Source organism: Mesorhizobium sp. L2C084A000 (genome assembly GCF_000502875.1).
Taxonomy (GTDB): Bacteria; Pseudomonadota; Alphaproteobacteria; order Rhizobiales; family Rhizobiaceae; genus Mesorhizobium.
Genome location: NZ_AYWX01000001.1, coordinates 453709 through 569051, shown reverse-complemented (window position 1 = coordinate 569051; position 115343 = coordinate 453709). Strand labels below are relative to the sequence as shown.

Annotated in this window: 98 protein-coding genes and 1 pseudogene (2 of these 99 only partly in view); 60 read left to right on the top strand and 39 right to left on the bottom strand. The window is 62.3% G+C overall.

Annotation, left to right across the window (positions count from 1 at the left end):
• The 8 genes from X735_RS162950 to X735_RS1000000170205 form a co-directional block, all read left to right on the top strand.
• Positions 1–600: the end of a hydantoinase/oxoprolinase family protein gene (locus X735_RS162950; protein ID WP_023808992.1), read on the top strand. It extends 1428 nt beyond the left edge of the window; only the last 600 of its 2028 coding nucleotides appear in the window; the start codon falls outside the window, past its left edge; its stop codon occupies positions 598–600.
• A 3-nt stretch (positions 601–603) separates the two neighbouring features.
• Positions 604–2571, top strand: a complete 1968-nt coding sequence (locus tag X735_RS162955) for a hydantoinase B/oxoprolinase family protein (RefSeq protein WP_023808991.1) — start codon at positions 604–606, stop codon at positions 2569–2571.
• 136 nt (positions 2572–2707) lie between these two features.
• A complete protein-coding gene (locus X735_RS162960; protein ID WP_023808990.1) occupies positions 2708–3559 on the top strand; it encodes an FAD binding domain-containing protein in 852 nt (283 codons plus the stop codon).
• Entirely contained in the window at positions 3556–4053 is a 498-nt protein-coding gene (locus X735_RS162965) for a (2Fe-2S)-binding protein (protein ID WP_023808989.1), read from the top strand. Before X735_RS162960 ends, X735_RS162965 begins: the two co-directional genes overlap by 4 nt.
• The gene (locus X735_RS162970) at positions 4046–6394 is read left to right on the top strand and encodes a xanthine dehydrogenase family protein molybdopterin-binding subunit (protein WP_023808988.1); all 2349 of its coding nucleotides are present in this window, start codon (positions 4046–4048) and stop codon (positions 6392–6394) included. The genes X735_RS162965 and X735_RS162970 overlap by 8 nt, the downstream gene beginning before the upstream one ends.
• 12 nt (positions 6395–6406) lie before the next feature.
• Complete coding sequence (locus X735_RS162975; protein ID WP_023808987.1) at positions 6407–7138, top strand: LamB/YcsF family protein; 732 nt, start codon at positions 6407–6409, stop codon at positions 7136–7138.
• A 94-nt stretch (positions 7139–7232) separates the two neighbouring features.
• Positions 7233–8615, top strand: coding sequence for an aspartate aminotransferase family protein (locus X735_RS162980; RefSeq protein WP_023808986.1), 1383 nt, complete (start codon positions 7233–7235; stop codon positions 8613–8615).
• Positions 8612–9280 (top strand): nuclear transport factor 2 family protein, encoded by a 669-nt coding sequence (locus tag X735_RS1000000170205; protein WP_023808985.1) that lies wholly within the window; start codon positions 8612–8614, stop codon positions 9278–9280. Before X735_RS162980 ends, X735_RS1000000170205 begins: the two co-directional genes overlap by 4 nt.
• Positions 9281–9437: 157 nt before the next feature.
• Here the strand turns inward: X735_RS1000000170205 and X735_RS162990 are convergent, their stop codons facing one another.
• The 10 genes from X735_RS162990 to X735_RS163035 form a co-directional block, all read right to left on the bottom strand.
• Complete coding sequence (locus X735_RS162990) at positions 9438–10631, bottom strand: ABC transporter substrate-binding protein (RefSeq protein WP_023808984.1); 1194 nt, start codon at positions 10629–10631, stop codon at positions 9438–9440.
• A gap of 43 nt (positions 10632–10674) precedes the next feature.
• Positions 10675–11766: a branched-chain amino acid ABC transporter permease gene (locus X735_RS162995; protein WP_023808983.1), complete on the bottom strand. Its 1092-nt coding sequence runs from the start codon at positions 11764–11766 to the stop codon at positions 10675–10677.
• Between the two features lie 4 nt (positions 11767–11770).
• Positions 11771–12676: a branched-chain amino acid ABC transporter permease gene (locus X735_RS163000; RefSeq protein WP_031212348.1), complete on the bottom strand. Its 906-nt coding sequence runs from the start codon at positions 12674–12676 to the stop codon at positions 11771–11773.
• A 1-nt stretch (position 12677) separates the two neighbouring features.
• Positions 12678–13412 (bottom strand): ABC transporter ATP-binding protein, encoded by a 735-nt coding sequence (locus X735_RS163005; RefSeq protein WP_023808981.1) that lies wholly within the window; start codon positions 13410–13412, stop codon positions 12678–12680.
• On the bottom strand, positions 13409–14161 hold the full coding sequence (locus tag X735_RS163010; RefSeq protein WP_023808980.1) for an ABC transporter ATP-binding protein: 753 nt from the start codon (positions 14159–14161) through the stop codon (positions 13409–13411). The genes X735_RS163005 and X735_RS163010 overlap by 4 nt, the downstream gene beginning before the upstream one ends.
• A gap of 249 nt (positions 14162–14410) precedes the next feature.
• Positions 14411–15382, bottom strand: coding sequence for a biotin-dependent carboxyltransferase family protein (locus tag X735_RS163015; protein WP_023808979.1), 972 nt, complete (start codon positions 15380–15382; stop codon positions 14411–14413).
• Entirely contained in the window at positions 15372–16247 is an 876-nt protein-coding gene (locus tag X735_RS163020; RefSeq protein ID WP_023808978.1) for a carboxyltransferase domain-containing protein, read from the bottom strand. The genes X735_RS163015 and X735_RS163020 overlap by 11 nt, the downstream gene beginning before the upstream one ends.
• 9 nt (positions 16248–16256) lie before the next feature.
• Entirely contained in the window at positions 16257–17621 is a 1365-nt protein-coding gene (locus X735_RS163025; RefSeq protein WP_031212343.1) for an acetyl-CoA carboxylase biotin carboxylase subunit, read from the bottom strand.
• Positions 17621–17854: an acetyl-CoA carboxylase gene (locus X735_RS163030; protein WP_013533152.1), complete on the bottom strand. Its 234-nt coding sequence runs from the start codon at positions 17852–17854 to the stop codon at positions 17621–17623. Before X735_RS163030 ends, X735_RS163025 begins: the two co-directional genes overlap by 1 nt.
• Before the next feature lie 66 nt (positions 17855–17920).
• Entirely contained in the window at positions 17921–18643 is a 723-nt protein-coding gene (locus X735_RS163035) for a LamB/YcsF family protein (RefSeq protein WP_023808976.1), read from the bottom strand.
• 135 nt (positions 18644–18778) lie between these two features.
• Between X735_RS163035 and X735_RS163040 the strand changes: the two genes are divergently transcribed.
• Entirely contained in the window at positions 18779–19684 is a 906-nt protein-coding gene (locus X735_RS163040) for a LysR family transcriptional regulator (protein WP_023808975.1), read from the top strand.
• Positions 19685–19941: 257 nt separating this feature from the next.
• On the opposite strand, the gene X735_RS163045 is transcribed toward X735_RS163040, so the two are convergent.
• Entirely contained in the window at positions 19942–20682 is a 741-nt protein-coding gene (locus tag X735_RS163045; protein WP_023808973.1) for an NAD(P)-binding domain-containing protein, read from the bottom strand.
• A gap of 363 nt (positions 20683–21045) precedes the next feature.
• On the opposite strand from X735_RS163045, the gene X735_RS163050 reads away from it, so the two are divergent.
• Positions 21046–21645 carry a TetR/AcrR family transcriptional regulator gene (locus X735_RS163050; RefSeq protein ID WP_023808972.1) on the top strand — a complete coding sequence of 200 codons (600 nt, stop codon included), beginning with the start codon at positions 21046–21048 and terminating at the stop codon, positions 21643–21645.
• Between the two features lie 192 nt (positions 21646–21837).
• On the opposite strand, the gene X735_RS163055 is transcribed toward X735_RS163050, so the two are convergent.
• The 3 genes from X735_RS163055 to X735_RS163065 form a co-directional block, all read right to left on the bottom strand.
• Positions 21838–22977: an alpha-hydroxy acid oxidase gene (locus X735_RS163055; RefSeq protein ID WP_023808971.1), complete on the bottom strand. Its 1140-nt coding sequence runs from the start codon at positions 22975–22977 to the stop codon at positions 21838–21840.
• A gap of 103 nt (positions 22978–23080) precedes the next feature.
• Entirely contained in the window at positions 23081–24178 is a 1098-nt protein-coding gene (locus X735_RS163060) for an isocitrate/isopropylmalate dehydrogenase family protein (protein WP_023808969.1), read from the bottom strand.
• Between the two features lie 25 nt (positions 24179–24203).
• Positions 24204–24947: a glucose 1-dehydrogenase gene (locus X735_RS163065; protein WP_023808968.1), complete on the bottom strand. Its 744-nt coding sequence runs from the start codon at positions 24945–24947 to the stop codon at positions 24204–24206.
• A gap of 141 nt (positions 24948–25088) precedes the next feature.
• Here X735_RS163065 and X735_RS163070 point away from each other — a divergent pair, with 141 nt between their 5' ends.
• Positions 25089–26585 carry an aldehyde dehydrogenase family protein gene (locus X735_RS163070; RefSeq protein WP_023808967.1) on the top strand — a complete coding sequence of 499 codons (1497 nt, stop codon included), beginning with the start codon at positions 25089–25091 and terminating at the stop codon, positions 26583–26585.
• 203 nt (positions 26586–26788) lie between these two features.
• Here X735_RS163070 and X735_RS163075 read toward each other — a convergent pair whose 3' ends face one another.
• Genes X735_RS163075 through X735_RS163085 form a run of 3 tightly spaced genes read right to left on the bottom strand, consistent with a single transcriptional unit; the run spans position 26789 to position 30348 of the window.
• Positions 26789–27613, bottom strand: a complete 825-nt coding sequence (locus tag X735_RS163075; RefSeq protein WP_023808966.1) for an alpha/beta hydrolase — start codon at positions 27611–27613, stop codon at positions 26789–26791.
• 10 nt (positions 27614–27623) lie between these two features.
• On the bottom strand, positions 27624–29105 hold the full coding sequence (locus tag X735_RS163080; protein WP_023808965.1) for an NAD-dependent succinate-semialdehyde dehydrogenase: 1482 nt from the start codon (positions 29103–29105) through the stop codon (positions 27624–27626).
• A gap of 16 nt (positions 29106–29121) precedes the next feature.
• Positions 29122–30348 (bottom strand): iron-containing alcohol dehydrogenase, encoded by a 1227-nt coding sequence (locus X735_RS163085; protein ID WP_023808964.1) that lies wholly within the window; start codon positions 30346–30348, stop codon positions 29122–29124.
• 177 nt (positions 30349–30525) lie between these two features.
• On the opposite strand from X735_RS163085, the gene X735_RS163090 reads away from it, so the two are divergent.
• From X735_RS163090 to X735_RS163135, 10 genes are all read left to right on the top strand, one after another.
• Positions 30526–31227 (top strand): GntR family transcriptional regulator, encoded by a 702-nt coding sequence (locus tag X735_RS163090; protein WP_023808963.1) that lies wholly within the window; start codon positions 30526–30528, stop codon positions 31225–31227.
• 11 nt (positions 31228–31238) lie between these two features.
• Positions 31239–32831: a sugar ABC transporter ATP-binding protein gene (locus X735_RS163095; RefSeq protein ID WP_023808962.1), complete on the top strand. Its 1593-nt coding sequence runs from the start codon at positions 31239–31241 to the stop codon at positions 32829–32831.
• Entirely contained in the window at positions 32828–33817 is a 990-nt protein-coding gene (locus tag X735_RS163100) for an ABC transporter permease (RefSeq protein WP_245273069.1), read from the top strand. The genes X735_RS163095 and X735_RS163100 overlap by 4 nt, the downstream gene beginning before the upstream one ends.
• A 54-nt stretch (positions 33818–33871) precedes the next feature.
• Entirely contained in the window at positions 33872–34822 is a 951-nt protein-coding gene (locus X735_RS163105) for a substrate-binding domain-containing protein (RefSeq protein ID WP_023808960.1), read from the top strand.
• Between the two features lie 72 nt (positions 34823–34894).
• A complete protein-coding gene (locus tag X735_RS163110) occupies positions 34895–35488 on the top strand; it encodes a DJ-1/PfpI family protein (RefSeq protein ID WP_013533129.1) in 594 nt (197 codons plus the stop codon).
• A 1313-nt stretch (positions 35489–36801) separates the two neighbouring features.
• A complete protein-coding gene (locus X735_RS163115) occupies positions 36802–39537 on the top strand; it encodes an AMP-binding protein (protein WP_023808959.1) in 2736 nt (911 codons plus the stop codon).
• A complete protein-coding gene (nadE, locus tag X735_RS163120; RefSeq protein WP_032908690.1) occupies positions 39534–40517 on the top strand; it encodes an NAD(+) synthase in 984 nt (327 codons plus the stop codon). The genes X735_RS163115 and nadE overlap by 4 nt, the downstream gene beginning before the upstream one ends.
• A gap of 3 nt (positions 40518–40520) precedes the next feature.
• Positions 40521–42542 (top strand): asparagine synthase (glutamine-hydrolyzing), encoded by a 2022-nt coding sequence (asnB, locus tag X735_RS163125; protein ID WP_023808957.1) that lies wholly within the window; start codon positions 40521–40523, stop codon positions 42540–42542.
• Positions 42539–44092: an AMP-binding protein gene (locus tag X735_RS163130; protein WP_031212342.1), complete on the top strand. Its 1554-nt coding sequence runs from the start codon at positions 42539–42541 to the stop codon at positions 44090–44092. Before asnB (X735_RS163125) ends, X735_RS163130 begins: the two co-directional genes overlap by 4 nt.
• A 39-nt stretch (positions 44093–44131) precedes the next feature.
• Positions 44132–44398 carry an acyl carrier protein gene (locus X735_RS163135; RefSeq protein WP_013533122.1) on the top strand — a complete coding sequence of 89 codons (267 nt, stop codon included), beginning with the start codon at positions 44132–44134 and terminating at the stop codon, positions 44396–44398.
• Positions 44399–44458: 60 nt separating this feature from the next.
• On the opposite strand, the gene X735_RS163140 is transcribed toward X735_RS163135, so the two are convergent.
• The 7 genes from X735_RS163140 to X735_RS163165 form a co-directional block, all read right to left on the bottom strand.
• A complete protein-coding gene (locus X735_RS163140) occupies positions 44459–45151 on the bottom strand; it encodes a class I SAM-dependent methyltransferase (protein WP_023808955.1) in 693 nt (230 codons plus the stop codon).
• A gap of 114 nt (positions 45152–45265) precedes the next feature.
• A complete protein-coding gene (locus tag X735_RS163145) occupies positions 45266–46528 on the bottom strand; it encodes a polysaccharide biosynthesis/export family protein (protein WP_023808954.1) in 1263 nt (420 codons plus the stop codon).
• 16 nt (positions 46529–46544) lie between these two features.
• Positions 46545–47774 carry a hypothetical protein gene (locus X735_RS0133475; RefSeq protein ID WP_031212341.1) on the bottom strand — a complete coding sequence of 410 codons (1230 nt, stop codon included), beginning with the start codon at positions 47772–47774 and terminating at the stop codon, positions 46545–46547.
• A complete protein-coding gene (locus tag X735_RS163150; protein ID WP_023808953.1) occupies positions 47771–48775 on the bottom strand; it encodes an SDR family NAD(P)-dependent oxidoreductase in 1005 nt (334 codons plus the stop codon). The genes X735_RS0133475 and X735_RS163150 overlap by 4 nt, the downstream gene beginning before the upstream one ends.
• An 87-nt stretch (positions 48776–48862) precedes the next feature.
• Complete coding sequence (locus tag X735_RS163155; RefSeq protein ID WP_023808952.1) at positions 48863–49537, bottom strand: sugar transferase; 675 nt, start codon at positions 49535–49537, stop codon at positions 48863–48865.
• Complete coding sequence (locus X735_RS163160; protein WP_023808951.1) at positions 49534–50670, bottom strand: DegT/DnrJ/EryC1/StrS aminotransferase family protein; 1137 nt, start codon at positions 50668–50670, stop codon at positions 49534–49536. Before X735_RS163160 ends, X735_RS163155 begins: the two co-directional genes overlap by 4 nt.
• 39 nt (positions 50671–50709) lie before the next feature.
• A complete protein-coding gene (locus tag X735_RS163165; protein ID WP_023808950.1) occupies positions 50710–51432 on the bottom strand; it encodes a sugar phosphate nucleotidyltransferase in 723 nt (240 codons plus the stop codon).
• A 507-nt stretch (positions 51433–51939) separates the two neighbouring features.
• Between X735_RS163165 and X735_RS163170 the strand changes: the two genes are divergently transcribed.
• The gene (locus tag X735_RS163170; protein WP_023808949.1) at positions 51940–52614 is read left to right on the top strand and encodes a response regulator transcription factor; all 675 of its coding nucleotides are present in this window, start codon (positions 51940–51942) and stop codon (positions 52612–52614) included.
• Here the strand turns inward: X735_RS163170 and X735_RS163175 are convergent.
• On the bottom strand, positions 52607–54349 hold the full coding sequence (locus X735_RS163175) for a PAS domain-containing protein (RefSeq protein WP_023808948.1): 1743 nt from the start codon (positions 54347–54349) through the stop codon (positions 52607–52609). The genes X735_RS163170 and X735_RS163175 overlap by 8 nt on opposite strands.
• Before the next feature lie 210 nt (positions 54350–54559).
• On the opposite strand from X735_RS163175, the gene X735_RS0133470 reads away from it, so the two are divergent.
• Entirely contained in the window at positions 54560–55267 is a 708-nt protein-coding gene (locus X735_RS0133470; protein WP_031212340.1) for a helix-turn-helix transcriptional regulator, read from the top strand.
• An 82-nt stretch (positions 55268–55349) separates the two neighbouring features.
• Here the strand turns inward: X735_RS0133470 and X735_RS163180 are convergent, their stop codons facing one another.
• The 7 genes from X735_RS163180 to X735_RS163210 form a co-directional block, all read right to left on the bottom strand.
• Positions 55350–56390 carry a glycosyltransferase family 2 protein gene (locus tag X735_RS163180; protein ID WP_023808946.1) on the bottom strand — a complete coding sequence of 347 codons (1041 nt, stop codon included), beginning with the start codon at positions 56388–56390 and terminating at the stop codon, positions 55350–55352.
• Positions 56387–57754 (bottom strand): lipopolysaccharide biosynthesis protein, encoded by a 1368-nt coding sequence (locus X735_RS163185; RefSeq protein WP_023808945.1) that lies wholly within the window; start codon positions 57752–57754, stop codon positions 56387–56389. Before X735_RS163185 ends, X735_RS163180 begins: the two co-directional genes overlap by 4 nt.
• Before the next feature lie 183 nt (positions 57755–57937).
• On the bottom strand, positions 57938–60169 hold the full coding sequence (locus X735_RS163190) for an exopolysaccharide transport family protein (RefSeq protein WP_023808944.1): 2232 nt from the start codon (positions 60167–60169) through the stop codon (positions 57938–57940).
• A gap of 1 nt (position 60170) precedes the next feature.
• A complete protein-coding gene (gene asnB, locus X735_RS163195; RefSeq protein WP_023808943.1) occupies positions 60171–62168 on the bottom strand; it encodes an asparagine synthase (glutamine-hydrolyzing) in 1998 nt (665 codons plus the stop codon).
• Positions 62168–63427 (bottom strand): O-antigen ligase family protein, encoded by a 1260-nt coding sequence (locus X735_RS163200; protein ID WP_023808942.1) that lies wholly within the window; start codon positions 63425–63427, stop codon positions 62168–62170. Before X735_RS163200 ends, asnB (X735_RS163195) begins: the two co-directional genes overlap by 1 nt.
• A complete protein-coding gene (locus X735_RS163205) occupies positions 63424–64632 on the bottom strand; it encodes a glycosyltransferase family 4 protein (RefSeq protein ID WP_023808941.1) in 1209 nt (402 codons plus the stop codon). The genes X735_RS163200 and X735_RS163205 overlap by 4 nt, the downstream gene beginning before the upstream one ends.
• Before the next feature lie 512 nt (positions 64633–65144).
• Entirely contained in the window at positions 65145–66764 is a 1620-nt protein-coding gene (locus X735_RS163210; RefSeq protein WP_245273057.1) for a calcium-binding protein, read from the bottom strand.
• A 562-nt stretch (positions 66765–67326) separates the two neighbouring features.
• On the opposite strand from X735_RS163210, the gene X735_RS163215 reads away from it, so the two are divergent.
• Together X735_RS163215 and X735_RS163220 are read left to right on the top strand one after the other, a co-directional pair.
• Positions 67327–69078 (top strand): type I secretion system permease/ATPase, encoded by a 1752-nt coding sequence (locus X735_RS163215; protein WP_031212338.1) that lies wholly within the window; start codon positions 67327–67329, stop codon positions 69076–69078.
• Complete coding sequence (locus X735_RS163220) at positions 69071–70447, top strand: HlyD family type I secretion periplasmic adaptor subunit (protein WP_023808938.1); 1377 nt, start codon at positions 69071–69073, stop codon at positions 70445–70447. The genes X735_RS163215 and X735_RS163220 overlap by 8 nt, the downstream gene beginning before the upstream one ends.
• 399 nt (positions 70448–70846) lie before the next feature.
• On the opposite strand, the pseudogene X735_RS1000000169570 reads toward X735_RS163220, so the two are convergent.
• A pseudogene (locus X735_RS1000000169570) lies at positions 70847–72021 on the bottom strand (NAD-dependent epimerase).
• 504 nt (positions 72022–72525) lie between these two features.
• Positions 72526–73476 carry a LysR family transcriptional regulator gene (locus X735_RS163225; RefSeq protein WP_023808937.1) on the bottom strand — a complete coding sequence of 317 codons (951 nt, stop codon included), beginning with the start codon at positions 73474–73476 and terminating at the stop codon, positions 72526–72528.
• Positions 73477–73569: 93 nt separating this feature from the next.
• On the opposite strand from X735_RS163225, the gene X735_RS163230 reads away from it, so the two are divergent.
• The 34 genes from X735_RS163230 (at position 73570) to X735_RS163395 (ending at position 109441) form a co-directional block, all read left to right on the top strand.
• Positions 73570–74475, top strand: a complete 906-nt coding sequence (locus X735_RS163230) for a dioxygenase (RefSeq protein WP_023808936.1) — start codon at positions 73570–73572, stop codon at positions 74473–74475.
• 3 nt (positions 74476–74478) lie between these two features.
• Positions 74479–75438 carry a VOC family protein gene (locus X735_RS163235; RefSeq protein WP_023808935.1) on the top strand — a complete coding sequence of 320 codons (960 nt, stop codon included), beginning with the start codon at positions 74479–74481 and terminating at the stop codon, positions 75436–75438.
• Positions 75435–76094, top strand: a complete 660-nt coding sequence (locus tag X735_RS163240; protein WP_023808934.1) for a dienelactone hydrolase family protein — start codon at positions 75435–75437, stop codon at positions 76092–76094. The genes X735_RS163235 and X735_RS163240 overlap by 4 nt, the downstream gene beginning before the upstream one ends.
• The gene (locus X735_RS163245) at positions 76094–77155 is read left to right on the top strand and encodes a maleylacetate reductase (protein ID WP_032908628.1); all 1062 of its coding nucleotides are present in this window, start codon (positions 76094–76096) and stop codon (positions 77153–77155) included. Before X735_RS163240 ends, X735_RS163245 begins: the two co-directional genes overlap by 1 nt.
• A gap of 27 nt (positions 77156–77182) precedes the next feature.
• The gene (locus tag X735_RS163250) at positions 77183–78457 is read left to right on the top strand and encodes an ABC transporter substrate-binding protein (protein ID WP_023808932.1); all 1275 of its coding nucleotides are present in this window, start codon (positions 77183–77185) and stop codon (positions 78455–78457) included.
• Between the two features lie 59 nt (positions 78458–78516).
• Positions 78517–79233 (top strand): ABC transporter ATP-binding protein, encoded by a 717-nt coding sequence (locus tag X735_RS163255; protein ID WP_032908626.1) that lies wholly within the window; start codon positions 78517–78519, stop codon positions 79231–79233.
• Positions 79233–79934, top strand: coding sequence for an ABC transporter ATP-binding protein (locus X735_RS163260; RefSeq protein ID WP_023808930.1), 702 nt, complete (start codon positions 79233–79235; stop codon positions 79932–79934). Before X735_RS163255 ends, X735_RS163260 begins: the two co-directional genes overlap by 1 nt.
• A 67-nt stretch (positions 79935–80001) precedes the next feature.
• Positions 80002–80865 (top strand): branched-chain amino acid ABC transporter permease, encoded by an 864-nt coding sequence (locus X735_RS163265; protein ID WP_023808929.1) that lies wholly within the window; start codon positions 80002–80004, stop codon positions 80863–80865.
• 7 nt (positions 80866–80872) lie between these two features.
• On the top strand, positions 80873–81922 hold the full coding sequence (locus tag X735_RS163270) for a branched-chain amino acid ABC transporter permease (RefSeq protein ID WP_023808928.1): 1050 nt from the start codon (positions 80873–80875) through the stop codon (positions 81920–81922).
• Positions 81922–83676, top strand: a complete 1755-nt coding sequence (locus X735_RS163275; protein WP_023808927.1) for an FAD-dependent monooxygenase — start codon at positions 81922–81924, stop codon at positions 83674–83676. Before X735_RS163270 ends, X735_RS163275 begins: the two co-directional genes overlap by 1 nt.
• Before the next feature lie 10 nt (positions 83677–83686).
• The gene (locus tag X735_RS163280; RefSeq protein WP_031212335.1) at positions 83687–84577 is read left to right on the top strand and encodes an intradiol ring-cleavage dioxygenase; all 891 of its coding nucleotides are present in this window, start codon (positions 83687–83689) and stop codon (positions 84575–84577) included.
• Positions 84577–85395: an SDR family NAD(P)-dependent oxidoreductase gene (locus X735_RS163285; RefSeq protein ID WP_023808925.1), complete on the top strand. Its 819-nt coding sequence runs from the start codon at positions 84577–84579 to the stop codon at positions 85393–85395. Before X735_RS163280 ends, X735_RS163285 begins: the two co-directional genes overlap by 1 nt.
• Before the next feature lie 63 nt (positions 85396–85458).
• Positions 85459–86766 (top strand): ABC transporter substrate-binding protein, encoded by a 1308-nt coding sequence (locus X735_RS163290; protein WP_023808924.1) that lies wholly within the window; start codon positions 85459–85461, stop codon positions 86764–86766.
• Positions 86767–86791: 25 nt separating this feature from the next.
• A complete protein-coding gene (locus tag X735_RS163295) occupies positions 86792–87520 on the top strand; it encodes an ABC transporter ATP-binding protein (RefSeq protein WP_023808923.1) in 729 nt (242 codons plus the stop codon).
• Complete coding sequence (locus X735_RS163300; protein ID WP_023808922.1) at positions 87517–88245, top strand: ABC transporter ATP-binding protein; 729 nt, start codon at positions 87517–87519, stop codon at positions 88243–88245. The genes X735_RS163295 and X735_RS163300 overlap by 4 nt, the downstream gene beginning before the upstream one ends.
• Positions 88232–89095: a branched-chain amino acid ABC transporter permease gene (locus X735_RS163305; RefSeq protein ID WP_023808921.1), complete on the top strand. Its 864-nt coding sequence runs from the start codon at positions 88232–88234 to the stop codon at positions 89093–89095. The genes X735_RS163300 and X735_RS163305 overlap by 14 nt, the downstream gene beginning before the upstream one ends.
• Entirely contained in the window at positions 89092–90120 is a 1029-nt protein-coding gene (locus X735_RS163310) for a branched-chain amino acid ABC transporter permease (protein ID WP_023808920.1), read from the top strand. Before X735_RS163305 ends, X735_RS163310 begins: the two co-directional genes overlap by 4 nt.
• Positions 90121–90132: 12 nt before the next feature.
• Positions 90133–91149 (top strand): Zn-dependent alcohol dehydrogenase, encoded by a 1017-nt coding sequence (locus X735_RS163315; RefSeq protein ID WP_023808919.1) that lies wholly within the window; start codon positions 90133–90135, stop codon positions 91147–91149.
• An 11-nt stretch (positions 91150–91160) separates the two neighbouring features.
• Positions 91161–91949, top strand: coding sequence for an alpha/beta hydrolase (locus X735_RS163320; RefSeq protein WP_023808918.1), 789 nt, complete (start codon positions 91161–91163; stop codon positions 91947–91949).
• 26 nt (positions 91950–91975) lie between these two features.
• Positions 91976–93196, top strand: a complete 1221-nt coding sequence (locus X735_RS163325) for an acyl-CoA dehydrogenase family protein (protein WP_023808917.1) — start codon at positions 91976–91978, stop codon at positions 93194–93196.
• 63 nt (positions 93197–93259) lie between these two features.
• Entirely contained in the window at positions 93260–93808 is a 549-nt protein-coding gene (locus tag X735_RS163330; RefSeq protein WP_023808916.1) for a flavin reductase family protein, read from the top strand.
• Positions 93809–94198: 390 nt separating this feature from the next.
• Positions 94199–95734: an FGGY-family carbohydrate kinase gene (locus X735_RS163335; RefSeq protein ID WP_023808915.1), complete on the top strand. Its 1536-nt coding sequence runs from the start codon at positions 94199–94201 to the stop codon at positions 95732–95734.
• Positions 95731–96507, top strand: a complete 777-nt coding sequence (locus X735_RS163340; RefSeq protein WP_031212333.1) for a DeoR/GlpR family DNA-binding transcription regulator — start codon at positions 95731–95733, stop codon at positions 96505–96507. The genes X735_RS163335 and X735_RS163340 overlap by 4 nt, the downstream gene beginning before the upstream one ends.
• Before the next feature lie 50 nt (positions 96508–96557).
• A complete protein-coding gene (locus X735_RS163345) occupies positions 96558–98216 on the top strand; it encodes a glycerol-3-phosphate dehydrogenase/oxidase (protein ID WP_196815298.1) in 1659 nt (552 codons plus the stop codon).
• A 422-nt stretch (positions 98217–98638) separates the two neighbouring features.
• Positions 98639–99649: a sugar-binding transcriptional regulator gene (locus X735_RS163350; RefSeq protein ID WP_023808912.1), complete on the top strand. Its 1011-nt coding sequence runs from the start codon at positions 98639–98641 to the stop codon at positions 99647–99649.
• A 33-nt stretch (positions 99650–99682) separates the two neighbouring features.
• The gene (locus X735_RS163355) at positions 99683–100339 is read left to right on the top strand and encodes a DUF2291 domain-containing protein (protein ID WP_023808911.1); all 657 of its coding nucleotides are present in this window, start codon (positions 99683–99685) and stop codon (positions 100337–100339) included.
• A complete protein-coding gene (locus X735_RS163360; protein ID WP_023808910.1) occupies positions 100336–101877 on the top strand; it encodes a sugar ABC transporter ATP-binding protein in 1542 nt (513 codons plus the stop codon). The genes X735_RS163355 and X735_RS163360 overlap by 4 nt, the downstream gene beginning before the upstream one ends.
• Before the next feature lie 26 nt (positions 101878–101903).
• The gene (locus X735_RS163365; protein ID WP_023808909.1) at positions 101904–103037 is read left to right on the top strand and encodes an ABC transporter permease; all 1134 of its coding nucleotides are present in this window, start codon (positions 101904–101906) and stop codon (positions 103035–103037) included.
• 32 nt (positions 103038–103069) lie between these two features.
• A complete protein-coding gene (locus X735_RS163370) occupies positions 103070–104017 on the top strand; it encodes a D-ribose ABC transporter substrate-binding protein (protein ID WP_023808908.1) in 948 nt (315 codons plus the stop codon).
• A gap of 107 nt (positions 104018–104124) precedes the next feature.
• On the top strand, positions 104125–105684 hold the full coding sequence (locus tag X735_RS163375) for an FGGY-family carbohydrate kinase (protein WP_023808907.1): 1560 nt from the start codon (positions 104125–104127) through the stop codon (positions 105682–105684).
• The gene (locus X735_RS163380) at positions 105681–107198 is read left to right on the top strand and encodes a glycerol-3-phosphate dehydrogenase (protein ID WP_023808906.1); all 1518 of its coding nucleotides are present in this window, start codon (positions 105681–105683) and stop codon (positions 107196–107198) included. Before X735_RS163375 ends, X735_RS163380 begins: the two co-directional genes overlap by 4 nt.
• A complete protein-coding gene (locus tag X735_RS163385) occupies positions 107198–108136 on the top strand; it encodes a TIM barrel protein (RefSeq protein ID WP_023808905.1) in 939 nt (312 codons plus the stop codon). The genes X735_RS163380 and X735_RS163385 overlap by 1 nt, the downstream gene beginning before the upstream one ends.
• 66 nt (positions 108137–108202) lie before the next feature.
• Entirely contained in the window at positions 108203–108970 is a 768-nt protein-coding gene (locus tag X735_RS163390) for a triose-phosphate isomerase (protein WP_023808904.1), read from the top strand.
• A gap of 33 nt (positions 108971–109003) precedes the next feature.
• Positions 109004–109441, top strand: a complete 438-nt coding sequence (locus tag X735_RS163395) for an RpiB/LacA/LacB family sugar-phosphate isomerase (RefSeq protein WP_013533067.1) — start codon at positions 109004–109006, stop codon at positions 109439–109441.
• A gap of 22 nt (positions 109442–109463) precedes the next feature.
• Here X735_RS163395 and dhaL read toward each other — a convergent pair whose 3' ends face one another.
• The 4 genes from dhaL to oiaX form a co-directional block, all read right to left on the bottom strand.
• Entirely contained in the window at positions 109464–110105 is a 642-nt protein-coding gene (gene dhaL / locus X735_RS163400; protein ID WP_023808903.1) for a dihydroxyacetone kinase subunit DhaL, read from the bottom strand.
• Between the two features lie 27 nt (positions 110106–110132).
• Positions 110133–111140: a dihydroxyacetone kinase subunit DhaK gene (locus tag X735_RS163405; RefSeq protein WP_023808902.1), complete on the bottom strand. Its 1008-nt coding sequence runs from the start codon at positions 111138–111140 to the stop codon at positions 110133–110135.
• Positions 111141–111271: 131 nt separating this feature from the next.
• On the bottom strand, positions 111272–112606 hold the full coding sequence (locus X735_RS163410; RefSeq protein ID WP_023808901.1) for a four-carbon acid sugar kinase family protein: 1335 nt from the start codon (positions 112604–112606) through the stop codon (positions 111272–111274).
• 4 nt (positions 112607–112610) lie between these two features.
• On the bottom strand, positions 112611–113861 hold the full coding sequence (gene oiaX, locus X735_RS163415) for a 3-oxo-isoapionate-4-phosphate decarboxylase OiaX (protein ID WP_023808900.1): 1251 nt from the start codon (positions 113859–113861) through the stop codon (positions 112611–112613).
• Between the two features lie 185 nt (positions 113862–114046).
• Between oiaX and X735_RS163420 the strand changes: the two genes are divergently transcribed.
• The gene (locus X735_RS163420) at positions 114047–114760 is read left to right on the top strand and encodes a transcriptional regulator NanR (protein ID WP_023808899.1); all 714 of its coding nucleotides are present in this window, start codon (positions 114047–114049) and stop codon (positions 114758–114760) included.
• 2 nt (positions 114761–114762) lie between these two features.
• On the opposite strand, the gene X735_RS163425 is transcribed toward X735_RS163420, so the two are convergent.
• Positions 114763–115343: the 3' end of a hypothetical protein gene (locus X735_RS163425; RefSeq protein WP_023808898.1), read on the bottom strand. It continues 1258 nt past the right edge of the window; 581 of the gene's 1839 nt are visible here — the last part of the coding sequence; its start codon lies off the right edge, out of view; its stop codon occupies positions 114763–114765.

Here is a 115343-nt window from a genome sequence, read left to right as displayed (position 1 = left end):
CTCGGTTGCCTTCTCGTCGACGTGCAGCATGATTTCTCCGAAAGCTTCATGGCCGATGCTTCGACGGTCTCGCCCGCCGAGATGCAGACGGCCTTTGTTCTGATGGAAGAACAGGCGGTTGAGCGCCTGACCCATGAGGGCGTGGCGCGCGAAGACATGGCGCTGCAGCGTACGGTCGAGATGATGTACCAGGGCCAGTGGCGCTCGCTCGCGGTGTCAGCCCCGGCGCGGATCGAGAGCATCTGCTCGCTGATAGAGGCATTCCACAACGAGCACGAACGCGAGTTCAACTACCGCCGCGAAGAGGCGCCGGTGTCGATCTTCCGCATCGCGGTCAAGGCGATCGGCATCGTACCGAAAGCCGAGATGCCGCGGCATGAAGTCTTGCCGCACAAGCCACAGCCGGTCGGCCGCCGCGGCGTCTGGTTCGACGGCGTATCTCATGATGCGGCTGTCTATGAACGCGACCAACTCAGCGCCGGCGCTGCCTTTGCGGGACCCGCCATCGTCGAACAGTTCGATTCCACCACCGTGGTTCCGCCGGGAATGAGCGCCACCGTCGACGACTTCCTGAACATTCTCATCGTGACGAAAGGCTGAGACATGACAAAGCTGATTGAAACGAGCCCTGGCCTCGATCCGGTAACGTTCGAGGTGCTGAAAAACTCCTTCATCACCACCGTCGACCAGATGGCCGAACAGATGCTTCGCACCTGCTATTCCTTCGTCATCTACAACCGAGACTTTTCGAACGCCCTGCACGACGCCGATGGCAACTCCGTTGCCCAGGGCAACTACGACATCGCGGTCCATGTCGGCACACTGCACAACACATGCAAGGAGGTGATCCGGGTCTTCGAAGGCGATATGGCACCCGGTGACGTCTACGCAATCAACGATCCCTATGCCGGCGGTACGCATTTCAGCGATGTTCGGCTCGTCCGACCGATCTTCGATGAAGACAAACTGATCGGCTTCTCCCAGTCGAACGGACACTGGTCGGATCTCGGCGGCTCGGTGCCGGGTTCCTTCGACGTCACCGCCCGCGACATGTTTCGCGAAGGCCTACGGATCACGCCGTTGCGCCTTTTCCAGCGCGGCCGCTTCTGCTCCGACGTCGCCAACATGATCGCGGCCAACACGCGCGATCCCGCGTCGATCATTGGCGACATCCATTCCCAGGCGCAGGCGACGCAGGCCGCCGAGCGCGAACTGTTGCGGCTGGTCAAGAAGTACGGACGCGGCCAGGTCATGCGCGGGATGGAGGAGGTTCAGGACTACGTCGAACGTGCCGTGCGAAAGCGTCTCGCGGAGCTGCCCGACGGCACTTGGGAGACGGTCGACTACATCGACCGGGATCTCGGTGCCGGCGAAGGCATGATCCCGATCCGCATCAAGATGACGATCAAGGGCGACACGATCCACTACGACTTTACGGGAAGCCATTCGACCATTGCCTCGATGTACAATTCCGCCCCGGGCGCGACCTTCTCGGCCGTGGTCGCCGGCATGAAAACCTTCTTTCCGGACCTCCCGCTCAACAGCGGATTTTACCGGATGATCGAGGTGACTGCGCCAAAGAACAGCATCGTCAGTGCGGAATGGCCGGTGGCGGTGACCGGGTTCCTGATGCCGTTCGAAAAGATCATGAACGCGATCTTCGAGATGTGGTCGAAGATCATGCCCGAACGCGCTATCGCCTGCGCCTTCAACCTCGAATATCTGCTGGCCGGGGGACGGGACGCGCGCAAACCCGAAAAGCCGATCTTCATGTTCTACGAATGGCTGCCGGGCGGTTGGGGCGGGCGCAACGGCAAGGATGGTGCCGATGTCACCACCGCCTGCTTCGGAACCGGGTTGATGTCGCAACCGAACGAAGGCAACGAACGGGTGAATCCGACTCGGACGGTCGAGTTCCAGATCAAGCAGGATTCAGCCGGGCCTGGCAAATGGCGGGGCGGCGTCGGCGTGCAGAAGACCTCCTTGCTGCTTGAGGCTGAAAATGCCGTCATGTCCTATATTTGCGACCGCGAGCGCGCTGTCGTCTGGGGTGTCGAAGGAGGCCTGCCGTCGATGCCCCACGGCTTGACCATGAAGCGCGCCGGAGAAGAGACCGAGATCTGGCTCGGCTCCGTATTCTCCGATTACTCCGTCCACACAGGCGACCAGTTCGCTCGTCCGACGGCCGGCGGCGGCGGTTTCGGCGATCCACTGCAGCGCGAGCCCCGCAAGGTGATGGAGGACGTGATCGACGACTACGTGTCTCTGGAGCGCGCCAAGACTGACTACGGCGTGGTGATCCGCGAAATCGACCGCGACCTGTGCCAGTACGAAATCGACGGGACGGCAACCGAAGCCTGCCGTGCCGACATCCGGGCGAAACGGAAGGACTGGGCACGCATGGATCCTGAGGAGGTCGCGCGCAAATATCGCTCCGGCGAGATCGATACGCTCGATGCGGTTCGGCACTATGCCGTGATCCTCGACTGGGAGACTGGCGAACTCCTCCCCAAAACCACCGCCCAGTTCCGTGAGAGCTTTGAGAAACGCACGGTCGCTCACTGGGCCTGAGCGCCAAAGAGCACGCCGCAGAGTTATCTGTTTTTTCGATACGCTACTCAAAGAATTACTATTTCACAGGAGCCTAAAGCTGGAGCAACAATGCTGCAGCGCCGCGAAAGCTGGCTGCTTCCGAGGGGTATGACAGATGGCACCAAGCGTGGAACGATCGTTCACCGCAGCCAGCACACTTGAAGAGGCAATGGCCGCACGCCGGCAAGGCGCGGCGGTGCTTGCCGGCGGCACCTGGATGATGCGTGATCCACGGCGCGGGGTCGACCTTCCCGAGGCGGTGGTCGCACTCCACCGAATACCCGCCTTGTCCAAGGTCGAAATCGAACCGGACCATGTCGTGATCGGCGCAGCCGTTACCCATGCAGTCCTTGGCCGCGCGTTGCACGGGGCAGTGGGCTTCGAAGGTCTGGTTGCCGCGGCGGAGAATGCGGCCAATCCCGGCATCCGAAAGGTCGCCACCGTGGGCGGCAACCTTTGTGCCCTCGACTTTGCCGCCGCCGATCTCGCCCCTGCGCTTCTCGTCTGTGAGGCGGCGGTGGAACTGGAGACGTTCGAAGGCCCAAAACTTCTCGGTATTTCAGATTTCCTCAAAGACAGGCATGCGCTGCTGGCCGAAGCGATTGTGACGAGAATTCATCTGCGCCGCGACCTTGTCGCAAGTGCTCATATCCGCCTGCCGCTTCGGAAAGCCGGCGACTATCCGGTCGCCATCGTCTCGCTTGCGGTAGACAAAGACAAACGATGTCGCATCGCCGTCGGCTCGGTGGAGCCGGTAGCGCGGCGCTGGACGGCGCTCGAACAGGCCATGAGGGCAGGCCCGGCCTATGCGCTCGATCCGGAACGCACCGCCGAGCTTGCACTGGAGCACAATGATTTTCAGGGCCGCGGCGGTAAGGAGGCGGAGGGTTGGTACCGGCGCCAGGTTCTTCCGCCGCTGGTCAAACGCGGTGTTGCCGCACTTCTCAAGACTGGGGGCCTGGCATGACCGTGACATTCCAGCTGAATGGCGAGGACTGCCGCTTTGATGGCGATCCGATGACGCCGCTCGTCGACATCTTGCGGCAGGAACGATTCCTGACGGGGACCAAAGCCGTGTGCCGCGAAGGCTTTTGCGGCGCGTGCACGGTGCATGTCGATGACGAAGCGGTGCCGTCCTGCCTGAAGCCGGTTGGACTGGTCCAGGGATGCGCGGTGACGACCATCGAGGGATTGAGTTTCGGAAGCCAGGCGCTGCACCCGCTCCAGGCCAATTTCGAGGCGGTCGATGCCGTGCAATGCGGCATGTGTTTTCCAGGAATGGTCATGAGCCTTTCGGCGTTCGTGCGTGACAATCCGCATGCGAGCCGTCCCGAAATCAAGGCCGCGATGGCCGGCAACATCTGCCGCTGCACGGGATATGAGCGGATCGTCGACGCCGTGGCCGACTGCCTTGACCAAGCGCGGAAGGCTGGCCAGTTGGTGGGAGGCATACATGTCTGAGCTGTCCGCCACGGTGATGAATCTTCCCCGCCGCGATGCGCAGGACAAGCTGCGCGGGCGGACAAAATACACCAACGACCGGATTCGCCCCGACATGCTGCATGCCGTGCTGCTGCGGTCGACCGTTCCCGCGGGGCGTATCCGCAAGCTCGACGTTTCGGCGGCACTTCGCTGTCCTGGTGTGCGCGCGGTGGCGACCGGCGCCGACGCGCCAGGGCTCTACGGCATCGGCATTGCCGACCATCCGCTCCTGGCCATCGACACGATCCGCTATCACGGTGAACCAATCGCCGTCGTCGCCGCCGAGACGGAGAAGCAGGCGCGGGCGGCACTTGCCGCCATCATGCTCGAGGTCGAGCCGCTGGCACCGGTGCTCACCATGGCCGACGCGCTCCAGCCCGGCGCCCGTCTCGTCCATGAGGGCTGGCGCGGCTACGAGGTGATCACCGAGGGCGGTGCACGTGCCGGCAACATCGCATGGGAGGCAAAATCCAGCCGCGGTGACGTCGATGCGGCCTTCGCCCGTCCCGACATACGCATTATCGAGAGCAGCTTTACCGTCGGCCGGCAGAGCCATGTGCCCTTCGAACCGCGCGTTGCCATCGGCTCCTGGGAGGACGGCCGTGCTCACATACAGACCTCGACGCAGGTGCCTTGGACCGTGCGCAACGTCACCGGAAGGGTCATGCAGCTTCCGCCCGGGCGTGTGCGGGTCACTGTACCCCCTGTCGGCGGCGGGTTCGGCCTGAAATTCGATGCATCCATCGAGCCTATCACTGCAGTTCTGGCGCGGATGACCGGGCGCACGGTGGTCCTGGAAAATACCCGGCAGGAAGAGATGGCAACCTGCCTCTGCCGCGAGAATGCGGAAATCCGCATCCGGTCCGCTGTCACTGCCGAAGGATACATCGCCGGGCGCGAGGCGGTCGTGCTGATGGACTGCGGTGCGTATGGAGGCGAACAGGTTTTTCTGACGACGATGACGGCGCACACGCTGGGCGGCAATTACAGGGTTGGCGCAACGCGGCTCGTCAGCCGCGCCGTATACACCAACACACCACCCAACGGTGCTTTCCGGGCTTGCAACGGCGTCTACAACACATTCGCTTTGGAGCGACACACCGACGAAATCTGTGATGCGCTAGGCTTCGACCCGATGGAGTTCCGGAAGAAAAATGTCCTGGGAGATGGTGATCTCGGTGCCACGGGCCAGGTTTTCGAGGCCGACGTGCTGGGTCCGATGCTCGATCGCATGGAGACACTGCGCGCCAGTACCGGTACATCAGAGGCCGAGGCCGACGGCAGGCTCTATGGTATTGCAACCACGGTCGGCACATGGTTCGTTTTCGTCGGGCCTTCGGCGGCGACGGTGAATTTGAACGCCGACGGCAGTGCAACACTGGTCACGTCGGGTGTGGAGATCGGATCTGGCACGATGGTGCAATCCCTGCCGCAAATCGTGGCCGGGCAACTCGGCCTCGCTCCCGACCAGGTGATCGTGCGCGAAGCCGACACCGATGCCGCCGGTCTCGATGTCGGCGTTGGCGGCGGACGAACCACCGTGTCCATCGGCGCGGCAAGTGTGGCTGCCTGCGCGGAAGTGCGGGAAAAGCTGCTGCGGACCGCCGGCGAGATGCTCCAGACCCGACCGGAAGACTTGGTGCTGCGGGATGGTCGTGTCGAGATCGCGGGACGTCCCGGCTCCGGCATATCGATCCCCGCTGTCGTCGCCCATGCGCAGGCAACCACCGGCCCGGTCACCGGAAGCGGAGCCTTTACCGCCAGGAACACTCCGGCAATGTCCGGCTGCGCGATGGGGCACTTCATCGATGCGCTCGACATCCCCGTCTTCGTTGTCCACGAGGCCGAGGTGGCGGTTGATCCGGACACCGGTCATGTCGAGGTGCTGGCCTATCGCGTGGTGCAGGATGTCGGCCGCGCACTCAACCCGCGCGCGGTCATGGGCCAGATACAGGGTGGTGTCGTGCAGGGTCTCGGCTACGCCCTGCATGAGGAGGTGACGATCACCGCTGACGGACGTATCGCGCAGGACGATTTCGAGACCTATCGCCTGCCGCTGGCGCAGGACGTGGTTCCGGTCGCCGCCGACCTCTACGAGGGCGCTCCGTCGATGGGGCCTCTAGGCACCAAGGGCGCGGGCGAGGTCCCGATCCTGGCCGTGGGCGCGGCGATCGGCTGCGCTGTGGCACGCGCTATCGGCAAGCCGGTGCGGCAGCTGCCACTGACGCCGCCGCGCGTGCTTCGACTGCTGCACGAGCGCGAACCGCCGCCGGAATTCCCCCACATCGCCCACGGCTGGGCGTCGAACACTCTGGGCTGAGGCAAGCAAACCATGGTCACCCTGAACTGCGACATGGGGGAAAGTTACGGCAACTGGCGTTTCGGCGACGATGCCGGCATCATGCCCCACATCGATTGCGCCAACATCGCATGCGGCTTCCACGCCTCCGATCCATGGACGATGCTGAAGACCGTGCGGCTCGCGCTTTCGCACGGAAAGCAGGTTGGCGCGCATCCGTCCCTTCCCGATCGCGAGGGGTTCGGCCGGCGCGAGATGAAACTTCAGCCCGAGGAACTGACAGCCGCCTTCCTCTACCAAATCGGTGCGCTGACAGGAATGCTGGCCGCCGAGGGCGGGCAGCTCAGCCATGTCAAGCCGCATGGCATCATCTACGGCATGGCCGCGCACGACGTGGACACTGCCCGGGCGATTGCCGCGGCGGTCAAGCCGTTCGGCGTCCCTCTCTTCGGCCTGGCGGGAACCTGTCACGAGACGGCGGCAGCCGAACTCGGCGTCGCCTTCGTGGGCGAGTTCTTTCCCGATCTTGCCTACGCTCCCGGCGGCAGCCTGATCATTCCGCGCGTCCAGTCGGCCATCGACCTGACGCTTGCCGAGCACCGCATGGTGGGGGCGCTTACCCGACGCGAACTCGTCACGACAGACGGTACGATCCGCCCGGTCGACTTCGACACCGTCTGCATCCACTCCGATCCTCCGAATGCGCGCGACGTCGCCGCGCTGATGCGGCGGATCATCGACACCCATTCCAACAGCCTGCCATGATTCATTTCCCGAATCGTGAAAGCTACACGCATGGGATCGAGGACTATCTTGCACTCACCGCCCGAACCATTTCCCCAAGCCGCTGAGGACTTCCATGGATGCGCTTTCCAACTCTCTCGCCGCCGCCGACATCGCCACCTCCATGCACCCCTACACAAACCTGCGTCAGCACGAGGAAACCGGGCCGCTGATCATCAGCCGCGGTGACGGCATCCGTGTGTATGACGAACGCGGCAAGGAATACATCGAAGGGCTCGCCGGGCTGTGGTCGGTGGGCGTCGGCTTTTCGGAAAAGCGGTTGGCCGACGCTGCCTACCAGCAAATGCTGAAGCTGCCCTACTACCACACCTTCTCCTCCAAGGCGCATGAGCCATCCATCCGGCTCGCTGAGAAACTCGTGGAGATGACGCCGGAAAACCTGACGCGTGTCTTCTTCACGTCGTCGGGCTCGGAAGCCAACGACACCATCGTCAAGATGATGTGGTTCATGAACAACGCGCTGGGCCGGCCAAAAAAGAAGAAATTCCTGGCACGGACCAAGGGCTATCACGGCATCACCGTCGCCTCCGGCAGCCTGACGGGCCTGCCGGTCAACCATCGCGACTTCGATCTGCCGGCGATTCCCGTTCGCCATTTGACCTGCCCGCACTTCTATCGCTTCGGCATGGAAGGCGAAGACGAAGCCGCCTTCACGGCGCGTCTGCTCGCCGAGCTGGAAGCGGCGATCGCGGAAGAAGGGGCTGACACCATTGCAGCCTTTATAGGAGAGCCGCTCATGGCAGCCGGCGGCGTTCTGCCGCCGCCGGTCGGGTACTGGGAAGGCGTGGAGAAAATCTGCCGGGCAAATGATATCATCCTGATAGCAGACGAGGTGATCTGTGGTTTCGGGCGGCTTGGTACGCCTTTCGGCGCTCAGAAATACGGCTTCACGCCTGATATCATGACGGTCTCCAAGCAAATCACGTCGTCTTATATGCCGCTTGCCGCCGTCATTTTCTCCGATGCGATCTATCAGGCGATCGCCGACAACACCGCAACGATCGGCAATTTCGGCCACGGCTTCACGGCGTCGGGTCATCCGGTCGCGACGGCGGTGGGTCTCGAAAACCTCGCCATCTTCGAGGAGCGGGACTTGATCGGAAACGCGGCCCGCCTTGAGACGTCGTTCCAGGCCGGCATCCGCTCGTTCGCCGATCACCCGCTTGTCGGCGAAGCGCGGGGCACCGGTCTTATCGGCGCCGTGGAGCTGGTGGCAGACAAGGCGACGAAACGCCCCTTCGGCAAGGTTGGGCGCGCAGGGAGTATCGCAGCGGGAATCGGCCACGAGGAAGGCCTCATCTTCCGCGCCATCGGCGACCAGCTCGCGCTCTGTCCGCCGATGATCTCGACAGAAGACGATGTGAAGGAAATCATGGCGCGCATGGGCCGGACGCTTGAGCGCCTGACCGGTGCGGTTGCCAAGGAGGGGCTTGAATGACCCGCATGAAAGCCGAACCGGTCGTCCATATCGACGACGAACGCTTTCGGGTCACCGAATGGCGCTTTGCCACCGGGGCCGAGACCGGCTGGCACATCCATGGCCATGACTACGTCATCGTGCCGCTTACGGACGGCAAGCTCGGTCTCGAAGGCCCCGACGGCGCGCAGTCGCAAGCCGCTCTCACTCAAGGGGTGCCCTACTCGCGGCGGACGGGTGTGGCCCACAATGTCATCAATGCCGGCGATGCGCCGCTCGCCTTTCTCGAGGTCGAGGTCGTTGAGGCTGGCGATCTCGCAGCCAGGCGGCTCGCCGTGCTCGACCGGTTCCTCGCGGCCTGGAACGCTCGCGACGTGGGCGCGCTGATGGACTGCATGGTTGAGAATTGCGCTTTCCACGGCTCGGCCGGCCCCGATGCCGAAGGGCGCAAGCATGTGGGGCGTGACGCAGTGCGCGTCGCCTATGCAGCGCTGTTCGATGCCTTCCCGAAAGCCGCGTGGATCAGGGGACGGCACATCGTGACGGGCGACACCGGGCTTTCATCATGGCGCTTCGTCGGCACCACGGCAGCGGGGCAGCAAATCGAAGTCGACGGCTGCGATATCTTCGCTTTCTCGGGGGAGCTCATAGCGCTCAAGGATTCCTACCGCAAAGCGCGAGGGTAGCGAAAATCTGGATTCATCGGGCGACAAGGGCGGTCCAAACGGGCCGCCCTCGGTTTTTGCTCAAAGGCAATATCCTCAAAAGACGAAAGGCCCGGTCATCCCAAAGGAACAGGGCCTTCCGCATATGAAGGGCCGGGCTTACCCGGCCCATCTTCTCCTACTTGAGCAAGGCTTCCATCGGTACCGGCTCGGAAATCGTCCAGTTGCCTACAACACCCGGCTTGCCGGCCTTGGTCTCGACGATCAGGTACCGCGTCTGGTTCTGGTGATGCAGTTCCGGCGTGAAGGTACGAGGCCCGAACAGTGTCGGCTCATTCTTCATCTTTTCCAGTTCCGCGACGACCGCGTCGGCATCGGCCGTGCCTGCACGCTCCACCGCCTTGGCCCAGACGTCGACCATGACGTAACCCGGAAAGACATACTGGCTCGAGGGATCGGCGCCTGTCTTCTGCTTGTAGGTGGCATTGAACTTCAGCACGGCCGGATTGGGATCGTCGCCATAGATCGATCCCTGAACGGGGACGTAGAAGTTCGTCAGATCGGGCACAGCCGAGAGCCAATAGCTACCGTCGACGCCCGATCCATTCAGGATCATGGAATTGATACCCGCGGCGCGAAGCTGCTTGATGGCCGAGACGGCGCCCGGCATCATCGTGCAAAGCATGATCGCATCCGGCTCCTTCGGCAGAGACTTGATGCGGGTGATCTGCGCGGCGATGGAGGCATCCTCGTTCTTGAAGGTGTCTTCACCGACAAGCTTCGCGCCCTGGGCTTCGAGCTTCGGCATCATCCAGTCGAAGCCGTCGCAGATGCCCTTGTTGTAGGCCGTCCAGGTATCGAGCAGACGGTAGAAGTCCTTTGCGCCCTTTTCCTTGAATGCCCACTCGGCCATGGTCGCTCCCTGCACGGCCGCCAGCACCGACGCGGAGAAGCTGTGCGGGCCGACACCCTGGATGCCGGCCTTGACCGATTCCGCGCACAGGAAGAAGGAGATACGGCCTGCGTCCTCGGCCGCGAGCGCAGCCGGCGATCCGAAGTCGTAGTCGCAGGACACGACCACGAGATCCGCACCCTGGTCGAGCACGGAGAGGCCAGCCTTGGCGCCTTCGGCCCGGTCGGACTTGGTGTCGGCCTTGACGACCTTGATCTGCTTTCCAAGCAGACCGCCAGCCGCATTGATCTCGTCGATGCGGATCAAAGCCGCCTCCTGGGCAGGCTTGTCATAGGCTTCCATGAAGCCCGACTCCGCAGTGGCGAAGCCGATGACGATAGTCTTGTCATCGGCCAGGGCCGGGTATGCGATGGACATCGAGGCCAGAGCGGTTGCGACAATTCTCATTTTGTATGCCATGCACGTCTCCTTTTTTGTTTTCCGGTCGGGCTTGTGCCGCCGGTCACTTGTTGCGACTGCTGCGAGGTAAGGTGAGTTCGCGGTTGCCCATGAGTCCGGATGGGCGAAGCGCGAGGATCACGATCATGATGACGCCGAGGGCTATTTCCTGAACCCCTTTCGGGAGGGCGAACGTGGACTCGCCGAGCGATACGCCTGCCTCCAGCCAACGCAGCGCCTGGATGAGGGCGGACAGCAGGACGACACCCAGCACTCCACCCGACAGGCTGCCCATGCCGCCGACGACGAGCATGGAAAGGGTGATGAAGGTGAGACCGAGATAGAATGTATCGGGTGTGACCACGCCGATGGAATGAGCCATCAGCGCACCGCCCAGCCCCATCACCGCGCCTGATACGACGAACGCCACCAGTCTTTCCCTGGGAATGTCGACTCCGGAAGCCGCGGCGGCGGTGGGCTCGTCGCGGGCAGCACGAAGGGCCAGGCCGGACCGGGAGATCGCGTGCGCCCAGGCGATGAAGATTGCGACCACGGCGCCGATGAGATACGGCCAGATCACGCGCACGATCGGAATGCCGACGACCGATGAGGTCGCTCCGGTCACGCTCTCCCAGTTGGAATAAATTGTGTTGATCATGGCGAGCATCGCGAAGGTCGCGATCGACGCAGCGATGCCCGATAGCCGCATCAGCACCCGCCCGAAGATGAGAGCGGCGAGGGCGGCGAACAATGCCGCCAGCACAGCCGATTGCCAGTACGGCAATCGGGTCGCCAGCAGCCATTCGGGCAATCCCGGCAGCGAACCGCGTTTCATCATCGGATTGATGGTGAGCCACGCGGCCGCGTAGGCGCCAAGGCAGGTGAAGCCGATGTGCCCGAAGCTGAGAACGCCCGAGTTTCCGATAAAGATGTATAGGCCCACGACGAGGATGACGCGGACGAACACGTCGATCACCGTCTGGTTGAAGGGCCGCGATCCGGTCATCACCGTGATCAGCGCGATGGCCAGCAGCAGCAGCGAAAGCAGGACCGGAGTCAGGACGGTACGGCGGGCAAGCGCGAAGCGTGCGGGCTTTCGCTCGGTAGCCGCGGCACCGGGAGCGGTAGAGTTGGCTAGGGAGGCGGCGACAGCCATGAAATCAGACCCTTTCCTTGGTGCCGCGCGCGGCAATAAGCCCTTGCGGGCGGAAGAGGAGGACGAGGATGACCGCTCCATAGACAAAGGCATCGCGGAATGGCCGGGCGTCGATGGGCAGCATGACCTGCATGATCACCGAGGCGGCACCCAGCAGGAAGCCGGCGAGCACGGCTCCCCCGAGGCTGCCGAGGCCGCCAATGACGGTGGCGATGAAGGCCATCAACATGATCGAGGCGCCCATCTGGATGTCCAGCGTGCCTGTCTGGGCGCCAAAGATCAGCGCAATGGCGGCGGCCAACGCGCCGGAGAGGGCGAACGCACCTATGATGACCCGGTTCGCACGCACACCCAGCATGCGGGCCATCGAGAAGTTCTCGGCCGCCGCCCGCATCTCCAGGCCGAAGCGAGTTTGACGCAGGAACAATGTCAGGCCGATCAGGATGACCATCGTAGTCACGATCGTTATGAGTTGGAGGAGGGGAAGCCGGGCACCGAGGATCTCCACCGGCTGGGACAGTTCGGGCAGCAGCGAAATCGATTTCGGCCGACTGGAGAACAGCATGAGCAGGAAGTAGCGAATTACGAAACCGAGCGCGAAGGAGGCGATCATCATGGTTGCCGGATTTGCCTGGCGGAACCGCCTGAAGACGACGATTTCGCACAGCACCGACAGCCCGGCCCCGCAGAGGAGGACGAAGGGAACCAGAAGGTACCACGGCAATTGGCCGGCGAAGACGATGGCCATTGCGTCCGTAGACGGCCATAGCAGCGCGAAGACGCAGAAGGCGATGACGTCGCCATGCGCGAAGTTCACCAGCCGCATGACGCCGAAGATGAGGGCGATGCCGAGCGCTCCGAGCGCGTACAGCGAGCCAAGCGAGAGTGCGTCGAACAGGATCTGAAGCATCTCAATTGTCCTCGTAGCCGAAATAGGCAGCCTGGATCGCCTCGCCGTTGCCGAGCGTCCGCGCGTCGCCATCGAGCACGATCTGTCCGCCACGCATCAGGATCATCCTCCCGCCCACCATCATCGCTCGGGCCGAGCTCTGCTCAACGATCAGGAGCGTGAGCTGGCGCTGCGCACGCAGCGCGATCAGCCGCTCGTAGACCTGGTCGTTGATGTTGGGGGCGAGGCCCAGCGAAGGCTCGTCAATGGCTACAAGCCGCGGATTGGTCATCAGCGCGCGTCCGATGACCAGCATTTGCTGCTGCCCGCCGGACAGCAATCCCGCCTGCCCGTGCCGCCTCTCTTTCAGCATCGGGAAGGTTGCGTAGACGGCTTCGAGTTCGTCGGCCGCTCGGCTGCGCCAGCCGCGTTCGCGGGCGTGCATGCCGGTTCCGACCAGGAGGTTCTCTTCGGTCGTCAGCGAGCCGAAGACATCGCGCCCCTCCGGCACCATGGAGAATCCGAGCCGGGCGATGTTTTCCGGCGCCTGGCCGGTGATCTCATGACCTGCAAGGTCGATCCGGCCGCCCGCCACCGGCGTAACACCGGCGATCGCGCGCAGCAGCGAAGACTTCCCGGCTCCGTTCGGGCCGGTGATGAACAGGATTTCTCCCTCGGCCATGGAGAAGGAGACATTTCGGACCGCCGTGAGACGGCTATAGCGAATAGTGATATCGGAAAGGGCGAGCAGGCTCATTCCATCGCCTCCAGCACAGGCAGGTCGGTGTTCGCGGCAGTGCCCATATAGGCGTGGCGCACCTTCTCGCTGTCGCGGATCGCGGCAGGCGGGCCTTCCTCGATGATCGCTCCGGAATCGAGCACGACGATATGCTGGCAGAGGCCGAGCACCAGCCCGACATTGTGCTCGATGAGCAGGACACCACAGCCGAGATCGGCGGCGATGTGTCTTATCAGGGCCGAAAGCTCCCGCGCCTCCAGTGCGCTCATGCCAGCCGCGGGCTCGTCGAGCAGGATGTATGCGGGCCGTCCCATCAGGGCGCGGCCAATGGCGACGCGGCGCTCGTCCGTATATGGCAACGTTCCGGCGATGCGGGTGCTCAGCGCACCGATGCCTATCCAGTCGAGCATCGCTTCCGCTTCGGCGATGGCAGCGCGCCGGCTCATTCCCAGGCCAACGCCGGTTACCTCCAAATTGTCCAGCACAGGCAAGTCGCGGAAGAGCCGCCCACCCTGGAAGGTGCGGGCGATGCCGCGCCGCCGGACCTGATGCGGCTTGAGACCCGTGAGTGCTGCGCCGTCGAGCTTGATGGTGCCTTCCGTCGGTGCCTGGAAGCCGGTCAGCACGTTGACGAGCGTGGTCTTGCCAGCGCCATTCGGGCCGATGAGGCCACTAATGCGGCCGGGCGTAATTTGGAGGTCTACCGATGACAGGGCCTTCAGCCCCGCAAACGATACCGAGACGTTCTCCGCGCTCAGATGACTCATGACCCTTTCCTTCTTTCTACCGACGGAAAGGCGCGAAGCATCCGGCCTTGCGGCCAGTCACGTTGCAAATGTCTTCCCCTGTCGGTTCCGGCGGTCTCTAGCGGACTGCTCGGATGCCAAATTCACGCCGTTGCCCGGCGTCGTCTTGTCGTTTCGCGCACCGGATTTTGTCTTCCGCCACGCACGGTCGGTTTTGGCCGGCCGATCTCCTCGCCACCGGCTCCTCCGCCGGCATTTTTCCGGCTGACGTCAGCCGGCCAGATGTCCTTCGGCACGCGCCAGCGCGGCGCGCTGTTCGGTTCGCGCGGCAAGCGCGTCTTCCAGCGTCACCGGAACGAAGCGCGCCGGGGTGTGCGGCTGGAGTTGGGCGATAAGGTCCATGTCGGCCGATATCACCACGCCCAGCATCATGTACCCGCCACCCGAAACCGCGTCCCGGTGAAGAACGATCGGCTCCGTGCCACTCGGCACCTGGACGGATCCGTAGGGATAGCAGGCATCGACGATGTTCGAGGGGTCGGAGCCCGCACCGAAAGGCTGCTCGCGCTCGACGAACTCCAGTGGCGTCCCGCCCCGGAAGCGATAGCCGATGCGGTCGGCTTCGGGCGCGACCTTCCAGGTTTCCTCAAAGAACCGATTGCCGGCAGCCTCGGTGATCCGATGCCAGTACATGCCGGGAAGCATTCTGAGTTCCGCCGGACTATTGCCCGCGCGGCGCAGATTTGCAGGCAGTGAAAGACCGGCTTTGCCGGAACCTTCGCCGAGGGGAAGCTCATCACCCGCCTTCAGCGTGCGGCCCTGATGGCCGCCGAGTGCGCCCAGAATGTAAGTCGAGCGCGAACCGAGAACCACGGGTACGTCGATGCCGCCGGAGACGGCCAGATAAGCGCGCGCGCCGCCCTTGAGGAAGCCGAAGGAAAGCCGGTCACCGGCCTTCACCGGAAAACTTTCCCAGGTCGGCCGCTCCTCGCCATTGAGTTTGGGGGGGAGTTCTCCGCCGGTGACGGCGACGACCGCGGATTGGGTGAATTCGAGTTCGGGGCCCATGAAGGTGGCTTCGAGCACCGCGGCACCCGGATTGTTGCCGACAAGCAGGTTTGCGATGCGTGTGGCAAAGCGGTCCATGCCGCCGCCTTCGGGAATGCCGACATGATAGTGGCCTGGTCGACCAAGGTCCTGCACGGAAGTGGAGAGGCCGGGAGAGATTACCTTAACGGCCATTGATAAGCTCCATCAGCTTTGCATTGGTGCCGTAAATGTCGCTGTTGAAATCCTTCAGGCTGAAGGTGCACTCGCGAACCGTCGGCTGCCACCGATTGGCTTCGATTTCCTCAAGCGTGGCGTCGTAGTCATCGCGGCCAATGGCCTTGAACTTGACGATGTCGCCTGGCTTGAACAGGCACATGTCATCGGCGAGGTAGCGCACCTTCCTGGTCGGGTCGTAGATCGGGGCCGGGGTTATGCCATACATCTGGTAGCCGCCAGCGCCGCGTACCGAATAGATCGCTGCAAAGCAGCCGCCATGGCCAATGGTGAGCTTGGGAGTGTCGGTGCGTGGACGCAAGTATTTCGGCGCCTGAATCTGTTTCTTGCGCTCAACCATCTGGTACAGGAAGGGGAGTCCGGCGACGAAGCCGACCATGGACACGAACCAGGGCTGGCCGGAATAGGCCGTGATAAACTCTTCCACCGTGGCGTAGCCGTTGATGCGTGCCGAATATTCAAGATCGGTGGAGGAGGGGTCCTGATGGCGCTCGCGGAAGCGCAGGCAGGTTTCACGCGTCCATGGATCCTGGAAATAAACCGGCAGTTCGATGATCCGGGTCTTCAGCACCGGGTCCGCCTTCGAGGCCGCCTCTTCCATCGACTTCAGTTCGCTGAGCAAATCCTGCGGCTTGACGATGTCGGGGTTGAAGCGAATCTGGAAGCTGGCGTTGGCTGGGCAGATCTCGGTGACACCTCGGATGCCTGCCGTACGCACCGCGTTCGTCATCGAAAGGCCGGTAAAGAAGGAGGTGAGCGACATTTCTTCGGACACCTCGCCGAAGATATGTTCGTCACCGCCGAAGTTGAATCGTATCGACATCGGTCCTCCTTAACCCGCCAATGCTGCGGCGTTTTCGATGAGCCAGCCTTCCAGCCAGCGGGTATGCACGTCTCCCGCCCGTACCGCCGGATCGGCGGCCAGCGCAAGAAACAGCGGCTTGGTGGTCTTGAGCCCGCCGATCTTCAACTCGTTGAGCGCGCGGATCAGGCGCACTATCGCCGCCTCGCGCGTCTCTGCATGCACGATCAGCTTGGCAAGCAGCGAGTCATAGAAGGGCGGCACCTGATAGCCTTGATAGAGCATCGAATCGAAGCGTACGCCCGGACCGCCGGGAATGCGAAGCTCGGCCACCTGCCCGGGGAATGGAGCGAACTCCTTCGCCGGGTCTTCGGCATTGAGCCGGACTTCGATCGCATGCCCCTTGACGGAGACATCGCCTTGCCGAATCCGCAGCTTCTCGCCGCCGGCGATGCGAAGCATCTCCGCAACGAGGTCGATGCCGGTGATCGCTTCGGTGACCGGGTGCTCGACCTGAATGCGGGTGTTCATCTCGATGAAGTAAAAGCGATCTGCTTCATCGTCATAAAGATACTCTACCGTGCCGGCACCAGAGTATTTGACCGCCTTGGCCAAAGCGACCGCCGAAGCGCAGAGATCCTCGCGCAGCCTGTCTGAAAGTGCGCGAGACGGCGCCTCCTCCCAAACCTTCTGGCGTCGCCGCTGCAGTGAGCACTCCCGCTCGTAGCAGTGAATGGCATCGCTTCCGTCCGCCAGCACCTGCACCTCGATATGGCGGGCCTTGCCGATCACTTTTTCCATGTAGAGGCCACCGTCGCCAAAGGCGGCGAGGGCTTCTGCTTCGGCCTGAGGAAAGGCTTGTTCGAACTCGGCGAGCGAGTTGGCGATGCGGATGCCCCGCCCGCCGCCGCCTGCCGCCGCCTTGATCATCACCGGAAAACCGGTTGCGGTCAGCACCTCGTGGCCAGCCTTGAGGCCCTCGACCCGGCCAGCCGAGCCAGGCACCACAGGGACACCTGCAGCGGCGGCGGCCGATCGCGCCGAGACCTTGTCTCCCATCATCCGGATCGCATCTCCCGACGGGCCGACGAAGACCAATCCAGCGCCTGTGACCGCGTCGGAAAACGCGGCATTCTCGGCAAGGAACCCATAGCCAGGATGAACGCTGTCGCAACCGGTATCGCTGGCAGCCTTCAGAATTGCTTCGACATTGAGATAGGACTTCTTTGCTGCTGGTGGGCCGATGTTGACCGCTTCGTCCGCAAGCTGGACGTGGAGCGACTCGGCATCTGCGGCCGAATACACCGCCACGGTGGCGATCCCCAAATCTTGCGCGGCCCGGATGATCCTGACCGCTATCTCGCCCCGGTTGGCAACCAGAAGCTTTTTCAGCATCAGTCGAGATCCGCAATAGGTGCGCCGGCCATGATGGGGTCCTCATTGTCGGCAATGAAGCGGATGTTCGTACCGGCCGTCTCGGCCCTCACTTCGTGGAACGACTTCATCACTTCGATGAGACCGATTACGTCTCCGGCGGAAACCGCGTCGCCATCCGCCTTGTAGGGCGGCTGGTCTGGCGAAGCGCTCCGATAGAAGGTGCCGGGAAGAGGCGAAAGAATCTGGGCCATAAAAAGCTCCGGAAAACTGCAGACAGACTAATTTGGAACCGCCTGCGCGGGCGGGTTCGGTCGAGTTCAGTGCCAGGGGGCGATTGCGGTGCGCACGGCCCTGGCTATTTCGATGGCGTTCGGCGTATCGGAATGCACGCAGATGGTTTCGCAGCGTACGGGGAAGAAACTGCCGTCCTCTGCCGTGCCCTCGCCCTCCTTGATGGCGCGCACGCACCGCTCGGCCATCTCTGCGGGGTCCTTGGCGTCATGAACGCGTGTCAAGATCAGCTTGCCGGAGGCATCGTAGTCGAGATCGGCATAGAACTCGGCGACGAATGGGATACCGCGCTCTTGATAGATCTTCTCATGCAGGGTGCCCGTCATGCCGAAGAGGGGTACGCCGAAAATCTCTGCCGCGTCGCAGACGCCATGGGCGATTGCCTCCTGCTGCATGGCCATGAAGTAGAGGCTGCCATGCGGCTTGATGTGGTGGAGTTCCACACCCTCGGCCCTGAGGAAGCCGGCAAGCGCTCCCACCTGGTAAATGATGGTGTTCCTGACTTCTTCGCGGGTCATCCGCATCTCGCGCCGGCCGAAACCCTGAATGTCGGGCAAGCCTGGATGGGCGCCGATCTTTACGCCACTCGCCTTGGCGCTGCGGACGGCGGCGTGCATGTGATCCGGATCGGAGGCATGAAAACCACAGGCGACATTGGCAACGTCGATGATGGGCATCATGCCCATATCATCGCCAACCTTGTAGAGGCCAAAGCTTTCGCCCATGTCGCAGTTTAGCGTCACCGCCATCGCATTGTTACCCCTCGAAGCTGCCGTCTTTGCGGCGTTGCAGCATTTTTTGCGCATGCGAGGGCGTTTGTGAAATAGTAGTTTATTGATTGTCATATCAAAAAAACAGATAATGGTTCTGGGCCGGAGCGCACCATGACCATCACCTTGAAACAGCTTGATTATTTTATCGCGACCGCCGAGAGCGGACAGGTCAGTCATGCTGCGGTGGAACTCAACATCTCGCAATCGGCCGTCACTGCGGCGATAAAGACGCTTGAGGCTGACCTGGGCGTACGGCTTTTGGAGCGTAACCACGCTGGCGTAAGACTGACGATGGAGGGCGCGAGGTTTCTTGAACATGCGCGTGTTATCACCGGGGCCGTCGCTGCCGCCGTCCGAAGCCCGTTGCGCGATAGGAAAGGCCTGGCGGGCAAGCTGCGGCTGGGCATGACCTACACGGTCGTCGGCTACTACATGTCGCGCCACTACGCGCGGTTTCGAAAGACCTATCCCGAGATCGAGGTCGAGGTGCTGGAATTGCCTCGAGACGCTCTCGAAAGCGGCTTGATGTGCGGGGATATCGACATGGCCGTGATGCTGGTGTCCAACCTGGAACACACCAAGGAGTTGGCGCAGGAGGTCTTGATGCGGTCGAACCGCCGGCTCTGGCTTTCGGCTGATCATCATCTGCTCGCGCGGCGGGAAATCAGCCTCGCCGATGTGGCGGCGGAAGACTATGTCATGCTGACGGTGGACGAGGCACGCACGACAGCCGCCCGTTACTGGGATGCCGCGGGCCTTTCGCTCCGCGCCGTCCTTACCACCAGTTCGGTCGAGGCCGTGCGGTCGCTCGTGGCTGCCGGCATGGGGGTCACTGTCCTGTCCGACATGGTTTACCGCCCCTGGTCCTTGGAGGGGCAGCGCATCGAAGTGCGCGGGCTTGTCGAGCCCATTCCTACCATGGATGTCGGCCTGGCCTGGTCGCGGGACAGATCAATCGAACCGGCCGCGGCGGCCTTCCGGGCCTTCATGTCCGTGACCATGGGCGGCGGCGGCTAACCGCCTGCCGTCAGGCAGGCGCTATGGCTCAGGCTCGCTGGTTGAGCAGCGGAGCGTGCCGCGTGGGAGTTGATGCCTCGCATCATCAAGGGGGATTTCACCTTTGTCGCAAAAAACGCCAAGGGCTTCAGAAAACTCTAAAGAGCGGGTTCACGCCGGCCTCGTCATCGTCGTCTGGCAGGTTGTTCCCGACAAACAGAAGGAACTCTTGGACAGTCTTCTTGGTCACCACCTCGGGCCGGAACCGGAAAAGTCTCTCATCGGAGGGCGGTGACTTCACGGTTGCGGGCTACGATCTGCTCGTGGCGGAGGGGGGTCGTCGCCTCCATGAAGCCCTTGATCAGTGCGTCGCGAGCTCCGGGTGCGCGCGCCTTTTCCGCCGTGGACAGCGCATGCTGAAGATCAGGCAACGTCAGTTCCGTGCAGTAGGCTGGCGTGCCCGGTTGCTGGCGCCAGGAACTCGCGAGATCGCCGGCATCAAGTGCGTCGAAACCGGTCTCGTTCACCAGTTCGCGTGCGATCGCTTTGGCATGCGCATCATCGCCTGCGACGGGGATCGCGATCCGTCCAGCCGTTCCGGCCGCTGCGCCACCTTCGGCGAGCGTTTGGGCGAGGACCGCATTGAACGCCTTGACCACCAGCCGGCCGAGTTGTTCGCTGGACCAGACGCTTTCCGGCTTGCCATCGTCAACCTCCGCGATGTTCCCGTCGCGCATAGGATAATAATTGGAGGTGTCGATCACGACCACGTCGGCTGGTACATCGGCAAAGATGTTGGCGACATCGGGAATCTTCGCAAACGGGATCGATAGAACGATCGCCTCGACACCCCTTGCTGCTTCGTGCACGGCAACCGGGAGCGCACCAACCTTCATCGCCTTCTCGCGGATGTCATCAGGCCCCTTCGAGCCCGCCAGCTTCACCGCGTGTCCGGCCGCTGTCAGCTTTCGTGCGAGGGTGGTGCCGATATTTCCCGCGCCGATAATGCCGATGTTCATGCCGATTTCCTTCCAGATAATTGTGATTATGAGCTCAGCGCACGATGCGCGGATCGATCCCGTGTTGAGCGGGACATCCAGATGGTCGCGCAGGGTGGTGCCGCCATAATCCCCGATGGAACAGCCCGCCTCGAACTTCGTATAGCTCGCTCGCGGCATCTACTGACTGCGCGCGCCAGGCCCCAGGCAGGTGCCGTACCGTTGCCCAGATGCATGCCGGTATCATCTGCCTGATCATCGTCCTCGTTTCGCCGGCTCATGCCGACCTGTTAGAACAGTCGACCACGGGCTATATGGAGACTGTCTCCGCTTCGACTTAGATACGGAGAGTGTCTCCGATCTTCAAGGGTTCAAAGGTCAGTCATGTCTCAATCGTCGATCGCGTCAGCCCTCCGCAGGGACGCGCAACACAATCGGGCGCACATTCTCGAGGTGGCGCGACAAGCGTTCGGCAACGACAGTGTTGACGTTTCGATGGATGCTATCGCGAAGCTGGCGGGCGTGGGGGCAGGGACGCTCTACCGCCATTTTCCAAACAAAGACGCCCTCCTGGCTGCGCTGCTAGTTCTTCACTATGAAAGCCTCGACGATCGTCGCGTTGAAATCGAAGCCGGGGAGAGCGATGCAGGCCGCGCACTCGAACTCTGGGTTGAAGCTCTCGGCAACTGGATGCTGGCTTATGAGGGCTTGCCTGAACCGTTACGGGCCGCTTGCCGAGTAGAATCCCCGCTGACGCCGACCTGCCATGCTGTCATCGCGACGACGGAGCGAATCCTGAAGGCTGCACAGGACGAAGGGCTTGCACGACGGACGATGACCGGGCGCGCCATTTTTTTCGGAGCACTGGCGATCGCTTGGGCGAGCGGCGCAACGGCAGCGGGCGAAGACACTCGGAACGTGCTTCGCGACGTCCTGAAGAACGGATGGATGGAACCGAAAACAGCACCGGGCGGCGGAGTTTAGTCCGCCTATCCGACTGCGCAGCCTTTCGAATTTCATAACGCTGTCGCCAGCGCGTGTGCATCAAACAAACGCTTTCTGAATGGCTGCCGTCGTCTGGATGGACGGCGGCTTTTGGGCCTGAGAAGAGCGGCGTGCGAGGGCGGCAATTGGTGGCTGAAACTTTGCGACCAAGCGTGAGCACACGTCTTGGCGCTATGCTATGATTTCTGATCCCGCTTCCTGAAAACGGGGGATTCCGCAGAGCCTGAGGCAAGTCACCACTTCGTCCAGGATGATATCGAGTGCCTTGGCCACACCGGACTCGCCAGCCACGGCGCCGAACAGGGCGGCCCGGCCGATCGCCGCGACGGTGGCGCCGCGTGCCTTGGCCTTGATGATGTCCGTGCCCGTGCGGATACCGGAATCGATGAGGATCGGGACTTGGGCGCCAAGTGCCTCACGGATGGCGGGCAGGGCATCGATGCTCGATACAGCACCGTCGAGCTGACGGCCTCCATGGTTGGACACCCAGATGCCATCGGCACCAGCCGCCACCAGTCGCGACGCGTCGCCCGGGTGCAGGACGCCCTTGACCAGCAGCCGGCCTTTCCACCAGTCGCGGATCTGGCGGAAATCGTCCCAGTCGAAACCTGCATGGAGGCTGCCGCCAACACGCGCGGCGATCGTCAGGCCGGCGCTGTTGTCACCGAGATAGCCGCGGACGTTCTCGAACTGGGGCAGACCGCCGCGTAGCAGGCGCAGCGACCAGCCAGGATGAAGCATGCCTTCCCAGAGATGCCGGGCCGAAGGCCGCAGTGGGATGGATATGCCGTTCCTAAGATCCTTTTCGCGCTTGCCCCCGGCTTGCAGATCAACGGTCACCACCAGCGTCGAATAGCCAAATTCTTCCGCTCGCCTGACCAGTTGGCGATTGAAGTCGAAATCCTTGAGCACATAAAGCTGGAACCACAGCGGCCCCTGTACGGCTCGCGCCATGCCTTCGATGCTGGCCGTGGCCATGGTGGAGAGTGTGTAGGGGATGCCGCGAGCGGTCGCCGCCCTCGCGATGGCAATGTCGGCTCCGGGCCTGACCAGCGCGCAGGAACCCATCGGGCTGATCACGAGCGGTGTCGGCAAGGTCTCGGACCAGAGCGTCGTGGAAACGTTCGGATGCGAAACATCGGTAAGCACGCGCGGCAAAAGTCTGATCTTTTCGAAATCGCTTCGGTTGGCGTTAAGGGTGAGTTCCTGCCCCGCCCCGCCATCGATGAATTCGAAGATGGATTTCGGCAGGCGACGACGGGCAAGCCTGCGAAAATCCTCGACCGAAACCTGGCGATCGAGAGCGCCCATCTCAAGCCTCGCCCTCGTGCCGGTCGGCAATGAATATCCGGCGCATGAGCGTCTGGCCGACCTTGCGAGGTCCAACAAGATCTATCTTCACCTTGATCATCAGTCACGCCGCTGCCGCGAGCCGGTCGCAGATCGAGCGGGTTATCTCACTGGTCGACGCCCTGCCTTTCAGGTCGGCGCTCAGAAGCCCGTTGGCCAGGCAGTCCTCGGTCACGCGACGGATGCGCGCCGCGGCCTGGTTGAGCCTCTCGTCGCCATGCTTGTGGCCGAGCCAGTCGAGCATCGAGGCTGCCGAGAGGATCGTCCCATACGGATTGGCGATACCTTGGCCGGCAATGTCGGGCGCCGAGCCGTGCGCGGCCTGGAAGAAGCCGTTGGCCGCGCCGATCTCGGCTGAAGGCGCCATGCCCATCCCGCCCACCGTCGCGGCGGCGAGGTCGGACAGGATGTCGCCGAACATGTTCTCGCTGACGATGACGTTGAAATGGCCCGGTTTCAGCACGAGATGCATCGCCATGGCGTCGACCAGCGCGTGCTCGGTCGCGATATCGGGATAGTCCTTCGCCACTTCGTCGAAGACGGAGCGGAAGAAGGCATAGCTGCGCAGCACATTGGCCTTGTCGCAGCAGGTGACCCGGCGCACGCCGTCACGAGGCGCGCCGCCCGACTGGCGCGCCAGTTCGAAGGCCTTGCGCACGATGCGCACGATGCCGGAGCGCGTCTGCACCAGCGTGTCGACCGCCACTTCGCCGCGCAACAGGGCGCCCGATCCCCGCGCGGCGTAAAGCCCTTCGCTGTTCTCGCGCAAGATGATGTAGTCGATATCGCCGGCCTTCACTCCGCTCAACGGGCTAGGCACGCCCTCGAAGAGCCTGATGGGGCGGACGTTGGCATAGAGATCGAGTTCGAAGCGCAGTCTCAGCGTGAAATCCAGGCCTGCTTCGGTTCCATCGGGATGGACGACGCCCGGCAAGCCGCCCGCACCATGCAGGATGGCGTCCGCCGCGCGGCAGGCCTGGAAGGTCGGCTCGGGAAAGCTCTGGCCGGTCTTCAGGAAATGCTCGGCTCCGGCCGGGTATTCGCTGAAGTGCAAGGGGTTGCCGGGACCAAGCGCTGCTTTCACCACTTGAACCGCTGCGGCGCAGACTTCCGGGCCGATGCCGTCGCCATGCACCGCGGCGATTTCGTAGACAGGCTTCATCGCCAACTCCCAAATGGTCTAACGCTCAGATGCACTTGCCGCCGTCGACATTGAGGTCGACGCCGGTGATCATGCTGGCCTCGTCGGAGCACAGGAATGCCGCGGCGTTGCCCATGTCCGCCGGCGTAGACAGCCTGCCGATCGGAATGGTGGCGACGACGCGGGCGCGGTTTTCCTCGCCGGAGCCGATGAAGGTGGACAGAAGCGGCGTGTCGCCGGCAACCGGGTTGATGGCGTTGACGCGGATGCCGAAGGGGGCGAGTTCCACGGCCATGGCCCGGGTGGCGGCAATCGCCCAGCCTTTGGAAGCATTGTACCAAGTCAAATTCGGGCGCGGCGAGACGCCGCCAGTGGAGGCGACGTTGAGGATGGCGCCCGATTTGATGGATTTGAAATGCGCAACGACCGCACGGGCGCCATTGTAGATGGATCGCATGTTGACGTTGGCGATCCGGTCGAACATCTCTTCGTCCATCGTCTCGAGCGCCAGGGGCGGCTGGGCCACGCCGGCATTGTTGACCAGTATGTCGAGACCGCCAAAGGCCGAGCGGGCCAGGTCTGCCGCCGCTTCGAAGCTTGCGAGTGTCGAGACGTCGCCAGTGATTGGCCGCACATTTTTGCCGACTTCGGCAGCAACGCGGGCCGCGGCGGCCTCATCACGGTCCATCAACACGACCCGCGCACCTTCGGTGACGAATTTCCTGACGATGCCTTCGCCAAATCCCGAACCGCCGCCAGTGACGATGGCGACCTTGCCAGCAAGTCTCATATCTGTTCCTCCATTGCCGGCACCATCGGGGAAGTCGCGTACATTGCACAGTCCGATTATCTGAACGCCCTTTTAGCTTTCCTTGTTTGAGGTCGACCGGCGTCGGAGGCATAGTCGCCACGGAATTGTGAGGAGGAAGGGATGACGCTGAATTTCGACCCGCGGGCGAAGGCCACGGCGCTCTACCACGGCGAATTCCGGCCGATGTTCGTCGGCGGCAAGTGGGTTCCGGCACAATCCGGCCAGGAGATGCAGGCGCTCAACCCGGCGACTGGCGAAGTGCTGGCCACCGTCCCGCGTGGCTCGGCCGCCGACGTCGATGCGGCGGTGGCCGCTGCGCGCACGGCCTTCGAAGGGCCGTGGTCAAAATTCTCGCCCTATGAGCGGCAGTGCGTGCTTCTGCGCATCGCCGATCTCTTCGAGACCCATTGGGAAGAGCTCAGCGTTTCCGACACTCTCGACATGGGACTGCCGATCACGCGCACGCTCGCCAACCGGCGGCGCGTCATCGGCATGCTGCGCTTCTATGCGGGCATGGCGACCGCGCTGCATGGCGAATCCATAGACAATTCGATCCCCGGCGAGATCGTCAGCTTCACAAGGCGCGAACCGGTGGGCGTTGTCGGCGCGATCATCCCCTGGAACGCTCCGACCGCCGCGTCGATCTGGAAGATCGCGCCGGCGCTCGCCACCGGCTGCACCATCGTGCTGAAGCCCTCGGAGGATGCCTCGTTGACGCCGCTGCTGATCGCCAGGCTGATGCAGGAAGCCGGCGTCCCCGACGGCGTCGTCAACGTCGTCACCGGCACCGGGGCGGAGGCCGGTGCGCGGCTCGCTGAACATCCCGACGTCAACAAGATCGTCTTCACCGGCTCGACGCTGACCGGCCAGGCCATCGCGCGGGCGGGCGTGATCAACCTCAAGCGCGTTTCCCTGGAACTCGGCGGCAAATCGCCGATCATCGTCTGCCGGGATGCCGACATCGACAAGGCGGTTCCTGTCGCCGCGATGGCGGTGTTCGTGCATTCGGGCCAGATCTGCATCGCCGGATCGCGGCTGTTCGTGGCGCGCGAAATCCATGACGAATTCGTGCGCCGGGTCGCCGAGTTTGCCGGCAGGCTTCGCATCGGCCATGGCATCGAGGCGGAAACCGAAATCGGCCCGCTCATCAATGCCAGGCAGGCCGGCAAGGTGGTGGGCTATATCAAGGCCGGCCGCGACGAAGGCGCGGAACTGATAGCGGGCGGATCTCGACTGACGGGCGAGCCCTACGACGGCGGCAATTTCATCGCGCCGACCGTCTTCGGCGCGGTGTCGGACAAGATGACCATCGCGCGTGAAGAAATCTTCGGTCCGGTGATTTCGGCGATGCCGTTCGACACGCTCGACGAAGCCGTGGCGCGGGCCAATGCGACGCCCTATGGCTTGGCAGCCGGCATTTTCACCACCCATCTGGGCACCGCGCACAAGCTCGCCCGCCGCATCAAGGCCGGCTCGGTGTGGGTCAACATGTACCACGCCATCGACCCGGCGGTGCCGTTCGGCGGCATGAAGATGTCCGGCTACGGCCGCGAGGGCGGCATCGAACATCTGCATGAATATCTGGAGACCAAATCGGTCTGGATCCAGACCGACTGAGGGTGCGATGGTCGATCGGCACCACCCGCATGCAGTGTGGAGAAAGAGGATGAGGAATGTCGGTTGTGTCCTCTGCCGGATTTCACCTGCCGCAAAGCTCAGCCCGATGCCGGTAGCTGCCGCGATCCCGTGACGGTACTTTCTTGAGTGACGGGAGTGTCTGGCCCGGCAGTCAAGCGGCTCTACTTTCCCCAGCTTCCGTCCTATAGGCCGTTTCCCTCGATCATCGCCATCAGGCAATCGCCAGATTGTGTGCCGCTGATGCCCAGATCACGCACGCTGTTCATGTGGTTTCGGTCATTCAGGCGGAGGTCGCAGACAAGTTGCCCCTGCGCGCGTAAGCGCTTTCCGAAGTCGGCGGCCTGCTGGTGAAAAGGTGACGTTTCCTGATCTCCGACGAGAATGGTCGCTGCCGTCTCCGGGTCATGCCACCGCGTCATCGGGGTGAAGGCAGTTGCCTCCTCATCGGTGATTCCGATTAGCGGCTGGAGGAAGGACGTCTGAAGGGGCTTGAGGTCGTAAAGGCCGCCTAGCAGCAGCGCCGCACGTATGCGCGATGGCATTGGCGTCTTTTCGAACAGGAATGTGGTCAGGTGCGCGCCCGCCGAATGACCACTTACGCTTAGCCGGGCAGGGTCACCGCCATGGGCGGCTATATTGTCCAGCACCCATTGTTTGGCACGCCGGATCTGGTCGACGATTGCCGCCATCCTGACTTCAGGCATCAGCGCATAGTCGACGATGACCGCGATCGCCCCAGCTTTGGTGACTGTGTTCGCTACATAAGAATAGTCGCTTCTGGAGAACATGCGCCAGTAGCCACCATGGATGAAGATGTGCACGGGAAGATCCCTGCGCTCGCCGGGCGGAAAGAACAGGTCCAACCTTTCGGCCTCGCCCTCGCCATAGGCGATAGCAGCCGACATCGGCAGGTTCGCCCGGGTTTCCGCGCTGCGAGTCACTATGTCGGCCACGATATAGTCAAAATCGGCCACATGGTCGCGGGTGCGGAAAGGGTCTTTTGACATGACTGCCGGTTCAGAAGGTGACGGCAATATATTTAGCTTCCATGAACTCGGCGATGCCGTGGTGCTGGCCGCCTTCGCGGCCAAGGCCACTCTGCTTGACGCCTCCGAATGGTGCGGCCGGATCCGACATCAGTCCCCGGTTGAGACCGATCATGCCGGCCTCGATCCCCGACGCCACCCGCATGCCGCGTCCAATATCGCGTGTGTATATATAAGCGGCCAGACCATATTCCGTGTTGTTAGCATGTGCGATCGCCTCGGCCTCGGTGTCGAAGCGTGTGATGGGTGCCACCGGGCCGAAAATCTCCTCGTGCGCCATCTCCGCATCGGGCGGCACATCGGACAGCACTGTGGGCGGGTAGAAGAATCCTTCTTCCTCCGAAATCGCCCCGCCGCAAAGCACCTTGGCTCCCCGGCCCACGGCGTCCTTGACCAAGCGGTCGATCTTGTCGACAGCCTTTCTGGTGATCATCGGCCCGCATTCTGTGTCTGCATTCGGGCCTGCTCCCACCTTAAGTGCCGCCATGCGCTTGCGGAGCCCGTCGGCAAAAGCATCATGGATTCCCGATTGCACATAGAGACGATTGGCGGCGGTGCAGGCCTCGCCGGCGTTGCGCATCTTGGCGATCATCGCGCCGTCGAGGGCGGCGTCGAGATCGGCATCGTCGAAGACGACAAACGGGGCATTGCCGCCGAGTTCCATCGAACAGGAAATGACATGCTTTGAAGCCTCGCCGAGCAAGGTTCGGCCGACACCCGTCGACCCCGTGAAGGACAGTTTCCTGACGCGTGGATCGGCGAGCATGGCGGAAGTCAGCGGCCCGGGACTGGTCGTGGTCAGCACGTTGACGACGCCGGCAGGCACGCCGGCTTCGCTGTAGAGTGCCGCCAGCGCATAGCCCGTCAGCGGTGTTTCACTGGCCGGCTTCAGGACGACAGTGCAGCCTGCCGCCAGCGCCGGCGCGATCTTGCGGGTCGCCATCGCGGCCGGAAAATTCCACGGTGTGATCAGCACGCAGATTCCGATCGGCTCATAATCGACCACGATCCGGTTGGTGCCGGATGGCGCGGTGCCGAATTCACCGGTAATCCGGACCGCCTCTTCGGCATTCCAGCGGAAGAACTCGGCGGCGTACGCCACTTCGCCGCGCGCGTCGCGCAACGCCTTGCCATTCTCCAGCGAGATCAGCATGGCGAGCGTTTCGGAGCGTTCGACCATGAGCTCAAAACAGCGCCGAAGGATTTCCGAGCGTTTGCGCGGCGCCGTCTCCCGCCATCCCTTAGCTGCTTTGGCCGCGGCCTCGACGGCGGCGGTGGCGTCCTCGACTGTCGCATCGGGAACCGCCGCGATCACCGCCCCGGAGGAGGGATCGACGACATCGATGAGCCGACCGTCGGAGGACGGTCGCCAAGTGCCGTCGATGTAGAGTCCGTGCGAAAAACCGCGCACGTCATAGCCATCCTGGTCGAGCTGCTGAGCGTTCAAATTCATCGCTTTGTTCCGTTCTTCACATAACGCAGGCGGCGATGTCGCCGTCATGGGCAGCCTGGACGAGGCGTCGCATCGTGCCGAGATCGAAGGCACGCGGATTGTTCTTGATCAGGCGGTCGATGCCGAGCGCTTGCTCAGCGGTCCAGTCAAGCTTATCGGCAGGGAGGCCTAGATCCGCCAGTGTTGGCGTAATGCCGATCGCCGCGAACAATCGCCTGATCTCCTCGATTGTGGCGGCTGCCATCTGGGCGGTGGTTCTCGCCTTCGTTTCCAAGCCAAGTGCCGCGCCGATCTCTGCCATCTCGTCAGCGGCGACGCGGCTGTTATAGGTCATTACGTAAGGCATCATTGTCGCCACGCCCAAACCATGGGCGGTGTGGGTGAGGGCGCCTGCCGGATATTGCACGGCATGCGCCGCCGCCGTTCCGGCGGTGCCGAATGCGCAGCCCGCTGCCAGAGCGCCCATCATGACATCGGCACGCGCGTCGACATCGGCGCCGTCGCTGCAGGCTTTCTCCAGACTCCGGCCAAGCAGTTTTATCGCGAGCAACGCGAAATGGTCGGTCAGGGCAGTCTTGCCGATGAAGACATGCTGTTGCGGCAGATTGGGGTCTTCACCGCGCCGCATGGCGGTGAAGGCCTCGATCGCATGGGTCAAAGCGTCAGCGCCAGCGATCGCGGTCAGGCCAGGGGGGCAGGTCATTGTCAGTTCGGGGTCGCACAGGGCGACTGCGGCGATAAGGTGAGGGCTCGATATGCCGACCTTGAGCGTCCGGTCCGGGTCGGAAATCACCGCGACCGGCGTCACTTCGGAGCCGGTGCCGGCCGTGGTGGGTACGGCGATCAGCGGCAGTGTCGGACCCGGCACCTTGAACTCCCCGTAATAGTCCTGGAGCTTGCCGCCATGGCTGAGAAGCAGCGTGGCGCATTTGGCGAAATCGAGACAGCTGCCGCCGCCGATGCCGATCACCATGTCCGGCCTGAACCCCTTGGCTTCCTCGACACAGATGCCGACCGTGTCGCGTGGCACGTCGGGCAGAACGCGGTCATGCACAAGGACTTCGATCGAGGCTGATTGAAGGGACTTGATGATGTCGACGAATACCGTTGTGCCCGCGAAACGCTCATCGGTGCAGACCAGCGCACGTTGGCCGAACCGGGCGGCGACCGTCGGCAGCACATGGCGCTGCCCTTTCCCGAACAGGATTTCACGCGGCAACCGCAGGGCGGCGAAGAGGGTCATGATCGGTCCTTTGACGGCGGCTGACTGGAAACGGAGGCATTGAACTGGGCTTGGGATCGGACGGTCTAAGCGCGTGTCTCTCGCCCCTAAAACATATCCGCTTTAAAATCGTATAGGATATAGGATTGCATCGACGGAACCATCGTGTTAGCAGTCCTGACTGTCAAGAGGCAAAATATGCACACCGCAAACTTACCCGACCCAAGCGACGCCACCATTGGAGTTGGTCGCATCCAGCGCGCCAACAGTCTCGTCGAAGATGTCTATGAAGCCATCTTCGCGCAGTTGATGGCGCTGAAAATCCCGCCAGGCTCACGTATTACAGTCGATAGCCTGGTCAAGGAATTCAACGTCTCGCACACGCCGATCCGCGAAGCCCTTGGCCGGCTCGAAGGCGAAGGCCTCGTCCTCAAGACGCATTTGATCGGTTATCGTGCCGCACCCCAGATCACCCGGCGCCGTTTCGACGAATTGTACGAAATGCGTCTGCTGCTCGAACCGCATGGCGCCGCAAAGGCCGCCGTAATGATGGACGAGGCCAAGTTCAATGTGTTGCTCGAAGCCGCCGGCGTGATGTCACGCCGCGACGGCAAGGATGATCGCGTACGCTATTCGAACTTCGCCAGGCAGGATGCGATCTTCCACGACAAGATCTTGGAGTTTTCTCAAAACGAACTCATCCGAGAGACGTTGAGCCACCAGCACACGCACTTCCACATCTTCCGCCTGATGTTTCATGCACGTGTGACCGAGGAGGCACTTGACGAACATGAGGCGATTCTTGCCGCGTTCGGCTCTGCCGATCCCGATGCCGCCGCAAAGGCGATGCGCATCCATATAGAGCACTCGCGCGATCGCCTGCTCCCGGCATTCGATTGAGGTCGGAACGGATGTCTATTGCCGCCAATATCGCCGGGGAGGGCGGGAGCACGTTGTCCAGCAATGCGCATGGTTCGCTGGAACCGGTGCTGCGCGCCCAGCAATTGTCCAAGCAATACGGCCCGGTGACGGTGTTGTCGGACGTCACTTTGGACATCCTGCCCGGTGAGGTCCACGCCATCATTGGCGAGAACGGTGCCGGCAAGTCGACGTTGATGCGGCTGCTGTCCGGCTATGTCGAGCCAAGCCATGGCACATTGTCGATGAACGGACACGCGGTGAAATTTGCCAAGCCCAGCCAGGCGCAGGAAGCCGGTATCGCTTTGGTTCATCAGGAGATCCTGCTCGCCGAGGGGCTCACGGTCACCGATAATCTGTTTCTCGGGCGAGAGCTTTCGCGCGGCCATGTCGTGGATGACCGCACCATGCGCCGGCTGGCGGCCGAGAAACTGGCGCAGATCGGTTGCGTGGTCTCGCCAAGTGCACTGGTGCGCGATGTCTCGCTGGCAGACCGGCAGATGGTGCAGATCGCTCGCGCTCTGCTTGACGACTATAATTTGGTTATCTTCGACGAGCCGACCGCCGTTCTGACCGGTGGCGAGGTCGAGCGCCTGCTGGAGATCGTCCTGCGACTGAAGGCTCACGGCACCGCCGTGCTGTATATCAGCCACCGGTTGGACGAGGTGCAACGGGTGGCCGACAAGGTGACCGTTCTGCGCGACGGCAAGATGGTCGGCACCTATCCCGGCAAGACGCTGAGCCAGATGGATATGGCGCGGCTGATGGTCGGTCGCGAACTGGCCGCACTCTATCCTGAAAGGACCGCAGCGCCTTCGGATGTACCGATGCTGAGCGTGAGGAACGCCTCCGTTCCCGGCTATGCGGAGGACGTGTCGTTCACGGTCCACAAAGGCGAGATCCTCGGGTTCGCCGGCATGGTCGGCGCAGGCCGAACCGAACTCTTCGAAGGCATTATCGGCCTGCGCCCGGCGGCCGCCAAAGTCGAACTTGAGGGCAAGTCGATCCATTTCCAATCGCCGCGCGCGGCGATCGACGCCGGCGTCGGCTACCTGACCGAGGATCGCAAGGGCAAGGGATTGCTGCTGCAAGAGCACCTGGCGCCTAACCTGACGCTGTCGGCGCTCGGTGTGTTCCATCCCGGCCTCTCGATGGGTCGGCGCCGCGAAGCGGAGGCCTTGGAACAGGCCGTGGAGACATATGACATCAGGCTGAAGAGCCTCGGTGCCAAAGCGGGCCAGCTTTCCGGGGGCAATCAGCAGAAGCTGCTGCTGGCGAAGGTGCTGCTGACCGATCCTTCGGTGGTCATTATCGACGAGCCCACGCGTGGCATCGACATCGCCAACAAGGCGCAGATCTATGCCTTCATCCAGGAGCTTGTGGCCAAGGGCAAGGCCTGCATCGTCATCTCTTCGGAGATGCAGGAACTGATCGGCATCTGCGACCGCATCCTGGTGATGCGCGAAGGCCGCATCACCGGCGAGGTCAGCGGCGCCGAAATGACCGAAAGCAACGTGGCGGTACTGGCGACCAGTGGCCCCAAGCCAGGGCCAAAAGCCAAGGGAGGCACAGAATGGCTGTCATGACCGAATCCGCACCCAGGCGTCGCCCCCTGGATCTCAATGTCAGTTGGACCGACATCGGGCCCTTCCTTGCGCTGGCGGCCCTCCTGGTCGTGGGTTACCTCATCAACCCCGATTTCCTGTCCGCCACCAATCTCGCCAACGTCATCACCCGCAGCGCCTTCATCGCCATTATCGCGGTCGGCGCGACATTTGTGATCTCGTCCGGCGGGCTCGATCTTTCCGTCGGCTCGATGGCCGCCTTCATCACCGGCATCACCATCATGTTCATGAACACGGTGGCGCCGCATGCCGGTATCTGGGCTATTCCCGCCGGCATGGCGGTGGCGATCCTGGTCGGCCTGCTGTGCGGGCTTGCCAACGGCCTCATCGTCACGGTCGGCAGGATCGAACCGTTTATCGCCACGCTGGGCACGATGGGGATTTTCCGGGCGCTGATAACCTATCTGACCGACGGCGGCACGATACCGATCGACCGATCGCTGCGCGAGGCCTACCGGCCTGTCTATTTCGGCACGGTTGCCGGCATCCCGGTTCCTATCCTCATATCCGTCGCCGTCGCCGCGGTCGCATCCTTCATCCTGTACAAGATGAAATACGGCCGCAAATGCGCGGCGGTCGGCGCCAATGAGGATGTCGCCCGTTATTCCGGCATCTCGGTGATCAGGACACGGACCGTGGCCTATATCGTCCAGGGTGCCTGCGTGGCCATTGCCGCGATCTGCTACGTGCCGCGCCTGGGCGCTGCAACGCCGACGACCGGACAGCTTTGGGAACTGCAGGTCATCACAGCCGTGGTGATCGGCGGCACCGCGCTGCGCGGCGGCAAGGGCCATGTGTGGGGAACAGTCGCCGGCGCCGTCATCCTGGAGCTCATCGCCAACCTCATGGTGCTGTCGGACTTCGTCTCGGAATACCTCGTTGCCGCTGTTCAGGGCGTCATCATCATCATCGCCATGCTCATCCAGCGGTTTTCGAATTCGAAATAGCGCCGCGTCCGGACCACGCGGATCAACGTTCTTATAGGTCCAAGGGAGAAGACAATGTTCAGTAGAAAATGGATTGCGGCGGCGACACTTGGCGCGCTGCTGCTGGCCGGTCAGGCCATGGCGCAAGACAAGAAGGTCATCGCGGTGTCGATACCGGCAGCCGACCACGGTTGGACGGCGGGCATCGTCTATCACGCACAGGCGGCGGCCAAGGAAATCAACGCCGCGTTCCCGAACGTCGAAGTGGTCGTGAAGACGTCGCCGTCCGCGGCGGAGCAGGTCAGCGCGCTTGAGGACCTGTCGGCCAGCCGCAAGCTGGATGCTTTGGTGATCCTGCCTTACAGCTCGGAAGAGCTGACTCAGCCGGTCAAGGCTATCAAGGACATGGGCACGTTCATTACCGTCGTCGATCGCGGTCTGACTGACGCCTCCGTCCAGGATCTTTACCTCGCGGGCGACAATATCGCGGTTGGCACCAACACAGCCAAGTTCATGATCGACAAGCTCGGCGGCAAGGGCGACGTCGTTGTGCTGCGCGGCATTCCGACCGTCATCGACGACGAGCGCATCAAGGGCTTCCAGGACACGATCAAGGGTACGAACCTGAAAGTCCTCGACATCCAGTACGCGCATTGGAACAGCGACGAGGCCTTCAAGCTGATGCAGGACTATCTGGCCAAGTACCCGCATATCGATGCGGTCTGGGCCAATGACGACGACATGCTGCTTGGCGTGCTCGAAGCGGTCAAGCAATCGGGCCGGACCGATATCAAGCTGGCGCTCGGTGGCAACGGCATGAAGGACATCGTCAAGAAGGTGATCGACGGCGACGCCATGACGCCGGTCGAGACGCCATATCCGCCGTCGATGATCAAGACCGCGATCTACATGACCGTCGCCAACCTGATCGGCCAGGCACCCGTCCGTGGCACCGTCAAGCTCGACGCGCCGTTGATCACCCAAGCCAACGCCAAGGAATACTATTTCCCCGACTCGCCATTCTAACCCTATCCGATTTCACCGAAAGGCAGGGCGCGGTCCGCGCACTGCCTAGCTCAAACACTGAGAGGAAGAGCCATGCCAGGCAAGAAGATACTGATGCTGACCGGTGAGTTCACCGAAGAATACGAAATCTTTGTCTATCAGCAAGCCATGGAAGCCGTCGGTCACACCATCCACGTGGTGTGCCCAGACAAGAACGCCGGAGATCTGATCAAGACCTCGCTGCACGACTTCGAGGGCGACCAGACCTACACCGAAAAGCTCGGCCACTATGCGCTGATCAACAAGACTTTCTCGGAAGCCGAGAGGCAGCTCGATCAATATCATGCCGTCTACTGCGCGGGCGGCCGCGGCCCGGAATACATCCGCACCGACAAGCGCGTGCAGGCCATCGTGCGCCATTTCCACGAGGCCAAGAAGCCGATCTTCACCATCTGCCACGGTGTGCAGATCCTGATCGCTGTTGACGGCGTGGTGCGTGGCAAGAAGGTCGCAGCACTCGGCGCCTGCGAGCCTGAGGTGACACTGGCGGGTGGCACCTATATCGACCTGTCGCCGACCGAGGCCTATGTGGACGGGACAATGGTTTCTGCCAAAGGCTGGACGGCGCTTGCTGCGTTCATCCGCGAATGTCTGAAGGTGCTGGGAACGGAAATCCGCCACGCATAAGCTTCTGGAACCGACGCATTTCGCCAAGGGATGCGTCGGTTGCTTTCAACAGCGCATCCATATCCATAAGTTCGATCGGGATCGCGGCTCCCGAGCACAACGATATAGGCGAGATGCTCAAGGGTCGCCGCCTGGTTGCGCTGCTTTCGTCCTTCTTGTTTCACTGATCGCGGTAGTGCTGTTCGACATGCTGGCGCGCGGCGTTGTTTCAGCGTCCGGATTAGAGGTCGTGTCGTCGACCGTGCGGCCCGTCGTCGCCCCGAGGCCATCACGCTCGGTGCCGAGGCCCGGTGAACAAGTTCTCATAAAACCTTCTGACAACCGTTCGATCGGCGCTCAGGCTCGACGTCACTATGAAAGCGGGATGCGCCTGAGTTCAGGCCTGCGTCAGTGAATATGGCATCGCGGATAACCAATAGTCTCTGGCGTCCGGGTTGGTCATCGGCCTAACGAAAAGAACGGCGTCTAGGAACGATTCCGGCCGGCTGCCGTTGCCTAACATTAGCTATCTCTTATGGAATCTGCGAAATGCCGCTGTGTCAGAATCTATGCCCTCTTGAAATGACATTCAAATGCCCGCGTTGCGGATTGGCTTTGCTGAAACCCGGGCGCTGGTTTCAGGTTGCATCCAAATATCGCTGCGAGGGGTGTCACAGCGAAATCCGGATCACTTATCCCGACAAGATTGCACTATTCCAGAAGTATGCGGCTTCGCAACGCGAGGGTCCATCTCCGCCAAAGCATAGCTCAGTCCTGGCCAAGTCATTCAGCGGCTAGGCCATGGTCCTGCCAGGGCAGTCTGAACGCTGACTGCCGGCGGTAGTGCTGCCTGTTGCATGGAACGAAATCCGTTCCTTGCGGTTGGGAGTTCATGCCTCCAGCTACACGCAATTGAGCCGGCCATGCCCTGCAGTCAGGAGCAGTGATGCAAACATACCTGGTAGAGCAAATGGAAGGGGACGACGTAGTTGCGGCGAGTAATGTCAATGCGTCCAGCCCGTTCACGGCGGCGACTATATCAACAGGACGCCAGGTTACCCTGCGGACATGGGAAAACAACTGGGTTCGTGTCACGGATGAGCTTGGAGGAGAAGTATTCGCATATTGCTTCGTTTCAGGCGCCGGCGAAGCGGACAGCAGCGCACAGCCCGACACCTCGGTAAGGTAGTCCCACAGCCCGGGCGGGCGCAGGCTTGCATGCTCAACTTCGAACGATTCAAGCGATCAAGACCGCCTGGCGCATCATCCGAATGATTGATGAAAAGATCATGCCGCGGGGCGATAAGCGGCAACAATCCTAGCGTGGGGCCCTTATGTCTCTGGCGCATTTAGAATCTTCGAGGGCGATTCGAACGGTGCAGACTGACTACCAACCGGTGGTCTCTTGTCGATGGTCAAAAGTTCCCGATCATGCTCTTGACGAGGGCGGGCCCGTTCTACGTCTGCATCAACGGATGGGAACTGGCTTCGTCGACATTCCGGTCTTTGATCACCTGAGGGAAATCGCCGGGCATTATTCCGAAAAATTAGCCGCCAGCGACGGCACCAACCGACTGACCTATTCCGAGCTTTTTCGGGCGGTCGAGGCCTTGGCCAGCCGGATTGAAGCCGTCGTTCCCGACGGAAATGCGGTTGGAATACTTCAGGCCAACTCGGTCTGGTACACAGTTGCGATGCTGGCCAGCATGGCATCCGGTCGACCGTCAGTACCGCTTAACGTGCGAGATCCGGACTCGCGCATCAACGAAATCGTCGCCGACGCGAGGCTCTCCGCCATAATTGGCGACAAAGGCATCCATGGCCTTGATCTGCCCCAGCACGTTGCCCGGATCGAGATAGCGCAATCGTTGCAGGCAACGCTTCGTCCAGCTGAACACCGTACCGTTTCTGTCGATGCACCGGCAATGGTGCTTTATACCTCCGGCAGCACGGGCCGCCCCAAGGGGATTGTCAACAGCCAGCGGAGCTTGCTGTGCCGAGTGCAGCAATATGTCGACGCCTGCCACATCAATGCGCAGGATGTTTTCCTGCCCCTGACCGGCCCGGCAACCATCGCCGGTTGCCGGGAAATCCTTGCTGCTCTTCTTACGGGTGCTACGTTGCAGCTTGTGGAGGTCGAAGCCGTCGGCCTGCGCTCGGTTCGCGGCCGCATGCAATCGGAAGGCGTGACGATCACGTATCTGGTGCCGGCATTGCTTCGCGCTCTCCTGGCGGATGAGCCCGCGGACGCCTTTGGTTCACTCAGGGTTGCCCGAATTGGAGGCGAGAAGGTGTCCTCGGCCGACATCCGCCTGGTGCGCAAGGCTGTCCCGCCAACTTGCCTGGTGCAGATCGGCTATTCATCGACGGAAACGACTGGATCGCAGTGGTTCTTGCCGCACGATTGGCCGGAATTCGATTCCTCAGCTCCCGTCGGTTGGCTGCTTCCGGGAATCAGCTTCGCAATTGTCGATGAAGAGGGTTACCCGGTTCAGCCCGGCAAGATCGGAGAACTGTTGATCAGAAGCCCGTATGTCGCACTCGGATATTGGGAAAACGGGGCAGTTGTTCCGTTTGAAATAGATCCCGCCGACCAGACGCTTCGTATCTTTGCAACGGGCGATCTTGTGCAAATTGGGAGTGATGGCCTGTTGCGGATCATCGGTCGCAAAGGGCGCCAGATAAAGGTCAATGGGCGGCGCGTTGAGCCGGCCGAACTCGAACGGGTTCTGCGTGGCGCGCCGTCGGTGAAGGATGCCGTGGTTATCGTCACCCCGGCGAATGAACTGGTTGCGTTCGCCGTACCGCACGGCAGGGCGGGAGTCAGTTTTTGCGACGAGCTGCGCCAATTTGCCAGGACAAAATTGCCGCCGGCGCTTTGCCCGCTGCGGCTCCATGCAAGCGCCGAGATACCGCGGCTGGCCAGCGGAAAGATCGATATGGCAATGCTGGCTGCAATCGACCTTTCGGTGCGGGAAACAACGCCCCCACCGCAAATCGCCCATGCGGGAAATGAAGTTCCTGCTCATCAGATCGTACGGCGTGCCTGGACCAAGGTCCTTAAAACGCGGGTCGCACTGGGGTGCTGGGATGAAGCGGGGGGAGATTCGCTGAAGCTGCTGCATTGCGTGATGGAAATCGAAAGCGCGATCGGGCAAGAGCTCGGATTGGAAGCCTTCACGGTTGGAATGAGCTTCGATGAGATGGTTGCAGCGGTCATTTCCGCTCAAGGAGGCGGAGAGCACGCGCCCGCCTGGAAACACGAGCCTCCGCTGCTTTTCCTTTTCCCCGGGTCGGTCGGCTATGGTCCGAGCCTTGCTTCGTTCGCATCAGCAATAAGCAAGGTCGCCAGGGTGTCTCCCATCAGATATCCGGCCCTGGGCATGATCCTGCAAGGTCAGAACACTGTCGCCGCAATGGTCGAAGCTGCAATTGATCATATCAACCGCGTGCAGCCGACCGGCTGTGTTCGCCTGCTTGGCCACTCGCTCGGAGGAGCGGTCGCTTTTGAGGTTGCCGCGCGTCTGCTTGATCAAGGGCGAGCGGTAGCGTTCACGGGCATTCTGGATACCAGCCTGGTTGGCGAGCGCAGCAAGCGTTGGGAGACCATTACCCGGACATTTCACCGGATCCGAACCAATCGTATATCGGCTAGTCGGGTGGCGTGTCGCGCGCTTGCCAAGGTCGCGGTCAAAATGCACTGCGAATCCCGGCTTGCCGGCTTCCTCGACCGCTATGCCGAGGGTCAGTTCAATCCGACGAGCTTCAGAACCAAACTGGAACTGCAGGAGGTTCTGCGGGCGCGGGCCTTCTTCCAATGGCTGACAGAACCTAGGCCGATACTGCCGATCACCGGCACCTTGTTCCGTTGCGCGCGGCCCGGAATGCCCCTTGCACTCGGGTGGGATCGGGCATTCGTCCATCTGGACGTCATTCCGATCGCCGGCACCCACATCGACATGGTCGTGGAGCCTCATCTGACCGTCAATCGCCCACTCATCGAAAACGCTGTGACCGAGACCTACTCTTCAATCGAGTCACGCAAACAGGAGGCAGTGTCATCGACCTGATCGGCGAATTCAGCAGCGATGTGCTGGCGCTCGATGCCCGGCTGGAGATCGATCGCATCGTCGAGACTTTGCGCGAACAGGTTCTCGGCACACAACGGCGTCGCGGAGTGGTCGTCGGGCTCTCCGGAGGCATCGACAGTTCGGTCGTCGCAACGGTGTGCGCACGGGCGTTCGGAAAGTACAAGGTACTGGGCCTGTTCATGCCGGAGCGCGATTCGTCAGGCGACTCGTTGAGGCTTGGCCGCAGCGTCGCTGGGCAGCTTGGCATCGACACCATCCTTGAAGATATCGAGCCGGCGCTCGAAGGCATTGGCGCCTACGCCCGACAGATCGAGGCCATCCGAACTGCCGTCCCTGGATATGGCGAAGGCTGGAAATGCAAGCTGGTCATGGCATCGGTGCTGGAGAGCAGCGGCCTCAATATCACGCGCCTTACGGTCGAGGATCCGGACGGAAAGATCGACACCGTGCGTCTGTCGCCGGCGGCTTACCTGCAGATCGTCGCTGCTACCAACTACAAGCAGCGGGTTCGCAAGATGACCGAATATTATCATGCGGACCGCCTCAACTATGCAGTGGCAGGCACGCCAAACCGGCTCGAATACGACCAGGGCTTCTTCGTCAAGCAGGGCGACGGCGTCGCCGATGTGATGCCTATCGTCCATCTCTACAAGACCCAGGTTTACCAGCTGGCGGAATATCTCGGGATTGACACGGAGGTCCGAACAAGGCCGCCGACCACGGACACGTTTTCCATGGCGCAAACCCAGGAGGAGTTCTACTTCGCCTTGCCCTATCAGTTAATGGATTTGTGCCTCTACGGCATGAATCACGGAATTTCGGCCGGCGCGGTCGCCGCCGCCGCCGGCCTCACGGCCGAGCAGGTCGAGAAGGTCTATAAGGATATCGTCAGCAAACGCCGCGCCGCACGCTACCTTCACGCACGGCCGCAGCTGTCCGCTGCGATGGACAGGGATTGACCCATGTGCGGCATCGCCGGAATTGTGGCGCTGAAAGCGGCTGCGGAGCCTCCGTCACGAGCCGCGCTTCTGAGAATGGCAGCCGCGCTCTCCCATCGAGGTCCGGACGAAAGCGGCCTTTACCGCGACAAGCGAGCGGGGCTGGCGCATACCCGCCTGTCGGTCATCGATCTCTCGACCGGACAGCAGCCTCTCGCCGACACAGGCAATACCACCTGGATCGTGTTCAACGGCGAGATCTTCAACTACGTCGAGTTGCGTGACCAACTCATAGCCCTGGGACATCGTTTCCGCACCCGCAGCGATACGGAGGTCGTCGTGCATGCCTACCGCGCGTGGGGCGTGGGCGCGTTCGAGCGGCTGAACGGGCAGTGGGCACTCGCCATCTGGGACTCGCTGACAGGCCGCCTCGTCCTGTCGCGCGACCGGTTCGGCATCTGCCCGCTGCATTTGTGCGAACACGCTGGCCGCCTGCATTTCGCCAGCGAAGTTAAGGCCATCTTCGCAGCCGACCCGGCGATACCGCGGGCCTTCGATCCGGCGGGGGTCGACCAGACTTTCACGCTGTGGACCGTCGTACCGCCGCAAGGCGTATTTCAGGGAGTACAGGAACTTACCCCCGGCCATGTCCGCATCTACGACAATGGCAGCGTTCGTGAGCAGGCTTTCTGGAAACCTTGCTATCCCGAGAGCGAGGACCTGTCCCATGGCACCTTCAGGGGCTCGCTGGAGGATGCGGTGGACGAAGTGCGCGGCGCCTTGCAGGCCGCGACGGCGCTTAGGATGGTGAAGGCGGATGTGCCGGTCGGCTGCTACCTTTCCGGCGGGCTCGACAGCTCACTTGTCGCCATGCTCGGGAGGCGCTTCGCCGGCGCGCCGTTCCAGACTTTCTCGTTGCGTTTTGCTGACGCCGAATATGATGAAACCCGTTACCAGCGGCTGGTTGCAAGTGCGAGCGGCGGCGAGCACCACGAGGTGATGGTTTCGCGCAGTGACATCGCCGACATCTTCCCAGATGTGATCCGTCACGCCGAGCGTCCGATTCTCAGGACGGCGCCGGCGCCGTTGTTCCTTCTCTCGAGGCTGGTGCGCGAACATGGCATCAAGGTCGTGCTGACCGGCGAAGGGGCCGACGAGATGTTCGCCGGCTACGACCTGTTCCGGGAAGGCAAGGTCCGCCGCTTCTGGGGGCGGCAGCCCGCCTCTGCCCGACGCGCGCGACTGCTGGAACGCCTCTACCCTTATCTGAGCCGCTCGCCGGTCAAGCAGCAGGCGATGGCGCGCCAGTTCTTTGGACATGGTATCCATGCATTTGGCGCGCCCGGCTTCGCGCATGATACCCGCTGGCGCACCACCAGCGCCATCAAACGGCTGTTCTCGGCCGACATGCACGCCGAAACGGCGCGTCACGACGTGGTGGCGGACCTGCTCTGCCGCCTGCCCGAAGAGTTTCAACGATGGGGTCCTCTCGCGCAGGACCAGTATCTTGAGATCAGGACGCTGATGTCGGGCTACCTGCTCTCCTCGCAGGGAGACAGGATGCTGATGGCCCATTCCGTCGAAGGGCGGTTCCCGTTCCTGGACGACAGGCTGGTGGCCTTGGCGAATTCGCTACCGGCCGACTACAAGCTGCGCATTCTGGATGAGAAACACGTGCTGAAGCGTGTGGCGAAATCGATCGTGCCCGCGGAAGTCGTGGCCCGCAAGAAGCAACCCTACCGGGCGCCCAACGCACTTTGCTTCATCGGCGATAGCGCACCCGCCTATGTCCGCGAAGCACTCTCGGAGACTGCCCTGCGCGCGGCGAATGTCTTTGATCCGAACTCGGTCGCGCGCCTGCTGGACAAATGCGCTGCCAAGACCGGCGATGGGGATCTGTCCAACTCGGACAACATGGCGTTGGTCGGCGTGCTGTCGACGCAGCTCCTCCATCAGCAGTTTGTCGCAAGCCGCCCTTCGAGCGGGTGTGCGGTCGACCTCAGGATAGATGTCGATCACCTGCACAGGCAAGAGGTGCTGGTATGATGCATGGCGCCGTCCCTCTGCTGCACGACTACCTCAGCCATTCGGCCGGCCGGCTCGGCGACAAGGTGGCGCTGGTGTGCGGCGGGCACCGGCTCGCCTATGATGAGCTTGAGACACGTTCCAACGCGGTCGCCCATCATCTCGTCACGTCCGGGGTCGCCCCCGGTGACCGCGTCATGATCTTCGCCGACAACACCGTCGAGACCGTGGTCAGCTTCTGGGCGGTTCTCAAGGCGAGCGCCGTTGTGTGCGTCGTCAATCCGCTCACCAAGAGCGACAAGCTGGGGTATTTGCTCAACGATTGCCTGCCGGCGGCATTGATCACCGACAAACATTTGCAGCCGATCTTTACTGAGCCGGCGCGTAACTGTCCGTCGCTGCGGCGGCTCATCGTCTCCGGTCAGGTGGACGACGCCGAGCTCCGGGGATTGCCGCATGCGGTGCGCTGGGATGAGGCGGCTGCCGGCCACGGCAAAGCGCCGGCCCGCCGCCGCATCGATATCGATCTCGCAGCCATCATCTACACGTCGGGCTCGACCGGCGAACCCAAAGGCGTGATGCTGACACACAGGAACATGATGGCAGCCTGCGCGTCTATCGCCTCGTACCTCGAGCTTGGCGAAGACGACGTGATCCTCAATGTCTTGCCCCTGGCCTTCGATTACGGCCTCTATCAGATGATAATGGCATTCCGTACCGGGGCGCGGTTGGTCCTCGAGCGCTCGTTTGCCTTCCCCGCACAGATACTTGCGATCATCGAAAGGGAGAGAGTTACAGGCTTTCCCGGCGTGCCGACCATCTTTGCCGCGCTGTCGGATCTCAAGACGCTGAAGGCAAATGATTTTGCAAGCATAAGGTATGTCACGAACACTGCTGCGGCACTGCCGCTCAAGCACATTCGCCTGCTCCAGGAACTGTTTGCCGATGCCCGGATCTATTCGATGTACGGCCTGACCGAATGCAAACGCTGCACCTATCTTCCGCCGGAAGATCTTGCGCGAAAACCGTTGAGCGTGGGGATCGCCATCCCGAACACCGAAATGTGGATTGTCGATGAGGATGACCGAAAGGTCGGTCCCAATGTCGTCGGCCAGTTGGTCATCCGCGGAGCAACGGTCATGAAGGGCTACTGGGGTAAGCCGGAGGCTACCGCGAGGAAGCTCAAGCCTGGCCCTTTGCCCGGCGAGCAGGTTCTGTACACCGGCGACTACTGCCGAATGGACGAGGAAGGGTACCTCTATTTTGTCGGCCGCAGCGATGAGATCATAAAATCGCGGGGAGAAAAGGTGGCGCCTAGGGAAGTCGAAAACGTGCTGATGGAAATCCCGGGAGTACGGGAAGCCGCGGTTGTCGGAGTTCCCGACGACCTGCTGGGGCAAGCAGTGAAAGCGTTTGTCGTCATGGAGCAAGGAACGATCATAGGCGAAAAGCAGCTGCGGATGGAATGTCAGAAGCGGTTGGAAAACTTCATGATTCCGAAGTCCATCCAAATTGTGTCCAGTCTACCGATGACGGACACGGGCAAGCTCAAGAAAATAGCGCTGTCATAAAGCGATACCTGGAAATCATTTGGATCGGAGGCCAATTCAATGCTGAGCACGAACAACAGAATTGACACCTACAGCGATCAGATACGCGCCTTTCTGGCGTCAAATTTCTACGTGGCCGACCCGCGTGCCCTGGAGGTTGAAACGTCGTTGCTCGACCAGGGCATCATAGACTCGACTGGAGTGCTTGAAGTTATCGGCTTCGTCGAGGAGACATTCGGCATCACTGTCGAGGACAGTGAACTTCTGCCTGAGAATTTCGATTCCATCCAGGGAATTGCACGTTACGTGGTGAGCAAGGAAAACTGATCGCCGGGCGATGGTAATAAGGGCGTCTTCCCAACCGAGCGCGCAAACCCATGGCGCGGCTCACGCTGGCGTTCTGGCTCGTGCACAAACCACCCTGGCTTCACCAGCATTGTTCGCAACCGTGCGAATGCTCTCGTAGCCTTTGGAACGTTCAACCAAACTCATGACCTGCCGGTCCTGGCCAAGCCCGACCTCGAAAAGCAGCATACCACCTTGCCGCAGATAGCGCCGCGCCTCCTTGATCACCCGCATGTGAATGCTCAGGCCGTAGGGCCCGGCAGCGAACGCCTCACGTGGTTCAAGTTCCATCAAATGCGCGCGGTCGTTTTCGAGCCGCTTCTCGGAGATGTAAGGCGGGTTGCAAACGACCAGATCGATCGTGCCTTCGAGCTCCAGACCCGAGAAGGAATTGAACAGGTCGCCCTGCAGCACCGAAATGCGTCCGGCCAGGCCAAGATGGGCGACGTTCCGGCACGTGGTTTCTACACAGCTGTCAGTGAGATCGCTCGCCCAGACGCGCGCGGTGGGGACCTTGTATCCAATGGCGCAGGCGAGATTGCCTGCCCCGCAGCACATGTCGACGACACGCGGGACCGGCCGATTAAGTTCACGCAGCACATTGAGGGCGGTGCAGCCGAGCAATTCCGTCTCCGGGCGAGGGACGAGCACGCCGGGCGCGACAACCAACTTCAGTCCCATGAAGTCGGTGCGGCCGGTGCTGTAGGCGCTGGCGACATCTATTTCACCAATCACGACAAACCCGCTTTCTTGATTTTCCCATGCTCGATTTCTCAGGTCGCCCATGTCTTCATGCTGTGAGGCGAGGCATCAGCCTCATCGTTCCCGGCTAGGTTCACGTCCGCGTAGCTACTGGATCGCCGCACTCTGCAGGTCGCTGCTGAACCTCACCTCGATCGTGTCTCCAGGCGCGACCTCAGTGTCCTGGTCGACCGGTCGACTTCTCGACGCGTCGCCGGCCCCGCCGGTTATTGTGATCCGGGCCTGGAAGGTTTCGCCGGCGACCGGCAGTGGAAGAGCGGACGCCCCTGATGGCTGAAGCTTCTGGCTGGCTGCGTGGAGCCTTGCAGTGGTCTCGGCGAGGCGAAGGTCGGTGTCCCTCAACTCGTTCAGAAGGCCGATCCTTCGTTGATTTTCATTGCGTTCCTGCTGCCTGACGAAGTCTTCCTGCTGGCGTCGCGTTCTCATGAGTTCGACCGACGTCTCGAGCGCCCGGCTCGACGACATCAGCACGGCACGTCTGACGTCGGCGAGCCTGCTGTTGGTCAGGTTGCCCGATTCGAACGATTTGGTGACCCGCGCCAGATCGTCCTCATCCTGTTTCACCGCGGCCGCTTCCGTCTGCTCGCGCTTGAGCAGAACCTCGACCTCAGCCTCGGCATCCTTGGCGGTCTTGTCGAGATAGCTTTGCTCCTGTTGAAAATTGTTCAGCGAAATTCTGAGACCCTCCGCTTCCGCCTGCGCGACCGCCGATATCAATGCATTCGACAGGGGCGAACCTTGCGGCGGCTGCATGTCAAATTCTGCCTGGTTCTGAAGTTCGGCGCGGATACGGGCGCCATGAAAGTAGTCCCTGATATAATCCCCCCAGATCGACTCGTAGTCGCGTCGCAGATCAACGGGATCAGGTCCGCTTTGGCTTGCCCGCGACCGCAGAAGGCTGAAACCGCCGGCGACCGCAATCGCCTGCCGGACTGTCATGAGTGGCCGGTAAGCCTGCTGCCCTGGCGTCAGCACATCGCCAGTCACGTAGATCGGCCGGTACTCCGCGATCACGGCCGTGACGTCGCTCGGCTTGATGACGATCATTTGCTCCCGTCCATCAGGCAGACGCTGGTGGACGATCTTGGTTGGCAGCACCGCTTCCATGCGCGTCTGCAATTCAGCCGGCGTCAACCCGCCAACTGGGATCATCCCGAACTCGGGCAGCGCGATCGAGCCATCCATCTGGACAATCGCGCGTTGCGTTCGTTCCGCTATGGAGGCAATTCCTATCTCTACCGTGTCGCCGGGGGAAAGCTTGTAGGCCACCGGCGCTTCAGCCGCGGCTGCGATATCCAGGGCCAGGCAGCCGGCAAGCGCTGCAAAGAAAATTCGGCTAACGAAGGCCATTGATGGCAATCTCCCTTTAATTCAAGCTCGGCTGCTGCGGCCAATCGAGACGGGCGACGAATTCGTAGACCGGCCCACCAGGCACCCCCCAATTGCTCGACCAGATCACTTGCGACCCATCAGGGGACGGTGAGGCATGTGTCTCGCTCCAATAGTCAAATGGAGCGTTTCGCGTCTGCACGATGCGTCGGACCTCCTGACGACCGTCAACACGCAGCGCGATCACTTCGCGCGTGTATGGCGCCCAGTTTGGATGGCTCCGAACCTCATCGGGATTGCCCCCGTAACTTATAAATGCCCATTCGGGCCTGTCCAAAGCACGCAGCGACGTATGCTCGGCCTCACCGTACTTCGTGAGCGACGTGACCTTTCCATCGGACAGCCGACGCTTGATCACCTGATATTCGTCCGGAGCGGATTTGCTGGTTCCGACGTAAATCTCGCTACCATCCGCATCGAGAGTCAAATCGCCATGGCCGGGCCGATGATGGTCCTTCCACCTCTGGCGCAGGGTGCCGTCGACTGCGAAAATGGCTCGCTGCTCGGTGCCGTCGACCAGGTTTTGGAAACACAGGATGTTTTCTCCAAGCGGAGAAATGGTGCAGGAACTGGTCGTTCCGGCAACCTGGGCGAGATCGATGTCCGGGTATTTCAGACGCCGGTCGATGTCGTATGCGAAGACGACGGCAGCTCCATCATCGCGGGTCGCGCGTACGGCAATGCGGTTGCCGTCACGACTAGGATTTCCCTTGGACGGGCCGAATTCGAGATCCCGATATTTCGTTGCGGCATACACTATGTCCTCACGATTGGTGCGGGGAGCCCAAGTCGAGATCTTTTGACCGTCGACACAGATCATCATCTCCGCCTTTCGAGGGCGCCATTCGCACTCACCCGACTTGTTGCGGTGAAACAAAGGGAGGTAGGTTTTCCCGTCGAGGAAACACATGCCGTTGCAGCCGTTCATGAGGACGAGGAGGCTCTGATCCGCATTCCACGCTTGCGCGCTCGAGTATCGGTGACTGCAATATATCTTGCCGCAGACAATTCCGCTGCCAAGAGCTCCGGGCTGGGTAATCCGAGTAAAGCTGATCCCTGTCGCCGGATCAGTGACAGGTTTCAGGTAAGCGGGCAGATCCATTGACGGCTCCGTGCCTGCCGCACCGCTCGGCCGGTTTCCGGCTGTGTGCAGCGCCAGCAGAGCGGCCATCAGCAGCACAGCCGGTATGAGCCGCGGAAAGGTCATGTCATATAGCTCATTTCACGACGGACGCGGCCTTCGCTGAGGCGCGAGCGCCACCACTCGATGGTCCTTTCCAGACCATCACGCAGGCTCGTATGTGCCCGCCATCCGACTTTACTTTCAAGGTTTGAGGAATCGGCGAGCAACGCACGAACCTCGGAGTTCTGCGGCCGCACCCGGCTTTCATCGCGGCGGACCGGTTTCCTGGTGCCACTCAACTCGAGCACCAACTCCAAAACGTCCGAGACACTGGCGGCGCGCTGGCTGCCGGCATTGTAGGCATGGCCAAATTCAAGCTTGGCCGCCCCTGCCGCCACAAATGCCGCCGCAGTGTCTTCCACAAAGGTAAGGTCGCGGATAGGGCTGGTGTCGCCGACCATGATCGCCGAACAGTTCTCGTCCAGAGCCTGCCTTATGATGGTCGGCACGATGGCCCGCTCGCTCTGGCGCGGCCCGTATGTATTGAACGGTCGCAGGATCACCACCGGCACATCGAAGGACCTGGCATAGGACGCCGCCATCATGTCCGCGCCGATCTTGGATGCGGAGTAGGGGGATTGTCCCTGCAACGGGTGGGATTCGTGGATCGGCATGGTCAGAGCGGTGCCATAAACCTCGCTTGTGGACGTATGCACAATGCGCTCGGTTTCCCAGTGGCGTGCCGCTTCGAGGACATTCACGGTACCCAGCACATTGGTTTCCACATAGGATTGGGCAGCCGCATAGGAATAGGGAATCGCAATCAGCGCAGCCAGATGAAACACCACCGCCTGGCCGCGCACGATCCGGTTGATGAAGGCGCTGTCACGAACGTCCCCCCGAATGCACTGCAACTGGCTTCGAACGTGGTCGGGCAAATCATCCAGCCAGCCATGGCTGTCGAACGAGTTGTAGAGGGCCAGTGCCGTGACATCGGCACCTTCGCGCACCAGCGCTTCCGTGAGGTGGGATCCGATAAATCCATCCGCACCCGTGACCAGGACCTTCCTGCCGTGATAGTTCACGACCGTGCACTCCTTCGATCATGTGAGCCGTCAAACTGGCGAACGAACAACAATCCATTCATGCCAAACTCTCCTCACTTGCCAACTCTACCCACTTGCCGCGGGAGGCAGGGACACGCCGAAAACCGCCCTGAAGCCCCGCATTATCCAGACGAGGTCCGATGCAATGGTGCGCCGCGGATAGTAGGCGAGGTCGATCGTTGCCTTGGCCGGGAACAGGACCTCTCGATAAAACAGGAGCGGATCAAGGGAGGGCGGGTAAAAACAGGCTTCGTGACGGAAGAGAACCTGGGTTGGGCCGAGCAGGCCAGGCTTCCACTGTAGGACAGCTTCATTGCCGCCGCGGAAACAATCGGCGAAGGCAAGGCTTTCCGGCCGCGGCCCGACAATTGCCATGTCCCCCGTGAAAACGTTCCACAGTTGGGGCAGCTCATCAAGTTTCGTTGCCGCGAGAAAACGGCCTACCCGCGTCATGCGGCTGTCATCGTTCATGGTCAGCGCAAGGCCGAAAGGATCGGCTGTCGTCTTGAATTTGCGGAACTTGTACATGCGAAACGGTTTTGCGCCGGCACCCAGGCGCGTCTGTGCGAAAAGCACGGGCCAACCGCCCTCGACAAAGAGTGCAACGGCAATCAGGAGCATCAGTGGAGCGAGTACCATTCCCGCTACTGCGGCGAGGATGATGTCCATAGCGCGTCTGGCAATTCCGTGGCTGGTGCCAGCTACGGCGGGCCGATGCATCGTCACGTCGAGTGCGTTCATGCCGCGGCTCCCGCCCGCCCGCTGCCTTCAATCGCCGTGGCCAACGCAACAACCACCGACTCGATCGCACTTGCCGTAATTTGCGGGTGTAGTGGAATCGTCAATTCCCGCTGCGCGAAGTCCTCGGTCTTCGGCAGATGGATTTCAGTGAACATCTGGCGATAAAGCGTCATCTGGTGCACGGGCGTATAGTGGATTGTGGTCTGTATACCCTTCGTTCGCAGATGGTCGATTACCGTTTGCCGGTCGACGTCATGCGGCAGGAGGACAGGCATGATGTGGTAGGCCGAGGTCCGCGGTTTGCCGAACGGGACTGTCACAGCCGAGCAATAATCTGCGATCAGACGCCGATAGAGGACGACCAATATGCGCCGGATTTCATTCCATTCCTGCAGGTTCTGAAGTTGGACCAAGCCGATAGCGGCGCGCAATTCGTCCATGCGATAATTGAAACCGAGCATCGTCACGTCGTATTGCGGCGTGCGGCTGTTCAGCCGCTGATGTGTGCCACTGGTCATCCCATGTCCGCGAGCCTGGCGGATCGCTTCACGGAGCTGTGCATCCCGGGCGATAACGGCCCCGCCTTCCGCGGTGGTCATGTTCTTGTTGCCGTAGAAGCTAAAGGCCGCGGCCGCACCGTAAGTCCCCACCTCCTTAAGGCCGGGAGCATGCGCGGCATCCTCGACGATATGCAGTCCTCGCACACGGGCAAATCTCTGCCATTCTTCCCGGTCGGCGAGGTAGCCGGCAAAATGGACGAGAATGACTGCCTTGGTGCGTCCGGTGCACTTGGCTTCCGCGTCGCTTAGAGACATCAGTGGCACTTCGGCCGACTCTATGTCGACGAATACCGGTGTTGCTCCTACGTAGAGCACTGCATTCGCGGTCGCCACGAAGGTCAGCGAGGGAACCAGCACTTCGTCTCCAGGGCCGATCCCAAGTGCATGGAGAATGAGATGCAGGGCGGCGGTGCAAGAGCTGACGGCGACGCAATCGACCGCATCATGCACGGCCGCGAAGGCCTCTTCAAAGGCTCGTACCTGGTCCCCCATCGTCAGCCACCCACTGTCGACAACTTTGGCCAGGGCCGCCTTTTCCGGAAAGCCAAGAATAGGAGCGCTGACCAAGAGCATTACGACCTCCTCATGTTGGCGCGGCCGAGCGTTCGGCCCTCAAGCGGCCGCTGCCGAGACCTCGATCGATGCGGACTGCTCTTCCCAGGCAATGGTTTGTGCGTTTTGAAAATCTTCAACGCGTCCGATATCCAGCCAAAGCCCATCATGTTTGTAGACGTGCACATTCGTGCCGTTTTGCATCATCTGCAGCATGAGGTCGTCGAATCCGAAGGCGATACCGTCAGGTATAAAACGGAAAACATCTGGGTTCATGCAATATATACCCATGCTTACCAGATGAGATAGAGTCGGTTTTTCACGAAATACTTTAACAGTATTGTCGATCTCGTCGATGACGCCGAAGTCCATCTTGATGACGCGGGAAGCGGTGGCTATGGTGACTGGATCCGTGTGAGTCCGGTGTGATGCCACAAACCGGCTGAGACTGAGATCGGTAAGTACGTCCCCATTGAGAACAATGAACGGCTCGTCCAGTTCCTCCCTGATCAGGGAGAGCGGGCCGATAGTGCCGAGAGGTTCCAGCTCCTGGGTATAGCGTATCCTTAGATTCCACTGTGATCCGTCTCCGCATACGGTGCGGATCAAGTGCCCCAGATAGCCGGTCGTGACGTAGACTTCCTGAATGCCGTTCCGTCGCAGCCACTTCAAAAGCAATTCAAGAACCGGTCGAGCACCGATCGGCATGAGAGGCTTGGGCAAGATGGATGTGAAAGGCCGAAGGCGTGTTCCCATTCCACCGCACTGAATGACCGCTTTCATCTCGTCCTCCTATTGATACGACTGTCGCGGTGTGATGGGTCCAGCCCACCGGCCGGAAGGTACGCCAGTGTTGGTTTCGCCTCTCCGGGTGCAGCGATGGTAAGTGGCGCCCGAGAAGGCGTCGTCGTGCATTTGAATGGCACTTTCCCGGCGTTTTGATTTCAATATTCCAGCCGGCAGGGCATGGGCGCGGCAGGGCGGTCAATCAGAGCTGGGAGCTGTAGCCGCTCGATTGGCAACTGCTGTGCGCATGTCCGGCGCCGGTAACGACCTTCTCGGAAGGGCATCGCTACCGTTCGTACGAAAAAAACACTTTGCTATCTGGCCCTGAAATGTGTGCGATTGTAAGCTATATTAGCAGGTTGAAATGTGCGGATGGGCGGCGACGAGCGTCGACATACGGGGGATCAGCGGGCGGCTGATCTGTGTTGGGTCACCGTACAGTCCATCCAAAGGGAGGGTTCGGCAGCTAGGGACACATGCGGGCTGCCAAAAGGTGGGTGGTTCATGTATCGTATTATCATCGCCGATGATCACGGCTTGTATCGTCGTGGGCTGCGACTGGCATTGATGGCCGGCATTCCAGACTTGGAAATATTCGAAGCGGCGTGTTTTGATACCGTCATAAGCCTGCTTGAAGATCAGGCGCCCGTTGATCTCGCCGTCATCGACCTGAACATGCCAGGACTGTCCGGCCAGGACGATCTTCGCGACGTCTTACCGGCTCATCCCGACACACGGTTTGCAATTGTTTCAGGGACCGATTCACGCGCCGAGATTCTAACTGCCCTCTCGATTGGACTTCATGGCTATATCGTAAAGTCCCAAACGGACGAGGAGGTGGTCCTGGCGGTGAAGGAAATCCTGGCCGGCCGTATTTACGTTCCGGCACTTCTTTCACAAAGGTCCAAGGAGCCGGTACGCCTTCCATCCGAGGCTCCCACGCGAATGCCCCACAGGACCACCAGCGTCAACAATCTGGGCAGGCTTACGTCCAGACAGAAGGAAGTCCTCAGGTTGATGGCCGAAGGTTACTCGAACAAAGAGATTGCCCGCTCTCTTGAAATTGCAGAAGCGACGACGAAGATTCATGCCGCCGCCGTCCTGCGCGAACTTGGGGCACGAAATCGGACAGAGGCCGCGGTTCTGCTGAAGACATGGGCCGCCAGAGACGTCAACTAGCGCCGATTGCTTTTGGCGGCAGCCGGACCGAATATTTCAGTCCGTGAGCCAGCATCTCAAGCTTGGAAGAGTGACCCACGATAGGCTCACCGTCGGCTCCAATGATCAACGACCCAAAACCGCGCCGAGCCGAGGTGGAGACCCGGCGCTCTCCCGATTCCGACCATTCAAACACGATGTCGGCGCCGGGCTCCTGGGCTGTGAATTGCCACATGACCTCGATCCGGCCTGCCGGAGTGCCGAGAGCCCCATGCTTCACGGAATTGGTCGTAAGCTCGTGAACGATCATTGCGAAGCTCTCAGCCGAACCCTCTGCGATTTTTACTTCGGGCCCACTGATCGAGATGTTGTGCGTCCCCATGTAGGGCTGCAATTCCTGAACGATGAGGTCGCGCAAGGACGCCGACAGGTTGCCATCGCGTGAAAGAAGCAGATGCGTCGCCTGGAGTGCGCCGATTTTTTGGATCAGTGTCTGCTTATAGCGGGCGATATCGTTGTCGGGGGCACTAACCATATTCACAAGCGCCGTGATCACCGGAAACAGATTGTTGAGCCTGTGGCGCTGTTCAAGCATGGCCCGCTCTCGCTTCTTCGCCGCAGCCCGCAGCAGAATGGTTATGCGCCGATCGGTGACATCCGCGGCGACTCCTATTCGCTGTGCACGACCATCGCGCAATTCGTCCCGTCCGCGAAGAGCAATCCAGCGGATATGTCCGCCAGCTCGCCTGATGCGGATCTCCGCGTCATAGTTGGCGCCGGATGCAAGCTCTCCCGGGGCCGTCAAATTAGGCAAGTCGGCTGGATGAACGACCGCAGCCAGTTCCTGCAGCGGACGGCTCGGCGCGGGTGCCAGTCCCATCATTTCCCAGAACGCGGCCGAGCCGTTCACGGATCCGCTCTCGAAGTCTATGCGCCATGTTCCCAACCGGCTGGACGACAGCGCCAGGTCCAACCATTCCTTCTGAGCCCGGAGTGCCTCGCGGGCGGTTCGCTCTCCCGATATGTCGTCCACCATTACAAAGATGCTTTGAGGGAGAGCATCAGCTGGCACGGCCAAAGACAGCGCCAATCTTGTCCACAAAACCGTGCCGTCCTTTCTCAGGAGACGGATCTCCGAGCCGAACGAAGTCGTGTCTTTGAGGCGAGTCAATGCTTCCGCCAAAGTGTGGTTGTCGTCAGGATGGACGAGTGCCCTGACTGGCAAACTAGAAAGCTCCTCCTCGGCATACCCTGTCATCTCACAAAGACGTTTGTTGGATCGTTGCAACTCTCCGTTCTCGCTCATATTGGCAAAGCCGATAGCGGCACGTTCAAATGCCCAGCGATAACTGTTTTCGGTCGCCTCCAAGGCCACGAGTCTAGCCTCTGCAACCCGCAAAAGGGTGCGGTAGTCCTGCCTCTGCCGGTGGAAAGTCAGGGCGATCATCCCCCCTGCAACCAGCAGCAGGATGGCCCTAATCCAAACGTCGACGTCGGTTGGATTGTGAAGGACATCCCGCGCCAACAAGCCGACAGTCACCATCACAAACGTTGCCGCAAGGGCAATCAGGCGATCTTCGAGATATGAGATGGCAATAATGGTGGGAACAAACTCAAAAAAGCCGATGTCGTATGCCATGGAGGCGGGCAGCGCTGTCTCGACCGCAAGTGTCGCGACCAGGAGCGACATCGAGGCAAGGTGGGTTAGCAACTTGCCTGAGCTGTTCGGATGCAAACTGAGCGAATGCAAACGCATGTGCCAGACTATAACCTTCTGACTAGTCCGTCGAGATTAGACCGAAAAGCGTACAGACTAGTCCGACCGCAGGATTGTTCCCCGGGATTGTAGCGCGCATTTTGTCCGTTGTCGGGGGCGGATCGGACCGCAACTCTCCAAGCGACCTGACTGACATGTTTAAGGCACCTCCTGACAGGGAGGCGTTGCCGTTTTGCGGGAGGTAAGAAAATGGCACTGGTTGGTAGGCAGCATGATGGAATTCTTGGTCGCCAATATGGAAGTTTCGGGGGAAAGCCCGTCTCGGCCTTGAGAACGCAGGGTGGCCATAGTTCCGCCTGGCACCAAGCACCACAAAGGTTCGACGGCGTGGCTGTCGAGCCAAAGCAGAGCAGCCTTGCATCTGTTGTGAGAATGCTTGATCGCATCGGGTGTGGCTATCTGATCCTGAACAGCGACAGGAAGGTCATGGAGTGGAATTCAGCCGCTCAAAACACCTTGGAGCGCGAGGGCGAGGCAGCTGATACGGCCGGCAAGGTGTCGGTTGCTCTGAGGCGGCTGATCGCAAACGTGCCGGGGAATTTTCTTCCTGGCACGCTTTCATGGGTGGTGATCCGCGGTATGGGCGACAGGCCCTTGATTTTGAACGAGAAGGGCATAGCAACGCCTGACGCGACGAGTATCGTGGCGCTGCTGGATCGTGAAAACAGGTCCGGGCCAAATCCCCAGACGCTGCAAAGAATGTTTGGTCTGACGAGTGCCGAAACGCAACTCGCGCTGCGCTTGGCGCAGGGCGATGCCCCTTTGGAGATAGCCCGCAAGCGGCGCTTGAGCCGGACCACGATAAGGTCACAGCTGGCGTCGCTCTTCGCCAAGACCGAAACACGGCGCCAGGCGGAACTGGTAGCTCTTCTTGGGCGCATATGCGTCTTGCCGTGAGGTAACGGCCGTACCATGCGCGCGCGCAACAGGCTTGTGCGCGCGCAATCTGTTGCCGGCGTGCTTGTCCGCCAGCCTCACCCTACCGCCGTCGTGTGCGCACCCGGCCCAATCTTGGGCGGATTGCAAACACGTGGTTAAGCACGTGCCAGCCCGCCACCTTCATGACGGAAGGCCGGAAGATCTGAATCCCGTCCAGGAACGTGGTCAACCAGGACTGCTGGTGGAACCTCATGGGAATACGAGCAACCCGCAATGCCCGCAGCAATGTCTCGGGAGGCGGGAGATGGTTGCGGTCCTTGATGAGATTCCAGTTAAGCTGTTTGACGGCGAGGGTCACTTCGTCGACCTCGCGGAAACTCTTTGACGTTGTAATGCTTGGATGGTTCGTTGCATCGTAAAAGGTAAGCGGATCGCTTATCGCCACCATGTCCCCATGGCTGGCTAGATCCACGAAGAACAGTTGATCCACTCCGGCCGGAATCTCTTTGTGCGTGCGCATCAAGCAGCCGGCACGAATGACGTCGCTGTTGATCAACAATGTGGATGGAATAATCCCCAGGCAGCGTGTCGCGCGCACCAGATAGAGGTCCATCAGGCACTGCTGGCTGGAATAAAGCGAGATCGGTTCCTGCTGCTTGGGGACTTGGCGAAATCGCACTCGCTTGTCCTCGATTATGTTTGCGGCTGACGTCATGAAGGCGACTGAGGGGTACTGTTTGGCAATTTCGGCGAATGTCCTGAGTGCACCTGGCGCAAGCCAGTCATCGTCATGTAGCAACTTGATCCATCGTCCGGAGCAAGCCAGCATAGCGTTGTTGGTGTTCTCCACCTGACCGCGACCTCGACTGTTTTCGATGATGCGGATGCGAGGTTCGCTCCGTGCGTAGTCGGTCACGATAGCCCAGGTCTCGCCCTCCGGCCCCTCGTCGTCGCTCACGACCAACTCCCAATCGGAGTAATCCTGGCCCAAGACGCTGTCGATCGCCCTGCGGATCGTATCCGGTCGACGAAAGGTTGGTATCCCGACCGAGATAAAAGGGCGTGACCACGAGAGATCGGCCCGGTCATGCTGGGTGACCGCAACTGCCGCTTGAAGGTTGTCAACCGACGACGAATTCATGGTGTTTTTTCCTCGAGACATTCATGTTGGATGCACGTTGCAGCGCCTGCTGGTTGAGGGTCGTGGGTCAACAGATACAGTGATGCTGCCATTTTCAGAGCGAAACCCGACGCGCCGCCGGCGGCCATGAAATAGATGACGGTGACTGGCTGCCAGCCCGCCTGGGCGCCGGCGAGCAGCGGGCCAAACACGAGAACCGCCCGTGCGAGGTCGATGACCAGTCTTGTTCCTTGCCGCCGTAACAGAGCGGGAACGTCGCTGAGCGGAGTCGACAACGCCTGTGCCGCGCCCATCAGCGCCAGTGCGGTCATGATTTCCGCAGTGGGCATCCAAGGCTCGCCCAGAAGCGGAACGACCACATAGGGCGCGGCGAGGCCGAGCAGCAAGATCGGCACCGCGGTAAAGGCGGCGGCCAGCAGGAGAAGCCCGCGCGCCACACCAAGCAGGTGTCCACGATTGCTGTTCCGGTTTGCTTCGGCGACAAAAACATTGCTGAGCGGTGTGGCGATCAGCGTCACCGGACCGGTGACCAGCCGCGCGGCCACGCCCAAATATCCGGCAAATGCGGTGCCGAACAGCCCGCCGACAAGGACTGCTGGAAGATTGTTGATTGCTATGCTCGCGAGCGTTGCGGGAATATCGAACAGAGGAAATTTGTATTCCCGCCGAGCCTTTTCCAATACCGCACGCCAAGGTGCCCAGGCGATGCCACGCAAATCCTCCCAACTCATCACCCGATAGCCGATCACCCCGATGAAGACGAACTGGCTTAAAATATGGGCATGGATCATCGCTTCACCGCCGAGTTCGGCGATGCCGAAAGCCAATTGCAGTGCAGCCATGCTTGCCGGCAGGATCAGGCGCCCGAGAGCAAAATCGCGCAAAAGCCCGGCACGCAGACTCCAGCAGTTCATGGCTTCGACCAGACCTGCGCCTCCCATTCCAATCGGAATGAGCCAGGCGAGCGAGCCGAGGCGATTGGGAGCAAGGTTCGACAGCATCTGTCCGGCCGAAAAGGCCAGGACGGTCGTCACGAACACAGCCAAGAGAATAAGCTTGACCGTCACATAGGCCTGCGCGTTCCCCTTGACCCCATAGAGCGAAGCCTCGAAGCGCAATGCCGCGACCCCGGCGAGTATGTTCACGATCGACAGATAAATCGTAAAGATGCCGAAATCGGCCGGCGAATAGAGCCGCGCCAAAACCGGGATTGCGGCAAGAAGGGTGAGCTGGCCGACAATCGCCATTGCCGACACTCCGCTTGCTGCACGAATGATCGAGCCGATCGGGCTCGGCCGAACAACGATGATGGCTGTGCCTGCCGCAGGAACCGTCTTGGGTCTCAGAAGGTCGCTTGGTGCCATCGGTTCGCGCTTCCGAGGGAGGCAAATATCGGGGATTGCCGCAGCCTACGATGCACACCGGACCTTGCCATCATTCACCTGAATGACGCGCTCTGCTGACAGGCTGCACCGTGAATCGTCCTGGCCGCTCCCTGGATGAACCGCCCCAGGATCGTCCGTAGCCCAAGGACGAGCCTGTGGCCGTCATGCTATTTGCTCGCGCAAGAGGTCAGCGCTGTCCTCGAGCCGATATCCGGCATGTTTTTTCAGATTCACTCGCGTGAGGACACTGCCAACAGGTATCGCAAGAGAACCGTTGCCCTGAAGGAGTTCCAGCACCCCGCGAGCGAGGGTGCGTGGCGTTTTCCTCCACCGGATGGCGAAAAGAACCACGTCCGCCCATCCTGGCAGAAATTTGGCTTCCGGCTGCCCCAGCGCCGACGGCAGGTTTATGATCACGATGCGATAGGTCGCGTGCAGATCCGCCATCACTTTGCCTCCGTCCTCGCATGATAGCAGCGCCAGCAGGTCGTCCGACGGAGCGGCGGTCATTACGTCGATCCCGATTTCATGCAGCCTGGCAACGGCACCTTCCAGGTCGCAGCGATTGCAAACATAGTCAGCGAAGGAATGGCGGTTCTTGCGTTCGCTGAACTGGTGCAGGAACTCGAGCGTGAGCTGAACGCCCTTGCGTTCAAGATCGACCAACAGAACTCGACCGCCCAGTCGCGTGCCGGCGAGCGCCAGGCTCCACGCGAGCTCGGTCCCGCCATCCTGCGGCACGCTGGAGGTGACAAGCGCCGTGTACGACGAACGAGCCCTTAGCGCATTTGGTGCCGCCGCAATCAGCAACGACGTCACGGCGCGGCTATATGCGGACCTGCGCTCCCCCAGCACGAGGTTTCGCAGTTGTTTGGCATGCATTCCGCCTGCTTCGGGAATCTGCCCCACACAGGGAACCTTGAGCACCGCTTCTGCCTCGGCCTCGCCACGGAAAGTCCGGTCGAAATGATTGCGCATCGTGACGTACATCGCCCCCAGAATGGCGAATAGGATCATCCCAGGGGGAACAAGGAAGATGGCTGGCAAGGTCTGCGGGATAGTCGGCGGCCAAGCAGCGGACAGGATGGAAATTCCAGCTGAGGGAACTCCGATACGCCGCGTCAAATCCTGTTGTCGACCAAGGAGTTCGTTATATCGCTGGGTCAGCAGGCTGACCTGCGGCTCGAGAGCCCGCAAACCGGAAAGCCGGCTGGCGGTGTCGGCCATGACCGCATCCAGGATGTTCTTTCGGCTTTCAAGAGCGGCGATCTGTGCACGGAAAATGTTTGCATCGGCAGCAATCTTGTCGACGCCTTGTTCGATCTTGCTTTGCGTCGTGGCTCTGAGTTCCTGGTCTGCCGGCGCGAGAGCCTGTCGAGCCGCAAGGTCGGCAAGTTCAGGCGCGCCAATAGCTTCGGCCAAGGCGGTGAGAGAGGCCCCATGCTCTCGAAGCCCCTGGACGTATCGAAGCCGAGATTCCACAGCGGCGAGGTCCGCCTTTGACATCGACAATTGCTGGCTGAGGTCGGCCCGTTCCCTGGCTGCATTGTCCGCCGAGCCTTGGTCGATGGCTCCGTGGCTCAGCCGATATTTCTCAAGGCGGTCTGCCGCTGCCTGCAGATCATTTTGCAGCCCGGGCAAACTGGCGGTGATCGCATCGAGCTCTTGCTGGTCGGATGCCTGCCTTTTCTTCGCTAGGGAGTCGACATAAACCTGAGCGAATGTGTTGGCCACGAGCGCCGCCCGCGCGGGGCTGTCATCGGCAAAAGCGACGGAGATTACTCTCGATCGCAGCTCCTGCCCGACCCGCATGCCTCGCCGCAAAGCTCTCAACTCGGAGGCATCCTCGGCTTGTGGACCGTTGGCTACCTGGTCCGCCCCTGGCCACAGCCAGTCCAGTAGACCGCCGGCAAGTGAGCGTGTCCTTGGGGGAGGGGTGGCAGACGGTTCAAGCCGGGAATTCCTGCTCGCGGAATTGTCCTGTCCGGTTTCCGCCGCACCTGTCTTGCGCAGTGCCGCCATGACGCGGCGCAGGTGATCTTGCGACGATAACATCGTGATGTGGTCATCTATGCTTGAATCAACGAGGTCCTGCGAAGACGGGGCGCCGACGGGCAGTGAACCGCGCGAGGGGGCGTCGACGATAAGCTGGGTTGTTGACTCGTAGAGAACTGGTCGAAGGCTTCCCAGCAACCCCGCCAACAAGCCGCCCAACACAGCGAAGGCAACAATAGACCATTTTCTCCTTGCCAGAATCACGAAGAGTTGGCGCGACGCGGTGGGCGGCTCGACATACTCACGCAATGACCGCACGGGCACTCTGCCTTCGAGAACCGGTGCTGGTAGTTGATTGACCCGTGGCAGCTGGATCGGGCTGATTGCGGAACCTACCATCTTACACTCCTGCCAGGTCGCGTTCATGAGTTGGGCCGGTTTGCTGTGCTTGCCGATTGGCCTTGCTCCGCCAGGCCTGGAACATCAACGCGGACCACAATTCGCGCGAGCGGTTATGGCCATCAATGTGATCGCGCCAGCAGGCGTCGATCTTCGCGGTGTCCAATACGTCACTGCTTTCGGTTCGCATGTCGGCGAGAAGATCGGTGGCCCAGTTGCGCAGCGGACCCCGCAGCCATGCAGCGATAGGGACATCGAAGCCTTGTTTCGGACGCTCGATCAGGTGCTGCGGGAGATAGCGGCGTAGCAATTGGCGAAGGATCCATTTGCCGGCGCCATCACGAACTTTCATGTTGGATGGCAGCCGCCAGGAGAATTCGACAACGCGGTGGTCAAGCAGAGGACACCGACCCTCAAGGCTGTTGGCCATGGTGGCACGGTCCAGCTTCACCAAGATATCGCCAGGCAAGTAGCCCGCCATGTCATCGTACAGAAGACGGGAGAGCAGGTCGTCAAGCGGCGGACCGCCGTAGCCGTGGGTTGGTTCGGTCGGCCGCTGATATCCAAGGTTTTCAGCTTGTGGCCGCGCCAGCCGCTGAAACAATTCGTCTTCGTTCGATGCCGTGAGCAGCCGGGCGAGGCGTTCCATTCGGTCGCTCCGGATAAAATGCCTCGCGCTCGCAGAGAGCGGCAGTTTGCCAACGGCATCGTCACGTCCGGCGCGTGCGAAAAACCCTGCCCCTGCCGCCAAGGTTCGGCGCAGTTGTCGGGGCAGGCGCAGGTGCCGTTTCAGCCGCTCCGCCATAAAGTGGCGGCCGTATCCTGCGAAGCATTCGTCACCACCGTCGCCCGACAGCGCTACGGTGACGTGCTGACGAGCGAGCCTGGCAACGAGCAAGGTCGGTATTTGTGATTCATCGGCGAAGGGTTCATCCCAGACCTGGGGCAACTCGGGAATGACGTCACGTGCGGCGCTTGGCGAGAGGTGAAGTTCGGAGTGGTCGGTACCCAGATGACGGGCAACGGCCGCTGCGTATGGAGCTTCATCAAAGCCGCCCTCTCCGAACGAGATCGTGAAGCTGCGAACCGGCTTGCAGGATTGGGCCTGCATCAAGGCGATCACGGCTGAGCTGTCGATCCCGCCCGACAGGAAGCCGCCCAGAGGCACGTCGGCGATCATACGTTCCCGCACAGCCAGCCGAAGCCGGTTGTCCAGTTCGTCAACCAGATCTTCGTCGGTGCCGATGGCGGGATTCCGTCGCCCATCGGCAGCGACGGCAGCCAGCGACCACCAGCGGTGAATGCATCGGGAAAGACGGTCCGCGCTGCGGTCTTCGGCAAAATTCGCCGCCGTGACGGAAAGGACAGAACCAGGCGGCAGTTTGAACACGCTTCGCCAGATACAGCGATGGTCCGGCACCCATCCCGTCGAAAGCATTGCCGCGGCGGCATCAAGATCAAGGTCGGGAGAAAAGCCCGGAAAGCAATTGATCGCCTTCAGCTCAGACGCGAAAACCAGCGCATCTCGGGTCGATGCGACATAGAGGGGCTTTTTGCCCATTCTGTCGCGGGCCAGATGCAGGGTTCTTGTCTTGAGATCCCACAATGCGAAGACGAACATACCGGCAAAGCGATTGAGGGCGGCCTCAAGCCCCCAATGCTCGATTGCGCAGAGCATCACTTCGGTGTCGCTAGCACCTTGAAAGGTTTGGCCCGCACACTCGAGTTCGCTACGCAAATCGCGAAAATTGTATATCTCACCGTTGAAGGTGATCACGTACCGACCGCTGGCGGAATGCATCGGCTGGTGCCCGGCGGCTGACAGGTCGACAATTGCCAACCGCCTGTGGCCCAGTGCGATTCCAGCTTCGCGGTCGATCCAGAGCCCCTCGCCATCCGGCCCCCGGTGACGCAGCGATGCAGTCATCCGCCCGATCGCTCCAAGCGGCTTTATGTCCAGAGCGTCCGAAGCCAATAGAATTCCCGCGATCCCACACATTAGGCCACCCTCGGTTCAGCAAGCTGCCGCCGAAGTGCGGTCGGATTTCCGGCAACGAGGCAGAAAGCCAGCGAAAACCACACGATCGGGTGGCGGATGATCAGGTGAGGCATGCTGAAGATTATCGTCGATCCCCCGAGCACCAGCAGGGCGTCGAATCCCGCTCGCCAGGCGGAGGACATGGCGGCGCCCACGATCCAGACCAACGCCATCACGGCAAGCAATCCGCCCTGCAGGTAAAGGTCGAGAACGGTGTTATGCGCCTCGAAAGGTCGCTGTAGAAATTGACGGTCGGCCACGGGAGGCCGCTCGAGGTGGGGGCCAGGGCCCAGTCCCAGGGACCCGGATTTCAATCCTTTTTCCACAGCCTCCTGCCACAGATAAAGCCGGAGTTCGAACGTTTCGACGGTCGCTTCCCCGCCTTCGTCTTTGGTAAGGCTCTTCGCAAAATTGGCGACGCTGGTCTCTTCGGTGAGCGCGTACGGCGTCATTGCAAGCGCTAGAGGGAAGGAGCCTGCCAACAGCATAATTGCCGCCAGGCGGGGCATGCTGGCGCGGCCGCTCGTTGCTATCCATGCACGAAGCCGCAATCCGATGAAGATGAGGCAGCTCAGGATGCTGGTATAGAGATAGGTGTCGCTCTTCGTCAGTCGGCCGACATAGAACGTCAGGAGCAGGCATGAGAATGCAAGCAAACGAGCCCATGGGTTGCGCGTGGTCGTGGCAAGATGCAAAGCCAGCGGGCCAAAGAGCGCGCAATAGAGCGCGAGTTGGTTCGGGTTCTCTGACCAGCCACGGAACCGGTCCCAATACCAGGGATCGACGCCGGATTGGTGGATCGCACCATAAGCCAAGCCAAGCTGTATCACAAAGGCTCCATTGGCAAACGCGACCACGTACCATGCGCTGCGGCGCAGATGCCGATCGGCGTCCGGCTCCGCCGCGGCCAGGCACGTAAAGCTTGCCAGCAACACATATGCCATAACGTCATGTACAAACCCGGTCAGATAAAGAACGGTGGTCAGATAACCGACGATCGTGCCGATCCCCAAAGCGAGCGACAGGAGCAGCCAGAAGCTCGCCAGTTGGACAAAAGCGGGTGTGAGCTGGAGACGACCGCCAGCGAGTATTCGTCCAATCGCCAGCACGATCCAGATCGCGATGAACAATTCGCCATAGCCGAGCGGCAATCCCGGAACGCCTAGTTGCGTCGCATAGGACATAGCAACCCCCAGGGCGAGCAAGGCGTCCCGGATCATTGATGTGCCCCGCCTCGGTGATTTGCGAGGCCGCCTCCAAGCCCAACGGCAGGGAGCGGTCGCATGTGCCCCGCGCGGAGTGTGTTGTCGTAAAGGTCGCAGTACTGGTCGACCACCAGTGGCAGGGCAAATCGCCTCCGGACAAGTTCAACAGAACGGGCGCCCATCGCCTTGGCCGCCGCGCGGTCGGACAGCAAGTCTATTGTTCGCGAGGCGAGGGCTTCGGCATCATGCGGCGCAACCAGGTAGCCGTTCCATCCGTCTTCGACGACGTCGCTGCAGCCTGGCATCCTTGAGGCCACGATGGGCAGTCCCGCCAGCCCCGCCTCGAGCAATACACGCGGAACCCCCTCGCGATACTGAGTGGGAAAGGCGAATACATCGGCCATGCCAAGGAGATCGGCGACATCGCGTCGTGGACCCAAGGCCAGCACATGAGGTGCATGCCGATCAAGCTCCGACTTGTCGATTGCGAATGAGCCTTCGGATTCTCGTGGGCCGACGAGCACAAACCGTGCCGCGGGCCTTGCGGACAGGATGCGAGGGATCGCATTGAGAAGGGTCGCCACGCCTTTCTGGCGCGTCAAACGGCCGACGAAGATCACCACTTCGGCGGACTGAAGGCCGAGGTCCTTTCGCATCTTCGTTGCTGAGGACCCGAGATGGCGCACCGTTGCGAACGCGTCGACATCGATTCCGGAACTGCGTATCAGTCGCGAACTTCCGCGACCGATCAGCCGAAAGCGCTCGAAGAACAGTTGGTCGTCGCTATTTTGGAATACGGTCGCAGCCGTCCAGGAAGACGCAAGCCATTGTAGTGCGCAATAGACCGGACGCAACGCCAGGGCCCGAGGCTCCAGCGATGAGAACGTCCACCCCAGTCCGTTGATGGTGCGAATGACCGGAACAGTTCCCCGTACCGAAAGGGGCGTTAACAGATTTGGCTTGGTGTCGAAGCTCTGGATGATGTCAGGCTGAAGCTCCTGCATCAAGCGGCGCATCGTTCCGAGGGTGCGCCATTCCCCGCCTCCGCTTGCAAAGCGGTCGAAGGAGAACCTGTGATGCGAAATGTCATGCCGTAAAAACGGTACGGGAGAACCGCTCGAGACCGCCGTAACGCGAAAGCCTTTCTCTCGCAGCGCGATGAGGAAGGGAACTCTCAAGGCGTGATCCTCGCCTCCTACGCAGACCAGGTGCGGGTTCATCTGCCTCTCCCAAGCGCACATGGCCGATTGGCTCTCATGCTGCCATGGCCCGGTTTCATCACCTCTGAGCGCATGCCGCCCGAGTGCACGCTAGGGGGACACCAGGTGCCTGTCCTCGTCCGTTTGAATGACACCCGTGATGTTTGGAAGGGTAGCGACCAGCGAGGCGAGATTCCCTCGCGATTGCCGGAGCGTTCATGTGACTCGTGTCTTGCGGGATGAGCGCGGTGTTCGCCTGAGCCGGTACGAGTGGCTGGTCTGCATCACCTTGGTTGTCCAAGGTTTTCGAGTGTCCAATTGCGGCGGCGTGGTGCCTGAGCTCCGCGGCTCGCTGATGGCAAAAAGTTTTTGACGCGTGGTTGCGCTGGGCCGTCAAGCCGGCCCTCGGCCTGCGTCGCCCGGTCTTCAGGACGGAACCCGCACGTCAGCTGTTGGTCCACACATCCGGAACATCTGTCGGCGAGGCCCAAGGGCCTCGCCGACTTCTTAAAGCGTTTCTTCGCTGGGCTGGTTCAGGTGACCAGAAAAGACGATGCGGTAATCGACAGATGCGGAGAGAGGCTCGCGAAATGGATCTGGTTTGCGCCTCCGACGCCGTCGCTGTCGAAAGAAAGAGCTCCCGTCGAACTGTTGTAGATAATGTGATCGGAACTGTCATGCGCGGCTTTGCCGGCAAAGAAAGCGTCCGACGAGAGGCCCCCCTGATCGAGACCGGCAAAGATGGAATGATCGAGGTGGATTTTGTCCTGGGCTTTGTTGAAATCAGTGATCTTGTCGACGTTTCCAGCACCAAGGGCGGTACTGAACACGAAGGCATCTCTGCCCCCACGCCCGCTCAACGTATCGGCTCCGCCGCCGCCGTCGATCTTGTTGCTACCGGCATTGCCTTGAATGGTCTGTCCGAATTCGTTGCCGGTCAGATTGATGGCGGCCTTGCTGGATGCCTTGGTGGTTGCGAGTTGCTCGATATGCGAGCCAGCCGAAAGAGCGAAGCTCACCGAGGCAAGAACCTTATCGGCGCCGCTTCCTCTCTGCTCCACCACCTTGTCGTGGGCATTGTCGACGTAATAGGTGTCATTGCCGCCATAGCCGGTCATCTTGTCGGCGCCACCGCCACCATTGATCTTGTTGGCGCCGCCATTCCCATAGATGGCTTGACCGAATTCGTTGCCGGTCAGGTTGATGGACGCCCTGCCACCCGAACTGGCGGTGGAGAGCTGCTCGATATGTGAGCCCGCCGTAAGAGCGTAACTCACCGAGGCCACGACCTTGTCGACCCCGCCGCTTGGCGCTTCCATCACCTTGTCATGGGCATTGTTGACGAGATATTTGTCATTGCCCGTGGTCGCGTGAAAAACGTCTGCGCCGCGCGTGCCATGGAATATATGATCGCTGTCCGACGGGGCCGGCGCGGCGGGAGCAGGGGCGCCGGCGTCGCTTGGCGGCGTGGTCGGGGTATCGATCGGATCGCTTGCTGGAGGGGCGGCAGAGCCACCGGTGCTTTGGAGGTTGTGCTGCTGGAAGAAGGCCTGCAGTGCCGGCGAATTCTCCAGAGCTGTGTCTCCGTTCTGCGAGCCCCAGGCATAGGCATAATCGAAGGCAGGCGACGGAACCAGTGCTGCCCAATGATCTATCATCGTTTGCATCTGTTCCGTCGTTGGCATCTGATGCTTCCCGCCCGTGTCGGTCGTCCAGTTGCCACCGCCAAAAGTCTGGTAGACCGGAATGATCTTGTCGATCGGGATGCCGGACTTCACTGCCGCGCCCACGGCCCTGTCGATCATGTTGTAGTCGACCGTGCTCACGTCATCGCGCACCGGGTACGGGTCCAACCCGTAATAGTCGATGCCTGTATTGGCCGGATTATAGGTGTTGGAAAAATCCGGATTTGTAGGAGACCCCATATTCATCATGGTGACGAAGGTCTTGGCGCCCGGAAAATGGGAATGGATCCAATCCGATTCCGCTTTCAGGTTTTCGGCAGTTGCATATGTGCCCCACCTGCCGGTGGGATCTGGCTCGTCCATCAGGAAAAATCCGAACACCTTCGGGTTGTTCAGAAATGGTGTAACTTTTTCAATGAAGGAGGAGGTGACGCCGTCATGCGCGCCGAGATAGACGAGGCCTTTCATGCCGTCCGGCAAAGCATTGACCTGCGAGAGATATTGAACATCGACCAGGTTGAACCCGGCGGTTGCGACTTCGGTGGCTGATCCACCGGACGCATAATGGAGTGTCATCCAATGATCCTTTGGTTGATTCGATTTATGCCCCGCGTCTGCTTAGGTGATTGCTACATTAGGATGAAATCAAATACGAAACACAGCGAGATAGAATGTTTGATTGATCTAAGTTGTTGCTCAGTAGCAGGTATTTTGCTCAGCCGACTGTGGCACCTTTGAAAGTGTTTGGGAGCAAGGACATACGCCTCTTTTGCCGGCTCCGTTCTGACCAGTTCCTTTAGCGAAAATCGTCATTTTTCGTGAAGTTATCCCCAGACAGGGAGACGTCGGCGGCCGCGTTTCGCCGGTTCATGCCACGAATCCGCTGCATTTTCCTCAAAATCGACGTATGTAAGCAGAGCGTAATAAGGGGGGCGACGGATAGCGGCTGCTATGCGCATCAAGAAAGGTTTGAGCCATCACAACTTACGGAAGTAACGGCGCGGCAGTGTCGCGCGAACGACCGCTGGTCATGAAAACATCGGGGGCTGGTTCTCCCGAGCTACGTTCCGCCATTCTCGCCTGCATGCCTGGGCTGCTTGGCGTGGCGCTGTTCTCGGCAGTGATAAACATTCTCGCTCTGACCGGTTCGGTCTATATGTTGCAGATTTACGATCGCGTTCTGCCGTCGCAGAGCGTTCCCACCCTGGTGGGGTTCACGATCGGCATGCTGGGTCTGTATGCGGTCCATGGGCTTCTGGATTTCGTGCGGCTTCGCGTGTTGGTCCGCATCGGCAGCCGTCTCTATAGGAATTTGCAGCAAAAGGTGTTCTCCATCTCCCTGTCCTTGCCGCTCAAGGCAGGGCGTGATGCGGACCGTCTGCAGCCTTTGCACGATCTTGACCGACTGCGCGGCTTTCTCTCCGGAACGGGACCGACGGTCATCTTCGACGCCCCGTGGATCCCCTTTTATCTGCTGATCATTTATTTGCTCCATCCTTCGCTCGGCCTGCTGGCGACGGTCGGCGCGATCGCTGTGGTCCTCTTAACAGCGATCGCGGAAGTGTTTAGCCGAGGCCCCGCCGCGCGTGCCTCGGAGGAGCTGCTGTCGCAGCGGGCGCTTGCCGATTCCGGCCGGCGCAACGCCGAAGTCGTTCACGCAATGGGGCTGTCTGGTCGACTGGCTCGACGCTGGAGCGACGTCAGCCGAGCCTATCTCGCCCAGCAGGAACGTCTCTCTGACGTCGTTGGTGGCGCCAGTTCGCTGTCGAAGGCCCTGCGGATGGCGTTGCAGTCCTGTGTTCTCGGTCTCGGCGCTTACCTGGTGATCGGCGGCGAGGCTTCACCTGGGGTGATCATCGCATCTTCCATTTTGCTTGGCCGCGCCTTGGCCCCGGTGGATGCTGCGATCGCAAACTGGAGAGGCTTTCTGTCGGCCCGGCGCAGCTATTCCGAGCTGGCAGCGGTCATGGCGGCATTCGGCCGCCAGGACGAGCCAATGGAGTTGCCTCGGCCGCAGGCGCGGTTTGCGGTCGAGCAATTGACCATTGCGCCGCCCGGCTTGCCAAAGCCAACCGTGGTGAATGTGAGCTTCCATCTGTCGAGAGGCGCTGGGATGGCCGTAATCGGCCCAAGCGGTTCCGGCAAGACAACTTTGGTGCGTTCGTTGGTCGGAGTGTGGAAGCCGCTCCATGGCTCGGTGAGATTGGACGGCGCCTCTCTCGATCAATGGAACTCGGAACAGCTCGGCGCCCATATCGGCTACATGCCGCAGGATGTGGAGTTGTTTGACGGCACGGTAGCAGACAACATTTCGAGGTTCCGAGGCAAGACGGATCCAAAAGGCGTCCTTGCGGCGGCAAGAGCAGCCGGCGTCGAGAAAATGATAATGCAATTCCCTCAGGGATTTCAGACCCGCATAGGCGAGGGCGGAGCGGCCCTGTCGGCAGGGCAGAGGCAACTCGTGGGTCTCGCCCGAGCACTTTATGGCGAGCCGTTTCTTGTCGTGCTCGACGAACCGAACTCGAACCTCGACGTGGACGGAGACGCTGCCCTGGCCGGCGCCATACGGACAGTGCGTCAGCGCGGGGGCATCGTCATTGTCGTTGCGCATCGTCCTTCGGCACTCGCGAATATCGATCAGGTGCTGGTTATGTCGAATGGGACGGTTCATGCCTTTGGCTCGCGCGAGCAGGTCTTGGCGAACGTGCTCCGACCTTCACCGCCTGTTTCACCTCGGCCATCTTCTTTGGCGCCGATACCGGGTGTTGCCGGACATGCATGAAGCTCTGCTCGAAACATTCGTCGCTTTCTCATCGTATGCTCGGACCCTTCGTGGCAGCAAACGGGCTGCCGTGAGCGCGCCAGATCTGTCGGACGGTATACGGGCCAACCTGATATTCGGTTTGGTGATTACAGGTCTGCTGGTCCTTGGCGGCGGCCTGTGGCTGGGGTTGACCAACATCGCCGGCGCTGTGGTTGCACCGGCCACCGTGGTGGTGGAAACCAACGTCAAGAAGGTCCAGCATCAAACCGGAGGCACAGTGGGCGGGATCTTCGCGCAGGACGGAGATCATGTACGAGCCGGCGACGTGCTGGTCAGACTGGATGACACGCTGACTCGCGCGAACCTGCAAATCATCAGTGAGGATCTCGATCGCGCGACCGTCCGGCTCGCTCGGCTGGAGGCTGAGCGAACGGGCCTGGCGGAAATGCAACTGCCGGTCGGCCTGAAGGCGCGAATGAACCAGCCGGAGCTGGCTGCGCTCGTCAATGGCGAGCGCGCGCTCTTTGAAACGCGCGCTTCGGCTTTGGCTGGACAGAAGGCACAGTTGAGAAGCCAATCCCAGCAACTTGAACGTCAGATCGACGGCCTCAAAGCGCAACAGAGCGCGGTGGATGAATCGGTTGCTCTGCTGAATAAGGATTTCGCCGACGTTGATTCCCTCTACGCCAAAAAACTCGTCTCCAAGGAGAGGGTGAGCAACATCAGGCTGGATGCCACCCGGGCCAGGGGAGAATCGGGGCGCCTCGCTGCCGCAGTAGCTGAAGCGCAGGCGCGCATTAGCGAAACGGGGTTGCAGATGCTGCAGCTGGATGACCAAAGGCGCACTGACGTCACGACCGAACTCCGCGAGACGGAAGCCAAGCAGACCGAACTCAACGAACGGAGGATTGTGGCCCAGGATGAATTGACCAAGACAACGATCCGCGCGCCGCAGTCCGGAACAATACAGGAATCGGCTGTCCATACCGTCGGCGGCGTTATCGCGCCTGGCGAGATGCTCATGACCATCGTGCCTGATGCCGACGATCTTGTGGTGGACGCGCTGATCCCTCCGTCGCGGGTCGACGACGTCCGGCCAGGGCAGCCGGTATCGATCCGTTTTCCGGCGTTCGACGTGGGAACCACTCCGGTCTGCCAAGGGTCAGTGAAACACATCTCGGCAGATCTGATTAAAGATCCGCAACGTCAGCTTTCCTATTTCTCGGCGCGGATCAAGGTCGAAAGCAAATCGAATTGCCTGACCGAAGCGAAGGTGCTGAGGCCAGGTATGCCCGCCGAGGTTCATATCCGCACCGATGAACGCAATGTCTGGTCTTATCTGTTGAAACCCTTTGCGGATCAGATGTCCAAGGCGTTTACGCAGTGATGGCGAGGAGGCGAGGCGAGTAGGATATCGGGATTTCTGGCGGCCCGACGGCTTTTTGGGGGCGGGCGGCCGTCGAGCCTAACCGGCGGCGCGGGGATGAAGCGCCTCCGGCTGGAGGAAACATGCGCGTTATGTGCCGCTACCGCATCATTCGAATAGCGAGGCAGTTTGTCCGCTGTCGGTAGTTTTTTGCCCAATGAAATAAACGAACGCGAATGGCGGATGGCGGGCGAGCGGAACCGCAACATTACCCATCAAAGATCAATGTTGCTGTGGTGCGAATTGCGGGGGCGGCCAATCCCCGTGGGCGTCGTGCTGGCAGGAGCTTGCGCAGCCATCGAGCATCACTGGACGGTGGCCTGAGGCGAGTTTGCCAGCCGTGATCTTGCAAAGACTTTTCTATCCCCGTCCAAAATATGCCTGGTACCACTCGACGAACCGCCCCACCCCTTCGGTCACTGTCGTCGTCGGGCGGTAGCCGACCGCCTGCTCCAGCGCCGAGGTGTCGGCGAAGGTATCGGGCACGTCGCCGGGCTGCAGCGGCAAGAGTTCGACGATGGCTTTGCGGCCCAGCGCGTTTTCCAGCGCCTCGACATAGGCGGTCAGCTTCACCGGGCTGTTGTTGCCGATGTTGAAGATGCGCCAGGGGGCGNTCCAGCGCCTCGACATAGGCGGTCAGCTTCACCGGGCTGTTGTTGCCGATGTTGAAGATGCGCCAGGGGGCGCTGCTTGTGGCCGGATCGGGACGGCTGGAGTCCCAGGCGGCATTGCCCGTGGCCGGGCTGTCGCTGGCGCGGATCACGCCTTCGGCGATGTCATCGACATAGGTGAAGTCGCGCGTGTGATTGCCGTTGTTGAACAGCTTGATCGGCGCACCGGCCAGGATGTTCCTGGTGAACAGGAACAGCGCCATGTCCGGGCGACCCCAGGGACCATACACCGTGAAGAAGCGAAGCCCGGTCGTCGGCAATCGGAACAGATGGCTGTAGCTGTGCGCCATCAGCTCGTTGGCGCGCTTGGTCGCGGCGTAGAACTGCAGCGGATGGTCGGCCGGACGATGTTCGGAAAACGGCATGTCGGTGTTGGCGCCGTAGACACTCGACGTGCTGGCATAGGTCAGGTGCGCGACGGCGCTGTTGCGGCAGGCCTCCAGCATGTTGGTGTAGGCGATGATGTTGCTTTCGACATAGGCATGCGGGTTTTCCAGGCTGTAGCGAACCCCGGCCTGGGCGGCGAGATGGATCACCCGGTCGAATGCATGGTCGGCAAAGCAGGCGTCGACCACGCTCTTGTCGGCGAGATTGCCGCGGATGAAATGATAGCCGGCATTGGTCTTGCGGCTCGCCTCGTCCAGGAGCCGCAGCCTCGCCTCCTTGATCTGCGGATCGTAGTAGTCGTTGACGTTGTCGATGCCGACGACCTCNGTCCAGGAGCCGCAGCCTCGCCTCCTTGATCTGCGGATCGTAGTAGTCGTTGACGTTGTCGATGCCGACGACCTCGTCACCGCGCTCCAGCAGCCGCTTGGCTACGTGATACCCTATGAAGCCGGCCGCGCCGGTGACCAGAACCCTCATCAGAAGCGCCCATCCGTAACATGCCTGGGGAACAGACCCTTGATGTCGTAGATGACGCCCGGGGTCTTGGAGGACATTAGCTGATCTGGTCGCGCGGAGTTACCCTCGCCGTGAGGTGAAGGCAAACCGGTGATAGGAGGCTCAACCAAGATCGATATTCGCACTTACAAACCTTCGGTCTCTTCGTCGTCGAGCATCTGTCACCTCAGCGCACCCTTGTCTGCGCGTGTGGGACGCCGGCTTTGTACCCAACCGAATACAGGCACGGGAGTTCCATTCCTGCACGGAATGGGGTGGGAGAGCCGCACTTCATTGCTGGCGATGCTGAATAGGCGCCATGAACCAGCTTCGCTGATCCTGGCGCTCACCGGCGTGCCCTTCAGCTCCTCAAATCGGGATCCCGTTCGGGAAAAACGAGACTGGCCAATGGACGCCCGATCGTCTCGCTGCTCCAAACGTCCGCTCCTGGCTCTTGGAGCTGTAAGGGGTGCCATGTCGGCTGGATTACCGCCCCCAGACGACGGCATTCTCGTGCCGTTTGATGATGTGCTTCAGATTCTCGAAGGCGGTCGTGACGTGGCCGGCGAAGCGCTCTGCCGCCGGCGAGCGCGGTCCGCTGACCCGGCGCAGGATGCCGAGTGAGCGGCTGGGCTGCGGAATTTCATAGGGCAGCACCGTCACCCGGTTTTCCTTGCGCTGCGCGAAGACCACGGAGAATGGCAGCACCGCCAGCGCATCGGTTTCGGCAAGGAAGTTGATCACGCTCATCAGCGAGCCTCCCGAATAGCGGACGTTGAGGTCCGACATGCCGATGCTCATCAGGATCATCTGCAGGTCCGACATCAGCGGAGAGCCGGGTAGGGGGGCTACCCAGGGAAAGCTGGTCAGGTCATGCGCCCTGAGGCGGCGATTTCGCAGCAGGGGATGGTCGGGCCGGCAAGCCACGACGTTGCGTCCGGGCAGGATTTCGGTGAATTCGAAGCCGGGTCCCAGGTCGAGCACGCCGATCGGCACGATCCCGAGATCGATCTGGTTGCTCTCCAGCGCCGCGACCATCTCGGGCAGGTTCATATAGCTTTGCTGAACGGTGACCTCGGGTTCGAGCTTCTGGAATTCTCCGATCATCCGGCTGATCATCGCATCCATGAAGAAGGGCACGCCGCCGACACGGACGACGCCCTTCGTGCCTTTCATGAAGCCCTGGACCGCATCCGACGCCTTGCGCGACGCGGTGATGATCGTGCGGCCCTGCGCCGCCAACTGGAAGCCGAGCGGTGTCGCCTGCAGCGGCCGGCGACCCTTGAGGAAAAGCGGCTCGCCCACCCGCGCCTCCAGCATGGCCAGCGATCGACTGACCGCCGGCTGGGTCAGGCCCAGCATAGCGGCTCCTTCCGACACGCCGCCGGCATCCAGCACCGCGGCGAGCTGCATGAGGTGGCGCTCGTTCAGCTTCATAGCAAAACGCTATACAAGGGACGCCACATCTCATCAAGCATCGCGTCGGGCCGTGCTATCCCGCTTGGCAAGGGGAAGGGAGGCCCCGGCGGAATGCACGGCCAGCACGACCCGAAGCGAGATGAATTCCCCAAGGCGATCTCGACGCAGGCCGAGGAATTCTCACGGCGCCTGACGGCAATGGGCCAGTCCCGCCTGGCGGCGGCGGCGCAGGCAGCCGTCGACGGTTTGCACGCGCTGATCGTCGAGCTGCGACCCTCGGGCGAGGAGTTCCGTCAGGCGATCGATTTTCTGACCGAGGTTGGCCACTACGCCGATGCGCGGCGCCAGGAATGGGTGCTGTTCGCCGACGTCCTGGGCGTGTCGTCGCTGATCGAGGATCAGAACAGCCCGCGCCCTGTTGGGGCGACCCCAAACACCCTGGCCGGCCCCTTCTACCGGGCCGACGTGCCGGTGATGCCGCTCGGCGCGAACATCTCGCGCGATCACAAGGGCGAGCCGCTGGAGGTTGCGGGCCGGATCGTCGCGCTCGACGGCGATGCGATCGGCGATGCGATGGTCGAGATCTGGCAGGCCAATGCCGAGGGTCTCTACGAGAACCAGGAACCCGACAGGCAGCCGGAATTCAATTTGCGTGGACGGTTCCGCACCGATCCGCAGGGACGCTTCGTCTTCGTGACGGTGAAGCCGAAGGGCTACACGCTGCCATCGGACGGACCGGTCGGTCAATTGATGTCGGCGCTTGGCCTTGGCCTCGAGCGGCCGGCCCATATCCATTTTCGCGTCTCGGCGGAGGGCTTCGAGACGCTGACGACCCACATCTTCGACCGGTCGGACCCTGCGATCGGCCGGGATGCCATCTTCGGGGTCAAACCCGAACTCATGGCCGAGTTCCGCGCGCTGCCGCCCAACGGAGGAAAACGGAAGCACGCGCTCGACCTCAACCTCGTGCTCTGTCCACAGCGGCGGGGCGAAACCGAAACCTCTGGGAGGAGATGACCGATGGCACGTGTCAGCGGCTACCACCATTTGACGCTCTCGACCGACAGCGCTCAGGAAGATTTTGATTTCTATACCAAGGCACTGGGCCTGCATTCGGTGAAGCGCACCGTCTTGTTCGACGGCGTCATCCCTGTCTATCACCTCTATTACGGCTCGCCCAACGGCGATGCCTCGACGATCATCACCACCTTCCCGTTCCGCAAGCCAGGCGTCTATGGCCGCCGCGGGTCCAACCAGTCGCGCACCATCATGCAGTCGATTCCCAAGGGGGCCGCGGATTTCTGGGTCGACCGGTTGAACGCGCGCGGCATCGAGGCCATCAAGATCACTCGTTTTGGCGCCGACCGTGCGGCTTTCGCACATCCCTGCGGCATTCCGCACGAGCTGGTGGAAAGCGACAGGGATACGCGCGCGCCGATCACCAACGAGGCGCAGGGCATCGGCAAGGCGCACGGCATCAAGGGAATATACGGCGCCGTGGTGGCGGTGATGGACCGCACTGCGATGGACGACTTCCTGACCATCGCGTTGCCGCTGGAGAAAGAGGCTGACGACCATGAGGGACTGGTGTTCCGCGTGCCCGACGCGACCGGCGTCGCTCAGCGCGTGGAGGTCATTGTCGACCGCGACAGCCCGCAGGGCACCTGGACGCTGGCGGGCGGTACGATCCACCACCTCGCCCTCAACACCGGCGACGAAGAGAACCAGCTGAAACTGCGCGCTCATATCGAGGGTCTCGGCTTCACGGATATATCGGAGCAGAAGGACCGCAACTACTTCAAGTCCTGCTATGTCCGCTCGCCCGGCGGCGCGCTGTTCGAAATTGCCTGGACCACGCCGGAAGGCTGGGCCAAGGACGAGCCTCCGGGCCAGATCGGCAAGACGCTGGTCTTCCCGCCGTGGTTCAAAGATCGTGAGAGCGAATTGCAGGTCGGCCTGGAAGAGGCGGACTTCACGTGAGTTCAGGCAGCGGTCCGCTCCGGCTTGGGCCAAGAGGCCCGGAGGCGAAGGCGATCTGCGTCTTCGTCCACGGCCGTGGCCAATCGCCCGAAGAGATGCAGTCCCATGTGCTGTCGCGGCTTTCCGCAACCGCCGTGGCCTTTATCCTGCCGCGTGCACCACACGGCATGTGGTGGGAGGCGCGTGCCGTCGACCCGTTGACGCCGGTCGCCCGGGCGCAGCTTTCCGACGCGCTCGACCACCTTGCGGCCGCAATGGTCGCGGCGCGGGCCGAACTGCCCGGACTGCCGCTTCTTCTCGCGGGCTTCTCGCAAGGGGCGTGTCTGTCGATCGAATACCTCTGCGCGGGGCTGCCGCCGCCGGATGCTTTGGCGGCCTTCACGGGCTGCCGTGTCGGCGTTCCGGCGGACGAAAGATCCGAGGCCGCGCCGGCCGGAATGCCGATCTATCTTTCCGGCGGCGATGCCGATCCCTGGATACCAGTCTCGGCGTTTGCCGATGCCGCGCAGTCGCTGGGCCGCATTGGCGCGAGCCTGCGGGCCGATCTCTTCCCGGGACGGGGCCATGAGGTCTCGGACGCCGAGATCGTCATGCTGGGCACGATCCTCGACGACCTCGCGGCCGGGCGCGGCCCGCGCATGGAGGCGGCGCGATGATGGACAGCTTCACCTTTCCGGGCCTGACGACACGGGTGGTCTTCGGTGCCGGCACCATAGCTCGCGTCGAAGAGGAAGTCCGGCGGCTCGGCCATGACAAGGTGATGGTGCTTTCGACACCGCATCAGATGGGCGATGCGGAAAGACTGGCCGTAAGCCTTGGTGGCCTCGCCGCCGGGATCTTTGCCGGCGCGGTCATGCATACCCCTGTCGAGGTCACGGAAAAGGCCGTCGGTGCCTTCCGCGGCAGCGGCGCTTCGGCGGTCGTCAGCCTCGGCGGCGGCTCGACCACCGGGCTCGGCAAGGCCATTGCCGTGCGCACGGGCGCCGACCAGGTGGTCATTCCCACCACCTATGCCGGCTCGGAAATGACCGACATCCTCGGCGAGACGGCGGCCGGCGAGAAGACTACCCGCCGCTCGCCGGACATTCGCCCCGAGACGGTGATCTACGACGTCGATCTGACACTGAGCCTGCCGGTAAGTCTCACCGTCACCTCGGCGATGAACGCGATCGCTCATGCGATGGAGGCCTTGTATGCCCCCGATCGCAACCCGGTGATCGTGCTCATGTGCAGGGATGCCATGATTGCCTTCAAGGACGGCATTCCAAGGCTGATCCGCGACCCGCAGGATCGCGCGGCGCGGACGCAGGCGCTCTATGCGGCCTGGTGCTGCTCGACCGCGCTCGGCTATGTCTCGATGGCGCTGCATCACAAGCTGGCGCATGTCTTCGGCGGCTCGTTCGATACGCCGCATGCCGAGACCCACGCCATCCTGCTGCCGTACACGACCGCCTTCAACGAAACGGCGGTGCCTGATCTGTTGCGTCCGATCACTAGGGCATTCGGTGGTGGCTCGGCGGGCGGCGGGCTCTGGGATTTCGCACAGTCGGTCGGCTCCCCGCTGAGCCTGAAGGCGATCGGCATCGAGGAGGCCGATCTCGACCGCGCGGCGGCGATCGCGGTCAAGAATGCCTATGCGAATCCGAGGCCAATCGATCCAGGATCGATAAGGGAACTCCTTCAGGCGGCGTGGGAGGGACGCCGTCCGGGGGCTTGAGAATAAAACAAGAGGGAGGAACTACACATGATCACAAGACGTAGCCTACTGAAAGCCTCGGCGGCGACAGGCCTGGCGCTGGCCGGTTCGCGCCTGGCGACGCCGGCCATCGCGCAAGGCGCCAAGATCCGCCTGGGCTATGTTTCGCCGCAGACCGGGCCGCTTGCCGGCTTCGCGGAGAGCGATGCCTACAACATCAAGGCCTTCCTCGCTTCCGAGGCAGGCAAGAACTTCGAGGTCATCGTCAAGGACAGCCAGTCGAACCCCAATCGCGCGGCCGAGGTGGCGAAGAGCCTGATCGTCGATGACGAGATCAACCTGATGCTCGTCGGCTCGACGCCCGAGAACACCAACCCAGTGGCCACCACCTGCGAGGCGGAGGGCGTGCCGGTCATCTCGACGATGGCGCCGTGGCAGCCCTGGTTCATCGGCCAGCAGGGCAGTCCGGCCGATCCGGCCTCGTGGAAGCCTTTCAACTTCGGCTATCATTATTTCTGGGGTCTCGAAGACATCATCGCCGTCTACACCGGCATGTGGAAGCAGCTTTCCACCAACGGCAAGGTGGGCGGGCTGTTCCCCAACGATGCCGACGGCAATGCCTGGGGCGACCCGAAGAATGGGTTGAAGCCCGGCCTCGACGCCGCCGGCTTCAGCCTTGCCGATCCTGGCCGCTATCAGAACCTTTCGGACGATTTCACCGCGCAGGTCAACGCCTTCAAAGCCGCCAATGCCGAGATCGTTACCGGGGTGGTCATTCCGCCCGACTTCACCACCTTCTGGAACCAGGCCCGCCAGCAGGGCTTCAAGCCCAAGGCGGTGACGGTGGCCAAGGCGATCCTTTTCCCGCAATCGGTCGAGACGCTCGGCGACGCCGGCCACAACCTCTCGTCCGAGGTCTGGTGGTCGGCCTCGCATCCGTTCAAATCGTCGCTGACGGGCGAGAGTTCGGCCGAACTCGCTGCGGATTTCACCGCCAAGACCGGCCGTCCCTGGACCCAGCCGATCGGTTTTGTCCATTCGCTGTTCGAGGTGGCGGCCAATGTCATGGGCCGCGTGTCGGATCCAACCAATGCCGAGGCGATCGCGGCGGCGATAGCGGCCACCGACATGACGACGGTAGTGGGCAAGGTGGCCTGGAGCGGTGCGGGATTGCCACCTTTCGCCGCGAAGAACGTCTGCAAGACGCCGCTCGTTGGCGGGCAGTGGCGCAAGAAGGCCGGTGGCGGCTTCGATCTGGTGATCGTCGAAAACGCCGGCGCCTCCCAGATACCCACCGCCGGCAAGATGGAAGCCCTGGCCTGACGCTGCCGAGGGCGGCTGATACCGCCGCCCTCGTTCGGCGCGACCCAAGGATGACAGTGATGATACTCAGGCTGGAAAACGTTTCGAAGTCCTTCGGCGCCTTGAAGGTTGCGGATTCCGTGACCGTCAGCGTGCCGCGCGGCGAAGCGCTGGGCATTATCGGCCCGAACGGCGCCGGAAAATCGACGCTCTTCAACCTGATCACCGGCAACTTGTTTGCAAATGAGGGTCGCATCGAATTGCTCGGCCGCGACGTGACCCGTGCTCCGGCGATGGAGCGGGTGCGCATGGGCGTTGGCCGCAGCTTCCAGATTCCGCAGCCTTTCGAGGGGCTGACCGTGTTCGAAAATCTCTTGACCGCTGCCGCCTTCGGCCGCGGCGCACGCGAGGCCGAGATGGTCGACGATTGCGCTGGTATCCTCGAGGAGACGGAGCTTCTCAGGAAGGCCAATTTCGTGGCCGGCTCGCTGAGCCTTCTCGACCGCAAGCGCCTCGAACTCGCCCGCGCCCTGGCGACAGGCCCTGAGCTTCTGCTCCTGGACGAGATCGCCGGCGGTCTGACGGAGGGCGAATGCAAGGCCCTGGTCGCGACGATCAAGGCGATCCACGCCAGGGGCACGACAATCATCTGGATCGAGCATGTGCTGCACGCCCTGAATTCGGTGGTCGAGCGGCTTCTCGTGCTGGATTTTGGGCGTGTGATCGGGATCGGTGCGCCTGATGAGATCATGGCCTCGAAGGCGGTTCGCGAAATCTATCTGGGGCTCGAGGTCTGATGCTGGAAACGCGCGGCCTCACCGCGAATTACGGCCAGTTCCGGGCGCTGTTCGGTGTGGATATCAGCGTGGCCGCGGGCGAATGCGTGGCGATCATCGGCGCCAATGGCGCCGGAAAATCCACGCTGATGCGCTCGATCACGGGCGTGATCGGCAACGAGCCCGGCATGGTGCTGCACAGGGGCGAGCCGATTGGCGCGCTGTCTTCGGCCGAGATCATGAAGCGCGGCATTGCCATGGTGCCGGAGGGGCGCCGACTGTTCCCTTCGCTGACCGTCGAGGAAAACCTGCTGGTCGGCGGGCAAGCGCGCAAGGTGCCGGGGCCGTGGAACCTCGACGCCGTCTATGACCTTTTCCCGATCCTGCGCGAGCGGCGCAAGAGCCCCAGCACCGCGCTCTCGGGCGGCCAGCAGCAGATGGTGGCGATCGGCCGGGCGCTGATGTCGAACCCCCAATTGCTGCTCTGCGACGAGATCAGCCTCGGCCTCGCGCCGGTCGTCATCCGCGATATCTACGCAGCCCTTCCCAGGATCCGCGAAGGCGGCGCCGCGATCGTGCTGGTGGAGCAGGATATCGGCAAGGCGCTGGCGGTGGCCGATCGCGTCTACTGCATGATGGAGGGTCGCGTCACGCTGGCCGCCAGGGCGGCTGAGGTCACGCGCGAAGACATCCATTCCGCCTATTTCGGAGTGGCGGCATGACGCGGCAACCGAGGCTCTGTCATCTGCTCGCGCAGCGCTCTTATGGCCTGATCGAGGTGGCGCGGCGATGATCTGGCTGGACACCCTCGTGCAAGGGATTCTGCTGGGCGGGCTCTATGCCTTGTTCGCAGCGGGATTGAGCCTCGTCTTCGGTATCATGCGGCTGGTGAACCTCGCCCATGGCGACCTCATCATTCTTGCCGCCTATCTGGTTTTGATGGGCGTCACGCTGCTCGGCCTGTCGCCCTGGATTGCCGCTCTGGTCGCCATGCCGGTGATGTTCGCGCTCGGCTGGCTGCTGCAGACCGCCGTTCTGAACCGCGTGCTGGGCAAGGACATCCTGCCGCCGCTTTTGGTCACCTTCGGCCTGTCGGTCGCCCTGCAGAACGGCCTGCTCGAGGCCTTCTCCGCCGACAGCCGCCGCATCCCGGTGGGCGCGTTGGAAGGGGCATCGCTCGATCTCGGGCTGGTCACGGTGGGGATCATGCCGCTGATGACCTTTGCCTCGGCGATCGTGATGATCATTGCGCTCAACGCGCTCTTCTACCACACCGCCCTCGGCCGTGCCTTCCGCGCCACCTCGGACGACGTCGTGACGGCGGGGCTGATGGGGATAGAGCCGAAGCGGATCTTCGCGATCGCCACCGGGATCGCCATGGTCGTCGTGACGCTGGCGGCACTCTATCTCGGCATGCGGGCGAACTTCGATCCTTCGATCGGACCGGCGCGGCTGATCTATGCCTTCGAGGCGGTGATCATCGGCGGCCTCGGCAGCCTGTGGGGGACGCTCGCGGGCGGGATCATCATCGGCGTGGCGCAGACGTTTGGCGCCGCGCTGAATCCGGAATGGCAGATCCTGGCCGGCCACATCGCCTTCCTGGCCGTGATGCTGCTCAAGCCGCGCGGGCTTTTTCCGCGCGCAGTGGATTGAGGGCGGCATGTATCGACTGACAACCCGCACCCGCGCCGGAACCGTGACCGCGATCATCGTGCCGATCTTCATCGTCGCCGCGCTCGCGCTGCCTGCCGTGGCCTCGCGTGGCGTCATACAGGATCTCTTCTTCATCCTCACCATGCTGACGCTGGCGCAGATATGGAACCTGCTGGCGGGCTATGGCGGCCTGGTGTCGGTGGGCCAGCAGGCTTTCGTTGGCATCGGCGCCTATGCGATGTTCGCCGGCGTGATCCTGCTCGGCTGGAATCCGGTCCTGGCGATCCCGCTGGGCGGCCTTGCCGCTCTGGTGCTGGCGGTTCCGACGGCCTTCTTCGCGTTCCGTTTGCAGGGCGCCTATTTCGCCATCGGCACCTGGGTGATCGCCGAAGTGACGCGACTGCTGGTCGCGCAGTGGAAGGCGCTCGGTGGCGGCACCGGCACCTCGCTGCCGCGCGAGGCGACGAGCAGTATCCTGGGCACCGATGCGGTCCGGGCGCTGTTCGGGGTCCGCGAGGCCGCGGCACGCGATGTTATGGCCTACTGGCTGGCTTTGGCGCTGCTCGTGGCCGTGACGGGAGGCATTTATTGGCTGCTGCGCAGTCGCCTCGGGCTGGCGCTGGCGGCCGTGCGCGACAATGTCGACGCGGCGCAATCGGTGGGCGTCGATACCGGCCGGCTCAGATGGGCGGTCTTTCTGATCGCCGCGGCCGCCACCGGGCTGACCGGCGCGCTGATCTTCCTGCAGACGGCCCGCATCTCGCCGAGCGCGGCCTTTGCCGTCACCGACTGGACCGCCAACGTCATCTTCATTGTCGTCATCGGCGGCATCGGCACCATCGAGGGGCCGATCCTCGGTGTGCTGGTCTTCTTCGCGCTGCGCTCGGCGCTGGCCGATTACGGCAGCTGGTACTTGATGACGCTCGGCCTCATCGCCGTCGTCGTGATGCTTTTTGCGCCAAAGGGGCTGTGGGGGCTGATTGCGTCCCGCAAGGGCCTGCACCTGTTTCCGGTCCGCCGCAGGCTGACCGGTCCGAAGATCAAGGGAGGAATTTGATGGCGGATATCGAAATCGACGTGCTGATCGTCGGCACTGGCCCAGCCGGCTCGGCCACCGCCGCGCTGCTGTCCAGCTACGGCGTCGCCAACATGATCGTCAATCGCTATCGCTGGTTGTCGAACACGCCGCGTGCCCACATCACCAACCAGCGCACGATGGAAGTGCTGCGCGACCTTGGGCCGGAGGTAGAGGCCGAGGCCATGATGCACGCCTCCCCGCAGGAGCTGATGGGCGAGAACGTGTTCTGCGAAAGCCTGGCCGGCGAGGAGATCGGCCACATGAAGAGCTGGGGCGTCCACCCGCTCTCCAAGGCCGAACATCTGCTGTCGTCGCCCTGCTTCATGAACGATCTGCCGCAGACCTTCATGGAGCCGATCCTGTTCAAGTCGGCCTGCGCCCGCGGCACGCAGGCACGCATGAGCACGGAATATGTCAGCCATGTCCAGGATGCGGACGGCGTGACCACGACCTGCCGCGATCGGCTGTCGGGCAACGATTTCACCGTGCGGTCGAAGTTCCTCGTCGGCGCCGACGGCGGCAACTCGCTGGTGGCCGAGCATCTGGGCCTGCCGCTCGAGGGCAAGATGGGCGTCGGCGGCTCGATGAACATCCTGTTCAGGGCCGATCTCTCGAAATATGTCGCCCACCGGCCGAGCGTCCTCTATTGGGTCATGCAGCCCGGCGCCGACGTCGGCGGCATCGGCATGGGTCTCGTTCGCATGGTGCGGCCGTGGGACGAATGGCTGATCGTCTGGGGTTACGACATCAACCAGCCGCCGCCGGACGTGACGCCGGAACTGGCCACCAGCGTCGCGCGTCAACTGGTCGGAGATCCCGCGCTCGAAATCGAGCTCCTGGGCGCCAACACCTGGACCGTGAACAACTGCTTCGCCACGCACATGCAGAAGGGGCGGGTGTTTATCATGGGCGATGCCGCGCACCGGCATCCGCCCTCGAACGGGCTCGGCTCGAACACATCGATCCAGGACGGGTTCAACCTCGCCTGGAAGCTTGCCAAGGTCATCAAGGGGCAGGCGGGGGTCGGGCTTCTGGACAGCTTCTCGGCCGAGCGCGCACCGATCGCGCGCCAGATCGTGACACGGGCGAACCAGTCCATCGCCGAATTCGGACCGATCTTCGAGGCGCTCGGCATGGACGGCGGCGTGGATCACGACAAGATCCAGAGGAACATGGAGGCTCGCGCCGATGCGACGCCCGTCGCCGAAGCGCAGCGCGAGGCGCTCCGCAAGGCCATCGCCTTCAAGAAGTACGAGTTCGACGCCCATGGCGTCGAGATGAACCAGCGCTATGCGTCGGGCGCGGTGGTGACCGACGGCCAGCGCGAGCCGGCCTTCGAGAAGGATCGCGAGCTGCACTATGCGCCGACAACCTGGCCGGGCGCGCGCTTGCCGCATGTCTGGGTCTTCGAGCGCTCGGGCAGGAAGGTCTCGACGCTCGATCTTTGCGGGCATGGCGAGTTCACGCTGTTGACCGGCATTGGCGGAGAGGCGTGGGTCGCCGCGGCGGAGACGGTGGGCGCGGAGCTCGGTCTGCCGATCCGCAGCCATGTGATCGGCCCGCGCCGCGCGATCGAGGATCATACCGGCGACTGGGCCGGCGCACGGGAGATCCGCGACACCGGCTGCCTGATCGTCCGTCCCGACCACCACGTCGCCTGGCGCTCCGAAACGCTGGCGGCCGAGCCGGCGGCCGAACTGCGCCGGATCTTCAAATCCGTTCTGGCGCGCTGAGGAGGATCGCATGATCGACGAACACGAATCCGGCTATTTCACCGAAGCGAACTCGGCCGAGGTCGTGGTGGCGCGGAACAGGAACGCCAAGGACGAGCGGCTCAAAGAGGTGATGGAGGTCATCACCCGCAAGCTGCACGAGGCGGTGAAAGAGATCGAGCCGACACAGGAGGAATGGTTCGGCGCGATCATGTTCCTGACGCGGACAGGCCAGATCTGCAACGAGTGGCGGCAGGAATACATCCTGTTGTCGGATGTTCTCGGTATCTCGATGCTGGTCGATGCGATCAACAACCGCAAGCCGTCGGGCGCCTCGGAATCGACGGTGCTGGGACCCTTCCACGTCGCCGACGCCCCCGAACTGCCGATGGGCTCCAACATCTGCCTCGACCAGAAGGGCGAGCCCATGTTCGTGCATGGCCGCATCCTCGATACCGAGGGCAAGCCGATCGCAGGCGCCAAGATCGACGTCTGGCAGGCCAATGACGAGGGCTTCTACGACGTGCAGCAGAAGGGCATCCAGCCCGACTTCAACTTGCGCGGCGTCTTTCGCACCGGCACGGACGGGCGCTACTGGTTTCGCGGCGTGAAGCCCAAATACTACCCGATCCCGGATGATGGCCCGGTCGGCAAGCTGCTGGGCGCGCTGGGGCGTCACCCCAATCGTCCGGCGCATCTCCACTACATCGTCGAGGCCGAGGGCTTCGAAGCGCTGACCACGCACATCTTCGACCCGGACGACCCGTACATCGATTCAGATGCCGTCTTCGGCGTGAAGAAGAGCCTGCTCGCCGAATTCCGCAAGGTCGAGAACGCCGAAGCTGCCGCCAGGGTCGAGGTTGCGGCCCCGTTCTACGACGTGGAGTTCGATTTCGTGCTGTCGCACAAAGGAGGAAACTGATGGCCGCACTTGAGAAGATGTTCGATGTCAGAGGCAAGTCGGTGATCGTCACCGGCGGCGCCGGCGGCATCGGGCAGGCCTATGCCGAGATCATGGCCGAGCACGGGGCGAAGGTCTGCATCTTCGACCTGAACCCTGCCGGGCTTGACACGACCGTGGCCGCGATCAGGGCGGTGGGTGGCGATGTCTGGGGCCAGGTTGTCGACGTCGGTGACCGTGCGGCCATGGCCGCAGCCTTCGACAAGGTCGCCGGGAAGGCGGGCTCGATCGATGTCGTGTTCGCCAATGCCGGGATCGATGCCGGGCCGGGCTTCAACACCCCGACGGGCGAAAGGAACCCCGAGGGCGCCATCGAGAACCTGCCCGACGAGCACTGGGACAAGGTGATCGAGATCAACCTGACCTCGGTCTACACCACGATCAAACATGCCGTCCGGCACATGAAGCCGAATGGCGGCGGCCAGATCATCGTCACGTCGTCCATTGCATCGCTGATCAACGAGAGCATCGTGGGCACGCCCTACATGCCCGCCAAGGCCGCGGTGAACCATCTCGTTCGCCACATGGCGATGGAGCTTGGCGCCTACAACATCCGCATCAATGCCATCCTGCCCGGACCGTTCATCACCAACATCGCCGGCGGTCGGCTGCGCAATCCGGCGGACCGCGAGGCCTTCGAGGCCCAGTCGCTGCTCGGTCGGATCGGCGACCCGGAAGAGATCAAGGGCCTGGCGCTTTATCTGGCGTCGCCTGCCGCTTCCTACGTGACGGGCTCTCTGATCGTCATCGATGGCGGCTCGCTGCTGCGGATGACCTGAACACGCTTTGAACTGAGACCGGTCCCGTGGGCCGGAGAAACTTAACCCAGGGAGGAACCGACGATGAGCTACTACAACAGACTGGTGAAATCGGGCTTGCGGCCCAGCCGTCGAAGCGTGCTGAAGGGGATTGGAGCCGGCGTTGCCGCCAGCACGCTTGGCATGCCGGCCTATGTGCGCGCCGCGACCGCCGGGAAGATCAAGCTGGGTTACCTCAGCCCGACGACCGGACCGCTCGCCCTTTTTGGTGAAACGGATGGCTACACCTTGCAGAAGATCCGCGCCCTGCTCGGCGGCCAGCTGCAATGCGCCGACGGCAATACTTACGAAATCGAGATCCTCGACCGCGACAGCCAGTCCAATCCGAACAAGGCATCGGAAATCGCCGGCAATCTGATCCTGAACGACGAGGTTCATCTGCTCGTGCCGGCCTCGACCACCGACACGATCCTGCCCGCGGCCGAGCAGGCCGAACTTTATGAAACGCCCTGCATTTCCTCGGGCGCTCCCTGGCAAGCGGTGATCATGCCGCGCGGCGGCGGCAAGCAGACCTTCGACTGGACCTATCATTTCTTCTGGGGCCTCGACGAGGCGTTGAACACCTTCGTCGGGCTCTGGAACCATTTGGAGACCAACAAGAAGGTCGGGATGCTGTTCCCGCAGAACATCGACGGCGAGACCTGGGGCAACGACGAATATGGCTTGCCAGCGCCGACCCGCAAGGCCGGCTACGAGGTCGTGGTGCCCGGCTATTTCCAGCCCCGCACCAATGATTTTTCCGCACAGATCGCCGAGTTCAAGAAGCAGGGCTGCGAGATCATCGGCGGCATCACCTATCCCGACGATCTGAAGACCTTCGTCACCCAGTGCAACCAGCAGGGCTTCAAGCCGAAGGCGGTCACGGTGGCGGCGGCGCTGCTGTTTCCAGGCGGCGTCGAGGCGATGGGTCCTCTGGGCAACGGCATGTCCTCGGAGGTCTGGTGGACGCCGGCCTTCCCGTTCAAGTCGTCGCTGACCGGGCAGGTCAGCAGCGACATCGCCAGCCAATGGGAAGTCGATTCGAAGCGCCAGTGGACGCAGCCGTTGGGCTATTCGCATGCCTTGCTCGAGGTTGCGCTCGACATCCTGAAGCGCTCTTCCAATCCGCTTGACCGTACGGCCAACCGTGACGCTCTGGTCGCTACCGATCTGCAGACCCTGGTCGGTCATATCAAGTTCGACGGCTCGCCCCACAAGAACATCTGCAAGACGCCGATCTTCGGCGGCCAGTGGGTGAAGGGCGAGAAATGGCCCTATGACCTGAAGATCGTCGACAACACGGTCAATCAGCTTTTCGCACCCCAGCAGGCTATTCAGCCGATCGCCTGGTGACATGAGCGGGGACGCGGGCAGAGCTATGGATAGAGAAATCCTGCTGAAAGCGCACGGCGTGTCGAAGTCTTTCGGTGCTGTCCGCGTCCTGCATGAGGTGAGTTTCGACGTACATCGGGGCGAGGTGCTGGGCATCCTCGGCCCGAACGGGGCGGGCAAGACGACGCTGTTCAACATGATCAGCGGCGATTTGAAGGCGTCCGGCGGCGAGATCCAGCTCGGCGACACGGCGCTCCGTGGCGAGCCGCCCTTCCGGCGCTGCCAGATGGGGATCGGGCGGACCTATCAGATCCCGCGTCCCTATTCCGGCATGACCACCTTCGAAAACCTGCTGGTCGCCGCTGCTTTCGGCGGCGGCCGGTCCGAGAAGCAAAGCTATGCTTTCTGCGCCCAGGTCCTGCGCGATTGCGAGCTCTCCGACAAAGCCAATGTCTCGGCCGGCGCTCTGACGCTGCTCGACCGCAAACGGCTGGAGCTGGCGCGCGCGCTGGCGTCGGATCCGAAGCTGCTGCTGCTGGACGAGATCGCGGGCGGGCTGACCGACGATGAATCGAAGGCGCTGGTGGCGCTGGTGCGCCGCATCCGCGACCGCGGCATCACCATCGTGTGGATCGAGCATGTGCTGCACGCACTGCTGGCGGTGGCCGACCGGCTGCTGGTGCTGAACTTCGGCGAGAAGATCGCCGAAGGCGTGCCCGCCGAAGTGATCGCGCTGCCCGAGGTCCAGCGCGTCTACATGGGGATCGAGGTATGACGGCTGTTCTTTCCACCCACGGGCTCTTGGCCCGCTATGGCGACTTCCAGGCGCTCTACGGCGTCGACATCGAGCTGCACCAGGGTGAGGCCGTGGCTCTGATCGGCGCCAACGGGGCTGGAAAATCCACCCTCCTGCGTTCGATCATGGGCCTGCTCCCGGTTGGGCGCGAGATGGTGCTGCTGCACGGCGAGCCGGTCGGCGGCACCGCCACCGACCGCATGGTGCAGAAGGGCGTCGCTATCGTGCCGGAGGGCCGCCGCCTCTTCACCGGCATGTCGGTCGAGGACAATCTTCGCGTCGCCATCGACCAGGCCGCGCGCATGGGCGCCAAGGGCGGATGGACGCTGCCGCGGTTGCATCAGCTGTTCCCGATCCTCAAGGAGAAGGCCCGCACGCAGGTGCAGAGCCTCTCGGGCGGGCAGCAGCAGATGGTGGCCATCGGCCGCGCGCTGCTCTGCCAGCCGCGCGTGCTGCTCTGCGACGAGATCAGCCTCGGTCTTGCGCCCAAGGTGATCCGCGAGATCTATGCCGCCTTGCCCGAAATCCGCGCCACTGGAACGGCGATGATCGTGGTCGAGCAGGATGTCGGTCTCGCCCGAACCGCCTCGGACCGCCTCTACTGCATGCTGGAGGGGCGCGTGACCCTGACCGGCAAGTCCGCCGAGATCACGCGCGAGCAGATCGGCAAAGCCTATTTTGGAGCGGGCCATGGAGTGGTTTGACGCCTTGGTGCAGGGGATCCTGCTGGGCGGCATGTATGCCCAGTATGCGCTCGGCATGGCGCTGATGTTCGGCGTCATGCGGATCGTCAACATCAGCCACGGCGATCTGGTGATCCTTTTGTCGCTGATCGGCATTTCGATCGCCACGGCCTGGGGTCTGGGACCGCTGCCTGTGCTGATCGTGCTGGTGCCGCTCGCGGTGCTGATGGGCTGGGTGCTGCAGAAGGCCGTGCTGAACCGCGTGGTGGGCAGCGATCCGCTGCCCTCGCTGATCGCGACCTTCGGACTGTCGATCGCGCTGCAGAACCTGATGCTCCAGATATGGTCCGCGAACAGCCGGTCGTTGCCGGGCCACGGGATCGAGAGCCAGTCCATCGAGATCGGCGGTATCTATATCGGCCTCCTGCCGCTGATCGTGCTGGCGGTCGCCACGGGACTGACATGGGGCCTCGACCTGACGCTGAAGCGCACGCGCTTCGGCCGGGCGCTCCGCGCCGCGTCGGCCGATGTCGAGGCGGCGGCGATGACCGGCATCAACCCGCGCGCCGTCTATGCGATGGCGACAGCGGCGGCGGTCGGCATCCTCGGCTTTGCGGCCGTCTTCCAGGCGCTGCGGTCGACCGTTGCGCCGGCCGATGGACCTGCCCAGCTTATCTACGCGTTCGAAGCGGTGATCATCGGCGGCATGGGTACGGTATGGGGCGCCTTCGCCGGCTCGATGGTCCTCGGCATCTCTCAGGCCATCGGCTTCCGCATCGATCCGGGCTTCGGCGTGCTTGCCGGACATATCGTCTTCCTGGTCGTGCTGGCGACCCGCCCGCAGGGTCTGTTCGGAAAGGCATTGTCATGAGTGCGATCCCCTATGTGGCAACAACCGAGGTGCCCGAGGTCCTGGTCCAGCGCCAGACCCGGTCCGGTCGCATCGCGATGACGCTGGCGGTGCTGGCGATGATCGGTGTTGCTGCCATGCCGTGGTGGGCCTCGACCGGCACCATCCGGTCGATTCTGGTGCTGTGCTCCTACATCGCCGTCGCGCAGATGTGGAACCTGCTCGCCGGCTATGCCGGCCTCGTCTCGGTGGGCCAGCACGCTTTCATGGGTGCGGCCGGCTATGCGCTTTTCGTGCTGGCGCAGACTTACGGCATCAATCCGTTTGTGGCGGTCTTCCTTTCGCTTCTGGTGCCGGCCGCGCTGGCCGTGCCGATCTACCTGCTGCTGCACCGCCTGGATGGCCCCTATTTTTCGATCGGCACATGGGTTGTGGCCGAGGTTTTTCGGCTGACCGCCTCGAACCTGCCGCTCGTCAATTCCGGCGCGGGCATGTCGCTTCGCGTGATGAAGGACTATTCGGCCTTCGAGCGGAATGTCGCCATGTCGCTGCTCTGCGCGGGGATGCTGCTCGTCACGCTGGGCGGCAGCTACTGGCTGCTTCGCTCGCGCTTCGGCCTTGCGCTGATCGCCATGCGCGACAATCCGGGCGCGGCCGCGAGCCAGGGCGTGAATGTCGTCAAGCTGCGCTTCCTGATCTACGTCGCGTCGGCGGTCGGCTGCGGTCTTGCTGGGGCGATCTATTTCATGGCGCAGCTCCGCATCACCCCGGGTTCGGCCTTTGATCCGATGTGGGCGAACGTCGCGATCTTCATCGTCATGGTCGGTGGAATCGGCTCCATCGAGGGCGTTCTGATCGGATCCCTGATTTTCTTCATCGCGGACCGCTGGTTCGGCGAATACGGCGCGACCTATTTCGTTGTCCTCGGCCTGATGACGCTTCTGGTCGCGCTCTACGCCCGGACGGGCATCTGGGGCCTGATCACGAAACGGTGGGATGCACCATGGTTCCCGATCCGACGCAAGCTTGTTGACCCGAACCGCTGACGAGGAGGATTCATGAAAGCCGCCATCTTCGATAGGGTCGGCGTCCCGCTGCGGATCGGCACGGTGCCGGACCCGACGCCGGCACCGGACGAGGTCGTCTTGCGTGTCGCCGCCTGCGGCATCTGCGGCAGCGATCTGCATATCACCGAGGATCCCGTGCCTTTCGGCATCGAGGCAGGCTTCGTGCTCGGCCATGAATTCTCTGGGGACATCGTCGCGGTCGGATCGGAGGCAACAGGCCTTCGGATCGGTGACCGTGTCGCCGTCGCGCCGATGCGCGGTTGTGGACACTGCGAGGCCTGTGAGCGAGGCGATCCGGCGCGCTGTCGCGAGATGGAGCTGATCGGCGGCGGCTATGCGCAATACGCGACTGTGGCCGCACGCCAGTGTCATATCCTGCCCGGCGATGTGGCGCTCGAGGATGGCGCGCTGGCCGAGCCGCTCTCGGTTGCGCTGCATTGCATCGTCCGCTCGGGCATGAAGCCGGGGGATCGGGTTGCCATCCTGGGCGCTGGGCCGATCGGGCTGCTCGTCGCCTTCTGGGCGCGGCGGATGGGCGCGTCGCGTGTCGTCGTCGCCGACATTCACGGCCATCAGCGCGAGCGTGCGCTTGCTCTCGGCGCGACCGGCTTCGCGCTTTCCGGCGAAAAGCTGGCGGAGAATCTCGCCGACCTCTGCGGCGGGGCGCCCGATATCGTCTTCGAATGCGTTGGCAAGCGCGGCCTCATCGGCGCGGCGGTCGAAGCGGTACGGCTGCAGGGCACGGTGGTCGGGGTCGGCCTCTGCCTTGGCGGAGACCAGTGGGACCCGTTCATTGCGCTGACCAAGGAGGTGAACCTGCTGTTCTCGGTCTTCTTCCATAAGCGAAACGAATTCGGCGTCGCCCTCGATGCGCTGCGCGGCGGACCTTTCGCACCGCAGGCGCTGATCACCGATCGGATCGATCTCTCACCGGTTCCGCAGATATTCGAGAGCCTTCGCCGCCGCACAACGCAATGCAAAGTGCTGATCCAGCCGGACCTTGTTTGAGGAGGAATAAAATGGCCGTTCAATTCGAAACGCTCAAATACGATGTCGCTGGCACCAAAACGGTGGTGAAGGCCATTGGTGAGGGAAAGCCCGTGCTGTTCCTGCACGGCGCCTCGACGCTTGAAGGTTTCGACTTCGCCGAAGGCCTCGCCGACCGTTTCCGCGTGCTTTGCGCGAGCCATCCGGGCTTCGGCTTTTCGGGCGCTGCGCCGCATGTGACCGGGATGTCCGACATGGTTCTGCACTACCTGAACCTGCTCGATGTTCTGAACCTGCCGGAGAAGCCTCATCTCATCGGCTTTTCCATGGGCGGCTGGATGGCGACGGAGCTCGCCGGCCTTGCGCGCGAGCGTTTCGACAAGGTGGTGCTGATCGCGCCGGCAGGGCTCAACGACCCCGCGCATCCGGCCACCGATCTGGGCGCGGTCGCGCCGCAGGAGCTGCCGGCCTATCTGGCGCATGACGTCTCGGTGGCGCTGCGCTATTTCCCGGACGGCTCGGATCCCGCCTTTGCGGAGGCCTTCGGCGCCGATCGCGCCCGCGAAGGAGAGACGCTCGGCCGGTTGCTGGCGCCGTTCGGCATGGGCCATCCGAACCTGCGGCGCTTCCTGGCGCGCATCGCCAATCCGACGCTGGTCGTCTGGGGCACCAGGGACCGTCTGCTGCCAGCTGGCCAGGCGCCGCTCTTCGTCGAAGCCCTGCCCGACGCACGCCTGATCCTGGTCGAGGATGCCGGCCATTTCGTCATGCAGGAGAAACCCGAAACACTCAGGAAGATCGGCGATTTCCTCGCCGGCTGACCGCATTTGAAAAGGAGGAGAAGACAATGAACAAACCCATCAAGCACGGCTCGTGGGGGACGACCACCGACTATCGCGACTTGCTCAGCAAGATCGCGGAGATCGGGCCGGCCCTGGAAGCCAACGCCACCACCGATGAGGAGAATGGCGAACTGACTGCGGCCACGTTCGAGCTGCTGAAGCCGCTGCGCATGTCGCATATCTTCGCCGCGGAGAGCCTCGGCGGTGCGCAGCTGCGACCCACCCAGGGTCTCGAACTGCTGGCGGCGATCACCTGGCACTCCGGGGCGGCCGGCTGGGTTTCAATGGTGCATTGCTGCATCGGTGCGATGTCGGCGGCCTTTCTGCCGGATAGCGCGGTCGAGCGGCTGTTCGCACCGGGCACCGACAACCGTTTCTCGGGGCAGGGCGCGCCGCTCGGCATGCTGAAGAAGGTCGACGGTGGTTACCGGCTGAACGGCAAGTGGAGCTATGGCAGCGGCTTCAGCCACGCCACCTATAGCCACAGTGCCGCCTTCGTCGACGACGGCACCGGCAAGCCCGCCAAGGACGACAAGGGCAATTTGATTATCATGTGCGCCCATGCCCCGATCTCCCAGCACAAGCAGCTCGGCAATTGGGACGTTCTGGGCCTCGGCGGTACCGGCAGCATCGACTATGCGGCCGAGGATGTCTTCATCGCCGACGATCTCGTCTTCCCGATCCTGACCGCACCACCGCTGCGCCAGAAGGAGTTCTTCAGTCTCGGGGTCGTTGGCCTCGCCGCCATCGGTCATACCGGCTGGGCGCTCGGCACCGGGCGGCGGATGCTGGACGAGATCGCCAAGTTCGCCCGCTCGAAGTCAGGCCGGGCCGGACTGATCGGCGAAAGCGAGAAGTTCTGGCACGACTATGGCCGCGCCGAAGCCCGCTATCGCGCTGCCCGCGCCTTTGTCTTCGAAGTCTGGCGCGACATCGAGGCGACGGTCGAAGCCGGCAACAGCGTATCGACGCGGCAGATCAGCCTTGTCCATCTGGCCAAATCCGAGATTCACGAGGTTGGCGTGGATATCTGCAACTTCGCCTACCGCGCCGGCGGCGGCGCGTCGCTGCGCGCCGGCGTGATCCAGCGCACCTTCCGCGAGATGATGGTGGCGGCCAACCATTTCACGATCGCGCCGTCGATCGTCACCTCGGCCGGTCGCGACATCGGCGGCCTGTGGAGCGATCGCACCTGGCAGTTCTACGACCTGATCGAGAAGAAGTAGCCCGCAAGGGCCGGACGGCGGACGCCGTCCGGCCCTTATTCACGCTGCAGAAGAGAGACGTCGATGAGCTTCCCGCATCCGATGACCAACGCCTTCCGCGAAGCCTTTCGCCACCATCCGGCCGGTGTTGCCGTGATCACGGCCGATCCCGGCGACAGGCCGGTGGCGATGACCGTATCCTCGCTGATCTCGGTAAGTGCTGCGCCGCCGGTCGTCGCTTTCTCGCTCTCCATGAAATCGACTTCGTCCGAGCCCTTGCTACGGGCCGAGACCATGGTGATCCACCTGCTGCGCTTCACTGATATCGACCTGGCGCAGCTCTGCGCGTCGAGCGGCGCGGAACGTTTCCCGCCGGGAGGCGCCTGGGCGCGGCTGCCTACGGGCGAACCCCGCTATATCGGCGTTTCGACCTGGTTCCGCGCCCGTCGGCTCGGCATCCTGCCGATCGAGGGCGCGACGCTGGTCGCGGCCGAACTCCTTGACGGCGAGGTGCAGCCGGACGAGGTCCCCCCGGAGGCGCATTCGCTTGTTTATCTCGACCGTCGCTGGCATCGCCTGCACAAGGAACTGGACGGGGTGGCTGAGCTTCTTGAGTCGTCGCGTTTTCTTTGAACGGCGCCGAAGCGCGGGTTGTCCGGTCGTTGCGCACGGAACTTGCAAAGCCAGTCGAAGCGCGTTCGGCGTCAGTCGTACCGCGCTCCCTGGCTCGCCGCGCAGGGTTGAGGGTCATCCGGCCAGTTGGGCATTGGCCGGAACTTCGTCCCGCATCGGATGCGGTACGAGTGGATGGCAATTTTTGTCGCAGATGACGTCAGACTTTTCCGCAAAAATATCTCACATGTTGACGTTAACTTAACATGCTATTATGGTCTGTTACCGCGTCGGATGCGTCGCTTTTGTATCACCGTTGCTCGTTGATTGTCGTCATGTCTGTCATCCCTATCCTAACCTGCAGGTTAGCCTTGCAGCGCCCTTCACCAGTTGCTGAAAGCGGCGGCGCCCATGCCCAGTTTGCTCGGAATCGATAACGGTCTCACGGTCACCAAGGCAGTGATCTTCGATGCCGATGGCACGCAGTTGTCGGTGGCGCGTCGGCGCGTTCCGCAGTCGATGCCCCATGCGCGCTGGGTGGAGCGCGACATGGCAAGGCTATGGCAAGCCACCGCCGATGCCATCCGCGAAGCGATCGCATTGTGCGGCCGGCCCGCCAACGATATCAAGGCGGTGGCGGCGACCGCACACGGCGATGGTCTCTATTTGCTCGACAAGGATCGCCGGCCGCTAGGCCCCGGTATCCTGTCGCTTGACAGCCGCGCCGGCGAGATTGTCGAACAATGGTCGGCGGACGGGGTCTTCCAAAATGCGTTGGCGCGCACCGGACAGGCGCCGCACGTTTCGGCTCCGTCGGCGCTGCTGGCCTGGATCAGGAAGAACCAACCCGACCGCTATGGCCGCATCGGGCATATACTGGCCTGCAAGGACTGGCTGCGCTTTTGCCTGACCGGCACGATCGGCACCGACCGTACCGAGGCCAGCACCTCATTCACGGATTTCCGCACGCAGGATTACGCGCTGGAAGCGATGCGCATCTTCGAACTGGACGATCTTTTCGACGCGCTGCCGCCGATGGCGCATTCGGCCGAGATCGCCGGCCACGTTACCGCCGAGGCCGCCGACATGACCGGCCTTGCCAAGGGGACACCGGTCGCGAGCGGCCTGCATGACGTAACTGGCTCCGCACTTGGCATGGGCGGCCATGAGGAGGGCGTGCTCGCCATTGTCGCCGGGACCTATTCCATCAACGAAGTAGTCTCTTCGCAACCGCGCGTCGATCCGCGTTGGCTCTGTCGCAACGCCATCGACGCCGGCCGCTGGAACAACATGGCGATATCGCCGGCCTCGACCGCGAACTACGATTGGTTTCTCGACACGTTCTGCCGCTCGGAACAGGAGAGGGCATCGGTCGGTGGTGGCTCGATCCACGAGTTTCTGGCAGGCGAGATCGACGCGGCGCTGAAAAAGCGGTCGACCATCCTGTTTCATCCCTATCTGTTCGGCTCCCCCTTTGGCGATGTCGCCAGCGCCAGCTTTGTCGGCCTTCACGGCTGGCACGATCGCGGCGATATGCTCAAGGCGGTTCTAGAGGGCATTGCCTTCAATCATCGCACCCATGTCGAAGCCCTGCGCGAGGGCTTTGCTATCAGCGAGATCCGCCTGACCGGGGGCGGTTCACGCAATCCGGCCTTTGTCCAGATGTTTGCCGATGTGCTGAATGCCCCGGTCACCGTCACCTCGACCGACGAGGCCGCGGCCTTTGGCGCGGCCCTTTGCGCGGGTGCCGCGGTGGGCATCTTCGCGACGCCGCAACAAGGCGCCAGGCAAGCCGGCATGACGGCACGCCAATACGAGCCGATGGCGGCCTCAAGTGCTGTGTTCAACGAGCGCTTTTCCCTCTATGGCCGCATAGCCGGTGCGCTCGAACCGCAGTGGCCGGAGATCGAGAAGCTGGCGCGGCAAGACACTGGGGGAACCGCATGATCAAGGCCGACGAACGACGCGAAGAGATCGCCGACTATGTGATCAAGCTCGGCCAGGTGCGCATCGACGATCTGGTCGAACATTTCGGCGTATCGCGCATGACCATCCACCGGCACATCGACCGGCTGGCGCAGCAGGGTGTGCTGCGCAAGCTGCACGGTGCGGTGACGGTTCAGCCTTCCGGCCTCTATGAAAGCGCCTTCCGCTACCGGGTGACGGTCAATCGGGCCGAGAAGGATGCGCTGGCGCGGGCGGCGCTCGATTTTGTCGAGGCCGGCCAAGTGGTGATGCTGGACGATTCCTCGACGGCAAACGCCGTCGCCACGCTGCTGCTCGACGTCAAGCCGCTGACCGTCATCACCAATTCAGTGGCGACGGCTTCCCTGCTGACCAATGTCGACGAACTCGACTTCATCTGTCTCGGCGGTCAGTACCACGGCACCTACAACGCCTATATCGGCATCGTCTGCGAGAACGCCGTGGCGCAGCTGCGCGCCAATGTGCTGATCTGTTCGGCTTCGGCCATCACTGGAACCACCGCCTTCATCCAGGACCCCAATGTCGTGCGGGTCAAGCAGGCGATGATGGCCGCATCGGTCAAGCGCATCCTTTTGATTGACCATGCCAAGTTCGACAGGATCGCACTGCACGTCTTCGACGATCTGACCAGCTTCGACGTCGTGCTGGCGACCGAAGGCCTGGGCGATGCGCGGGCGCGGGCCCTCGAACGGGCCGGCGTGAAGCTGCGCATCGTCAAGACGAAAGCGCCATGAGCTCAAGCGAAGCAACATTTACGGAAAATCCCGCCGGGCGATTGGCCGCCATGGCCGGGACCGGCGAGGTCGACGTCGTCATCCTTGGCGCCGGCATCAACGGGGCGGGCTTGTTTCGCGACCTGTGCGCGCAGGGCGTCAGCTGCCTGATCGTCGACAAGGCAGATTTCGGCTCCGGCACCAGTGCCGCGCCATCGCGGCTCATTCACGGTGGCCTGAAATATCTAGAAACTGGCGAATTCGGGCTGGTGGCGCAATCGACGCTCGAGCGCAATTTGCTTTTGAAAAACGCGCCGCACTATGTCAGCCCGCTGCCGACCGTCATCCCGATCTTTTCCTGGAGCAAGGGCATGCTGGCGGCGCTGCGGACGCTGTTCGGCTCGACCAGCGCGCCGCGCAGCCGCGGCGCCATCCTGATCAAGATCGGCCTGATGATCTATGATTTCTACGGCTCGCGAAACCAGGTCATGCCGCGCCACCGCATGGTCGGGCGGCGCCAGGCGCTCAGCAAGATGCCGGCGCTCAACCCCTCGATCGTCGCCACCGGCACCTATTACGACGCCAAGATAAGCCATCCCGAAAGGCTGGTGCTCGAACTGATCCTCGATGGGCTGCAGGCAAATACGGCCTCGGCCAGCGCGAACTACACGGCGCTGGCGAAGTCCGCCGATGGCGTGCTGACCTTCCAGCCGAAAAACGGCGCGGCCTTTTCGGTGCGGCCGAAGCTGGTGGTCAATGCCGCCGGTCCATGGATCGACGATGTCAACGATTTGCTAGGCGCGCCGTCGAAGATGATCGGCGGTACCAAGGGCTCGCACATCCTGCTGAAGCATGACGAGCTGGTCAAAAGCCTTGCCGGGCGCATGCTCTATTTCGAGGCCGATGACGGCCGCATCTGCCTTGTCTACGACTATCTCGGCCTGGCGCTGGTCGGCTCTACCGACATCAAGGCCGACAATCCCGACGCGGTACGCTGCGAGCCTGACGAAGTGGAGTACCTGCTCGACAGCGTACGCACGCTGCTGCCGGGGATGGCGTTCGAACGCGACCAGATCGTCTATGCCTATAGCGGCATCCGGCCGCTGCCGGCCTCGGATGCATCGGTGCCCGGCTTAATCAGCCGTGACCACTCGGCGCCAGTCGCCGAGCCGGATGGGAACAGACCTTTCGCGGTCATCTCGCTGATCGGCGGCAAGTGGACGACCTTTCGCGGCTTCGCCGAGGAAGTCGCCGACACCGTGCTCGGCCGCCTGCAGCGCAGCCGCAAGGTGACGACGCAGGCCATGCCGATCGGCGGCGGCAGGGATTTCCCGGCCGATGCCGCAGCGCGAGCAAGTTGGCTGGCTCTGGCTCACTCGGAAACGGGCGCTGGAGGACGGCGTCTCGAGGCGCTGCTGTCGCGATATGGCACCAGAGCCACGCAGATCGCCACGCATGGGTCGGGTGATGAGGGTCGGCTGCCGGATTCAGAAAGCTACAGCAAATCGGAAATCGACTACATCGTCCGCACCGAGTTCGTCGAACATCTGGCCGATATCGTCATGCGCCGCAGCACCCTGGCGATATCAGGGTCACTGACGGGCCGGGATCTGCAGGAGATTGCGACGATTGCCGGACGGGCGCTGGGCTGGAGCGCCGGGCGCCTCGCAGAGGAAGTCGAGGCCGCCGCCCTGGAACTCGAGGACCGGAACCTGATGCGGCTGGGCTGATCATTCCGTCGCCGATGCTCTTTCCCAAGGCAATCCGGTCGGTTTGCCTAAGGATGCGCCGCATCCCCAATCGCTCAACTCACAGGCGGGTTGGGATTTTGCGATATTAGATATTATTATTGAGAAACAGTTAGTTAGCAAAAAATTGGATAGCCGATGGCTGTGCAATTCTACTGGCTCAGACACGAAATAACACAGATTGACGTTAAATTAACATAGCCGTATGATCAAGTGACATGCTCACCTCCTAATAGGTCGATGTTGCCCGCCGAAATGCCGGCAGACCGGCGTTTCGGGAAGGGCGAGACCTGTGAATTCCCCGTATGTGCATGCGCCAAATCCGGCGAGGGATTGACAGCGATGCAGGGATGTGAAAATTTTTGCACACAAAGATAATAATATCATCTCAGGGAGGAGATGTCTTGAAATCCGGCGGAGCCGCTAACCGCGATCATGAGTCCAGCCTCGCCACCCGCGCGGCCTGGCTTCACTATGCCGGGGGTCTGACGCAGGCCCAGGTGGCCAAGCGGCTCGGCCTGACCAGCCTCAAGGCGCATCGGCTCATCACCCGGGCCACCCAGGATGGCCTTGTCAGGGTAATCATCGACGGCGATGTCGGCGAATGCATCGACCTCGAGCAGCAGCTGATCGATGCTTACGGGCTGGATTACTGCGAGGTCGTTCCTGATCTCGATCAGGACGAGCTGCCGCTGAAGGCCCTTGGCATCGCCGGCGCTCAGTTTCTGAAGCGGGAGATCGATCGCGGCGAGGACATGCTGATCGGCGTCGGCCATGGCCGTACCCTTGCCGCAAGCGTCGAGTATCTGACGCGCACCGCCGCTGCCCATATCCGTTTCGTCTCGCTGCTTGGCGGCGTGACGCGCAAATTCGCGGCCAACCCGCACGATGTCATGCATCGGCTGGCCGAGCGGACCGGCGCGCAGGCCTATGTGATGCCGGTGCCTTTCGTCGCCAACACCGCCGAGGACCGTGAAGTGCTGCTTGGCCAGCGCGGCATCAGCGATGTCTTCGACCTCGCAAGCCGGTCCGACCTGATGTTCGTCGGCATAGGGACTGCCGAGCGGGAAGCTTCGCTAGTCGCTACCGGCATGATCGAACATTCCGAAATCGATGAGGTCAAACGCGATGGCGGCGTCGGCGAGCTGCTCGCCCACTTCTTCGACGACAAGGGACGTCCGGTGGAAACGGCGCTGTCGGACAGAATCCTGGCGCTTCCGCGGGACCAGTTGAAGGGCCGTCGGATCGTCGCAGTCGCCGGCGGCAAGGTGAAAATACGCGCCATCAAGGCGGTGCTCGAAAGCCGCTATCTGAGCGGCCTGATCACTGACGAGTCCACCGCCCGTGCCCTTGTCGAACAGAACAAACCCAATGGTGCGAAGCGCCATGTGAACGGAGGATCGTCAAATGCGTGACAAGCGCGGATCAGCCTTGCTGGCGGTTGCGTCATGAGCGCGAAGGCTGCCACCGCACCAACCAGGCCGGCTTCGCCCGGCTTGCGTCGGGTACTTGCCGGCGCTGCGGTTGTCGTCCTGCTCGGCGCCATGGCGCTCGACACCAACGTGGTCAGGATCGGCTCTGCCGGCGATGTCCGCAGCGCCGTCTTTTCCGCCGCCGACTACGGCAAGTCGGAGTTCCCCAAGGTGCAGGCCGATGTCGAGGCGCGTGCCGCCGACGCGGTGACGGTGGCGACGGCGATCGCCAAGGACAGGACAACGGCGGAAAAGGAATACGGCGTGCCGGCGGGCGTTGGGCCGGTCATCTCGGTGAAGTTCACCGGCGTCGTCGGCGAAGGAAAATCGGGCATCTACAAGGTCGCCGTCGAAGGTGTGCCGGACACGCTGATGATTCGCGTGCAGACGGGACCGGCGATCAACGGCACCGAGCTTCGCGACGCCACCGGCAAGATCACATTCGGCCAGTTCACCAACCAGATCGAATACCAGGACGCCGGTTCGGCGCTGAACAACGAGATGAAGAAGGAAGTCCTGGCCAAGGTCGATACGAGCACCTTGACCGGCAAGACCATATCGGTGGTCGGCGCATTCAAGCTGGTCAACCCGAAGAGCTGGCTGGTCACTCCGGTGAGGCTGGAGGTCAAATGAAACCGGCTGCCGACACCGGACCCGCGAATGGCGACGCCGTGCTTTCGGCGCGCAACATCGTCATGTCGTATGGCGGCGTTCATGCGCTCAAGGGCGTCAATTTCGACATCCATCGCGGTAAGGTCACGACGCTGTTCGGCGAGAACGGCGCCGGCAAGTCGACGCTGATGAAGATCCTCTCCGGCGTGGTCACGCCGACATCCGGCGACATCGTGCTCGACGGCAATCTCGTCAGTTTTTCCTCATCCTCGGACGCACGCGATCGCGGCATCTCGATCATCCACCAGGAACTCAGCCTGGCGCCCAATCTCAGCGTTCGCGACAACATCTTCATGGGCCGCGAACTGCGCACCAGGACCGGCCTCGACTTCGCCGAAGAATCGCGCCAGGCGCGCGCGCTGATGGCTGATCTCGAAGAGGACATCGACCCGATGACCCTGGTCGAGGATCTGCGCCTGGGCCAACAGCAGATCGTCGAGATCGCGCGGGCGCTGTCGGTCGACTCCCGCATCCTGATCATGGATGAACCGACTTCGGCGCTCAGTGCGACAGAGGTGGAGGTGCTGTTCAAGGTGATCCGCGATCTGACCAGCCGCGGCGTCTCCATCGTCTACATTTCGCATCACCTCGAAGAGGCGCTGCAGATCACCGACTATGCCGTTGTCCTGCGCGACGGGGCGATAACGGCGACGGCCGAAGCCAGGGATATCGATCTCGAGTGGATCGTGCGCAACATGGTCGGCGAGAATTTCGATCTCGGCTCGCCGCCGACCGGCCATGCGTTCGGCGAGGTCGCCCTGTCGATCGAGGATGTCAGCGTCGTCGACGCTTCGGGCTCAGGTTATTCCGTCGTCGACCACCTGTCGCTGGATGTCAGGGCCGGCGAGATCGTCTGCATCTACGGGCTGATGGGCGCCGGGCGCACGGAATTGCTGGAAGCCGTCGCCGGACGGGTGCCGATGGCGGGCGGACGCGCGCTTCTGGAAGGCGAGGACGTTTCCGGACTGAGCATTGCGCAGCGCATCTCCAGAGGGCTTGTGCTGGTCCCCGAGGACCGCCAGCGCGACGGGCTGGTGCAAACGATGACCGTCGGCCGCAATCTCTCGCTCGCCAGCATCGAAGCGTTCGCCAAGGGGCTGTTTCTGTCCCGTTCGAGAGAGCGAGAGCTGGTCGAAGACTCGATCCGCAAGGTGACCGTCAAGACCGCTGGTGGCAACGCCATGATCGGATCGCTGTCTGGCGGTAATCAGCAGAAGGTCGTCATCGGCAAGATGCTGACGACCAACCCCAAGGTCATCCTCCTCGACGAGCCGAGCCGCGGCATCGATGTTGGCGCCAAGGCCGAGGTCTTCCGCTTGTTGAGCGAACGCGCCGCTCAAGGGCTTGCCGTCGTCTTCTCGACCTCTGAGGTCAACGAATGCCTCAGCATTGCCCACCGCATCGTCGTCATGCGGCGTGGCAGGATTTCAGCTGAATTCGGCGCCAACGCCACCAAAGAGCAGATCATGGCCGCCTCCGGCGAAGCCGTGGTCGCCTGATCACCAGAATTTCGGAGCCCAGACCCATGACCGACGTCAGCCAGGCCAGAAAACAGTCCAGTCCAAGCGCGGGCGGCGAAGGCTTCGATCTCGCCAAGTTGCTGCTCGAGGGCCGCGCCTTCTTTGCCCTGATCGTCATCATCGTCGTGTTCTCGATCCTGTCGCCCTACTACCTCTCGGTGGCGAACTTCCTGACCATGGCTTCGCATGTCGCCATCTTCGGAATCCTCGCGATCGGCATGCTGCTCGTCATCCTCAATGGCGGCATCGATCTGTCTGTTGGGTCGACGCTGGGTTTGGCCGGCGTCGTTGCCGGTTTCCTGATGCAAGGGGTGACGCTGACCTGGCTTGGTGTCGTTCTCTATCCGCCGGTCTGGGTGGTCGCGGTGCTGGCCTGCATGCTCGGCGCCGTCGTCGGGCTGATCAATGGCGTGCTGATCGCTCGCTTCAAGGTTCCGGCCTTCGTCGCGACGCTCGGCGTCATGTACATGGCGCGCGGCCTGGCGCTGCTGATGACCAGCGGCCTGACCTACAACAATCTCGGCGGCAAGCCGGAGCTCGGCAACACCGGCTTCGATGCGCTTGGCTTCAACCGCTTGTTCGGCGTGCCGACGGGCGTCGTGGTTCTCGTGGTCATCGCGCTCATCGGCAGCATCGTCTTGAACCGCACCGCTTTCGGGCGCTGGCTCTACGCCTCGGGCGGCAACGAGCGCGCGGCCGAACTCTCCGGCGTTCCGGTCAAGACCGTGCAGATTTCCGTCTATGTGCTGTCGGGTATCTGTGCCGCTATTGCCGGCCTGATCCTGTCCTCGCAGTTGACGTCGGCTGGACCGACCGCCGGCACCACCTACGAACTGACGGCCATCGCGGCCGTCGTCATCGGCGGCGCGGCACTGACCGGCGGCCGCGGCAACATCCGCGGAACCCTGCTCGGGGCCTTCGTCATCGGCTTTCTGTCCGACGGTCTGGTGATCATCGGCATCTCATCCTACTGGCAGACAGTGTTCACGGGCGCCGTCATCGTGCTCGCCGTGCTGCTCAATGCCGTTCAGTATCGCCGCCGCAGCAAGCTCCCAGCTTCGACAGGTGGCCAACCGACTTCTCAGAAACGGGGGAAGGCCGAACCGGCCAATCCTGCCCAAGGGAAGACTGCCAGCTGAACTGGCAGCAACACCGCGTAATCATTGGAGGAATGTACATGAAAACCATGCTGAAAAGTCTGCTCGCCGCCGCGATGGTCGTCGGGTTCACGGCCGCCGCGTCAGCCGCGGGCCTGATCTCGATCATCGTCAACGATCCGGCCAACCCCTACTGGCTGACCGAGGGCAACGTCGCCAAGGCCGAGGCTGAAAAGCTTGGCTATACGGCCAATGTCGGTGCCCACAAGGGCGATACCAATACCGAAAGCAATTTGATCGACACCGCCATCACCAACAAGTCGGTGGCGATCATCCTCGATCCGGCCAACGCCGACGGCTCTATCGGTGCGGTGAAGAAGGCGATTGCAGCCAACATCCCGGTGTTCCTCGTCAATGCCGAGATCAATCAGGAAGGCCTCGCCAAGGGTCAGCTCGTTTCCAATAACGCGCAGGGTGCTGCTCTCGGTGCCCAGCAGTGGGTGCAGGCCGTCGGCGAAAAGGGCAAATATGTCGAACTGCTCGGCGCCCCGTCTGACAACAACGCCGCTACGCGCTCGAACGGGTACGCGACTGTGCTGAGCCAGTACCCGGATCTCGAAAAGGCTGCTTCGCAGGTCGCCAACTGGGATCGTACCCAGGGCCACGACAAGATGCAGAGCATGCTGCAGGCCAATCCCGACATCATCGCCGTGATCAGCGGCAATGACGAGATGGCGCTTGGCGCGGTTGCGGCGCTGAAGGAAGCCGGCAAGCTCGCCGGCATCAAGGTCGGTGGCTTCGACGGCTCCCCGGATGCGGTTGCGGCGATCAAGTCCGGCGAACTGCAGTACACCGTGCTTCAGCCGGTCGCCATCTTCTCGGCCAAGGCCGTGCAGCAGGCGGACTCGTTTATCAAGACGGGCGCCACCGGTGCGGCGACCGAGAAGCAGCTGTTCGATTGCCTTCTCATCACCAAGGACAATGTCGACAAGTACACGGCACCCTTCGTGCTGTCGGAATAAAATCTGCACAGGGGGTGTCCTTGCGGATACTCCCTGCCTCTTCTACGGCTTGAGACGACAAAGACTGCCCTTGTGAACCGCCTTCGCAACCAACTGGAATTTGCGGCATGAAAGACCTGCTGATCGGCATCGACGCGGGAACGTCGGTGATCAAATCGATCGCTTTCGACCTGTCCGGGCGGCAGCTCGCCATGACGTCGGTGCCCAATAGCTTCGTCACGCTGGAAGGCGGCGGCGCCGAGCAGGACCTCGACCAGACCTGGCGCGACATGGCGCGGACCGTTCGCGATCTCGCGGCCAAGGTTCCCGACCTCGCGCAACGAACCGCGGCGGTGGCCATCACCGGGCAGGGCGACGGAACCTGGCTGATCGATGGCGACGGCTTGCCTGTCTCGCGCGCCTGGCTGTGGCTTGATGCCCGAGCTGGACATCTGGTGGACGAGATGCGCGCCGATCCCCGGGATCGCAGGCGGTTCGAGCTGACCGGCACGGGGCTGAATTCCTGCCAGCAAGGCGCCCAGCTTGCCTTCATGAAAAAGAACCATCCCGACATGCTGGAGCGGGCGGCGACCGCACTGCATTGCAAGGATTGGCTCTACTTCAAGATGACGGGCGAACGCGCCACGGATCCCTCCGAGGGAACCTTCACCTTCGGCGATTTTCGGTCGCGCAGCTATTCCGACGAAGCCCTCGACATCCTGGATCTGACGACGCATCGCCGCCTGTTGCCTCCCATGCTCGAAGGCACCACCGACCATCATCCGCTGTCGCGATCGGCGGCGGCAGAGACTGGCCTGCTCGAAGGCACGCCGGTGGTGCTGGGTTACGTCGATATGGTCATGACGGCGCTCGGAGCCGGCCTCTATGATCCCTCGGGCAATGTCGGCTGCACGGTCATCGGCTCGACCGGCATACACACACGCTTTGCCGCCACTCCCGACGATGTCGTGCTGAACGACGATGGCTCCGGCTACACGATCGCCATGCCTATTCCAGGCGCCTTTGCACAATTGCAATCCAACATGGCGGCGACGCTCAACATAGACTGGGTGCTTGGCCTTGCGCGCGACGTGCTCGCGACGGCTGGCGGCAAGCCTTCTCATGACGAGTTGCTGAAGGCCCTCGACGCTTGGGTGGAAGCATCGGAGCCTGGTTCGCTGATCTACCAGCCCTATATATCGCTGGCCGGTGAAAGAGGACCGTTCGTCGATCCTGACGCACGCGCTGGCTTCATCGGCCTTTCGGTCAAGCACGGCTTTGGCGATCTGGCACGCGGCGTGCTCGAGGGACTGGCCTTCGCCGCACGTGATTGCTACCAGGCGATGGGCGCCGTGCCGGGTGAGATCCGCCTGTCGGGCGGCGCCGCGCGCAGCCCCTCCCTACGCCGCATCATCGCGGCGGCGACCCGGGCGCAGGTGCGCACCAGCAGTCGCCAGGAAGCCGGCGCGGCAGGCGCCGCGATGATGGCGGCCGTCGGCCTCGGCGTCTATGGCTCGATGGAAGACTGCGCCGCCGAATGGGTGACGCCGCTTCTCGGCGACTGCGATGCCTATGACGAGGCGCTTTCGCATACCTACGATGCCCTCTTCCCTTCCTTCGTTGCAGCGCGTCAGGCGCTTCGGCCGGTGTGGAAGGGCATGGCGCACCGCACAGGAGCAAGATCTTGAGCAATACAACAGATGTCGTCGATCTCTTCGTGATCGGCGGCGGCGTCAATGGAGCCGGCATAGCGCGTGATGCGGCAGGTCGCGGGCTGTCCGTCATCCTGTGCGAAAAGGACGATCTCGCGCAAGGCACGAGCTCGCGCTCCGGCAAACTGGTGCATGGCGGCCTGCGCTACCTCGAATATTATGAATTCCGGCTGGTTCGCGAAGCACTGATCGAACGCGAGGTGCTGCTCGAGGCAGCGCCGCACATCATCTGGCCGATGCGCTTCGTTCTTCCGCACAGCCCGCAAGACAGGCCGGCATGGCTGGTCCGGCTCGGGCTGTTTCTCTACGACCACCTTGGCGGCCGTAAACGCCTGCCGGGGACACGAACACTGAACCTCAGGACTGCGCCGGAAGGCGCGCCGATCAAGGACGAATTCAAGCGCGGTTTCGAATATTCCGACTGCTGGGTCGACGATGCGCGCCTGGTGCTGCTCAACGCCCTGGATGCCAGGCAGCGCGGTGCCAGAGTGCTCACGCGCACCGCCTGTGTCGCGGCCCGCCGCGAAAACGGACTATGGTCGATCGACATGCAGGATGGTCGCACGGGTGCGGTGACGAAGGTCCGGGCGCGGGCGCTGGTCAACGCGGCCGGGCCGTGGGTCAACGACATTGTCAGCCGAGTCGCCGGGCAGAACTCCACCCGCAATGTTCGCCTGGTGAAAGGCAGTCATATCGTCGTGCCCAAATTCTGGGAGGGGCGGCAGGCCTATCTCATTCAGAACAACGACAAGCGGGTGATATTCGTCAACCCGTACGAGAACGATCTGGCGCTGATCGGCACCACCGACATTCCCTACGAAGGCAGGCCCGAGGAAGTGGCGGCCGAGGCCAGCGAAGTCGACTATCTGATCAAGGTGGTCAATCGCTATTTCAAGCGGCAGCTGACGCCACAGGACGTCGTCTACAGCTTCTCCGGTGTGCGTCCGCTCTATGACGACAATGCCGACAATCCAAGCGCGGTGACGCGCGACTACATTTTCGAACTCGACGCCTCCAACGGCACCGCACCGCTGCTTTCGGTATTCGGCGGCAAGATCACCACATTCCGCAAGCTGTCGGAACACGCGCTGGAAAAGATCCAGCCGTTTTTTCCGACGATGAAGAAAGCCTGGACGGCCAAAATTCCCTTGCCGGGAGGCGACCTGCCCAATGCGGACTTCGAGCAGTTCCTGAGCGATCTGCATTCCGAGTTTTCATGGCTCAGCCCGTCGCTGGTGAAGCACTACGCTCGAAGCTACGGCACCCGTGCCAGGCAATTGCTCGCCGGCGCACAGCGCGAGGCGGATCTCGGCCGCCGCTTCGGTCCCGACCTGTATGAGCGGGAGGCAAGGTTCCTGGCCGAGACCGAATGGGCCGGCACATCAGCCGATATTCTGGAACGCCGCACCAAACATGGCCTGCATCTCAATGCGGCCGAGCGGAAAGCATTCGAAGACTGGTTCGATAACATCATGGCGACGGCAGACTGATGGCCTTCACGCTTTCCCTCAACACCAATCCGCTGGTCAACCGTTTCGCCGATCCGGACGATTTGATCGACGCGATTGCCTATGGCATCGGTATCCGCGACGTGCAGCTGACGCATGAATTCGTCAATCCGGGCTGGCCGGCGGCAACGATTGCCAAATTCCTGCGCCTGTTCGACAGGGCGCTTTCGCGGACCGGCGTGCGGATCACCTCCGGCATGACCGGACCTTATGGCCGGCTCAATCACTTCGGCCATCCGGACGCGGATGTCCGGCGCTACTATGTCGACTGGTTCAAGACCTTCGCCGATATTTCCGCGGAACTCGGTGCGTCGGGCATGGGCACGCAGTTCGCCATCTTCACCCACAAGGACTTTGACGATCCGCAACGGCGGGCAGTGCTTCTCGATATCGCCCTCGAATGCTGGCGCGAGGTGGCCGAACACGCCAAGGCGGCGGGTCTGACATACCTGTTCTGGGAGCCGATGTCGGTCGGCCGCGAGTTCGGCCACACGATCGAAAGCTGCGCCACGCTGCAAGGCGCCATCGACGCGGCGAAGCTGCCCATACCGATGAAAATGATGGTCGACATCGACCATGGCGACGTCACTTCGCCCAACCCTGCCGACACCGATCCCTATGCCTGGGCGAAAGCGTTTCCCTTGCAATCGCCGATCATCCACATCAAGCAGTCGTCGATGAATAAGGGCGGGCACTGGCCGTTCACGGCCGCCTACAACAAGGATGGCCGCATAGTGCCGCAGAAGTTGCTGGACGCGGTTCGGCAGGGCGGTGGAACCGACAATGAAATTTGCCTTGAACTTTCCTTCAGGGAGAGGGAACCAGTCGACCATCAGGTTATCGAGATGATCCGCGAGTCGGTGGATTTCTGGGCGCCTCATATCGACAGCGGTCGCGACAGTCTCAAGCCTCGGGCTTGAGTGAAATGCTGGCTAGACGCCGGCACCGATGGTGGCCAGGAAAAACGCGCGTTGAAGGAGAAAAGAATGACCCCATATTGGGTCGGCACGAGCTGGAAGATGAACAAGACGCTTGCCGAGGCGCTGCAGTTCGCCGATGCGTTGGCGGCCTTCGTGCCTGACTTCGATCAGGCGATACAGCCTTTCGTCATTCCGCCGTTCACCGCCGCGCGCCAGGTCAAAGCGGCGCTGGCCAACACCCGCGTGAAAGTCGGCGCCCAGAACATGCATTGGGCCGACGCCGGTGCCTGGACGGGAGAGATCTCGCCAGTGATGCTGAAAGACTGTGGGCTGGATGTGATCGAACTCGGCCATAGCGAGCGTCGCGAGCATTTCGGCGAAACGGACGCGACTGTGGGACTGAAAACGGCGGCCGCTGTCAGGCACGGGTTCGTGCCGCTGATTTGCGTCGGCGAGACGTTGGCTGAGCGTGAATCAGGCCGCGCCGAGGCGGTGTTGACGGCACAGGTTCTCGGCGCGCTGCAAGAGCTGAGCGGCGATCAACTGAAGGCTGAAATCCTCTTTGCCTACGAGCCCGTCTGGGCGATCGGCGAGAAGGGCATTCCCGCCAGCGCCGACTATGCCGACAGGCAGCAGGCGCTGATCAAGCAGGTTGCCGCCGACCGGCTGCCGGCTGCCCCGCCTGTGCTTTACGGCGGCAGCGTCAATCCCGGCAACGCGGCCGAACTCATCGGCCAGCCGCATATCGATGGCCTGTTCATCGGCCGCTCGGCGTGGCAAGCGGAAGGCTATATCGACATTCTGAAAAAGGCGTCGGCCGCCATCGCGCGCTGACCGCTAAAAGACCAAGCAAAGGAGCTCATCATCATGAAGATCGCACTCGGAGCCGACAGCGCCGGCAAGCCGTTGCTCGACGTCATCGCCAAGCATCTCGCCACCAAGCCGGAACTGCAGGTCGTCGACCTAAGCCAGGCCGGATTCTACGCCGATATCGCCGCCTCGGTCGGCCACGAAATTCTCGACGGCAATTACGACCGGGCCATCCTGTTTTGCGGCACCGGCATCGGCGTCAGCATCTCCGCCAACAAGGTCCCGGGCATTCGCGCCGCATTGACCCACGACACCTATTCCGCTGAGCGCGCCGCCAAGTCCAATAACGCCCAGATCATCACCATGGGCGCCCGCGTCATCGGTCCCGAACTGGCGAAATCGATCGCCGACGCATGGTTGGCCTCGGAGTTCGATCCGAATGGCCCCTCCGCCACAAACGTGCAGGCCATCGACAAGCTCGACGCCAAGCGCTGAGGCGCGGAAGGCCCGTTACTGATCAGGTGGTCAAGGCGACCCGCATCGCCTCGATCACGGTCACGGCGGAGGCGGCGCCCGGGTCCATGTGGCCAAGCGAGCGTTCGCCGAGGCGCGATGCCCGGCCCTTGGTGGCGACCATCGACTTGGTCGCCTCCGCGCCGGCGTTTGCCGCTTGTGCAGCAGCTTCGAGACTGCCCGCCAGATCCTTGCCGGAGGTCAGCGCTTCGCCCGCCGCCTGCGCAGCCGGCGCCCATGCATCGATCATCGTCTTTTCGCCTGGCTCGGCCTTGCCGCGATCCTGAATGCCTTTGGCCATCGCCTGGAACAGAGTGACCACGTCCGCGTCGTCGAGCGTCGTCTTGCCCTTGACGGCTGCCGCGGCGCGCATGAACGCGGTCGCATAGAGCGGACCGGAGGAGGCGCCAACCGCATTCAGGAACGACTTTGCCGCCGTGTTCAGCAAGGTGGTCGGATCAGTGGCCTCGGTGTCCAGTGCGGCGACTGCATCGCGTGCCGCGGAAAATCCAAGCTCCATCGCGATGCCGTGGTCGGCGTCGCCGATAACTCCGTCAAGCGCGCATAGTCGGTCCCTGTCGGCCGACATGGCGGTTGCGATCGCCGCGAACATCGCGACAAGGCGGGCGGTGTCGATTGTCGTCATGTCTTAGTCCTTGCCACAGAAGTGGGTTTAGCCGGCGCGAAACATGGCGCAGTCGCAGGGGTGGTCCAGCATCGTCTGCAACTCGCCGTCCAGCCGATGCAGAGTGATCGAGGCCCCGGCCATTTCGAGCGAGGTGCAGTAATTGCCGACCCAGCTTGCGTGTATGGACACACCGATCTCATCGAGCCTCTGCTTCACGCGCCGGTTCATGATGTAGAGTTCCATCAGCGGCGTCGAGCCCAGCGAATTGACGAGCACCGCGACCTTGTCGCCGCGCGCCGGCGCCATCTCGTCGAGAATCCTGTCCAGCATCTCGTCGGTGATCTCGTCGGCTGTTTTCAACTTTTCGCGCGCGATGCCGGGCTCGCCGTGGATGCCCATGCCGATCTCCATCTCGTCCGGGCCGATCTCGAAATTCGGCCGGCGGGTCTGCGGCAGCGAACAGGGCGACAGCGCCACGCCCATGGTGAAGGTATGGTCGTTGGCCTTGCCGGCGACGCGCTCGCATTCGTCGAAGGACAACATCCGGTCGCAGGCGGCGCCGGCCGCCTTGAAGATGAAGAAATTGCCGGCGACGCCGCGCCTCTTGTGCCGCTGGTCGCGCGGTGCCGAGGCGACGTCGTCGGTGCTCAGCACCGTGCGCACCTCGATGTCGTCCATGGCGGCCATCTCGGCCGCCATGTCGAAATTCATCACGTCGCCGGCATAATTGCCGTACATGAAGAGCACGCCGGCGCCGCCGCTGACTGCCTTGGCGCATTCGAGGATCGGGTCCGGCGGCGGCGAGGCAAAGACATTGCCGATGGCCGCAGCGTCAGCCAATCCCTTGCCGACAAAGCCGAGAAAGCTCGGCTCGTGGCCCGAACCGCCGCCAATCACGAGGCCCACCTTGCCCTGGCGCGGTCCGTCGCGGGCGATGATGGAGCGTGGACTGCCGTCCACGCTTTTGAGATGGCGGGGATGCGCTGCCAGGATGCCTTCCAGCATCTCGTCAACGGCGCGGTTGCCATCGTTGATGATCTTCTTGGTCTGCACCCGACGTCCTCCCGATTTCGGCATTTTCGCAGATAGTACCGGGTGTTACCGGGATTTCCACCCGGCAAGGCGCATTTCGCGTGTTGAAGTGCTCTCGCACAGCGGCTCCTGAAATCCAGGTGTCGGCTGGTTCAAGTGCCGAGGCCGTCGCGGATGGCTGAGAAATAGCGATCGGTTCCGACCTGGCCGCCCTTGAGCGCGACCTCCAAGCCGTCGATCGCCTTGACGCGCGAGTGGGCAACGCAGAGCGGCGAGCCAGGCGAAGCGGGCAGCGGCATGCGAATTGTCAGGGCATCGACACCCATCTCGCCGAGTGCGTGGCTCGACGTGTCGCCGCCGGCAATGACCACGCGCCGCAAATTCTGTTCGATCGTCAGGCTGCGAAGGATTTCTCCAAGGCCGCGGCCAAGCCTGTGGCGGGCGCCTTCCTGCCGGTCGATTTCGGCGCCCCTGTCGGCATCGGGGCCAAGCGCGGTGTAGAGGATGACGCTGCGCCCGGCTTGCAGACTGGCACGGCCGCTTGCCGTTGCGCGCGCGATCGCCTGCTGCGAAGACTCCGAAACCAGCTCGACGGGATCGACCTCGATGCCGTCGAAACCGTCGGTCAGGGCATGCCGGATCTGCCGCTCGGTGGTCGGCGAACAACTGCCCGACACGACGGCTATCCGCTCGGCTGCGCCCGGCGGCGTAAAACCTTGTCCAGCGCCGACAATGTCATTCGACGCCCATTCGGCCAGCAATGCATACTCGACCCCGGACGAGCCGACGACAAAAGAACCGCCTGGCTTGCGAACGCGCCAGATCTCCTTGCCGGCCAGAGCCTGCGTTTCCAGATTGTCGACATCGAGAAGCACGATGGGGGTGCCGTTTCCGGTCAGGCGATCGAACGCGGCCGATCGCGACGCGGACTGCAGCGTTGCAAGGTCGATCAGCCCGGAGCTCAGCGCCGTCTGCCGCGACAGATGGATCAGGAGATCGGCCTCATCCATCGGCGTCGTCGGATGGCGGCTCATCACAGGGTGGCGATCGATGCGGAAATATTGGTCGCGATAGGCGGCGAATAGATGGCCGAAGGCGGTGTAGCGCTTGAGCTGCGGCGCGCCGACCAGCAGCGGCACACTATCCTGCGCGAACACCGAGCGGCCGACCTCGATGGCCCGGCCGATGCTGCCGACCGTTGGGCTGGAATCGAAGGTCGAGCAAACCTTGTAGTGGCAGATCGCGGCGTTGAGTGTCTTCAGCCAGGCAAAGGCATCGCGCAGATGCATGTCCATCCACTGCGGCGTCTCGCTGCGGCTGGTGCCGGCGAGGCCGATCGCCCGGCAATGGGCAAACCGCGAAAGCAAGGCATCGTCCGGCTGGCGCATGAACAGCACGGTCGGCACGCCGCCGAGCTCAAGCGCCTCCATGACATCGGTCGAGCCGGTCAGGTCGTCGCCATAATAGCTGAGAAGCAGGTTCTGCATGGCTTCAGGCTGCCTTGCCGTCGCCGAATTTTTCGATCGACCGCGCCAGTTCAGGGTGGTTCAGGGCGAAGTCGGCAAGCGGAATGCCGTCGACCGCCGCCTGCCAGGCTTGCTGCACGGCACGCACGCCGGCGCCCGGCCCGTCCGGATGGCTGACGATGCCACCGCCGCAGAGATAGAGAAGATCGACGGTCCGGCCGGTCCGCGCATATGTCTCGGGCGCCTGCCCTCCCCACTGGCCGGAGCCGGCGACCGGCAAGGCGCAGTCCTCAGGTGAGAAGATCGGCGTCGTCACCGCCTTGAACGACTCGACGAAGGAGTCATCCGGCTCCCAATATTTCGAGGCGATGCCGTTGATCTGGAATTGGTCGACGCCGAGCAGTCGCCAGAATTGCTGCCAGACCTTGAAGCCCATACCTAGCCCGGGGTGCCGGGTGAGGATGTCCCAGCCGTTGCGGTGAGCATGCAGCACCAGACTGGAGCGCTTCCTCAGGAACGCCATGCCACTGAGCCCGATCGAATTGATGTTGACAACAGCGCAATTGCCGCCGGCCTTCGCCACCAGATCGTGGTTGCGCATCATCTCATCCGGGTCGGCATGCGAAATGCCGAAGGCATACATCACTTTCTTGCCGGTCTTCTGCTTATGGTCGAGGATCAGCGGCATGATTGCCTTCACCCGCTCCGACAGCGGCGAATAGGCCGGGCTCATCAGCTTCTCGTCATCCTTGATGAAATCGACGCCGGCGGCGATCAGTTCCGCCACCATTGCCGCCGTCTCGTGCGGCCGCAGCCCGAGCGCCGGCTTGACGATGGTGCCGATGATCGGGCGGTCCGTCACACCGGTCAGTCGGCGGCTGCCGGCGACACCGAACTGTGGGCCGGGATGCGCGCCGCGAAAATCCTCCGGCAGCTTCATGTCGACGACGCGGATCCCGGTGAGGCCCTTGATCGAATAGGTGCCGCCGATGGCGATGGTCATCAGCGCCGAAAGGTCGGTGCCGATGGCATCGAACGGAAAGGCGATGTCGACATCGGCGCGTTTGAACGGCCCGCTGCCGTCATCGGGAAGTGACGGCCGCTCGGCATCGGGCAGAGGCCGGATCGCCAGCACGCGCGCCGCCACCCGGGCCTTCAGCTCTTCGGTCTCGCCGGGCAGCGCGACGAAGGTGCCGGTCGACTGGTCGCTGGCGATCTTGGCGGCCAACGCTTCGATGCTTCCAGGCGTTTCGATGCGATAGGTGAGGGTGATCATGGTCTGCTGTCTTAAGCCGAGGCGTTCGAAAAAGGTTCACCGGTGTTCTAAATCTGGTATAATGAGTACATAAGTATTGCAAGGCATATCCGGCTAGAAGTTTTAGGCAGATCGACAGGCGGCAATTTCCGGGAAATGTGGCGGCAGTGTTAGATAGGGCCGGCTCAAGGGAGTGATTCGCGACGATGAACCGTTCGGAACCGATTGTCCGGCGCAAGCTTTCCGACGAGGTCTTCTTGCGGCTGAAGCGCCTGATCACCAGCGGCGAATTGATGCCGGGTGACGACATGCCGTCGGAGCGCGAACTGATGGAGCGCTTCGAGGTCGGCAGGCCGGCGATTCGCGAGGCGATGCAGGCGCTGAGCAATATGGGCCTGGTCGCGATCTCGCATGGCGAGCGCGCCAAGGTGCTGCAGCTCACGGCAAAGTCGATCATCAAGCAGGTCGATGGCGCCGCCAAGATCATCCTGTCGTCATCGAAGGACACGCTTGAGCACCTGAAGACCGCGCGCATCTTCTTCGAGCGCGGCATGGTCAGGGAAGCCGCCGAAAAGGCCACCGCCGAGGATGTGCAGCGCCTCAGGGCCACCGTTGCCGAACAGCGCGGCTTCCGTGGCGATTCCGAAGCCTTCATCTCCGCCGACATGAAATTCCATACCCAGATCGCCGCGATCTCAGGCAATCCGATCTATGTCGCCGTTAGTGAGGCGATGCTCGGCTGGCTGAAGGAATACCACACCGAAATGCTGATCTGGACCGGCAAGGAAAAGTTCACGCTGACCGAGCACGAAGAGATCATCGGCCGCATCGAGAAAAAGGATGCGGATGGCGCCGAGAAGGCGATGATCAAGCATCTCGAACGCTCGCGCGCGCTCTATGTGATGAATTCCGAAAAGTAACTTCAGCCGAGCCGGGTGATCGCGTAAGGCGTCATCACGAGATGGCCGCGGCCAAAAGCCGAAATGTCGACCGGCACTTCGTCCGCCGTCAGGTTCGCCAGCCACGCGATTGTCTTGCCCGAGGCGGAGCGCCCGGCCAGCGCCAGCACCTTGGTCTCATCGCTCGTCCTTGCCGACACATGCGCAAGGCCGGCCAGTTCGCAAAGCCCCTTGATGGCCCTGAAGAGCGGCCGGGGTGTTCCTTCCGCGACGGGTTCTCCAAATGACGCCAGCACGCCGAACGGTCCGGTGAAGCTGGAGAGCGTGAGCTGTTCCAGCCCAGCGGGCGCGATGCGCGCGGCATAGCCGATCGTCCATGCCGCCGCGAACTGGCCGGCATGGCGCGGGTCTCGGTCGGCCATGGCGATGCGCTGTCCCCCGGGATTGGGCTTGGTCGCGCCGCCATAGGGGTTCTGCCGCATGGCAATCGTCGATGGTCCGATCCGATAGGGTTTCGCCCCGAAGATCGCCCGCGCCGATTGGGTGATGAAAGGCAGCGCCTCCAGCGATTGCATGATGCTGAGATCGTCGGCGGCGTGAACGA

What these genes read in the sequence shown, in the direction of transcription:
- X735_RS163335 (WP_023808915.1), top strand. Translation starts at nt 94,199, where the DNA reads ATGCCCAGTTTGCTCGGAATCGATAACGGTCTCACGGTCACCAAGGCA.
- X735_RS163050 (WP_023808972.1), top strand. Translation starts at nt 21,046, where the DNA reads ATGTCTCAATCGTCGATCGCGTCAGCCCTCCGCAGGGACGCGCAACAC.
- X735_RS163385 (WP_023808905.1), top strand. Translation starts at nt 107,198, where the DNA reads ATGGCCTTCACGCTTTCCCTCAACACCAATCCGCTGGTCAACCGTTTC.
- X735_RS163020 (WP_023808978.1), bottom strand. Translation starts at nt 16,247, where the DNA reads ATGTCGATACGATTCAACTTCGGCGGTGACGAACATATCTTCGGCGAG.
- X735_RS163045 (WP_023808973.1), bottom strand. Translation starts at nt 20,682, where the DNA reads ATGAACATCGGCATTATCGGCGCGGGAAATATCGGCACCACCCTCGCA.
- X735_RS163215 (WP_031212338.1), top strand. Translation starts at nt 67,327, where the DNA reads ATGAAAACATCGGGGGCTGGTTCTCCCGAGCTACGTTCCGCCATTCTC.
- X735_RS162980 (WP_023808986.1), top strand. Translation starts at nt 7,233, where the DNA reads ATGGATGCGCTTTCCAACTCTCTCGCCGCCGCCGACATCGCCACCTCC.
- X735_RS163080 (WP_023808965.1), bottom strand. Translation starts at nt 29,105, where the DNA reads ATGAATTTGAACGCTCAGCAGCTCGACCAGGATGGCTATGACGTGCGC.
- X735_RS163205 (WP_023808941.1), bottom strand. Translation starts at nt 64,632, where the DNA reads ATGAACCCGCACCTGGTCTGCGTAGGAGGCGAGGATCACGCCTTGAGA.
- X735_RS163060 (WP_023808969.1), bottom strand. Translation starts at nt 24,178, where the DNA reads ATGAAGCCTGTCTACGAAATCGCCGCGGTGCATGGCGACGGCATCGGC.
- X735_RS163130 (WP_031212342.1), top strand. Translation starts at nt 42,539, where the DNA reads ATGATGCATGGCGCCGTCCCTCTGCTGCACGACTACCTCAGCCATTCG.
- X735_RS163175 (WP_023808948.1), bottom strand. Translation starts at nt 54,349, where the DNA reads ATGCGTTTGCATTCGCTCAGTTTGCATCCGAACAGCTCAGGCAAGTTG.
- X735_RS163345 (WP_196815298.1), top strand. Translation starts at nt 96,558, where the DNA reads ATGGCCGGGACCGGCGAGGTCGACGTCGTCATCCTTGGCGCCGGCATC.
- X735_RS163280 (WP_031212335.1), top strand. Translation starts at nt 83,687, where the DNA reads ATGATCGACGAACACGAATCCGGCTATTTCACCGAAGCGAACTCGGCC.
- X735_RS163225 (WP_023808937.1), bottom strand. Translation starts at nt 73,476, where the DNA reads ATGAAGCTGAACGAGCGCCACCTCATGCAGCTCGCCGCGGTGCTGGAT.
- X735_RS163000 (WP_031212348.1), bottom strand. Translation starts at nt 12,676, where the DNA reads ATGCTTCAGATCCTGTTCGACGCACTCTCGCTTGGCTCGCTGTACGCG.
- X735_RS163155 (WP_023808952.1), bottom strand. Translation starts at nt 49,537, where the DNA reads ATGAACGCACTCGACGTGACGATGCATCGGCCCGCCGTAGCTGGCACC.
- X735_RS162995 (WP_023808983.1), bottom strand. Translation starts at nt 11,766, where the DNA reads ATGGCTGTCGCCGCCTCCCTAGCCAACTCTACCGCTCCCGGTGCCGCG.
- X735_RS163310 (WP_023808920.1), top strand. Translation starts at nt 89,092, where the DNA reads ATGAGTGCGATCCCCTATGTGGCAACAACCGAGGTGCCCGAGGTCCTG.
- X735_RS163255 (WP_032908626.1), top strand. Translation starts at nt 78,517, where the DNA reads ATGATACTCAGGCTGGAAAACGTTTCGAAGTCCTTCGGCGCCTTGAAG.
- X735_RS163340 (WP_031212333.1), top strand. Translation starts at nt 95,731, where the DNA reads ATGATCAAGGCCGACGAACGACGCGAAGAGATCGCCGACTATGTGATC.
- X735_RS163235 (WP_023808935.1), top strand. Translation starts at nt 74,479, where the DNA reads ATGGCACGTGTCAGCGGCTACCACCATTTGACGCTCTCGACCGACAGC.
- X735_RS163070 (WP_023808967.1), top strand. Translation starts at nt 25,089, where the DNA reads ATGACGCTGAATTTCGACCCGCGGGCGAAGGCCACGGCGCTCTACCAC.
- oiaX (WP_023808900.1), bottom strand. Translation starts at nt 113,861, where the DNA reads ATGATCACCCTCACCTATCGCATCGAAACGCCTGGAAGCATCGAAGCG.
- X735_RS163295 (WP_023808923.1), top strand. Translation starts at nt 86,792, where the DNA reads ATGGATAGAGAAATCCTGCTGAAAGCGCACGGCGTGTCGAAGTCTTTC.
- X735_RS162990 (WP_023808984.1), bottom strand. Translation starts at nt 10,631, where the DNA reads ATGGCATACAAAATGAGAATTGTCGCAACCGCTCTGGCCTCGATGTCC.
- X735_RS163365 (WP_023808909.1), top strand. Translation starts at nt 101,904, where the DNA reads ATGACCGACGTCAGCCAGGCCAGAAAACAGTCCAGTCCAAGCGCGGGC.
- X735_RS163210 (WP_245273057.1), bottom strand. Translation starts at nt 66,764, where the DNA reads ATGAAAGGCCTCGTCTATCTCGGCGCGCATGACGGCGTCACCTCCTCC.
- X735_RS162975 (WP_023808987.1), top strand. Translation starts at nt 6,407, where the DNA reads ATGGTCACCCTGAACTGCGACATGGGGGAAAGTTACGGCAACTGGCGT.
- asnB (WP_023808943.1), bottom strand. Translation starts at nt 62,168, where the DNA reads ATGTGTGGGATCGCGGGAATTCTATTGGCTTCGGACGCTCTGGACATA.
- X735_RS163360 (WP_023808910.1), top strand. Translation starts at nt 100,336, where the DNA reads ATGAAACCGGCTGCCGACACCGGACCCGCGAATGGCGACGCCGTGCTT.
- X735_RS163135 (WP_013533122.1), top strand. Translation starts at nt 44,132, where the DNA reads ATGCTGAGCACGAACAACAGAATTGACACCTACAGCGATCAGATACGC.
- X735_RS162965 (WP_023808989.1), top strand. Translation starts at nt 3,556, where the DNA reads ATGACCGTGACATTCCAGCTGAATGGCGAGGACTGCCGCTTTGATGGC.
- X735_RS163145 (WP_023808954.1), bottom strand. Translation starts at nt 46,528, where the DNA reads ATGGCCTTCGTTAGCCGAATTTTCTTTGCAGCGCTTGCCGGCTGCCTG.
- X735_RS163330 (WP_023808916.1), top strand. Translation starts at nt 93,260, where the DNA reads ATGAGCTTCCCGCATCCGATGACCAACGCCTTCCGCGAAGCCTTTCGC.
- X735_RS162960 (WP_023808990.1), top strand. Translation starts at nt 2,708, where the DNA reads ATGGCACCAAGCGTGGAACGATCGTTCACCGCAGCCAGCACACTTGAA.
- X735_RS163305 (WP_023808921.1), top strand. Translation starts at nt 88,232, where the DNA reads ATGGAGTGGTTTGACGCCTTGGTGCAGGGGATCCTGCTGGGCGGCATG.
- X735_RS163285 (WP_023808925.1), top strand. Translation starts at nt 84,577, where the DNA reads ATGGCCGCACTTGAGAAGATGTTCGATGTCAGAGGCAAGTCGGTGATC.
- asnB (WP_023808957.1), top strand. Translation starts at nt 40,521, where the DNA reads ATGTGCGGCATCGCCGGAATTGTGGCGCTGAAAGCGGCTGCGGAGCCT.
- X735_RS163420 (WP_023808899.1), top strand. Translation starts at nt 114,047, where the DNA reads ATGAACCGTTCGGAACCGATTGTCCGGCGCAAGCTTTCCGACGAGGTC.
- X735_RS163165 (WP_023808950.1), bottom strand. Translation starts at nt 51,432, where the DNA reads ATGAAAGCGGTCATTCAGTGCGGTGGAATGGGAACACGCCTTCGGCCT.
- X735_RS163100 (WP_245273069.1), top strand. Translation starts at nt 32,828, where the DNA reads ATGACCGAATCCGCACCCAGGCGTCGCCCCCTGGATCTCAATGTCAGT.
- X735_RS163105 (WP_023808960.1), top strand. Translation starts at nt 33,872, where the DNA reads ATGTTCAGTAGAAAATGGATTGCGGCGGCGACACTTGGCGCGCTGCTG.
- X735_RS163055 (WP_023808971.1), bottom strand. Translation starts at nt 22,977, where the DNA reads ATGGGCGCTCTCGATCGCCAGGTTTCGGTCGAGGATTTTCGCAGGCTT.
- X735_RS163270 (WP_023808928.1), top strand. Translation starts at nt 80,873, where the DNA reads ATGTATCGACTGACAACCCGCACCCGCGCCGGAACCGTGACCGCGATC.
- X735_RS163245 (WP_032908628.1), top strand. Translation starts at nt 76,094, where the DNA reads ATGGACAGCTTCACCTTTCCGGGCCTGACGACACGGGTGGTCTTCGGT.
- X735_RS163315 (WP_023808919.1), top strand. Translation starts at nt 90,133, where the DNA reads ATGAAAGCCGCCATCTTCGATAGGGTCGGCGTCCCGCTGCGGATCGGC.
- X735_RS162970 (WP_023808988.1), top strand. Translation starts at nt 4,046, where the DNA reads ATGTCTGAGCTGTCCGCCACGGTGATGAATCTTCCCCGCCGCGATGCG.
- X735_RS163185 (WP_023808945.1), bottom strand. Translation starts at nt 57,754, where the DNA reads ATGGCACCAAGCGACCTTCTGAGACCCAAGACGGTTCCTGCGGCAGGC.
- X735_RS163075 (WP_023808966.1), bottom strand. Translation starts at nt 27,613, where the DNA reads ATGTCAAAAGACCCTTTCCGCACCCGCGACCATGTGGCCGATTTTGAC.
- X735_RS163015 (WP_023808979.1), bottom strand. Translation starts at nt 15,382, where the DNA reads ATGGCCGTTAAGGTAATCTCTCCCGGCCTCTCCACTTCCGTGCAGGAC.
- X735_RS163160 (WP_023808951.1), bottom strand. Translation starts at nt 50,670, where the DNA reads ATGCTCTTGGTCAGCGCTCCTATTCTTGGCTTTCCGGAAAAGGCGGCC.
- X735_RS0133475 (WP_031212341.1), bottom strand. Translation starts at nt 47,774, where the DNA reads ATGACCTTTCCGCGGCTCATACCGGCTGTGCTGCTGATGGCCGCTCTG.
- X735_RS163230 (WP_023808936.1), top strand. Translation starts at nt 73,570, where the DNA reads ATGCACGGCCAGCACGACCCGAAGCGAGATGAATTCCCCAAGGCGATC.
- X735_RS163370 (WP_023808908.1), top strand. Translation starts at nt 103,070, where the DNA reads ATGTACATGAAAACCATGCTGAAAAGTCTGCTCGCCGCCGCGATGGTC.
- X735_RS163375 (WP_023808907.1), top strand. Translation starts at nt 104,125, where the DNA reads ATGAAAGACCTGCTGATCGGCATCGACGCGGGAACGTCGGTGATCAAA.
- X735_RS163005 (WP_023808981.1), bottom strand. Translation starts at nt 13,412, where the DNA reads ATGAGCCTGCTCGCCCTTTCCGATATCACTATTCGCTATAGCCGTCTC.
- X735_RS163320 (WP_023808918.1), top strand. Translation starts at nt 91,161, where the DNA reads ATGGCCGTTCAATTCGAAACGCTCAAATACGATGTCGCTGGCACCAAA.
- X735_RS163115 (WP_023808959.1), top strand. Translation starts at nt 36,802, where the DNA reads ATGTCTCTGGCGCATTTAGAATCTTCGAGGGCGATTCGAACGGTGCAG.
- X735_RS163410 (WP_023808901.1), bottom strand. Translation starts at nt 112,606, where the DNA reads ATGCAGAACCTGCTTCTCAGCTATTATGGCGACGACCTGACCGGCTCG.
- dhaL (WP_023808903.1), bottom strand. Translation starts at nt 110,105, where the DNA reads ATGACGACAATCGACACCGCCCGCCTTGTCGCGATGTTCGCGGCGATC.
- X735_RS163170 (WP_023808949.1), top strand. Translation starts at nt 51,940, where the DNA reads ATGTATCGTATTATCATCGCCGATGATCACGGCTTGTATCGTCGTGGG.
- X735_RS163095 (WP_023808962.1), top strand. Translation starts at nt 31,239, where the DNA reads ATGTCTATTGCCGCCAATATCGCCGGGGAGGGCGGGAGCACGTTGTCC.
- X735_RS163110 (WP_013533129.1), top strand. Translation starts at nt 34,895, where the DNA reads ATGCCAGGCAAGAAGATACTGATGCTGACCGGTGAGTTCACCGAAGAA.
- X735_RS163040 (WP_023808975.1), top strand. Translation starts at nt 18,779, where the DNA reads ATGACCATCACCTTGAAACAGCTTGATTATTTTATCGCGACCGCCGAG.
- X735_RS163390 (WP_023808904.1), top strand. Translation starts at nt 108,203, where the DNA reads ATGACCCCATATTGGGTCGGCACGAGCTGGAAGATGAACAAGACGCTT.
- X735_RS163220 (WP_023808938.1), top strand. Translation starts at nt 69,071, where the DNA reads ATGCATGAAGCTCTGCTCGAAACATTCGTCGCTTTCTCATCGTATGCT.
- X735_RS163200 (WP_023808942.1), bottom strand. Translation starts at nt 63,427, where the DNA reads ATGATCCGGGACGCCTTGCTCGCCCTGGGGGTTGCTATGTCCTATGCG.
- X735_RS163355 (WP_023808911.1), top strand. Translation starts at nt 99,683, where the DNA reads ATGAGCGCGAAGGCTGCCACCGCACCAACCAGGCCGGCTTCGCCCGGC.
- X735_RS163275 (WP_023808927.1), top strand. Translation starts at nt 81,922, where the DNA reads ATGGCGGATATCGAAATCGACGTGCTGATCGTCGGCACTGGCCCAGCC.
- X735_RS163180 (WP_023808946.1), bottom strand. Translation starts at nt 56,390, where the DNA reads ATGAATTCGTCGTCGGTTGACAACCTTCAAGCGGCAGTTGCGGTCACC.
- X735_RS0133470 (WP_031212340.1), top strand. Translation starts at nt 54,560, where the DNA reads ATGGCACTGGTTGGTAGGCAGCATGATGGAATTCTTGGTCGCCAATAT.
- X735_RS163290 (WP_023808924.1), top strand. Translation starts at nt 85,459, where the DNA reads ATGAGCTACTACAACAGACTGGTGAAATCGGGCTTGCGGCCCAGCCGT.
- X735_RS163030 (WP_013533152.1), bottom strand. Translation starts at nt 17,854, where the DNA reads ATGGCCCAGATTCTTTCGCCTCTTCCCGGCACCTTCTATCGGAGCGCT.
- X735_RS163265 (WP_023808929.1), top strand. Translation starts at nt 80,002, where the DNA reads ATGATCTGGCTGGACACCCTCGTGCAAGGGATTCTGCTGGGCGGGCTC.
- X735_RS163035 (WP_023808976.1), bottom strand. Translation starts at nt 18,643, where the DNA reads ATGGCGGTGACGCTAAACTGCGACATGGGCGAAAGCTTTGGCCTCTAC.
- X735_RS163090 (WP_023808963.1), top strand. Translation starts at nt 30,526, where the DNA reads ATGCACACCGCAAACTTACCCGACCCAAGCGACGCCACCATTGGAGTT.
- X735_RS162955 (WP_023808991.1), top strand. Translation starts at nt 604, where the DNA reads ATGACAAAGCTGATTGAAACGAGCCCTGGCCTCGATCCGGTAACGTTC.
- X735_RS163065 (WP_023808968.1), bottom strand. Translation starts at nt 24,947, where the DNA reads ATGAGACTTGCTGGCAAGGTCGCCATCGTCACTGGCGGCGGTTCGGGA.
- X735_RS163260 (WP_023808930.1), top strand. Translation starts at nt 79,233, where the DNA reads ATGCTGGAAACGCGCGGCCTCACCGCGAATTACGGCCAGTTCCGGGCG.
- X735_RS1000000170205 (WP_023808985.1), top strand. Translation starts at nt 8,612, where the DNA reads ATGACCCGCATGAAAGCCGAACCGGTCGTCCATATCGACGACGAACGC.
- X735_RS163025 (WP_031212343.1), bottom strand. Translation starts at nt 17,621, where the DNA reads ATGCTGAAAAAGCTTCTGGTTGCCAACCGGGGCGAGATAGCGGTCAGG.
- X735_RS163085 (WP_023808964.1), bottom strand. Translation starts at nt 30,348, where the DNA reads ATGACCCTCTTCGCCGCCCTGCGGTTGCCGCGTGAAATCCTGTTCGGG.
- X735_RS163325 (WP_023808917.1), top strand. Translation starts at nt 91,976, where the DNA reads ATGAACAAACCCATCAAGCACGGCTCGTGGGGGACGACCACCGACTAT.
- X735_RS163190 (WP_023808944.1), bottom strand. Translation starts at nt 60,169, where the DNA reads ATGGTAGGTTCCGCAATCAGCCCGATCCAGCTGCCACGGGTCAATCAA.
- X735_RS163010 (WP_023808980.1), bottom strand. Translation starts at nt 14,161, where the DNA reads ATGAGTCATCTGAGCGCGGAGAACGTCTCGGTATCGTTTGCGGGGCTG.
- X735_RS163395 (WP_013533067.1), top strand. Translation starts at nt 109,004, where the DNA reads ATGAAGATCGCACTCGGAGCCGACAGCGCCGGCAAGCCGTTGCTCGAC.
- X735_RS163300 (WP_023808922.1), top strand. Translation starts at nt 87,517, where the DNA reads ATGACGGCTGTTCTTTCCACCCACGGGCTCTTGGCCCGCTATGGCGAC.
- X735_RS163250 (WP_023808932.1), top strand. Translation starts at nt 77,183, where the DNA reads ATGATCACAAGACGTAGCCTACTGAAAGCCTCGGCGGCGACAGGCCTG.